The organism is Crenobacter luteus (genome assembly GCF_004345725.1).
GTDB lineage: Bacteria > Pseudomonadota > Gammaproteobacteria > Burkholderiales > Chromobacteriaceae > Crenobacter > Crenobacter luteus.
In genome coordinates this window covers 114,698-217,809 of the sequence record NZ_SLXG01000003.1, presented here as the reverse complement: position 1 = coordinate 217,809, position 103,112 = coordinate 114,698, and the positions used below count along the sequence as shown (strand labels likewise).

101 protein-coding genes, 2 tRNA genes and 1 riboswitch (1 of these 104 cut by a window edge) are annotated in these 103,112 nt (G+C 68.3%); of the genes, 50 read left to right on the top strand and 53 right to left on the bottom strand.

The window, feature by feature from the left end; all coding sequences use genetic code 11:
* Window positions 1-209 precede the first annotated feature (209 nt).
* A complete protein-coding gene (gene rpsT / locus EV683_RS03605) occupies window positions 210-476 on the bottom strand; it encodes a 30S ribosomal protein S20 (RefSeq protein ID WP_066611700.1) in 267 nt (88 codons plus the stop codon).
* A gap of 121 nt (window positions 477-597) precedes the next feature.
* Between rpsT and murJ the strand changes: the two genes are divergently transcribed.
* Together murJ and queF are read left to right on the top strand one after the other, a co-directional pair.
* On the top strand, window positions 598-2,133 hold the full coding sequence (gene murJ / locus EV683_RS03600) for a murein biosynthesis integral membrane protein MurJ (protein ID WP_066611701.1): 1,536 nt from the start codon (window positions 598-600) through the stop codon (window positions 2,131-2,133).
* 99 nt (window positions 2,134-2,232) lie between these two features.
* The gene (gene queF, locus EV683_RS03595; RefSeq protein WP_131861854.1) at window positions 2,233-3,069 is read left to right on the top strand and encodes an NADPH-dependent 7-cyano-7-deazaguanine reductase QueF; all 837 of its coding nucleotides are present in this window, start codon (window positions 2,233-2,235) and stop codon (window positions 3,067-3,069) included.
* Between the two features lie 76 nt (window positions 3,070-3,145).
* Here queF and EV683_RS03590 read toward each other — a convergent pair whose 3' ends face one another.
* From EV683_RS03590 to EV683_RS03580, 3 genes are all read right to left on the bottom strand, one after another.
* Window positions 3,146-3,592: an Rrf2 family transcriptional regulator gene (locus EV683_RS03590; protein ID WP_131861853.1), complete on the bottom strand. Its 447-nt coding sequence runs from the start codon at window positions 3,590-3,592 to the stop codon at window positions 3,146-3,148.
* A 62-nt stretch (window positions 3,593-3,654) separates the two neighbouring features.
* The gene (gene hmpA, locus EV683_RS03585) at window positions 3,655-4,857 is read right to left on the bottom strand and encodes an NO-inducible flavohemoprotein (protein ID WP_131861852.1); all 1,203 of its coding nucleotides are present in this window, start codon (window positions 4,855-4,857) and stop codon (window positions 3,655-3,657) included.
* A 221-nt stretch (window positions 4,858-5,078) separates the two neighbouring features.
* Entirely contained in the window at window positions 5,079-5,726 is a 648-nt protein-coding gene (locus tag EV683_RS03580; protein WP_131861851.1) for a glutathione S-transferase family protein, read from the bottom strand.
* A gap of 219 nt (window positions 5,727-5,945) precedes the next feature.
* Here EV683_RS03580 and EV683_RS03575 point away from each other — a divergent pair, with 219 nt between their 5' ends.
* Window positions 5,946-6,278 (top strand): BON domain-containing protein, encoded by a 333-nt coding sequence (locus EV683_RS03575; protein WP_131861850.1) that lies wholly within the window; start codon window positions 5,946-5,948, stop codon window positions 6,276-6,278.
* Window positions 6,279-6,334: 56 nt separating this feature from the next.
* Here the strand turns inward: EV683_RS03575 and iscX are convergent, their stop codons facing one another.
* The 9 genes from iscX to iscR form a co-directional block, all read right to left on the bottom strand.
* Complete coding sequence (gene iscX, locus EV683_RS03570; RefSeq protein WP_066611714.1) at window positions 6,335-6,529, bottom strand: Fe-S cluster assembly protein IscX; 195 nt, start codon at window positions 6,527-6,529, stop codon at window positions 6,335-6,337.
* Window positions 6,530-6,532: 3 nt separating this feature from the next.
* Entirely contained in the window at window positions 6,533-7,036 is a 504-nt protein-coding gene (locus EV683_RS03565; RefSeq protein ID WP_243694706.1) for a YbaK/EbsC family protein, read from the bottom strand.
* A 13-nt stretch (window positions 7,037-7,049) separates the two neighbouring features.
* Window positions 7,050-7,391: an ISC system 2Fe-2S type ferredoxin gene (gene fdx, locus EV683_RS03560; RefSeq protein ID WP_066611716.1), complete on the bottom strand. Its 342-nt coding sequence runs from the start codon at window positions 7,389-7,391 to the stop codon at window positions 7,050-7,052.
* 11 nt (window positions 7,392-7,402) lie between these two features.
* Window positions 7,403-9,262 carry a Fe-S protein assembly chaperone HscA gene (gene hscA, locus EV683_RS03555; RefSeq protein ID WP_131861849.1) on the bottom strand — a complete coding sequence of 620 codons (1,860 nt, stop codon included), beginning with the start codon at window positions 9,260-9,262 and terminating at the stop codon, window positions 7,403-7,405.
* Window positions 9,263-9,323: 61 nt separating this feature from the next.
* The gene (gene hscB, locus EV683_RS03550) at window positions 9,324-9,875 is read right to left on the bottom strand and encodes a Fe-S protein assembly co-chaperone HscB (protein WP_131861848.1); all 552 of its coding nucleotides are present in this window, start codon (window positions 9,873-9,875) and stop codon (window positions 9,324-9,326) included.
* Between the two features lie 13 nt (window positions 9,876-9,888).
* The gene (iscA, locus tag EV683_RS03545; protein WP_131861847.1) at window positions 9,889-10,215 is read right to left on the bottom strand and encodes an iron-sulfur cluster assembly protein IscA; all 327 of its coding nucleotides are present in this window, start codon (window positions 10,213-10,215) and stop codon (window positions 9,889-9,891) included.
* A gap of 106 nt (window positions 10,216-10,321) precedes the next feature.
* Window positions 10,322-10,705 (bottom strand): Fe-S cluster assembly scaffold IscU, encoded by a 384-nt coding sequence (gene iscU / locus EV683_RS03540; protein ID WP_066611725.1) that lies wholly within the window; start codon window positions 10,703-10,705, stop codon window positions 10,322-10,324.
* A 59-nt stretch (window positions 10,706-10,764) separates the two neighbouring features.
* Window positions 10,765-11,982 (bottom strand): IscS subfamily cysteine desulfurase, encoded by a 1,218-nt coding sequence (locus EV683_RS03535; RefSeq protein WP_066611731.1) that lies wholly within the window; start codon window positions 11,980-11,982, stop codon window positions 10,765-10,767.
* Window positions 11,983-12,009: 27 nt separating this feature from the next.
* The gene (gene iscR, locus EV683_RS03530) at window positions 12,010-12,498 is read right to left on the bottom strand and encodes a Fe-S cluster assembly transcriptional regulator IscR (RefSeq protein WP_066611732.1); all 489 of its coding nucleotides are present in this window, start codon (window positions 12,496-12,498) and stop codon (window positions 12,010-12,012) included.
* Window positions 12,499-12,768: 270 nt separating this feature from the next.
* Between iscR and EV683_RS03525 the strand changes: the two genes are divergently transcribed.
* The 9 genes from EV683_RS03525 (at window position 12,769) to EV683_RS03485 (ending at window position 23,532) form a co-directional block, all read left to right on the top strand.
* Window positions 12,769-13,890: a beta-ketoacyl-ACP synthase III gene (locus EV683_RS03525; protein WP_131861846.1), complete on the top strand. Its 1,122-nt coding sequence runs from the start codon at window positions 12,769-12,771 to the stop codon at window positions 13,888-13,890.
* 247 nt (window positions 13,891-14,137) lie between these two features.
* Window positions 14,138-14,632: a pantetheine-phosphate adenylyltransferase gene (coaD, locus tag EV683_RS03520; RefSeq protein WP_269446755.1), complete on the top strand. Its 495-nt coding sequence runs from the start codon at window positions 14,138-14,140 to the stop codon at window positions 14,630-14,632.
* 128 nt (window positions 14,633-14,760) lie between these two features.
* Window positions 14,761-15,702: a class I SAM-dependent methyltransferase gene (locus tag EV683_RS03515; RefSeq protein WP_131861845.1), complete on the top strand. Its 942-nt coding sequence runs from the start codon at window positions 14,761-14,763 to the stop codon at window positions 15,700-15,702.
* A 208-nt stretch (window positions 15,703-15,910) separates the two neighbouring features.
* The gene (gene trxA, locus EV683_RS03510) at window positions 15,911-16,273 is read left to right on the top strand and encodes a thioredoxin (RefSeq protein ID WP_066611741.1); all 363 of its coding nucleotides are present in this window, start codon (window positions 15,911-15,913) and stop codon (window positions 16,271-16,273) included.
* 121 nt (window positions 16,274-16,394) lie between these two features.
* On the top strand, window positions 16,395-16,949 hold the full coding sequence (locus EV683_RS03505) for a glutathione peroxidase (protein ID WP_066611743.1): 555 nt from the start codon (window positions 16,395-16,397) through the stop codon (window positions 16,947-16,949).
* Between the two features lie 29 nt (window positions 16,950-16,978).
* The gene (gene folE2 / locus EV683_RS03500; RefSeq protein ID WP_131861844.1) at window positions 16,979-17,779 is read left to right on the top strand and encodes a GTP cyclohydrolase FolE2; all 801 of its coding nucleotides are present in this window, start codon (window positions 16,979-16,981) and stop codon (window positions 17,777-17,779) included.
* A 252-nt stretch (window positions 17,780-18,031) separates the two neighbouring features.
* A complete protein-coding gene (mltA, locus tag EV683_RS03495) occupies window positions 18,032-19,285 on the top strand; it encodes a murein transglycosylase A (protein ID WP_131861843.1) in 1,254 nt (417 codons plus the stop codon).
* 8 nt (window positions 19,286-19,293) lie between these two features.
* Window positions 19,294-20,382 (top strand): efflux RND transporter periplasmic adaptor subunit, encoded by a 1,089-nt coding sequence (locus tag EV683_RS03490; RefSeq protein ID WP_131861842.1) that lies wholly within the window; start codon window positions 19,294-19,296, stop codon window positions 20,380-20,382.
* 33 nt (window positions 20,383-20,415) lie between these two features.
* A complete protein-coding gene (locus EV683_RS03485; RefSeq protein ID WP_131861841.1) occupies window positions 20,416-23,532 on the top strand; it encodes an efflux RND transporter permease subunit in 3,117 nt (1,038 codons plus the stop codon).
* Between the two features lie 66 nt (window positions 23,533-23,598).
* On the opposite strand, the gene hemN is transcribed toward EV683_RS03485, so the two are convergent.
* Window positions 23,599-25,011: an oxygen-independent coproporphyrinogen III oxidase gene (gene hemN, locus EV683_RS03480; protein WP_131861840.1), complete on the bottom strand. Its 1,413-nt coding sequence runs from the start codon at window positions 25,009-25,011 to the stop codon at window positions 23,599-23,601.
* A gap of 109 nt (window positions 25,012-25,120) precedes the next feature.
* Here hemN and fnr point away from each other — a divergent pair, with 109 nt between their 5' ends.
* Complete coding sequence (gene fnr, locus EV683_RS03475; RefSeq protein ID WP_131861839.1) at window positions 25,121-25,873, top strand: fumarate/nitrate reduction transcriptional regulator Fnr; 753 nt, start codon at window positions 25,121-25,123, stop codon at window positions 25,871-25,873.
* On the opposite strand, the gene EV683_RS03470 is transcribed toward fnr, so the two are convergent.
* The 3 genes from EV683_RS03470 to EV683_RS03460 are packed head-to-tail and all read right to left on the bottom strand — an operon-like array spanning window position 25,836 to window position 28,326.
* On the bottom strand, window positions 25,836-26,522 hold the full coding sequence (locus EV683_RS03470; protein ID WP_131861838.1) for a hypothetical protein: 687 nt from the start codon (window positions 26,520-26,522) through the stop codon (window positions 25,836-25,838). The genes fnr and EV683_RS03470 overlap by 38 nt on opposite strands.
* Entirely contained in the window at window positions 26,504-27,475 is a 972-nt protein-coding gene (locus EV683_RS03465) for a DUF1853 family protein (RefSeq protein WP_243694705.1), read from the bottom strand. Before EV683_RS03465 ends, EV683_RS03470 begins: the two co-directional genes overlap by 19 nt.
* A gap of 59 nt (window positions 27,476-27,534) precedes the next feature.
* A complete protein-coding gene (locus tag EV683_RS03460) occupies window positions 27,535-28,326 on the bottom strand; it encodes an RNA methyltransferase (protein WP_131861837.1) in 792 nt (263 codons plus the stop codon).
* 134 nt (window positions 28,327-28,460) lie between these two features.
* On the opposite strand from EV683_RS03460, the gene EV683_RS03455 reads away from it, so the two are divergent.
* Window positions 28,461-29,249, top strand: coding sequence for an inositol monophosphatase family protein (locus tag EV683_RS03455; RefSeq protein ID WP_131861836.1), 789 nt, complete (start codon window positions 28,461-28,463; stop codon window positions 29,247-29,249).
* 110 nt (window positions 29,250-29,359) lie between these two features.
* Here EV683_RS03455 and EV683_RS03450 read toward each other — a convergent pair whose 3' ends face one another.
* Window positions 29,360-29,803 carry a multidrug/biocide efflux PACE transporter gene (locus tag EV683_RS03450; RefSeq protein ID WP_131861835.1) on the bottom strand — a complete coding sequence of 148 codons (444 nt, stop codon included), beginning with the start codon at window positions 29,801-29,803 and terminating at the stop codon, window positions 29,360-29,362.
* An 88-nt stretch (window positions 29,804-29,891) separates the two neighbouring features.
* Between EV683_RS03450 and EV683_RS03445 the strand changes: the two genes are divergently transcribed.
* From EV683_RS03445 to EV683_RS03405, 9 genes are all read left to right on the top strand, one after another.
* Window positions 29,892-30,755: a LysR family transcriptional regulator gene (locus tag EV683_RS03445; protein ID WP_131861834.1), complete on the top strand. Its 864-nt coding sequence runs from the start codon at window positions 29,892-29,894 to the stop codon at window positions 30,753-30,755.
* A gap of 143 nt (window positions 30,756-30,898) precedes the next feature.
* Window positions 30,899-30,987: riboswitch (glycine riboswitch) on the top strand.
* A gap of 216 nt (window positions 30,988-31,203) precedes the next feature.
* Complete coding sequence (gcvH, locus tag EV683_RS03440) at window positions 31,204-31,584, top strand: glycine cleavage system protein GcvH (RefSeq protein WP_131861833.1); 381 nt, start codon at window positions 31,204-31,206, stop codon at window positions 31,582-31,584.
* 15 nt (window positions 31,585-31,599) lie between these two features.
* Window positions 31,600-34,470, top strand: a complete 2,871-nt coding sequence (gcvP, locus tag EV683_RS03435; protein WP_131861832.1) for an aminomethyl-transferring glycine dehydrogenase — start codon at window positions 31,600-31,602, stop codon at window positions 34,468-34,470.
* 77 nt (window positions 34,471-34,547) lie between these two features.
* The gene (glyA, locus tag EV683_RS03430) at window positions 34,548-35,801 is read left to right on the top strand and encodes a serine hydroxymethyltransferase (protein WP_131861831.1); all 1,254 of its coding nucleotides are present in this window, start codon (window positions 34,548-34,550) and stop codon (window positions 35,799-35,801) included.
* 19 nt (window positions 35,802-35,820) lie between these two features.
* Window positions 35,821-37,200, top strand: a complete 1,380-nt coding sequence (locus EV683_RS03425) for an L-serine ammonia-lyase (RefSeq protein ID WP_131861830.1) — start codon at window positions 35,821-35,823, stop codon at window positions 37,198-37,200.
* 11 nt (window positions 37,201-37,211) lie between these two features.
* Complete coding sequence (gene gcvT / locus EV683_RS03420) at window positions 37,212-38,330, top strand: glycine cleavage system aminomethyltransferase GcvT (RefSeq protein WP_131861829.1); 1,119 nt, start codon at window positions 37,212-37,214, stop codon at window positions 38,328-38,330.
* A 4-nt stretch (window positions 38,331-38,334) separates the two neighbouring features.
* On the top strand, window positions 38,335-39,309 hold the full coding sequence (lipA, locus tag EV683_RS03415; RefSeq protein WP_131861828.1) for a lipoyl synthase: 975 nt from the start codon (window positions 38,335-38,337) through the stop codon (window positions 39,307-39,309).
* Window positions 39,310-39,377: 68 nt separating this feature from the next.
* On the top strand, window positions 39,378-40,247 hold the full coding sequence (purU, locus tag EV683_RS03410; protein ID WP_066611777.1) for a formyltetrahydrofolate deformylase: 870 nt from the start codon (window positions 39,378-39,380) through the stop codon (window positions 40,245-40,247).
* Between the two features lie 134 nt (window positions 40,248-40,381).
* Window positions 40,382-41,245, top strand: a complete 864-nt coding sequence (locus EV683_RS03405; protein ID WP_131861827.1) for a methylenetetrahydrofolate reductase — start codon at window positions 40,382-40,384, stop codon at window positions 41,243-41,245.
* 7 nt (window positions 41,246-41,252) lie between these two features.
* On the opposite strand, the gene EV683_RS03400 is transcribed toward EV683_RS03405, so the two are convergent.
* The 4 genes from EV683_RS03400 to aptA all read right to left on the bottom strand — a co-directional run bounded on the left by EV683_RS03400 (window position 41,253) and on the right by aptA (window position 45,405).
* On the bottom strand, window positions 41,253-41,903 hold the full coding sequence (locus EV683_RS03400; protein ID WP_066611782.1) for a hypothetical protein: 651 nt from the start codon (window positions 41,901-41,903) through the stop codon (window positions 41,253-41,255).
* Window positions 41,904-42,045: 142 nt separating this feature from the next.
* A complete protein-coding gene (locus tag EV683_RS03395; RefSeq protein ID WP_066611784.1) occupies window positions 42,046-42,354 on the bottom strand; it encodes a hypothetical protein in 309 nt (102 codons plus the stop codon).
* 189 nt (window positions 42,355-42,543) lie between these two features.
* Entirely contained in the window at window positions 42,544-44,043 is a 1,500-nt protein-coding gene (locus tag EV683_RS03390; protein ID WP_131861826.1) for a CoA-acylating methylmalonate-semialdehyde dehydrogenase, read from the bottom strand.
* A 36-nt stretch (window positions 44,044-44,079) separates the two neighbouring features.
* The gene (gene aptA / locus EV683_RS03385; protein ID WP_131861825.1) at window positions 44,080-45,405 is read right to left on the bottom strand and encodes an omega-aminotransferase AptA; all 1,326 of its coding nucleotides are present in this window, start codon (window positions 45,403-45,405) and stop codon (window positions 44,080-44,082) included.
* Between the two features lie 161 nt (window positions 45,406-45,566).
* On the opposite strand from aptA, the gene EV683_RS03380 reads away from it, so the two are divergent.
* A complete protein-coding gene (locus EV683_RS03380; protein ID WP_131861824.1) occupies window positions 45,567-46,955 on the top strand; it encodes an aminotransferase-like domain-containing protein in 1,389 nt (462 codons plus the stop codon).
* Between the two features lie 39 nt (window positions 46,956-46,994).
* On the opposite strand, the gene EV683_RS03375 is transcribed toward EV683_RS03380, so the two are convergent.
* Complete coding sequence (locus EV683_RS03375) at window positions 46,995-47,567, bottom strand: NADPH-dependent FMN reductase (protein ID WP_131861823.1); 573 nt, start codon at window positions 47,565-47,567, stop codon at window positions 46,995-46,997.
* 144 nt (window positions 47,568-47,711) lie between these two features.
* Between EV683_RS03375 and mutS the strand changes: the two genes are divergently transcribed.
* The 3 genes from mutS to EV683_RS03360 all read left to right on the top strand — a co-directional run bounded on the left by mutS (window position 47,712) and on the right by EV683_RS03360 (window position 51,323).
* Entirely contained in the window at window positions 47,712-50,240 is a 2,529-nt protein-coding gene (mutS, locus tag EV683_RS03370; protein WP_131861860.1) for a DNA mismatch repair protein MutS, read from the top strand.
* 97 nt (window positions 50,241-50,337) lie between these two features.
* Window positions 50,338-50,817, top strand: coding sequence for an acyl-CoA thioesterase (locus EV683_RS03365; protein WP_066611789.1), 480 nt, complete (start codon window positions 50,338-50,340; stop codon window positions 50,815-50,817).
* A gap of 62 nt (window positions 50,818-50,879) precedes the next feature.
* On the top strand, window positions 50,880-51,323 hold the full coding sequence (locus EV683_RS03360) for a hypothetical protein (protein WP_066611791.1): 444 nt from the start codon (window positions 50,880-50,882) through the stop codon (window positions 51,321-51,323).
* Between the two features lie 75 nt (window positions 51,324-51,398).
* On the opposite strand, the gene aceK is transcribed toward EV683_RS03360, so the two are convergent.
* Together aceK and EV683_RS03350 are read right to left on the bottom strand one after the other, a co-directional pair.
* Window positions 51,399-53,183, bottom strand: a complete 1,785-nt coding sequence (aceK, locus tag EV683_RS03355; RefSeq protein WP_131861822.1) for a bifunctional isocitrate dehydrogenase kinase/phosphatase — start codon at window positions 53,181-53,183, stop codon at window positions 51,399-51,401.
* Between the two features lie 131 nt (window positions 53,184-53,314).
* Entirely contained in the window at window positions 53,315-53,968 is a 654-nt protein-coding gene (locus EV683_RS03350) for a pseudouridine synthase (protein WP_066612099.1), read from the bottom strand.
* A gap of 363 nt (window positions 53,969-54,331) precedes the next feature.
* On the opposite strand from EV683_RS03350, the gene EV683_RS03345 reads away from it, so the two are divergent.
* Together EV683_RS03345 and icd are read left to right on the top strand one after the other, a co-directional pair.
* Window positions 54,332-56,569 (top strand): NADP-dependent isocitrate dehydrogenase, encoded by a 2,238-nt coding sequence (locus tag EV683_RS03345; protein ID WP_066611795.1) that lies wholly within the window; start codon window positions 54,332-54,334, stop codon window positions 56,567-56,569.
* Window positions 56,570-56,850: 281 nt separating this feature from the next.
* The gene (gene icd / locus EV683_RS03340) at window positions 56,851-58,095 is read left to right on the top strand and encodes an NADP-dependent isocitrate dehydrogenase (protein WP_066611799.1); all 1,245 of its coding nucleotides are present in this window, start codon (window positions 56,851-56,853) and stop codon (window positions 58,093-58,095) included.
* 94 nt (window positions 58,096-58,189) lie between these two features.
* Here the strand turns inward: icd and EV683_RS03335 are convergent, their stop codons facing one another.
* On the bottom strand, window positions 58,190-58,393 hold the full coding sequence (locus tag EV683_RS03335) for a cold-shock protein (RefSeq protein WP_066611801.1): 204 nt from the start codon (window positions 58,391-58,393) through the stop codon (window positions 58,190-58,192).
* Between the two features lie 223 nt (window positions 58,394-58,616).
* On the opposite strand from EV683_RS03335, the gene clpS reads away from it, so the two are divergent.
* Both clpS and clpA read left to right on the top strand, forming a co-directional pair.
* Entirely contained in the window at window positions 58,617-58,925 is a 309-nt protein-coding gene (gene clpS / locus EV683_RS03330; RefSeq protein ID WP_066611803.1) for an ATP-dependent Clp protease adapter ClpS, read from the top strand.
* The gene (clpA, locus tag EV683_RS03325; protein WP_066611804.1) at window positions 58,925-61,201 is read left to right on the top strand and encodes an ATP-dependent Clp protease ATP-binding subunit ClpA; all 2,277 of its coding nucleotides are present in this window, start codon (window positions 58,925-58,927) and stop codon (window positions 61,199-61,201) included. Before clpS ends, clpA begins: the two co-directional genes overlap by 1 nt.
* Before the next feature lie 153 nt (window positions 61,202-61,354).
* Here the strand turns inward: clpA and xerD are convergent, their stop codons facing one another.
* From xerD to EV683_RS03290, 7 genes are all read right to left on the bottom strand, one after another.
* Window positions 61,355-62,242, bottom strand: coding sequence for a site-specific tyrosine recombinase XerD (gene xerD / locus EV683_RS03320; RefSeq protein WP_131861821.1), 888 nt, complete (start codon window positions 62,240-62,242; stop codon window positions 61,355-61,357).
* A gap of 136 nt (window positions 62,243-62,378) precedes the next feature.
* Entirely contained in the window at window positions 62,379-62,756 is a 378-nt protein-coding gene (rplS, locus tag EV683_RS03315) for a 50S ribosomal protein L19 (RefSeq protein WP_066611806.1), read from the bottom strand.
* Between the two features lies 1 nt (window position 62,757).
* On the bottom strand, window positions 62,758-63,528 hold the full coding sequence (trmD, locus tag EV683_RS03310; protein ID WP_131861820.1) for a tRNA (guanosine(37)-N1)-methyltransferase TrmD: 771 nt from the start codon (window positions 63,526-63,528) through the stop codon (window positions 62,758-62,760).
* The gene (gene rimM, locus EV683_RS03305) at window positions 63,528-64,034 is read right to left on the bottom strand and encodes a ribosome maturation factor RimM (protein WP_131861819.1); all 507 of its coding nucleotides are present in this window, start codon (window positions 64,032-64,034) and stop codon (window positions 63,528-63,530) included. The genes trmD and rimM overlap by 1 nt, the downstream gene beginning before the upstream one ends.
* A 30-nt stretch (window positions 64,035-64,064) precedes the next feature.
* Window positions 64,065-64,316: a 30S ribosomal protein S16 gene (gene rpsP / locus EV683_RS03300; RefSeq protein WP_066611814.1), complete on the bottom strand. Its 252-nt coding sequence runs from the start codon at window positions 64,314-64,316 to the stop codon at window positions 64,065-64,067.
* A 78-nt stretch (window positions 64,317-64,394) separates the two neighbouring features.
* On the bottom strand, window positions 64,395-67,106 hold the full coding sequence (locus EV683_RS03295; protein WP_131861818.1) for a bifunctional acetate--CoA ligase family protein/GNAT family N-acetyltransferase: 2,712 nt from the start codon (window positions 67,104-67,106) through the stop codon (window positions 64,395-64,397).
* Window positions 67,106-68,122 carry a cation diffusion facilitator family transporter gene (locus tag EV683_RS03290; protein WP_131861817.1) on the bottom strand — a complete coding sequence of 339 codons (1,017 nt, stop codon included), beginning with the start codon at window positions 68,120-68,122 and terminating at the stop codon, window positions 67,106-67,108. The genes EV683_RS03295 and EV683_RS03290 overlap by 1 nt, the downstream gene beginning before the upstream one ends.
* A gap of 166 nt (window positions 68,123-68,288) precedes the next feature.
* On the opposite strand from EV683_RS03290, the gene nadA reads away from it, so the two are divergent.
* The 5 genes from nadA to EV683_RS03265 all read left to right on the top strand — a co-directional run bounded on the left by nadA (window position 68,289) and on the right by EV683_RS03265 (window position 73,518).
* Window positions 68,289-69,203 (top strand): quinolinate synthase NadA, encoded by a 915-nt coding sequence (gene nadA / locus EV683_RS03285; protein ID WP_066611821.1) that lies wholly within the window; start codon window positions 68,289-68,291, stop codon window positions 69,201-69,203.
* A 200-nt stretch (window positions 69,204-69,403) separates the two neighbouring features.
* Window positions 69,404-70,072 carry a protein-L-isoaspartate(D-aspartate) O-methyltransferase gene (locus EV683_RS03280; RefSeq protein ID WP_066611823.1) on the top strand — a complete coding sequence of 223 codons (669 nt, stop codon included), beginning with the start codon at window positions 69,404-69,406 and terminating at the stop codon, window positions 70,070-70,072.
* A gap of 77 nt (window positions 70,073-70,149) precedes the next feature.
* Window positions 70,150-71,217 carry a peptidoglycan DD-metalloendopeptidase family protein gene (locus EV683_RS03275; protein ID WP_131861816.1) on the top strand — a complete coding sequence of 356 codons (1,068 nt, stop codon included), beginning with the start codon at window positions 70,150-70,152 and terminating at the stop codon, window positions 71,215-71,217.
* Window positions 71,218-71,261: 44 nt separating this feature from the next.
* Window positions 71,262-72,221, top strand: coding sequence for an RNA polymerase sigma factor RpoS (rpoS, locus tag EV683_RS03270; RefSeq protein ID WP_066611827.1), 960 nt, complete (start codon window positions 71,262-71,264; stop codon window positions 72,219-72,221).
* A gap of 337 nt (window positions 72,222-72,558) precedes the next feature.
* A complete protein-coding gene (locus EV683_RS03265; RefSeq protein WP_131861815.1) occupies window positions 72,559-73,518 on the top strand; it encodes a histone deacetylase family protein in 960 nt (319 codons plus the stop codon).
* Window positions 73,519-73,590: 72 nt separating this feature from the next.
* On the opposite strand, the gene plsY is transcribed toward EV683_RS03265, so the two are convergent.
* Window positions 73,591-74,211, bottom strand: coding sequence for a glycerol-3-phosphate 1-O-acyltransferase PlsY (plsY, locus tag EV683_RS03260; protein WP_131861814.1), 621 nt, complete (start codon window positions 74,209-74,211; stop codon window positions 73,591-73,593).
* A 78-nt stretch (window positions 74,212-74,289) separates the two neighbouring features.
* Here plsY and EV683_RS03255 point away from each other — a divergent pair, with 78 nt between their 5' ends.
* Entirely contained in the window at window positions 74,290-74,649 is a 360-nt protein-coding gene (locus EV683_RS03255) for a dihydroneopterin aldolase (RefSeq protein WP_066611838.1), read from the top strand.
* Between the two features lie 81 nt (window positions 74,650-74,730).
* Here EV683_RS03255 and EV683_RS03250 read toward each other — a convergent pair whose 3' ends face one another.
* The 10 genes from EV683_RS03250 to mutY form a co-directional block, all read right to left on the bottom strand.
* Window positions 74,731-75,039, bottom strand: coding sequence for a hypothetical protein (locus EV683_RS03250; RefSeq protein ID WP_131861813.1), 309 nt, complete (start codon window positions 75,037-75,039; stop codon window positions 74,731-74,733).
* A 124-nt stretch (window positions 75,040-75,163) separates the two neighbouring features.
* Window positions 75,164-75,544 carry a group II truncated hemoglobin gene (locus EV683_RS03245; RefSeq protein ID WP_131861812.1) on the bottom strand — a complete coding sequence of 127 codons (381 nt, stop codon included), beginning with the start codon at window positions 75,542-75,544 and terminating at the stop codon, window positions 75,164-75,166.
* A gap of 60 nt (window positions 75,545-75,604) precedes the next feature.
* Complete coding sequence (locus tag EV683_RS03240; RefSeq protein ID WP_131861811.1) at window positions 75,605-76,861, bottom strand: D-amino acid dehydrogenase; 1,257 nt, start codon at window positions 76,859-76,861, stop codon at window positions 75,605-75,607.
* A gap of 97 nt (window positions 76,862-76,958) precedes the next feature.
* Window positions 76,959-77,825 (bottom strand): CheR family methyltransferase, encoded by an 867-nt coding sequence (locus tag EV683_RS03235; protein ID WP_131861810.1) that lies wholly within the window; start codon window positions 77,823-77,825, stop codon window positions 76,959-76,961.
* A 62-nt stretch (window positions 77,826-77,887) separates the two neighbouring features.
* The gene (gene erpA / locus EV683_RS03230; protein ID WP_066611846.1) at window positions 77,888-78,238 is read right to left on the bottom strand and encodes an iron-sulfur cluster insertion protein ErpA; all 351 of its coding nucleotides are present in this window, start codon (window positions 78,236-78,238) and stop codon (window positions 77,888-77,890) included.
* Between the two features lie 101 nt (window positions 78,239-78,339).
* Window positions 78,340-79,383 carry an N-acetyl-gamma-glutamyl-phosphate reductase gene (gene argC, locus EV683_RS03225; RefSeq protein ID WP_131861809.1) on the bottom strand — a complete coding sequence of 348 codons (1,044 nt, stop codon included), beginning with the start codon at window positions 79,381-79,383 and terminating at the stop codon, window positions 78,340-78,342.
* Window positions 79,384-79,502: 119 nt separating this feature from the next.
* On the bottom strand, window positions 79,503-79,895 hold the full coding sequence (rpsI, locus tag EV683_RS03220; protein ID WP_066611849.1) for a 30S ribosomal protein S9: 393 nt from the start codon (window positions 79,893-79,895) through the stop codon (window positions 79,503-79,505).
* Window positions 79,896-79,911: 16 nt separating this feature from the next.
* A complete protein-coding gene (rplM, locus tag EV683_RS03215) occupies window positions 79,912-80,340 on the bottom strand; it encodes a 50S ribosomal protein L13 (RefSeq protein ID WP_066611851.1) in 429 nt (142 codons plus the stop codon).
* Between the two features lie 384 nt (window positions 80,341-80,724).
* The gene (locus tag EV683_RS03210; RefSeq protein WP_131861808.1) at window positions 80,725-82,932 is read right to left on the bottom strand and encodes a RelA/SpoT family protein; all 2,208 of its coding nucleotides are present in this window, start codon (window positions 82,930-82,932) and stop codon (window positions 80,725-80,727) included.
* 33 nt (window positions 82,933-82,965) lie between these two features.
* Entirely contained in the window at window positions 82,966-84,021 is a 1,056-nt protein-coding gene (gene mutY, locus EV683_RS03205; protein WP_207910391.1) for an A/G-specific adenine glycosylase, read from the bottom strand.
* A gap of 100 nt (window positions 84,022-84,121) precedes the next feature.
* Between mutY and EV683_RS03200 the strand changes: the two genes are divergently transcribed.
* The 7 genes from EV683_RS03200 (at window position 84,122) to EV683_RS03170 (ending at window position 89,574) form a co-directional block, all read left to right on the top strand.
* Window positions 84,122-85,288, top strand: a complete 1,167-nt coding sequence (locus tag EV683_RS03200; protein ID WP_207910390.1) for a THUMP domain-containing class I SAM-dependent RNA methyltransferase — start codon at window positions 84,122-84,124, stop codon at window positions 85,286-85,288.
* 58 nt (window positions 85,289-85,346) lie between these two features.
* On the top strand, window positions 85,347-85,946 hold the full coding sequence (locus EV683_RS03195; RefSeq protein WP_131861806.1) for a MarC family protein: 600 nt from the start codon (window positions 85,347-85,349) through the stop codon (window positions 85,944-85,946).
* Between the two features lie 38 nt (window positions 85,947-85,984).
* Complete coding sequence (locus EV683_RS03190; protein WP_131861805.1) at window positions 85,985-86,809, top strand: TOBE domain-containing protein; 825 nt, start codon at window positions 85,985-85,987, stop codon at window positions 86,807-86,809.
* Between the two features lie 79 nt (window positions 86,810-86,888).
* Window positions 86,889-87,674 (top strand): molybdate ABC transporter substrate-binding protein, encoded by a 786-nt coding sequence (gene modA, locus EV683_RS03185; RefSeq protein ID WP_066611858.1) that lies wholly within the window; start codon window positions 86,889-86,891, stop codon window positions 87,672-87,674.
* Between the two features lie 4 nt (window positions 87,675-87,678).
* A complete protein-coding gene (gene modB / locus EV683_RS03180) occupies window positions 87,679-88,368 on the top strand; it encodes a molybdate ABC transporter permease subunit (protein WP_131861804.1) in 690 nt (229 codons plus the stop codon).
* A 202-nt stretch (window positions 88,369-88,570) separates the two neighbouring features.
* Window positions 88,571-89,356 (top strand): class II aldolase/adducin family protein, encoded by a 786-nt coding sequence (locus EV683_RS03175; protein ID WP_207910389.1) that lies wholly within the window; start codon window positions 88,571-88,573, stop codon window positions 89,354-89,356.
* Between the two features lie 29 nt (window positions 89,357-89,385).
* Window positions 89,386-89,574 (top strand): 4-oxalocrotonate tautomerase, encoded by a 189-nt coding sequence (locus EV683_RS03170; RefSeq protein ID WP_066611861.1) that lies wholly within the window; start codon window positions 89,386-89,388, stop codon window positions 89,572-89,574.
* Window positions 89,575-89,767: 193 nt separating this feature from the next.
* Here the strand turns inward: EV683_RS03170 and EV683_RS03165 are convergent, their stop codons facing one another.
* Complete coding sequence (locus tag EV683_RS03165; RefSeq protein ID WP_131861803.1) at window positions 89,768-91,486, bottom strand: diguanylate cyclase; 1,719 nt, start codon at window positions 91,484-91,486, stop codon at window positions 89,768-89,770.
* Between the two features lie 141 nt (window positions 91,487-91,627).
* On the opposite strand from EV683_RS03165, the gene EV683_RS03160 reads away from it, so the two are divergent.
* The gene (locus tag EV683_RS03160; protein WP_207910388.1) at window positions 91,628-92,281 is read left to right on the top strand and encodes a FadR/GntR family transcriptional regulator; all 654 of its coding nucleotides are present in this window, start codon (window positions 91,628-91,630) and stop codon (window positions 92,279-92,281) included.
* Window positions 92,282-92,289: 8 nt separating this feature from the next.
* Window positions 92,290-93,573, top strand: a complete 1,284-nt coding sequence (locus EV683_RS03155; protein ID WP_131861801.1) for a CynX/NimT family MFS transporter — start codon at window positions 92,290-92,292, stop codon at window positions 93,571-93,573.
* 66 nt (window positions 93,574-93,639) lie between these two features.
* Here the strand turns inward: EV683_RS03155 and EV683_RS03150 are convergent, their stop codons facing one another.
* Complete coding sequence (locus EV683_RS03150) at window positions 93,640-94,164, bottom strand: DUF3455 domain-containing protein (RefSeq protein WP_066611877.1); 525 nt, start codon at window positions 94,162-94,164, stop codon at window positions 93,640-93,642.
* Window positions 94,165-94,386: 222 nt separating this feature from the next.
* Between EV683_RS03150 and upp the strand changes: the two genes are divergently transcribed.
* Window positions 94,387-95,019, top strand: a complete 633-nt coding sequence (gene upp / locus EV683_RS03145; RefSeq protein WP_066611879.1) for a uracil phosphoribosyltransferase — start codon at window positions 94,387-94,389, stop codon at window positions 95,017-95,019.
* A gap of 87 nt (window positions 95,020-95,106) precedes the next feature.
* On the top strand, window positions 95,107-96,351 hold the full coding sequence (locus EV683_RS03140; RefSeq protein WP_131861800.1) for a uracil-xanthine permease family protein: 1,245 nt from the start codon (window positions 95,107-95,109) through the stop codon (window positions 96,349-96,351).
* A 144-nt stretch (window positions 96,352-96,495) separates the two neighbouring features.
* Here the strand turns inward: EV683_RS03140 and EV683_RS03135 are convergent.
* The 5 genes from EV683_RS03135 to EV683_RS03115 all read right to left on the bottom strand — a co-directional run bounded on the left by EV683_RS03135 (window position 96,496) and on the right by EV683_RS03115 (window position 99,478).
* Window positions 96,496-96,571 (bottom strand) — tRNA-Phe (locus EV683_RS03135).
* Window positions 96,572-96,580: 9 nt separating this feature from the next.
* Window positions 96,581-96,656: transfer RNA gene (locus EV683_RS03130), tRNA-Phe, on the bottom strand.
* Between the two features lie 116 nt (window positions 96,657-96,772).
* Complete coding sequence (maiA, locus tag EV683_RS03125) at window positions 96,773-97,444, bottom strand: maleylacetoacetate isomerase (RefSeq protein ID WP_131861799.1); 672 nt, start codon at window positions 97,442-97,444, stop codon at window positions 96,773-96,775.
* Window positions 97,437-98,420 carry a fumarylacetoacetate hydrolase family protein gene (locus tag EV683_RS03120; RefSeq protein ID WP_131861798.1) on the bottom strand — a complete coding sequence of 328 codons (984 nt, stop codon included), beginning with the start codon at window positions 98,418-98,420 and terminating at the stop codon, window positions 97,437-97,439. Before EV683_RS03120 ends, maiA begins: the two co-directional genes overlap by 8 nt.
* Window positions 98,421-98,692: 272 nt before the next feature.
* Window positions 98,693-99,478, bottom strand: coding sequence for a phenylalanine 4-monooxygenase (locus EV683_RS03115; RefSeq protein ID WP_131861797.1), 786 nt, complete (start codon window positions 99,476-99,478; stop codon window positions 98,693-98,695).
* Window positions 99,479-99,619: 141 nt separating this feature from the next.
* On the opposite strand from EV683_RS03115, the gene EV683_RS03110 reads away from it, so the two are divergent.
* Both EV683_RS03110 and EV683_RS03105 read left to right on the top strand, forming a co-directional pair.
* Window positions 99,620-100,102: an Lrp/AsnC family transcriptional regulator gene (locus EV683_RS03110; protein ID WP_066611889.1), complete on the top strand. Its 483-nt coding sequence runs from the start codon at window positions 99,620-99,622 to the stop codon at window positions 100,100-100,102.
* A 167-nt stretch (window positions 100,103-100,269) separates the two neighbouring features.
* The gene (locus tag EV683_RS03105) at window positions 100,270-102,108 is read left to right on the top strand and encodes a GGDEF domain-containing protein (RefSeq protein WP_165916780.1); all 1,839 of its coding nucleotides are present in this window, start codon (window positions 100,270-100,272) and stop codon (window positions 102,106-102,108) included.
* A 96-nt stretch (window positions 102,109-102,204) separates the two neighbouring features.
* On the opposite strand, the gene EV683_RS03100 is transcribed toward EV683_RS03105, so the two are convergent.
* Window positions 102,205-102,762: a TIGR00645 family protein gene (locus tag EV683_RS03100; RefSeq protein WP_066611893.1), complete on the bottom strand. Its 558-nt coding sequence runs from the start codon at window positions 102,760-102,762 to the stop codon at window positions 102,205-102,207.
* Window positions 102,763-102,801: 39 nt separating this feature from the next.
* A protein-coding gene (metF, locus tag EV683_RS03095) for a methylenetetrahydrofolate reductase [NAD(P)H] (RefSeq protein ID WP_131861795.1) crosses the window boundary here: on the bottom strand, window positions 102,802-103,112 show its final stretch. Its footprint extends 523 nt past the window's final position; 311 of the gene's 834 nt are visible here — the last part of the coding sequence; its start codon lies off the right edge, out of view; its stop codon occupies window positions 102,802-102,804.

The window sequence follows — 103,112 nt, the reverse complement described above, 5'->3', positions numbered from 1 at the left end:
TCGGGTAGCGGGTTTGGTCGCACAAACAGCTTACCTTGCACCGCCGTTCTCACATCCGGCTTTTACCTCACGTTCCCATTATTCCGTGAAGAACCTAAAAAAAGCTCGGCCAACCGACTAGGGTTGGCCGAGCTTTTTGGCGCCCGCGCGAAAAACAAAGGGCCCCGCGCGATGCGGAGCCCTCGGCATTCTTTGGCGCGAGCCTAAGATCAGGCGGCCATGGCCTTGATCTGGGCCGACAGGCGGCTCTTGTGGCGAGCGGCCTTGTTCTTGTGGAACACGCCCTTGTCGGCGATGCTGTCCAGCACTTTGGTCGAAGCCTGGAACACGGCCTGAGCGGCAGCCTTGTCGCCGGCTTCAACGGCTTTGATCACTTTCTTCACTGCGGTACGGAACGCAGTACGCAGGCTGGCGTTATGCGCGCGCTGCTTGAGAGCCTGGCGTGCACGCTTGCGAGCTTGTGCGCTGTTTGCCATGGAAAATCTCCTGATGAGCGGATTCTGAAACCGGCGATTCTAAGGCTTAAGGGGAGCTTTTGCAACAACAATCCCGGGCGCGTACACTCACGCCTTTGCTTTTTCCGTCAAGCTCTTGCCCATGAATCTGCTCAAGGCTCTGGCCGCCGTCAGTAGCATGACCATGGTGTCGCGCGTGCTCGGTTTCGTGCGCGACGCCCTCATCGCCCGGGTATTCGGCGCCGGCTTCGCGACCGACGCCTTCTTCGTCGCCTTCAAGCTGCCCAACCTGCTGCGCCGCATCTTCGCCGAGGGCGCGTTCTCGCAGGCCTTCGTGCCGGTGCTGGCCGAGTACAAGGCCAGGAAAACCGACGCCGAAACGCGCGACTTCCTCGCCCACGTCGCCGGCCTGTTGACGCTGGCGCTGGCGGTAGTCACCGCGCTCGGCATGGCCGCCGCCTCGTGGGTGGTCTGGGTCTCGGCGCCGGGCTTCACCAGCGAGGCGGACAAGTTCGCGCTGACGGTCGAATTGCTGCGCATCACCTTCCCCTACATCCTGTTCATCTCGCTGTCGTCGCTGGCCGGCAGCGTGCTGAACACCTGGCGGCAGTTCTCGATCCCGGCGTTCACGCCGACGCTGCTGAACCTGTCGTTCATCGCCTGCGCGCTGTTCCTCGCGCCCTACTTCGACCCGCCGGTGCTGGTGCTCGGCTGGGCGGTCTTCATCGGCGGCGTCGCGCAGCTGGCGTTCCAGCTCCCCTACCTGAAGAAGATCGGCATGCTGACCTGGCCGCGGCTGAACTTCCGCGACGCGGCGGTGTGGCGCGTGGTGCGGCAGATGGGGCCGGCGATCTTCGGCGTGTCGATCGCGCAGATCTCGCTGGTGATCAACACCATCTTCGCTTCCTTCCTCGCCTCGGGCAGCGTGTCGTGGATGTACTACGCCGACCGGCTGATGGAGTTCCCGACCGGCGTGCTCGGCGTCGCGCTCGGCACCATCCTGTTGCCGTCGCTGTCCAAGCACGCGGCGACCGCCGACAGCGCCGAATTCTCGAAACTGCTCGACTGGGGCCTCAGGCTGTCGCTGATGCTGGCGTTGCCCGCCTCGCTCGGCCTCGCGCTGTTGGCCGAGCCGCTGATCGCGACGCTGTTCATGTACGGCAAGTTCTCCTTGCTCGACGCGGCGATGACCGAGCGCGCGCTGGTTGCCTACGCGGTCGGCCTGACCGGGCTGATCGTCGTCAAGGTGCTGGCGCCGGGCTTCTACGCGCGGCAGAACATCAAGACGCCGGTCAAGGTCGCCATCGTCACGCTGATCGCGACGCAACTGATGAACCTCGCCTTCGTCTGGCAACTGAAGCACGCCGGCCTTGCGCTGGCGATCGGCCTCGGCGCCTGCCTGAACGCGCTGCTGCTGTGGCGTCTGCTGCTGCGCCACGGCATCTACCGGCCGCAGCCGGGCTGGGGGGCCTTCTTCGCCAAGACCGCGCTGGCGCTCGCGGCGATGGCGGCGGTGCTCGTCGCGCTGGCCGCGACGCTGCCGCTGGACTGGCAGGCGCGCGCCTGGCTGCGCGTCGCGCAGCTGTCGGGGCTGATAATCGCCGGCGTCGCCGCCTACTTCGGCACCTTGTTCGCGCTCGGCTTGCGGCCGCGCGACTTCGTGCGTCGCGAACACTGAGCCCCCGGCCGACCGCGACGGTCGGCCGGGCCCGTCGCGCACCACGACGCGGGGCGCGCTGCTAGAATCGTCCCATTCGCTTTACCCGAAGGAAACCGCATGACCCGCCCGACCACGCCGGACTTGTCGCCGCTCGGCAAGACCGTCACCTACCGCGACCGCTACGCGCCCGAGCTGCTGTTCCCGATCGCGCGCCACGGCAAGCGCGCCGAGATCGGCGTCGACGAGGCCGCGCTGCCGTTCAGCGGCGTCGACGTGTGGACCGGCTACGAGCTGTCGTGGCTAAACGCCAAGGGCAAGCCGCAGGTGGCGATCGTCACCTTCCACATCCCGGCGACCTCGGCCAACCTGGTCGAATCGAAGTCGTTCAAGCTCTACCTGAACAGCTTCAACCAGACGCGCGTCGAGTCGGTCGCGGCGCTGACCGCGATGCTGGAAAAAGACCTGTCGGCGGCGACCGGCGCGCCGGTCAGCGCGCGCGTCGTGCTGCCGGACGCCTTCGGCGCCGAGCGCATCGCCGCGCTGCCGGGCGAGAGCATCGACGAGCTCGACATCGAGGTGAACGACTACACGCCCGACCCGGCACGCTTGAAAGCCGACCCGGCGCACATCGTCACCGAGACGCTGCGCTCGGAGCTGCTGAAGTCCAACTGCCTCGTCACCGGCCAGCCGGACTGGGGCGGCGTCACCATCGCCTACACCGGGCCGAAGATCGATCGCGAGAGCCTGCTGCGCTACCTGATCGGCTTCCGCCAGCACAACGAATTCCACGAGCAGTGCGTCGAGCGCATCTTCATGGACGTCGCGCGACAGTGCGGCGCGACCGAGCTTACCGTCTACGCGCGCTACACCCGCCGCGGCGGGCTCGACATCAACCCGTTCCGCACCAACTGCGGCGCGGCCGTGCCCGAGAACGTGCGCACCGCGCGCCAGTGAGCGCAGCGCCGGCCAAGCCAAAAAGCCCCTCGAAACGAGGGGCTTTTTTGCCGGCTCGGCCAAGGTTGGCCGAGCTTCAGTCCTGCGGCAGCGCGACGCCGTGCAGCTTCACGATCGCCGGCCCGGTCGGCGCGGCGACGAGGTCGGCGAGCGTGACGGCGTCGAGGCGCGCGTAGAAGGCGTCCTCGGCCGCGTCGAGCACGCCCTTCAGGCGGCAGCCGCCGCGCAGCGCGCACGGCGGTTCGGCGCAGTCGATCAGCGCGTGCGCCGGCTCGAGCGCGCGCACCACGGCGCCGAGGCGGAGCTCGGCCGCCGGGCGCGCGAGGCGCAGGCCGCCGCCCTTGCCGCGCGTGGTGACGATCCAGCCCTGCTGCGCCATGAAGTGCACCACCTTGACGAGGTGGTTGCGCGAGATCGCGAAGCGCTCGGCGATCTCGGGAATGGTCGCGGGCACGTCGCGCGGCACGGCGGCCAGATACATCAGCACGCGCAAGCCGAAGTCGGTGAAACGGGTCAGTTGCATGGCGGCGAAAATCGCAATGGGGCGGCGTCGAGCATAGGCGCGACGCCGCCGGCGATCAAGCCTCAGACCGTCAGCGGGTCGGAACCGAACACCTCGTAGTGCACGCGATCGGCCGGCACGCCCAGCGCCAGGAGGGCCGCCTTCTGCGCGCGCATGAATTCGAGCGGGCCGCACAGGTAGTAGTCGGCGCCGTCGCGCAGCGCCAGCTCGGCCAGCGCGGCCTGGTCGATGCGGCCGGCGCGCTGGCCCGCCGCGACTTCGCCCTCCTCGACGAAGGCGGTGTAGGCCAGCGTCGGCGTGTCGGCGGACAGCGCGGACAGCGTGTCGGCGAAGGCGAGCGCGCCGGCGTTGCGCGCGGCGGTCAGGTAGACCACCTCGCGCTTCGCGCCCTGCGCGACCAGGGTGTTGAGCATCGCCATCATCGGCGTCTGGCCGACGCCGGCGCTGATCAGCACCACCGGGGTGTCGCGGTCCTGGTGCAGCACGAAGTCGCCCATCGGCGCCGACAGCTCGACCAGGTCGCCGGTCTTGACCGTCGCGTGCAGGTGGTTGGATACCATGCCGTCCGGGCGGAGCTCGTCGCCCGTTTCGCGCTTGACCGAGATGCGCAGGTAGCGGCCGTTCGGCGCGTCCGACAGGCTGTACTGGCGCGGCTGCGCCAGGCCCAGCGCCGGCAGCGTCACGCGTACGGTCACATACTGGCCCGGCTGGAAGCTCGGCAGCGCGCCGCCGTCGGCCGGCACCAGGTAGAACGACGCGATCTCGCTGCCTTCCTGGCCGCGCTCGACGACGCGGAACGGCCGAAAGCCCGACCAGCCGCCCTCGGCCAGCGTGGCGGTCTTGTACAGGTCGGCCTCGGCGGCGATCAGGATGTCGGCCAACTGGCCGTAGGCCTCGGCCCAGGCGGCGATCAGCTCGTCGCTGGCCGCGTCGCCGAGCACCTCGCGGATCGACGCCAACAGGTGGCCGCCGACGATCGGGTAGTGCTCGGCGCGGATGCCGAGGCTGGCGTGCTTGTGCGCGATGCGCATCACCACCGGCGCGAGCACCGACGGATCGTCGATATGCTCGGCGTAGCCGAGCACCGCGCCGGCCAGCGCCTGCTGCTGCTGGCCCGACGCCTGGTGGCCCTGGTTGAAGACGTTCTTCAGCTCGGGGTTGTGGCGGAACATGCGCTGGTAGAAGTGGCTGGTCAGCGTCACGCCGTGCTCCTTGAGCACGGGCACGGTGGCCTTGACGAGGGCGCGGGTCTGTTCGGACAGCATGGCGTTTCCTTTTGTTGGATTTTCAATACATGTTAAACGGCGCGACGTCGGGCTCGGCCAACGTCCGTCGCGCCGTCGCGCGATTCAATTCAATAGCTGCATTTTTAATACATCTTATGGTCGGCGGTCAAGCGTTTCCGTCGCCGCCCGCCGTTCGCAAACGCGGCGCAGCAAAAACGCCCCACCAAGGGGGCGTCGCGAGGATCGAATCCGGCCGCGCCTCAGCCCGGCGCCACCATGCCGGCGGCGACCTCGGCGCGCGCGGCGGCGTACCACTCGCGCATCGGCGCGAGCGCCAGGATGTGCTCGGCGTAGGCCGCTGCGGCGGGCGGCAGCGCCACGCCGTAGGTCTTGAAGCGCGTCACCACCGGCGCGTACATCGCGTCGGCGATCGAAAAGTGGCCGAACAGGAAGGGGCCGTCGTCGAGGAAGCGCGCGCGCAAGCCCTCCCAGATCGCGATCACGCGCTCGACGTCGGCGCGCACCGCCGGCAGCTCGGGCAAGGACTTGTCCTCGTGCACGAGGTCCATCGGGCAGTGCTCGCGCAGCGCGGCAAAGCCCGCGTGCATCTCGGCGCACACCGCGCGCGCCAGCGCCCGCGCTTCGCGCTCGACCGGCCACAGCCGCGCGCCGGGGAAGCATTCGGCGAGGTATTCGAGGATGGCGAGCGAATCCCACACCGCGAGCTGGCCGTCGATCAACAGCGGCACCTTGCCGCTCGGGCTGACCGCGCGCAGGCGCGCCTTGCTGTCGGGCAGGTAGAGCGGGATCGAATGCTCGGTGAACGGTTCGTCGAGCATGCGCAGCACGAGCCAGGGCCGCAGCGACCACGAGGAATAGTTCTTGTTGCCGATGATCAGTTTGAACATGACGCGCTCCCGTTGGAACCGGGCCAGGGTTGGCCGAAGGCTGCTTCCAGTGTAAGGGCATATCGTGCGCGCGACAGCGTGCCGGGGGATTTCACCGTTTCGCAACCGGAGCGCAACATTTCCTTAACGCGACCTTCCTAGAATCGAGCGCTGTCGACACCCGCGCGCCCCGCTGCAAGAGGGCGCCGGCCACACACACTGATAGCCTCGGAGAACACCATGAACCGCGTTGTGAACCGCGCCACCCTGCTGATTTCGCTCGTCGCCCCGCTGTGGCTGGCCGCCTGCTCGAGCGCCAGCGCGCCGCAGGCCGCCGCCGCCCCCAAGACCGCCGTCGCGGTCGACCCGGACGTCGCGCTGGCCGCGGCGGTGAAGGCCGCGCTGGACGCGGACCCGGCGCTCGCCCCCTTGAACCTGAAGGTGTCGAGCAAGAAGGGCGACATCAAGATCGAGGGCACGATGAGCGACGACCAGCAGATGCTCAAGGCCGGCCTGATCGCCCAGGACGTGCCGGGCGTGAAGAACGTCACCAACGACATGCAGTTCAAATAAGCCGGTCCGAAATGGCAAACGCCCCGCGTCGCGGGGCGTTTTGCTTGGGCGGGGAATCACTCGACCTCGTCGATCCACGCCATCTGGATCGCCTCGAGAATCTTCTCGCCGCAGTGCTTGGGATCGTCGTCGAATTCCTCCAGCGCGATCACCCAGTTCATCAGGTCGACGAAGTTGACCTTCTTCGGGTCGACGTCCGGGTGCGTGTCGGCCAGCGCGATCGCCACGTCGTAGGTATCGGTCCATTTCATCGTTCAGCCCTCCTTGATATCGGCCACGCGGGCGCCGGTCGCCGTCGCGAGCGCGTCGGCGGTGGTGCGGAACACCGCGAACGGGCTGCCGGCGGCGGCCCAGATTTCTTGATATTGGTACAGGTCCGCGTCGAGCAGGATGTCGACGTCGCCGACATGGCCGACCGGCGAGACGCCGCCGATCGCGAAGCCGGTGGTGCGGCGCACGAAGGCCGCGTCGGCGCGGCCTATGGTCTTGCCGGTCAGCTCGGCCAACTTGGCGGTGCAGACGCGGTTGCTGCCGCTGGCGACGACCAGCAGCGCGCGGTCGGTCTCGAGCTCGCGGAATACCATAGTCTTGGCGATCTGCGCGACCGAACAGCCGATCGCGGCGGCCGCTTCGGCCGAGGTACGCGTCGAGTCGGCCATCGCGCGGATCTCGGCGTCGAGGCCGAGCTCGGCCAAGGCGGCCGCGACGCGGGCGACCGAGCCGGTCTTCTCGTTGCGGGTGTCGGTGACGTCGTTCATCGCCGCCTCCCGCTCAGTGGTTTTCGCGCGCCAGGTTGATCGTGTAGCGCGGAATCTCGACCACCAGGTCCTCGTCGGCGACCAGCGCCTGGCACGACAGGCGCGAGTTGGCTTCCAGGCCCCAGGCCTTGTCGAGCATGTCTTCCTCGAGCTCGTCGGCCTCGTTCAGCGAATCGATGCCCTCGCGCACGATCACGTGGCAGGTGGTACAGGCGCAGGACATCTCGCAGGCGTGTTCGATCTCGATGTCGTGGGCGAGCAGCGCCTCGCAGATGCTCTGGCCGGCCGGCGCGTCGTCGATCACGGCGCCGTCGGGGCACAGTTCGGCGTGCGGCAGGACGATGATACGGGGCATGCGGACAATCCTCACAGTTCGGAAATGTTGTGGCCCTTGAGCGCGCGCTGGATGTTGCGGTCCATGCGGCGCGCGGCAAAGGCTTCGGTGGCCTGGTTGAGCGCGGCGGTGGCGGCGTTGACGCGCGCGGCCTCGCTGCCGGCGATCGCGGCGACGGCGGCGGCCAGCGCCGCGTCGATCGCCTCGCGCTCGGCGTCGGACAGCAGGTCGGCGTCGGCGGCCAGCGCGTTGTTCGTCGCGTCGATCAGCGCCTCGGCGTCGACCACCGCCTCGCGCAGCCGGCGCGCGGCGATGTCGTCGTGCACATGCTCGATCGAATCGGTCAGCATGCGGCTGATCTCGTCGTCGGACAGGCCGTAGCTCGGCTTGACCTCGATGTGCGCCTCGACGCCGCTGGACTGCTCGCGCGCGGTGACCGACAACAGGCCGTCGGCGTCGACCTGGAAGGTGACGCGGATGCGCGCCGCGCCGGCGACCATAGGCGGAATGCCGCGCAGCGTGAAGCGCGCGAGGCTACGGCAGTCGGCGACCAGCTCGCGCTCGCCCTGCAGCACGTGGATCGCCATCGCGGTCTGGCCGTCCTTGTAGGTGGTGAACTCCTGCGCGCGCGCGATCGGGATCGTGCTGTTGCGCGGGATGATCTTTTCGGTCAGGCCGCCCATGGTCTCGAGGCCGAGCGACAGCGGGATCACGTCGAGCAGCAGCCAGTCGTCGTCGCGCTTGTTGCCGGCCAGCACGTTGGCCTGCATCGCGGCGCCGAGCGCGACGACCTTGTCCGGGTCGAGGTTGGTCAGCGGCGTCTGGCCGAAGAAGTCGCCGACCGCGCGCTGCACCTGCGGCATGCGCGTCGCGCCGCCGACCATCACCACGCCCTTGACGTCGTCGACGCCGATCTTCGCGTCGCGCAGCGCCTTCCTGACCGGCGTGATGGTCTTGTCGACCAGCGTCTTGCTGATCGCGTGGAATTCGGCCTGCGTCAGCGTCAGGTCGACCGCCTGGCCGTCGGACAACAGCGCGGTAAAGCGCGTCTCGGCGTGTTCGGTCAGCGCCTCCTTGGCCTCGCGCGCGCGCGTCAGCAACAGCCGGGTGTCGTGCGGCGTCAGCCCGGACAGCTTGGCCTGTTCGAGCGCCCAGCAGTAGATGCGGTGGTCGAAGTCGTCGCCGCCGAGCGCCGAGTCGCCGCTGGTGGCCAGCACCTCGAACACGCCGCGCGACAGCTTGAGGATGGACACGTCGAAGGTGCCGCCGCCGAGGTCGTAGACGACGTAGACGCCCTCGGCGCCGTTGTCGAGGCCGTAGGCGATCGCCGCGGCGGTCGGCTCGTTAAGCAAGCGCAGCACGTTCAGGCCGGCTAGCTTCGCCGCGTCCTTGGTCGCCTGGCGCTGCGCGTCGTCGAAGTAGGCCGGCACGGTGATCACCGCGCCGGTCAGCTCGCCGCCGAGGCTGGCCTCGGCGCGCGCCTTGAGCGCGCGCAGGATGTCGGCCGACACCTCGACCGGGCTCTTGGTGCCGGCGCGGGTGACGAGCTGGACCATGCCGGGCGCGTCGACGAAGCGGTACGGCTCGCGCGCAAGGTTGGACAGGTCGGCCAGACCACGGCCCATGAAACGCTTGACCGACACGATGGTGTTGGCCGGGTCGCGGCTCTGTTCGGCCTGCGCCGCGTAGCCGACCGCGGTGTCGCCGTCCGCAAGGTAGCGCACCACCGACGGTAGCAGCGTGCGGCCGGCCTCGTCGGGCAGGCAAACGGCGCTGCCGCTGCGCACGGTGGCGACCAACGAGTTGGTGGTCCCGAGGTCGATGCCGACCGCGAGGCGGTGCTGATGGGGGGCGGCGGACATGCCGGGTTCGGCGATTTGCAGCAGAGCCATGTCTTGTCTTCGTATAGGGCGGAGGTTGGCCGAGCCGCCTGGCGCGGGCGACCGGGTCGGATCAGAACAGCAGCGCCTCGATCGCGTCGCCGATCTCCTGCTCGAGCTTTTCGAGGAAGCGCCACTTGCGCACCAGGAGCGCGGCGGCGTCAAGGTCGCCGGCGCCGTCGAGCGCGGCGGCGAGCTCGTCGCGCAGCGCGGCGGCGTCGGCGCGCAGCTCGCGCGCCAGCTTCTCGAGCGCGTCGACGTCGCGCGCCATCTTGGCGTCCATGATGGCTTCGCGCCATTCCATCTGCGCCATCAGGAAAGCCGGCGGCATCGCGGTGTTGGTTTCTTCCTGGGTGTCGACGCCGGACAGCGTCAGCAGGTAGCGCGCGCGCGCCAGCGGCGACTTGAGCGTCTGGTAGGCCTCGTTGACGCGCGTCGCCATCATCAGCGCGGCGCGGCGCTCGGCGTCGCCGGCGTGCGCGAAGCGGTCCGGGTGGACCTGGCTCGCGGCGGCGCGGTAGCGCTCGTCGAGCTGCGCCGCGTCGATGGCGAAGCGGCGCGGCAGGTCGAACAGCGCAAAAAAATCCTGGCCGAAGCGGTCGGCGTTCACGGTAGCGGCGTTCATCGTGCTTGCCGGCTCAGACCTGGAAGCTTTCGCCGCAACCGCACTCGTTCTTCACGTTCGGGTTGTTGAACTTGAAGCCCTCGTTGAGGCCTTCCTTGGTGTAGTCGAGCTCGGTACCGTCGAGGTAGGCGAGGCTCTTGGCGTCGGTGAACACCTTGACGCCGTGGCTCTCGAACACGATGTCCTCGTCGTCGTTCGCCACGTCGACGAACTCGAGCTTGTAGGCCATGCCGGAGCAGCCGGTGGTTTTCACGCCCAGGCGGACGCCGAGCCCCTTGCCGCGTTTGGCAAGGAAGGCGGAGACATGCTGGGCTGCGCGTTCGGAAAGGGTAATCGCCATCGCAAGCTTTCTCTTTCGGATTCGTAACGGGGCAAAGCGGCGGGCCGCCCATCCCGACAGGAGGGCGTCGCCCGCGGCGGGGTTGGCCGAGCCCTGAGGCCCGGGCTTATTCCCCGTGCTTTTGCTTGTAGTCGGCGACCGCGGCCTTGATCGCGTCCTCGGCGAGGATCGAGCAGTGGATCTTGACCGGCGGCAGCGCCAACTCCTCGGCGATGTCGGTGTTCTTGATAGCCAGCGCCTCGTCCAGCGTCTTGCCCTTCACCCACTCGGTGACGAGCGACGACGACGCGATCGCCGAGCCACAGCCGTAGGTCTTGAACTTGGCGTCTTCGATCACGCCGCCTTCGCCGACCTTGATCTGCAGCTTCATCACGTCGCCACAGGCCGGCGCGCCGACCATGCCGGTGCCGACGGTGTCGTCGCCCTTCTCGAACGAGCCGACGTTGCGCGGATTTTCGTAGTGATCCAGAACCTGGGTGCTGTAAGACATTTCTGTTCTCCTGTGAGGGTGAGGTGTCGGGCGCTCGCCCGGCCCACCTCACAAGTCAATCAGTGGGCGGCCCACTGAACCGTGTTGAGGTCGACGCCGTCCTTGAACATTTCCCACAGCGGGGACAGTTCGCGCAGCTTGCCGATCTTCGCGCGCATCAGCGCGATCGCGTAGTCGACTTCCTCGGCGGTGGTGAAGCGGCCGATGGTGAAGCGGATCGAGCTGTGCGCCAGCTCGTCGTTGCGGCCGAGCGCTCGCAGCACGTAGGACGGCTCGAGGCTGGCCGAGGTGCAGGCCGAGCCCGACGACACCGCCAGGTCCTTGACCGCCATGATCAGCGACTCGCCCTCGACGAAGTTGAAGCTGACGTTCAGGTTGTGCGGCACGCGGTGCTCGGCGTCGCCGTTCAGGTAGACCTCTTCCATGTCCTTCACGCCGTTCCACAGCCGGTCGCGCAGCAGGCGGATGCGTTCGTTCTCGGACGCCATTTCCTCGCGCGCGATGCGGAAGGCCTCGCCCATGCCGACGATCTGGTGCGTCGCCAGCGTGCCCGAGCGGAAGCCGCGCTCGTGGCCGCCGCCGTGCATCTGCGCCTCGAGGCGCACGCGCGGCTTGCGGCGCACGTACAGCGCGCCGATGCCTTTCGGACCGTAGGTCTTGTGCGCCGAGAAACTCATCAGGTCGACCTTCAGCTTGTCGAGGTCGATCTCGACCTTGCCGGTCGCCTGCGCCGCGTCGACGTGGAAGATGATCCCTTTTTCGCGGCAGATCTCGCCCAGTTGCGCGATGTCCTGCACCACGCCGATCTCGTTGTTGACGAACATCACCGACGCGAGGATGGTGTCCGGGCGGATCGCCGCCTTGAACGCCTCGATGTCGAGCAGGCCGTTTTCCTGCACCGGCAGGTAGCTGACCTCGAAGCCCTGGCGCTCGAGTTCGCGACAGGTGTCGAGCACCGCCTTGTGTTCGGTCTTGACGGTGATGATGTGCTTGCCCTTGGACTTGTAGAACTGCGCGGCGCCCTTGATCGCGAGGTTGTCCGATTCGGTGGCGCCCGAGGTCCAGATGATTTCCTTCGGGTCGCAGTTGACGAGCTTGGCCACCTCGGCGCGCGCGTTCTCCACCGCCTCCTCGGCTTCCCAGCCGAAGCTGTGGCTGCGGCTCGCGGGGTTGCCGAACTTCTCGGTCAGGTAGGGAATCATCTTCTCGGCCACGCGCGGGTCGATCGGCGTGGTCGCCGAGTAGTCGAGGTAGATCGGAAGCTTCAGCTCGCTCATTGTCTTTATCTCCACGGAACCGGCGGCTCAGGCCGCGCCGGTGACGGACTCGGCACAGGTGCGGCGCTGCGCGCCGGCCTCGCGTTTATCCTGCAAAACGTTGGTTTCCTTGGCGCGCTGCTGCTCGATGAGGCCGGCCAGCGTGACCTTGGACAGGTAGTCGAAAATGGTGGCGTTCAGGTTGGTCCACAAGTCGTGGGTCATGCAGCGGTGGTTGTCGTGACAGTTCTCGCGACCGCCGCACTGGGTGGCGTCGACCGGCTCGTCGACCGCGACGATGATGTCGGCCACCGAGATCCCCGCCGCTTCCTTGGCCAGCGTGTAGCCGCCGCCCGGCCCACGCACGCTGTCGACCAGCTGCGCACGGCGCAGCTTGCCGAACAACTGCTCCAGATAGGAGAGCGAGATGCCCTGGCGCTCGCTGATGCCCGCCAGCGTCACCGGCCCGCCCGCTTCGCGCAGCGCGAGGTCCAGCATGGCGGTGACCGCGAAGCGGCCTTTGGTGGTGAGACGCATAGACTCGAACTCCTTCGGGATGGTATGGCGATTATACCGAATATCCGACTAATTTAGTCAACTATCCGATCCCGGGGTTCCGCCCCGACCGGCCACCGGCAAAGTTGAGTATTTTACTTGGTTTCTGGCGCGGTGGGGATGGATTTGTTACGGCGCGGCGACGGCACGGTGCTATGATGGCGAGCAAACAATCGTTTCAACCGTTCGTTTGCTTTGTCGTGCGCCGCCGGCGGCACGACCAGCCCGGACGCAGCCCAAGGAGTGTTTCCGATGCATCCCGTCGTGATCAGCGGCAGCGGCCTGTTCACCCCTCCCCACGCGGTCGGCAACGACGCGCTGGTCGCCGCCTTCAACGCCTACGTCACGCGCCACAACGCCGAGCGCGCGACCGACATCGCCGCCGGCCGGCTCGCGCCGCTGGCCGAGTCGAGTGCCGACTTCATCGAGCGCGCGTCGGGCATCCGGCAGCGCTACCTGATGGACAAGGACGGCGTGCTCGACCCCGACAGGATGTGCCCCGAGCTGCCCGAGCGGCCGAACGACGCGCTGTCGCTACAGGCCGAGATGGCGCTCGCCGCCGCGCGCGAAGCGCTCGGGAACGCCGGCCGCACCGCGCACGAGGTCGACCTCGTCGTCGTCGCCTGCTCGAACCTGCAGCGTCCCTACCCGGCGGTGGCGATCGAGGTGCAGGCGGCGCTCGGCGCCGCCGGCTTCGCCTACGATATGAACGTCGCCTGCGCGTCGGCCACCTTCGCGATCCAGAACGCGGCGGCGGCGATCGCGGCCGGCCAGGCGAGCTGCGCGCTGGTCGTCAACCCGGAGATCTGCTCGGCGCACCTGAATTTTCGCGACCGCGACAGCCATTTCATCTTCGGCGACGCGGCGACCGCGCTGCTGCTCGAACCGCTGCAGACGGCGCGCGCGGCCAAGCTGTTCGAGGTCGTCGGCAGCAAGCTGGCGACGCAGTTCTCCAACAACATCCGCAACAACTTCGGCTTTCTGAACCGCTGCGCGCCCGAGGGCGTCGGCGCCGCCGACAAGCTGTTCGTGCAGCAGGGCCGCAAGGTATTCAAGGAAGTTTGCCCGCTGGTCGGCGAGCACATCCTGGCCCACCTCGGCCAACTCGGCATCGCGCCGCAATCGGTACGCCGCTTCTGGCTGCACCAGGCCAACCTGGCGATGAACGAGCTGATCGCGCGCCGCGTGCTCGGCCGCGACGCGACGCGGGACGAGGCGCCGGTCATCCTCGACCGCTACGGCAACACCAGCTCGGCCGGCGCGGTGATCGCCTTCCACCTGCACAGCGACGACCTGGCGCCCGGCGACGTCGGCGTGCTGTCGTCGTTCGGCGCCGGCTACTCGGTCGGCAGCGTCGCGCTCGTGCGGCGCTAAAGCGCGGCGGGCTTGATCCAGGTCAAGCCCGCCGGCCGCGCGATCGCCTACAGTGGCAGGGCCGTGGCGGCAGATGGTCGCCGTTTTCAGGTGGGTGGTTCGGCCGCCGCCTGTCGCCCGGCCCCTACCCCCGCGCCGTCCGCCGGCGCCGCCTCCGTCCTCCCCGGCCACCGGCCGTCTTTGACCTGCTGCAGCGCACAAGGTACAGTCGATACAGGGACAACCTTCAACGATAAGGAAAATAACCTTGAAGCGAGCCGTGTACGCAGGGAGTTTCGACCCGGTCACCAACGGCCACCTGTGGATGATCCGCGAGGCGGTCGAACTGTTCGACGAACTGACGGTGGCGATCGGCGTCAACCCGGACAAGCGCTGCACCTTCAGCGTCGACGAGCGCCTCGAGATGCTGCGCGCCGTCACGCGCGGCTTTTCCAAGCTCAAGGTCGAGGTGTTCGAGAACCAGTTCCTGGTCAACTACGCGCGCAGCATCGGCGCCAACTACATCGTGCGCGGCATCCGCACCGCCAGCGACTACGAGTACGAGCGCACCATGCGCTACATCAATTCCGACCTGCACGCCGACATCACCACCGTGTTCCTGTTGCCGCCGCGCGAATACGCCGAGGTGTCGTCGACCATGGTCAAGGGCCTGGTCGGCCCGGCCGGCTGGGAAGGCGTGATACGCCACTACGTGCCCGAGCCGGTCTACCGCAAGCTGGTCGCGCTCGACAAGACCAGTTGAGCGCGACCCGCCCAGGCGGCCGACGCCGGCCATCTGTTATCATGCCAAGCTTGGCCGAGCCCTCGGCCAAGCTTGGCCGCACCACCGACGCGCTCTGGGCGCGTTTTTTCATTGCCGGACCCGAATCCATGAGCGACTTCTCCGCCTTCGCCAACCGTCTCGCCAAGAACCACAAGCACCTGTCCAAGTGGGCGCGCCGCCAGGGGCTCGACGCCTGGCGCGTCTACGACCGCGACGTGCCGCAGTTCCCGTTCGCCGTCGACGTCTACGGCGACCAAGCGCACGTCGCCGAGTACGACACCGGCTGGCAGATGGAAGACGCCGAGTACGACGCCTGGATCGCCGAATGCCTCGCCACCGTCGCGCTCGTCACCGGCGCGAGCCACGTCGCGCTCAAGACACGCCGCCGCCAGAAGGGCGACAAGCAGTACGAGAAGACCGGCGCGGCCGGCGAGGACTTCGTCGTCGGGGAAGCCGGCCAGCAATTCTGGGTCAACCTCGACGCCTACCTCGACACCGGGCTGTTCCTCGACCACCGCAACACCCGCCGCCGGGTGCGCGACGAGGCGGCCGGCAAGCGCTTCCTGAACCTGTTCGCCTACACCGGCAGCTTCACCGTCTACGCCGCCGCCGGCGGCGCGGTCAGCTCGGAGACGGTCGACCTGTCCAATACCTACCAGGCCTGGGCGCGGCGCAACTTCGAACTGAACGGGCTGGACCTCGATGCCCACCAGCTGGTGCGCGCCGACGTGTTCCAGTACCTCGACGAGGCGCGCGCCGCGCACAAGCGCTTCGACCTGATCGTGATGGACCCGCCGAGCTTCTCCAACTCGAAGAAGATGCTTGAGATCCTCGACGTGCAGCGCGACCAGCGCCGTCTGGTCGACGGCGCGATGGCGCTGTTGGCGCCCGGCGGCGTGCTGTACTTCTCGAACAACCTCCGAAGCTTCACGCTCGACCCGACCCTGGCCGAGGACTACGCGGTCGAGGACATCAGCGCGCAGTCGGTCCCCGAGGACTTCCGCAACAAGAAAATCCACCAGTGCTGGCGCATCCGCCACGCCGGCTGAGCGCTGCGCCCGCATCCGCCACGCCCCGGGATCGCATCCTGCGCCGCCGCGCACCGCTTCTGCCCTCCTTCGGTGCCGATAGCGCCACCCTATCGGCACGATGACGAAATACAATCCCGCCGACCCCTTGTCCCCGCAAGGCGCCGCGACCATCTTGACACTATGCGCCGGCACCGCCCGGCCCCATCCCGACCCGAAAGGAGCCGCCATGGCGCTCATCAACCTGACCGGCGACGCATTCAACGCCACCGTCGACACCGACGACATCATCATCCTCGACTTCTGGGCCAACTGGTGCGGCCCGTGCAAGATGTTCGGCCCGGTGTTCGAGGCTGCCGCGGCAAAACACCCGGACATCACCTTCGCCAAGATCGACACCGAGGCCGAGCACGACCTGGCCGCGCACTTCAACATCCGCTCGATCCCGACGCTGATGGTGCTGAAGAACCGCACGCTGGTATTCAACCAGGCCGGCGCGATGAGCGCGGGCCAGTTCGAGCAGCTGATCGCCGCCGTACGCGAGCTGGACGTCGCCGCCGAACTGGCGCGCCAGGAGGCCGGCCAAGGCTGACCGGACGCCGCCGTCGGGCGGCTTTCCAGCCCGGACTAGTTTGTCCTATACAAAAAATTGACGCGGCGGGCGACGCTGACTACAGTCAAACCATCGCCCCTTCCCGCCCGGGAGAGTCGCCATGAAACGCCTGCTAACCGCCCTGCTGCTGTCGTTGCCCTTGGCCGCGACCGCCGCCTGTCCGCCGGTGCTCAACCACCGCGTGCCCGGCCTCTTGGGCGGCAGCATCGATCTGTGCGCCTATCAGGGCCGCCCGGTGCTGGTGGTCAACACCGCCAGCGAATGCGGCTTCACGCCGCAGTTCAGCAAGCTCGAGGCGATCTACAAGCAGTACGAGCAGCAGGGCCTGGTGGTGGTCGGCTTCCCGAGCAACGACTTCTTCCAGGAAAAGGCCAGCGCCGAGGACATCGCCAAGGTCTGCCACGCCAACTACGGCGTGACCTTTCCGATGGCGGCCAAGACCCACGTCACCGGCGACAAGGCGCTGCCGTTCTTCAAGGCGCTCTCGGCGATGAGCGGCCAGAAGCCGCGTTGGAACTTCTACAAATACCTGATCTCGCCGGACGGCAACCGGGTGACGCCGTTCTCCAGCCTGACCGAGCCGGACGACCCGGTGCTGCTCCGGACGCTGCAACCCTATCTGAAGCTGAAGGCCACGCCGTCGCAGGCGGGCTGAAACCGAACCGACCCGAACAGGAGAACGCCATGGGGGTTGTCGAATGGCTGCCCGACGTGCAAAGCGCCGAAGCCGATTTCGGCTTCGACATCGACCAGGTCGGCATCAAGTCGATCCGCTTTCCGCTGACGGTCGCCACCGCCGACGGCGGCACGCAGGCGACCGTCGCCAGCTGCGACCTCTACGTCGCGCTACCGTCGACGCAGAAGGGCACGCACATGTCGCGCTTCGTCGAACTGCTCGAAGCGCAGGAAGCCGCGCTCGACGCGCATGCGCTGCGCGCGCTCCTGGCGAGCATGGTCGACCGGCTCGACGCCGAGGCCGGCGAGGTCACGCTGCGCTTTCCGCTGTTCGTGCGCAAGACTGCGCCGGTGTCGGGCGTGCAAAGCCTGCTCGACGTCGACGTGACGCTGTTCGGCCGGCTGTCGGCCGACGGCTTCGCCCACCGGCTGACCGTCACTACGCCGGTCACCAGCCTGTGCCCGTGTTCGAAGCAGATCTCGCAGTACGGCGCGCACAACCAGCGCTCGCACATCACGCTGAGCGTCGAGCTCGACGGCGAGATGGCGCCCGAGGAACTGGTGCGCCTGGCCGAGGCCAAGGCCTCGTGCGAGCTGTTCGGCCTGTTGAAGCGGCCGGACGAGAAATGGGTGACCGAGCGCGCCTACGAGAACCCGAAGTTCGTCGAGGATCTGGTGCGCGAGATCGCGCTGGCGCTGCGTGACGACGCGCGCGTGTCCGCCTTCACCGTCGAATCGGAAAACTTCGAATCCATCCACAACCACTCGGCGTTCGCCCGCATCCGCTGGCAGCGCCCGGCCGCGCGCTGAAGACCGTCACGGCGGCAAACCGACAGAAATGGCCGGCCGCGCGGCCGGCGACGAACGACGCGCACGCGTCACCCGCTTTCCCCCCACCCTCCCGCGGGGCAGGCGCCACCGGCTTCCCATGCCGCTTACCGGTGGCGCCTTTTTTTGTCCGGCGCGAACTCGCCGCTAGTCATACGGTCTACCCGGCCGACCGCGCCACCGGCGCGGGTGTAGAATAGCCCCTTCGCGCTTCGTCCACCGACCGACCCGAACATGAAACGTCTTTTCGCCCTCGCCCTGCCGCTGGCCCTCCTGGCCGCCTGCAGCACCACCCCGACCGCCCCGCCCAAGGCGACGGTCGACTACCGTCCCGCCGCGCTGAGCGCCATACCCGACTGGGGCCGCGCGCAGCAGCTCGACAGCCTCACGGCGCTGCGGCAAAGCTGCAAGGCGCTCGCCCGGAAACCGCAGTGGAGCGACACCTGCCGCGACGCCGCCGCACTCGACGCCGCCGACGGCGACGCGGTACGGCGCTTCTTCGAGACGCGCTTCACCGCCTGGAAGATCGAGGACCAGGCGCGCGACACCGGCCTGATCACCGGCTACTACGAGCCGCTGCTGGCCGGCAGCCGCGTCAAGAGCGCGCGCACCCCCTACCCGGTCTACGGCGTGCCGGCCGACCTCGTCACGCTCGACGTGGGCGCGGCCGAGCGCAACGCGGCGCAGCTGGTCGTGCGCCGCGCCGCCGGCAACAAGCTCGCCGTCGTCCCCGGCAAGAGCGAGCCGTCGGCCGGCGAGTACCGGCTGGTGCCGGCCGATTTCAAGCCCGACGCGCGCACCACGCGCCTCAGGGGCCGCGTCGCCGGCGACCGCGTGCTCCCCTACTACAGCCGCGCCGAACTCGAGGCCGGCCAGGGCCTGGCCGGCGCGCCGGTGCTCGCCTGGGTCGAGGACGCCACCGAGCTGTTCTTCCTGCAGGTGCAGGGCTCGGGCCGCATCCAGCTCGAGGACGGCAGCTTCCTGCGCGTCGGCTACGCCGAGCAGAACGGCCACGGCTACCAGTCGATCGGCAAGGTGCTGATCGAGCGCGGCGAGCTGACGGTCGCCGACGCGTCGATGCAGGGCATCCAGGCGTGGATCAAGGCCCACCCCGAGCGCCGCCAGGAGCTGTTCAACCAGAACCCGAGCTACGTGTTCTTCCGCCCGCTGGCCGATACCGGTTCGGGGCCGCTGGGCGCGCTCGGCGTGCCGCTGACCGACGGCTACAGCATCGCGATCGACCCGCGCTACGTGCCGCTGGGCGCGCCGGTGCTGCTGTCGACCACCTGGCCGCTGTCGAGTGAACCGCTGGTGCGGCTGATGCACGCGCAGGACACCGGCGGCGCGATCCGCGGCGCGGTACGCGCCGACTTCTTCTGGGGCTTCGGTAGCGAGGCGGGCCTTTACGCCGGCCGCATGAAGCAGCAGGGCCGGCTGTGGATCCTGCTGCCCAACGGCGTGCGCCCGCACGAAGTGCTACCCGTCTAGGACTTGCGATGAAACCGACGCCCTCCCTGTTGATCGCCACCGTCGCGCTGCTGCTGGCCGGCTGCGGCAAGAGCGAGCCGCCCCGGCCCGCCGCGACCGCCCGTCTGCTGGATGCGAGCGACATCGTCGAGGCGCGCGCCGAGCCGCTCGCGCGCAGCGCGCCGTTCACCGGCACGCTCAAGCCGCTGAACGAGGCGCTGGTCGCCGCGCGCGTCGAGGGCACCTTGGCCGAGGTCACCGTGCGCGCCGGCCAGCCGGTGCGGCGCGGCCAGGTGCTCGCCGTCGTCGAGAGCGAGACGCTCAGGCAGACGGTCGCCGAGCAGGAAGCGCAGCTGGCCAACCAGCAGGCCCGGCTCGGACTCGCCCGCGTCAAGCTCGACCGCCAGCGCGAACTGTTCGCCCGCGGCTTCATCTCCAAGCTCGCGCTCGACGAACTCGAGAGCGACTTCGCGGTGCAGGCCGGCTCGCTGCGCGCGCAACAGGCGCAACTGAAGCGCGCGCGCGAGGAGCTGTCCGACGCCGTCGTGCGCGCGCCGATCGCCGGCGTCGTCTACGAACGCGCGAAGAACCCCGGCGAGCGCGTCGCACGCAACGAAAAGCTGTTCGGCGTCGCCGACCTGTCCGAGCTCGAGATCGTCGCCAGCCTGTCGGCGCGCGAAGGCGCGGCGGTGGTGCCGGGCCTGCGCGCGCGCTTCACCGTCGAGGGGCTGCCGGGCGAGTTCTCGGCCAACGTCGTGCGCGTCAACCCGGTCGCATCGAGCAGCACCCGCACCTTCGAGGCCTACCTGCGCGTCGCCAACCCCGACGGCCGGCTCAAGGCCGGCCAGTTCGCGCGCGGCGGCATCGTGCTGGCCGAACGCGACGACCTCGTCGTGCTGCCGGCCGGCAGCGTGCGCGAGCGCGGCGCGGCGCCGTGGGTGATGGTGGTCAAGAACGGCCGGCTCGCGCGCGCGCCGGTCAAGGTCGAGCTCGAGTCGGACGCCGAGCGCCGCGTCGCGGTGTCCGGCGTCGTGCCCGGCCAGTCCGTCGTCGTCGCCGAACTGATCGGCATGCAGCTCGGCGACGCGGTGAAGCTGCCGCTGGCCGCCCCCCGCTAACGCGCCCGTGCGCGCCTCCGAGGTTTTCCGACCATGTGGCTCACCCGAATCAGCATCCAGAACCCCTACTTCGCCGCCGTGCTGATGCTGGTGCTGCTGGTGCTCGGCCTGTTCTCGGTCAAGCGCTTGCCGCTCGAGGAGTTTCCCGACATCCGCTTCCCGATCGCCGTCGTCTCGGTCGCCTACCCCGGCGCCTCGCCCGAGGTGGTCGAGAGCGAGGTCAGCCGGCCGGTCGAGGAGTCGCTGAACACCATCAACGGCATCAAGGCCATCCGCTCCTACTCCTTCGAGGGTTCGTCGACCGTGGTGGTCGAGTTCGAGCTGTCGACCGACCCGACCGTCGCGCTGCAGGACGTGCGCGACCGCATCTCGGCGGTGCAAGGCGGCTTTCGGCGCGAGATCCAGTCGCCGACCGTCTCGCAACTGAACCCGAACGACGCGCCCTTGATCTCGTTCGCGCTGACCTCGCCCGACCGCGACCTCAAGGACCTGACCAGCTGGGTCGACAAGGTGCTGAAAAAACGCCTGCAAACGGTGTCCGGCGTCGGCGAGGTCAAGCGCGTCGGCGGCGCGCGGCGCGAGATCCGCGTCGACCTCGACCCCTACCGGCTCGAGGCGGTCGGTCTGTCGGTGTCCGACGTCGCGAACGCGATCCGCACCGCCAACCAGGACTTCCCGACCGGCTCGGTCAACACCGCCGGCAACGAACTGGCGGTGCGGCTGAGCGGCAAGCTCAAGACGGTCGACGACTTCGCGCGGCTGACGCTGGCCTGGCGCGACGGCGCACCGATCCGGCTGTCCGACGTCGCCACCGTCATGGATGCCGAGGCCGAGAAGGACAGCCTATCGCTGATCGACGGCCGGCCGTCGGTCGGCCTCGACGTGCGCGCCGCGCGCGGCGCCAACGTCGTCGCGGTCGCCGACGGCGTGAAAAAGGTGATGGACGAGATGCGGCCGCTGATGCCGGCCGGCACCGCGGTCAAGGTCAGCTACGACAAATCCGACGACGTGCGCCGCTCGCTGTCCGAGGTGCGCGACAGCCTGATCGAGGGCGCTGCGCTTACCGTGCTGATCGTGTTCCTCTTCCTCGGCTCCTGGCGCAGCACGGTGATCACCGGGCTGACGCTGCCGGTCGCGCTGATCGGCACGCTGTTCGCGGTGCAGGCGATGGGCTTCACGCTGAACATGATGACGCTGATGGCGCTGTCGCTGTCGGTCGGCCTGTTGATCGACGACGCCATCGTGGTGCGCGAGAACATCGTGCGCCACGCGAACATGGGCAAGGATCACCGCGCCGCCGCGCTCGAGGGCACGCGCGAGATCGGCCTGGCGGTGCTGGCGACCACGCTGGTCATCGTCGCGGTGTTCCTGCCGGTCGGCTTCATGGGCGGCATCATCGGCAAGTTCTTTCACCAGTTCGGCCTCACCGTGACGGTCGCGGTGCTGATCTCGATGCTGGTCAGCTTCACGCTCGACCCGATGCTGTCGAGCATCTGGCACGACCCGCACCACCACGGCGACGCGCACAAGGGCCCGCTCGGCCGCGCGCTCGACTGGTTCGAAGGCTCGCTCGACAAGCTCGCCGGCCGCTACGGCACGGCGATAGGCTGGGCGCTCGACCACCGCAAGACCGTGATCGCCGGCGCGCTCGCGCTCTTGGTCGGCAGCTTCATGCTGGTGCCGGTGATCGGCGGCGAATTCATCCCCAAGAGCGACCAGGGCGAGTTCGCGCTGACCTTCAAGACCGCGCCGGGCAGCCCGCTCGAGTACACCGAGGCCAAGGCGCGCCAGGTCGAGAAGGGGCTGCGCGAGCTGCCCGAGGTGAAGTCGGTCAGCATCAGCGTCGCCGGCGGCCGCTTCGGCGCCGGCAAGACCGAGGCGCGGCTGGTGGTCGACGTCGGCGGCAAGGCCGATCGCGAGCGCGACCTGTTCGTACTGATGGCCGCCGCGCGCGAGCGCGCCGAGCGCGTCGCCGGCATCCAGGTCGCGTCGGTCGAGGAACTGGGCAAGCACGGCCCGGGCGGCAAGCCGGTCAGCATCGGCCTGAGGGGCGGCGACGTGCGCGTGCTCGAGGCGGCGGCGAAGGCGCTGGCCGCGCGGCTGGCGACGGTGCCCGGCGTCAGCGACGTCGAGAGCAGCCTCGCCGACGCCGACCCGGCGCTCGACCTGTCGGTGCGGCGCGACGCGGCCGGCAGCCTCGGCATCGACCTCGCCGCGGTCGGCGACACGCTGTCGACGCTCTTGGCCGGCAACGCGGTCACCACCTGGGAGGCGCCCGACGGCGAGAACTACGACGTCAGGCTGCAGGTGCCGCGCCACGAGCGCGCCGCCGAACTGCTCGACGTGCTGACCGTGCCCGGCAGCCGTCGCGACGACGGCTCGGCCAACATGGTGCCGCTGTCGAGCGTCACCGAGCGCCGCGCAGCCGAGAGCCCGCGCCAGATCGACCGCGTGAACCTGCAGCGCGAGGTGACGATCACCGCCAACATCACCGGCCGCGAGTCGAGCGCGGTGTTCGCCGACGTCGGCAAGCTGCTCCAGGACGTCAAGCTGCCGCCGGGGGTGACGCTGAACCAGGAAGGCGAGCAGAAGGACATGGCCGAGTCGCTCGGCTACGCGGTGCAGGCGCTGGCGATGGGGGTGATCTTCATCTACCTGATCCTCGCCGCGCAATTCAGGAGCTTCACGCTGCCGGTGACGATCATGGTGTCGCTGCCCTTGGCCTTCGTCGGCGTCTTCGTCGGTCTGCTGCTGTTCGGCAGCACGCTGAACATGTTCTCGGTGATCGGCATCGTGATGCTGATGGGCCTGGCGGCCAAGAACGGCATCCTCCTGGTCGACTTCATCAACCAGGCGCGCCGCGACGGCATGGAGCGGCGCGCCGCGATCGTCGAGGCCGGCCGCGTGCGCTTGCGCCCGATCATGATGACCAGCCTGGCGATGATCTTCGGCATGCTGCCGCTGGCGCTCGGCGGCGGCGAAGGCTCGGAGACGCGCGCGCCGATGGCGCACGCGATCATCGGCGGCATGGTCACCTCGACCGTGCTGACGCTGATCGTGGTGCCGGTGGTCTACACCTATCTGGACGGGCTGCGCAGCCGCGTGCGCGCGCTGCTCGCGCGGCTGAACGGCCACGCGCAGCGGGCCTGAGCCACCCGCCCGACCCGCAAAAAAGCCCGGCAGCCATGGCCGGGCTTTTTTCGTGGGCGACACGCGTCAGACGGTCTGCGAGTAGCGCGCGCCGCTGGCCTTCTCGCGCAGGTGGCGGTCGAACACCATCGCGATGTTGCGGATCAGGAAGCGGCCGCGCGGCTCGACCATCAGGAAGTCGCCGTCGAAGGTCAGCAGCCCCTCGTCGGCGAAGGCGCGGATCGCCGGCATCTCGGCGGCGAAGTAGTCGGCGAACACGATGCCGTGCGTCTGCTCGATCGCCTCGATCGACAGCGAGAAGCGGCACATCAGCGCCTGGATCACGCTGCGGCGCAGAATGTCATCGCCCGACAGCGCCAGGCCGCGCATCACCGGCAGCCGGCCGTCGGCCAGCGCCGCGCGGTAGGCATCGAGGTCCTTGGCGTTCTGCACGTAGGCGCCGCCGATCTGGCCGATCGCCGACACGCCGAGCCCGATCAGGTCGCAGTCGGCGTGCGTCGAATAGCCCTGGAAGTTGCGCTGCAGCCGCCCCTGGCGCAACGCGACCGCCAGCTCGTCGGAGGGCAGCGCGAAGTGGTCCATGCCGATGAACAGGTAGCCGGCGGCCGACAGCTGCGCGACCGAGGCCTGCAGGATGTCGAGCTTGACGCCCGGCGACGGCAGTTCGGCGTCGACGATGCGCCGCTGCGGCGGAAACAGCGACGGCAGGTGCGCGTAGTGGTAGAGCGCGATGCGGTCGGGGCCGGCGGCGACCACCCGCTCGACGGTGCGCGCCATGCTCGCGACGCTCTGGCGCGGCAGGCCGTAGATCAGGTCGACGCTGATCGACTTGAAGCCGGCGCGGCGCGCGGCGTTCATCACCGCCAGCGTCTCTTGCTCGCTCTGCACGCGGTTGACCGCCTCCTGAACCTGCGGGTCGAAGTCCTGCACGCCGATGCTCATGCGGTTGAAGCCGAGGCCGGCCAGGAGGAAGACCGTGTCGGCGTCGACCTTGCGCGGGTCGATCTCGATCGAGCGTTCGGCCTCGGGCAGGAAGTCGAAGCGCTCGCTCAGCAGCCCCACCAGCCGCGTCAGCTGCGCGTCGGACAGGAAGGTCGGCGTGCCGCCGCCGAAGTGCAGCTGGATCACCTTCTCGCGCGGCCCGAGCGCGGCGGCCACCAGCGCGATCTCGCGCTCCAGGTCGTCGAGGTAGGCGTCGGCGCGGCGCGTATCCTTGGTGATGATCTTGTTGCAGCCGCAGTAGTAGCAGATGGTGTTGCAGAACGGCAGGTGCACGTACAGCGACAGCGGCCGCGCGTGCAGCGCGCCGATCGCGCGCCGCGCCAGCCTGGCGCGGTAGTCCTTTTCGCCGAAGTCGGCCGTGAAGCGGTCGGCGCTCGGGTACGAGGTGTAGCGCGGGCCGTGGCCGGCGAGGCGTTCGATCAGCGCGCGGTCGAACTCGAAGCGGGCGGGCGAAAAGGGGGTCGGGGCGGTGTTCACGGCGGCAATGACAAAAGCACGGATAGGCGTTAAATTTGGACCCGATCCCGCCTTGCCGCCTTGACCCACGTCAAGCGCGATCTTTTGCACGAGGAAATCCGCACCACCCATGGCCGATACCATCCATTTCTCGCCCGCCTCGCTGAAAGTCAGTTGCTCGAACTGTTCCTTGCGCGAGCTTTGCCTGCCGCTCGGCCTCAACCCCGACGAGATGGCGCAACTGGACGCGGTGATCCGCCAGAGCCGCAAGCTCAAGCGCGGCGACCACCTGTTCCGCAGCGGCGAGAGCTTCAAGTCGCTGTTCGCGGTGCGCACCGGCTTCTTCAAGACCACGGTCGCCAGCCAGGACGGCCGCGAGCAGGTGACCGGCTTCCACATGTCCGGCGAACTGATGGGCCTGGACGGCATCTCGGCCAACCTGCACGGCTGCGACGCGATCGCGCTCGAGGACAGCGAGGTGTGCGAGCTGCCGTTCACCCGCATGGAGGAGCTCAGCCGCGACATCCCCAGCCTGCAGCGCCACTTCTACCGGCTGATGAGCCGCGAGATCGTGCGCGACCAGAACGTGATGCTGCTGCTCGGCAATATGAAGGCCGAGGAGCGCATCGCCGCCTTCCTGTTGAACCTGTCGCAGCGCCTCGCCAGCCGCGGTTTCGCCGCCAACGACTTCATCCTGCGCATGAGTCGCGAGGAAATCGGCAGCTTCCTCGGCCTCAAGCTCGAGACCGTCAGCCGCACGCTGTCCAAGCTGCAGCAGCAAGGCTGGATCAAGGTCGACCACAAGCACATCCAGCTTGTGCAGCCGGGCGAACTGAAGGCGCTGGTCACCGGCTGCGCGAACGCCAACACGAATCCGATGTGAGCGGCGACAGCCGCCCCAGACAGGCCGCCTGCCCCCGGTAGCAGCACGGGTCGGCGAGCGGCTCGGCCAACACCGCCCGGTAGTCCGCGAGGAGTGCCGGGCGGTGCGCTTCGAGCGCCGCCGCCGCGTCGCGCTCGCGCGCGAGCGCGCGCCGCCACGCGACGTGGTCGCGCGCCAGCCGGTGTGCGAGCGGCGCCGAGGCGGGCAGCAGGCTCAGCATCTGGTAGTCCGACCACAGCGCCGCCTGCTGTTCGAGACCGTAATCGGCGAAACGGCGGCCGGCCAGCGCGTACTGGTAGGGATCGGTCGCGAACGGAAGCGAAGCAGCGACGCCGATCAGGAAGCCGCGCGACAGCAGCGGCGCGCCCTGCTGCGCCTGCCAGACGTGCACCAGCTCGTGCAGCCAGACGTGCAGCGCGGCCATCTCGGCGACGTTGGCCGAGCCGGCGGCGAGGCGCGCGAGGCAGGCCGCGTAGTCGTCGCGATACCAGCGCGCGGTCAGCCACAGGGTGTTGCGCCACGCCAGCGGCCGGCGCCACAGGGGAAAGCGCGCGCGGCCGACGAGGCGCAGCGGCGCCGGGTCGATCGCGTCGCGGTAGAGCGCGGCGACAAGCGCGCGCTCGGCCGCCGTCAGCGGCCGTCCTGCCACGCCGGCTCCGGCAGCATGCGCGCGCGCAAGAGCGCGAGCGCCTCGGGCGGCGGCCAGCCCGGCGGCAGCACGAAACCGCGCGCGACCTCGACCGCCGCGCCGTCGCCCGCCGGCACCAGCTCGGCCACCAGCTGCGGCCGGTCGATGGCGGCCAGCCGCGCGCGCAAGCTCTCCTCGTCCCCGGTCGCATCGAGCGGTACGCGCGCCGGCGCCAGCCATTGCAAGCGCGGCAGCCACAGCCAGCGGCCGCCCTCGGCGCGGCGCGGCCAGCGCGCGGCCAGCGGCGCGAACCAGCCGCGCGGCGCGTCGGGGTTCAGCGGCGCCGGCAGCGCGAGGCCGTCGCGCGCGAACAGCCAGCCGGTGACGCGCGCGACGCTTTTCGCCTTCGCAAAGCCGGCCGGCAGCAGCGGCGCGGCCAGCGGGTGGCGCGCCAGCGCGAGCTGACGCTCGAGCCGGGCGGCCTTGAGCCGCCACGCGTCGCGCAGGCTCGCGCCGATCAGGCTGTCGGGCAGCTCGCCCATCATCAGGTAGAACTTGCTCGCCAGCTCGACGTGCAGCGGCTCGCCGTCGAGCCGCACCAGGAAGTCGAACTCGCCGTGCGTGCGGTGCGCGGCGTCGCGCACCGCGAGGTTGCGCGCGACCAGTTCGGCGTGCGGCGCGTGCGCGAACCAGTAGCCGAGCAGCACCTCGGCGTAGCGGCCGAGCCGGCCGGACGGGTGCGCGAGCAGCCATTCGTCGAGCTCGGCCGGCTCGGCGTCGAGTTCGAGCAGCCTCGGCCAACCCTCCGGACCGAGCAGACGCCCGGGGTCGAGGTTGGCCGAGGCGGCCCAGGCGGTCGGCGCCGTCAGCAGGAAGGCGAGGTCGCGCACCGCCGGCTGGGCGAGCGACAACAGCCGCGCGTGCCAGGCGGGCAGCGGGACGGGCGGGAAGGCGGGAAGGTCGGCGCGCGGCACGGCAGGCTCTTTCGGACGGGGTTTCTTGCACTTTACGCCCGCCGCGCGCCGCGCGCGAATCAGCGCGCGTCCGGCGGCGGCGCGTCGGACGCGGCGGCGGGCGGCAGCGAGCCGTCGGCGGCGCGCTGCATTTGCTTGAGCATGCCGCGCAGGATGTCGACCTCCTCGCGCTGCAGCTGCGCGCGGTTGAACAGCGTCTTCAGGCGCCGCATCAGCCGCTCGCCGTTGCGGCGGCGGTAGTAGCCGATCGCGTCCAGCGTCTGGTCGAGGTGGCGGTAGAAGCCGTCGACCTCCTCGTGCGTGGCCGCCTCGCCGTCGGGCTTCAGGTAGTCGACGCCGACCTCGACGTGCGAGAACAGCTCGTAGCACAGCACCTGCACCGCCATCGCGAGGTTCAGCGAGAAATAATCCGGGTTGCCCGGGATGGTGATCAGCCGGTTGCACTGCTCGACCTCGTCGACCGACAGGCCGAAGGTCTCGTTGCCGAACACCAGCGCGACGCCCTCGCCCGCGCGCGCGCGCGCGATCAGTTCGGGCGCCAGTTCGCGCGGCGTCGCCAAGGGCGTGGTCAGCTCGCGGCGGCGGCTGGTCAGCGCGCAGGCGACCGTCACGCCTGCGAGCGCCTCGGCCAACGTGGCCGTCACCACGGCGTGCTCGAGCACGTCGACCGCGCCGGAAGCGAGCGTGTTCGCCTCCTCCGACGGGAAGGTCTTGGGCGCGACGAGGTAGAGCCGCGTCAGCCCCATGGTCTTCATCGCGCGCGCCGCCGAACCGATATTGCCGGGATGGCTCGGCCGGGCCAGCACCACGCGGATGTTCTTCAGAAAATCAGGGACTTGGGGTTTATTCATCGTCGCTTTCCGGTTACAATGCGCGCCATCTTGAAAGACCCGTCCCCGCGGCCGGGTCTTTATCGTTCCTTAAATCGATCACCATCCACTCGGCGGGCACGCTTGCCCGCGAGTCGCAATCTATCGAGGCCTCAATGCATCCGATGCTTACCGTGGCGGTGAAAGCCGCCCGCCGTGCCGGCAACCAGATCCAGCGCGCGTCGCTGAACCTGGACGTCATTCGCGTGGAGAAGAAGAAACCGAACGACTTCGTGTCCGAGGTCGATCGCCAGGCGGAACAGACAATCATCGACACCATTCTCGAGGCCTATCCGAAGCACGCGATTCTAGCAGAAGAGTCCGGCGCCAAAGGCGTCGGCAGCTCCGACTACGAGTGGATCATCGACCCCCTGGACGGCACCACCAACTTCCTGCACGGCCACCCGCAGTACGCGGTGTCGATCGCGCTGGCGGTCAAGGGCCAGGTCCAGCAGGCGGTGGTGTACGACCCCAACCGCAACGACCTGTTCACCGCATCGCGCGGCGTCGGCGCCTTCCTCAACGACCGCCGCATCCGCGTGTCGCGCCGCGTCGGCCTCGCCGACAGCCTGATCGCCACCGGCTTCCCGGTGACCGACATGAGCTACCTCGACCAGTACCTGGCGATGTTCCGCGACATCCTGCCCAAGACCGCCGGCGTGCGCCGCGACGGCTCGGCCGCGCTCGATTTGTGCAACGTCGCCTGCGGCCGCGTCGACGGCTACTGGGAAATGAACCTCAAGCCGTGGGACATCGCCGCGGGCAGCCTGATCGTCCAGGAAGCGGGCGGCATCGTCACCGACCTGAAGGGCGAGGACGGCTGGCTCGAGTCGGGCGACATCGTCGCCGGCAACCCGAAGGTGCTCGGCCAACTGCTGCACACCATCGCGCCGCACGTGGCCTGAACGCCCCGCCCCGCATTGAAAAAGCCCGCCGGCTACCGGCGGGCTTTTTTGCGGCCAGCCCCGGGCGAAGGGCCGCGCCAGGCTTGCGACGGACCTGTCCGCCCGACGCCTCAGCAGGGCCGGGCCGCGACCCGGTGCGCGATCCAGCGCGCGCGCAGCACGTCGTAGCCCCAGTTGAACGCCATCGTGTACGGCAAAAAGAACAGCAGGATGCCGATGTCGAACAGCAGCGCCTCCCACCAGCTCACCCCCAGCCACCAGGCGACCAGCGGCACCGCCAGAGCGACCAGCCCGCCCTCGAACAGGCTGGCGTGGACGACGCGCAGCGCCACCGTGCGGCGCAGGCCGAGGCGCCGCTCGGCGTGCTCGAACACGCCGTTGAACACCACGTTCCACGCCATCGCCAGCAGCGACATCATCAGCGTCAGCGCGCCCATGTGATCGAGCGGCTTGCCCATCAGCCACGCCAGCAGCGGCGCGCACAGCGCGACGGCGAGCAGTTCGAAGGCGAGCGCGAACAACACGCGCTCGGTCAGCGTTTTGCGGGTATCCATCACGGCCTCCATGCGTCCGGTTCCGATGGCGGACATTTTCATCGGACTAGCGGATAATCCAAAGCAGTAAACCATCGGAAAAACCGATATGTACTACGCTCCGGAAGCGCTGCACGCCTTCGTCGCCGCCGCCACGCTCGGCTCCTTCAGCGCCGCCGCGCGCCGCTTGCACAAGAGCCAGTCGACCGTCAGCGAGGCGATCGCCAACCTCGAGATCGACCTCGGCGTGACGCTGTTCGACCGCTCGGCGCGGCCGCCGGCGCTGACCGAAGCCGGCCGCCGGCTGCTGCCCGGCGCCGAAGCCGTGCTCGCCGCGCACGATGCGCTCGACCGCCACGCCGGCCGGCTCGCCGCCGGCGTCGAGCCGCGCCTGTCGCTGGTGGTGTCGGACACCGCGCTCGAGGCCATCGCCTACCAGGCGTTGCTGGCCGAGCTCGACCGCCGCTACCCCGAGCTCGAACTCGAGTGCATCGTCGCCGAGCATGTCGACGCGCTCGACCTGGTCGCGCAGGGCCGCGCGCAGCTCGGCCTGGTCGGCGCGCTGCCCGACTACCCGGCCGACATCGGCCACGCGACGCTCGCCACGCCGGCGCAAATCAGCGTCTACGTTGGCCGAGGCCACCCCTTGGCCGGCAAAGGCCGGCTCGAGCGCGACGACCTCGCGCGCGCGCGCGAGCTGCGGCTGGCCACCGTGCGCGAAAAAGCGCCGCGCGCGGCCGGCCCTCGCGTCTGGTCGGCGCCCAACTACCTGTTGCTGATGGAAATGGCCGCCTTCGGCTTCGGCTGGGCGGCGCTGCCCGACTGGCTGGCGAGCGAACTCGGCCGCGAGCAGCTGGTGCGGCTCGACGTGGCCGGCTGGCCCAGACGGCTCGCGGTCGACGTGCTGTGGTCGCGCCGCCACCGGCTGGGGCCGGCCGGCGGCTGGCTACTGGAGACGCTGCGCCGCAGTTAAGCCCGGGCAGTCGCCTTCCCGCGCGCGGCGCGCCGGACGGTGCGCCGCAACAAAAACGGCCCGGCCGTCGCGGCCGCCGATGCCGCGAGGGTTTGCCCGCGTTTTTCCGCCCGGCCTTTTTCATTAGATTGCTCGACAGCTCATGCGACGCAGCGGGAGAGATCGCCTTCAACGGCGGCGCCGAAGGGGTATCGCCCCAGAAACTCTCAGGCAAAAGGACCGCCGCGCCCTAAGGGCTCTCTGGAGAGAAGGCACCGGTTTCGCCGGCCGCCTCGCCGAAGGAAGACGACGGAGCACTCCCCGTCGCCACAATCTCTCAGGCAAACGGACAGAGGGGGCGCCAACCGACGTCAGGTCATGCGCGCCCGAGTCCCGTCTGCCCCCGCATTCGCTCGCCGCGCCTGACCGACCCGTCGGACCTTACCCGCACACCCGTCAGGAGAGCTCCATGAGCGACATCAAATTCACCGACTCCCACGAATGGCTGCGCCTGTCCGACGACGGCAGTGCGACCGTCGGCATCACCGGCTTCGCGCAGGAACAGCTGGGCGACATCGTGTTCGTGCAACTGCCCAGGGTCGGCGAGCGCTTCGCCGCCGGCGACGAGGCGGCGACCATCGAATCGGTCAAGGCCGCCGGCGAGATCAAGATCCCGGTGTCGGGCACCGTCGTCGAAGTCAACGCCGCGCTCGAGGACGAGCCGTCGCGGGTCAACGACGCGCCGCTGACCGACGGCTGGTTCTTCCGCGTCCAGCTCGACGACGCCGGCGAACTCGACACCCTGATGAACGAAGTGGCCTACCAGCAGCTGGTCGGCGAACTCGCCTGAGCCGGGAGACAAGCGATGAAGCCGCACCCCTATTCCTCGCTGACCGAGCGCGAACTGTTCCAGCGCCGCCACATCGGCCCCGACGCCGCCGAGCAGGCCGCCATGTTGGCCGAGCTCGGCGTCGACTCGCTCGACGCGCTGATCGACGAAGTCGTCCCGGCGAGCATCCGCCTCGGCCAAGCCCTGAACCTGCCCGAAGGCTGCACCGAGGCCGAGGCGCTCGCGCGGCTGGCGAAGATCGCCGCGCGCAACAAGGTGTTCAAGTCCTTCATCGGCATGGGCTACTACGACACCCACACGCCGCCGGTGATCCTGCGCAACGTGTTCGAGAACCCGGCGTGGTACACCGCGTACACGCCTTACCAGCCGGAAATCTCGCAGGGCCGCCTCGAAGCCTTGCTGAACTTCCAGACCATGGTCGCCGACCTGACCGGCATGGAGATCGCCAACGCGTCGATGCTCGACGAGGCGACCGCCGCGGCCGAGGCGATGACCTTCTGCCAGCGCCTGGCCAAGTCGAAGAGCAGCGTGTTCTTCGTCGCGCGCGACTGTCACCCGCAGACGATCGAAGTGGTGAAGACGCGCGCCGAACCCTTGGGCATCGAGGTCGTCGTCGGCGACCCGCGCCGCGACCTGGCCGGCTTCGAGTGCTTCGGCGTGCTCTTGCAGTACCCGGGCACGCACGGCGACCTGATCGACTACCGCGCCGTCACCGAGGCGGCGCACGCGCAGGGCGCGCTCGTCGTCGTCGCCGCCGACCTGCTGGCGCTGACGCTGTTGACCGCGCCGGGCGAATTCGGCGCCGACGTCGCCGTCGGCACCACGCAGCGCTTCGGCGTGCCGATGGGCTTCGGCGGCCCGCACGCCGGTTACTTCGCGACGCGCGACGCGTTCAAGCGCACCATGCCGGGCCGGCTGGTCGGCGTGTCGGTCGACGCGCACGGCCGCCCGGCGCTGCGCCTGGCGATGCAGACGCGCGAGCAGCACATCCGCCGCGAGAAGGCGACCAGCAACATCTGCACCGCGCAGGCGCTGCTGGCGATCATCGCCGGCCTCTACGCCGCCTACCACGGCGCCGACGGCCTCAAGACCATCGCGCGCCGCGTGCACCGGCTGACCGCGACCCTGGCCGAGGGCCTGCGCCGCCTGGGCTACACGGTGCCGACCGAGGCCTTCTTCGACACCGTCACCGTCGAGAGCGGCAAGCACACCGCGGTGCTGCACTCGCTGGCGCGCGCGCACGCGATCAACCTGCGCGCGGTGTCCGACACCCGCATCGGCGTCTCCTTCGACGAGACCACCACCGCCGCCGACGTCGAGGCGCTGTGGGCGATCTTCGCGATGGGCAACGCGACGCCGGCCTTCGCCGAGGTCGAGGCCGCCGTCGCCGACACGATCCCGGCGCAGCTGGCGCGCCAGAGCGACTTCCTGACCCACCCGGTGTTCTCGCTGTACCGCTCGGAAACCGAGATGCTGAGATATCTCAGACGCCTCGCCGACAAGGACCTCGCGCTCGACCGCACGATGATCCCGCTCGGCTCCTGCACGATGAAGCTGAACGCCACCGTCGAGATGATCCCGGTGACCTGGCCCGAGTTCGGCCGCCTGCACCCGTTCGCGCCGCACGAGCAAACCGCCGGCTACCGCGAACTGACGCGCGAGCTCGAGGCGATGTTGTGCGCGGTGACCGGCTACGACGCGGTGTCGCTGCAGCCGAACGCCGGCTCGCAGGGCGAGTACGCCGGCCTGTTGGCGATCCGCGCCTACCACGCCAGCCGCGGCGAAGCGCAACGCGACGTCTGCCTGATCCCGTCGTCGGCGCACGGCACCAACCCGGCGTCGGCGCAGATGGTCAACATGAAGGTCGTCGTCGTCGCCTGCGACGAGGCCGGCAACGTCGACGTCGACGACCTCAAGGCCAAGGCCGAACAGCACAGCGACAGGCTCGCCGCGATCATGATCACCTACCCGTCGACGCACGGCGTGTTCGAGGAGCGCGTGCGCGAGGTGTGCGACATCGTCCATTCGCACGGCGGCCAGGTCTACATCGACGGCGCCAACATGAACGCGCTGGTCGGCCTCGCCCAGCCCGGTTCCTTCGGCGGCGACGTGTCGCACCTGAACCTGCACAAGACCTTCTGCATCCCGCACGGCGGCGGCGGCCCCGGCGTCGGCCCGATCGGCGTCAAGTCGCACCTCGCGCCGTTCCTGCCCGGCCACAAGGCCGGCGAACTGGCCGGTTCCGGCGCGGTATCGGCGGCGCCGTACGGCAGCGCCAGCATCCTGCCGATCACCTGGACCTATATCGCGCTGATGGGCGCGACCGGGCTCAAGCGCGCGACCGAGACGGCGATCCTCAACGCCAACTACATCGCGACCCGCCTCGCACCGCACTACCCTATCCTCTATACCGGACCGAACGGCCGCGTCGCGCACGAGTGCATCGTCGACCTGCGCCCGATCAAGGACGCGACCGGCATCTCCGGCGAGGACGTCGCCAAGCGGCTGATGGACTTCGGCTTTCACGCGCCGACGATGTCCTTCCCGGTCGCCGGCACCTTGATGATCGAGCCGACCGAGTCGGAAGCGAAGGTCGAACTCGACCGCTTCATCGACGCGATGCTGACGATCCGCGAGGAAATTCGCGCGGTGGAGGAAGGCCGCCTCGACGCCGAGGACAACCCGCTTAAAAACGCGCCGCACACCGCGGCCGCGCTGGTCGGCGAGTGGACGCACGGCTACAGCCGCGAGCAGGCGGTGTTCCCGCGCGGGATCGAGCGCGACCACGCGACCAAGTACTGGCCGCCGGTCGGCCGCGTCGACAACGTCTACGGCGACCGCAACCTGGTCTGTTCGTGCCCGCCGCTGTCGGCCTACGAAGACTAACAAGCACCGGGCTCGGCCAACCTTCCACGACGAGGTTGGCCGAGCCTTGCGCACACATCCCCACAAAGGAGAAAAGAATGTTCACGCACGATATGCAGATCGCCGGTTTCGACGACGCGCTGTGGCAGGCGATGGAAGGCGAAAGAATCCGCCAGGAAGACCACATCGAGCTGATCGCGTCCGAGAACTACGCCAGCCCCAGGGTGATCCAGGCGCAAGGTTCGGTGCTGACCAACAAGTACGCCGAAGGCTACCCGAGCAAGCGCTACTACGGCGGCTGCGAGTACGTCGACGTCGTCGAGCAGCTGGCGATAGACCGCGCCAAACAGCTGTTCGGCGCCGACTACGCGAACGTGCAGCCCCATTCCGGCAGCCAGGCCAACGCCGCCGTCTACATGGCGCTGATCCAGCCGCACGACACGGTGCTGGGCATGAGCCTCGCGCACGGCGGCCACCTGACGCACGGCGCGTCGGTCAACTTCTCGGGCAAGATCTACAAGGCCGTCCAGTACGGCATCGACGAGGCCGGCCTGATCGACTACGCCGAGGTCGAACGCCTCGCGCTCGAACACCGGCCGAAACTGATCGTCGCCGGCTTCTCGGCCTACTCGCGCACGCTCGACTTCGCGCGCTTCCGTGAAATCGCCGACAAGGTCGGCGCGTATCTTCTCGTCGACATGGCGCACGTCGCCGGCCTCGTCGCCGCCGGCCTCTACCCGAACCCGCTGCCGTTCGCCGACGTGGTCACCACCACCACGCACAAGACGCTGCGCGGCCCGCGCGGCGGCCTGATCCTCGCCCGCTCCAACCCGGAGATCGAGAAGAAGCTGAACTCGATCGTGTTCCCCGGCATCCAGGGCGGCCCGCTGATGCACGTGATCGCCGCCAAGGCGGTCGCCTTCCAGGAGGCGCTGCAGCCGGAATTCAAGGCCTACCAGGCGCAGGTGATCGCCAACGCGCAGGCGATGGCGGCGGTGTTCGTCGAGCGCGGCTTCGAGGTGATCTCGGGCGGCACCGACAACCACCTGTTCCTCTTGTCGCTGGTGCGCCAGGGCCTGACCGGCAAGGCGGCCGACGCGGCGCTCGGCGCGGCGCACATCACCGTCAACAAGAACGCGGTGCCGAACGACCCGCAGTCGCCGTTCGTCACCTCCGGCATCCGCATCGGCACGCCGGCGGCGACGACGCGCGGCTTCAAGGAGGCCGAGGTGCGCGCGATCGCCGGCTGGATCTGCGACATCCTCGCCGACATCGACAACCCGGCGGTGATCGAACGGGTCAAACGCCAGGTTGCCGAGCTGTGCGCGGCCTTCCCGGTCTACGGTAAATAAGGCAGAGGAGGCACGCATCATGGCCATCAGCGTTTTCGATTTGTTCAAGACCGGCATCGGGCCGTCGAGCTCGCATACCGTCGGGCCGATGCGCGCCGCCGCGCGCTTCGCGCGCGGCCTGGCCGAGCACGGCCTGTTGGAGCAGACCGCCGCGGTGAAATCCGAGCTGTTCGGCTCGCTCGGCGCGACCGGGCGCGGCCACGGCTCCGACGTCGCGGTGCTGCTCGGGCTCGAGGGCGAGGAGCCCGACACCGTCGACACCGACTCGGTCGAGCCCAGAGTCGCGGCGATCCGCGCGGCGGGAGAATTGACGCTGCTCGGCCAACGCCGGATCGCGTTCCGCGAAAAGGAGCACCTGATCCTCTACCGCCGCGAGACGCTGCCCTACCACCCCAACGGCATGCGTTTCACCGCCTTCGACGGCGACGGCAAAGAGCTGGCGAGCAAGGTCTACTACTCGGTCGGCGGCGGCTTCGTCGTCAACGAGGAAGCCGCCGGCGCCGACCGCATCGTCGCCGACAGCACCGTGCTGCCCTACCCGTTCAAGTCGGGAAAGGCGCTGCTCGAGCTGTGCGAGACGCACAATCTGTCGATCAGCCAGCTGATGCTGGAAAACGAGAAGGTATGGCGCAGCGAGGCCGAGATCCGCGCCGGGCTGTTGCAGATCTGGGACGTGATGCAGGCCTGCGTGCGCCGCGGCTCCGAGCGCGAGGGCATCATGCCCGGCGGGCTGAAGGTCAAGCGCCGCGCGGCCGAGCTGTACCGCAAGCTGTCGAGCCAGCCGGAGGCGTCGCTGCGCGATCCCTTGACCATCCTCGACTGGATCAGCTTCTACGCGCTGGCGGTCAACGAGGAGAACGCGACCGGCGGCCGCGTGGTCACCGCGCCGACCAACGGCGCGGCCGGCATCATCCCGGCGGTGCTGCACTACTACACCCGCTTCATCCCGACCGCCAACGACGACGGCGTGGTCAGGTTCCTCCTCACCGCCGCCGCGATCGGCATCCTGTACAAGGAAAACGCGTCGATCTCCGGCGCCGAGGTCGGCTGTCAGGGCGAGGTCGGCGTCGCCTGCTCGATGGCGGCCGGCGCGCTGGCCGAGGTGCTCGGCGGGACGGTGCGCCAGGTCGAGAACGCCGCCGAGATCGGCATGGAACACAACCTCGGCCTGACCTGCGACCCGATCGGCGGCCTGGTGCAGGTGCCGTGCATCGAGCGCAACGCGATGGCGTCGGTCAAGGCCGTCAACGCCGCGCGCATGGCGCTCAAGGGCGACGGCAGCCACTTCGTGTCGCTCGACAAGGTCATCAAGACCATGCGCGACACCGGCGCCGACATGAAGACGAAATACAAGGAAACCTCGCGCGGCGGCCTGGCCGTCAACGTGATCGAATGTTAAGGACACACACTATGAACGCCCCGCTGCTGCACACCCCGCTCTACGACCTGCACGTCGAACTCGGCGCCAAGATGGTGCCGTTCGCCGGCTACGCGATGCCGGTCCAGTACCCGCTCGGCATCCTCAAGGAACACCAGCACACCCGCGACAAGGCCGGCCTGTTCGACGTGTCGCACATGGGCCAGGTCAAGCTGGTCGGAGCGGGCGCGGCCGCCGCGCTCGAAACGCTGGTGCCGGTCGACATCCAGGACCTGCCGGTCGGCATGCAGCGTTACGCGCTATTCACCGACGACAAGGGCGGCATCCTCGACGACCTGATGGTGTCCAACTTCGGCGACGACGTGCTCTACGTGGTGGTCAACGCCGCGTGCAAGGAGCAGGACGTCGCGCACCTGAAAACCCACCTCGGCGGGCAGTGCGAGGTGGTCGAACTGGCCGACCGCGCCTTGCTCGCGCTGCAGGGCCCGGCCGCCGCCGCGGTGCTCGCGCGCCTGGCGCCGTCGGTCGCCGAGCTGAAATTCATGCAGAACGCGCAACTGGAACTCGACGGCGTGCCCTGCTACGTCAGCCGCTCGGGCTACACCGGCGAGGACGGCTACGAGATCTCGGTGCCGGCCGACAAGGCCGAACAACTGGCGCGCCGTCTGTTGGCCGAGCCCGAGGTCGAGGCGATCGGCCTGGGCGCGCGCGACTCGCTGCGCCTCGAAGCCGGCCTGTGCCTGTACGGCCACGACATCGACACGTCGACCACGCCGATCGAGGGCAGCCTGTTGTGGGCGATCTCCAAGGTGCGCCGCCCGGACGGCGCGCGCGCCGGCGGCTACCCGGGCGCCGACGTGGTCGCGCGCCAGATCGCCGACGGCGTCGCGAAGAAACGCGTCGGCTTCATCGTCCGCGACAAGGTGCCGGTGCGCGAAGGCGCCGAGATCACCGACGGCGACGGCACCGTGATCGGCCGCGTCACCAGCGGCGGCTTCGGCCCGAGCTTTGGCGGCCCGGTCGGCATGGGCTACGTGCCCGCCAGCCACGCCGCCGCCGGCACCGCGCTGTTCGCGCTCGTGCGCGGCAAGCCGGTCGCGATCGAGGTCGCCAAGACCCCGTTCGTGCCGCAACGCTACTACCGGGGCTGACGCCATGGCCGACGTCGCAGTCAAAGCAACGAAGCTGGAGGCCGGCACCAAGCTGTCGGCCGCCGAGAAGGTCGCGCGCATCCCGGTCAAGATCGCACCGACCGAGAAGCACGAAATGCTCAGGAAGCCCGAGTGGATCCGCGCGGCCTTTCCGGGCAGCAAGGAAGTGCTGGAACTGAAAAAGACGCTGCGCGAGCACCAGCTCGTCACCGTCTGCGAGGAGGCCAGCTGCCCCAACCTCGGCGAATGCTTCAGCCACGGCACCGCGACCTTCATGATCATGGGCGACATCTGCACGCGCCGCTGCCCGTTCTGCGACGTCGGCCACGGCCGGCCGAACCCGCTCGACGCTAAGGAACCGCAAAGGTTGGCCGAGACCATCGCCGCGATGAAGCTGAAGTACGTGGTGATTACTTCCGTGGACCGCGACGACCTGCGCGACGGCGGCGCGGCGCACTTCGCCGCCTGTATCGACGAGACGCGCCGGCTCAACCCGGCGATCAGGGTCGAAACGCTGGTGCCGGACTTCCGCGGCCGGCTGCGCCTCGCGCTCGACACCCTGGCCGAGGCCCCGCCCGACGTGTTCAACCACAACCTCGAGACGGTGCCGCGCCTCTACCGCGAAGCGCGCCCGGGCGCCGACTACGCGCACTCGCTCGCCCTGCTCGACGCGTTCAAGGCCGCCTGCCCCAACGTGCCGACCAAGTCGGGGCTGATGGTCGGCCTCGGCGAGACGCTCGACGAGATCGTCGCCGTGATGCGCGACCTGCGCGCGCACCAGGTCGACATGCTGACCGTCGGCCAGTACCTGCAGCCCTCTCGCCACCACCTGCCGGTCAAGCGCTTCGTCACGCCGGCCGAGTTCGCGTCCTTGCGCGAGACGGCGCTGGCGCTCGGCTTTGCCCAGGTCGCCGCCGGGCCGATGGTCCGCTCGAGCTACCACGCCGACCTGCAGGCCAAGGGCGAGATCGTCGCCTGAGGCCCACGTCGCCGCTCCCTCCACCCCAGACCGGGCGGCCTGCCCCGCCGCCGGCAAAGGACGCCACCATGTTCCACACCGAACACACCGCCTACATCCTGACGCTGTCCTGCCCGAGCGGGCCGGGCCAGATCGCCGCCGTGTCGGCCTTTCTCGACGCGCGCGGCGGCTACATCGACGAGCTGTCGGTGTTCGACGACGACATCGCGCAGCGCTTCTTCGTGCGCTGCCGCTTTCACGCCAAGAGCGCCGACGCGCAGCGACTCGCGCGCCTGCAAACCGAGTTCACCGAGGTCGCCGAACGCTTCGGCATGCAGTGGCAGCTCGTCGACGCGGCGGCCAGGACCCGCACGCTGATCCTCGTCTCCAGCCTCGACCACTGCCTGAACGACCTGCTCTACCGCTGGAAAATGGGCGAGCTGCCGATCGACATTACCGCGATCGTCTCCAACCACGCCAAGCTCGAACCCTTGGCGGCCGCGCACGGCCTGCCCTATCACCACCTGCCGGTCGGCAGCGAGAACCGCGCGGCGCAAGAGGCCAAGCTCGAGGCGCTGATCGAGGAGACCGGCAGCGAACTGATCGTGCTCGCGCGCTATATGCAGATCCTGACGCCCGGCCTCGCCGACCGGCTCGCCGGCCGCGCGATCAACATCCACCACAGCTTCCTGCCGGGCTTCAAGGGTGCCAAGCCTTACCACCAGGCCTACGACCGCGGCGTGAAGCTGATCGGCGCGACCGCGCACTACGTGACGAATGATCTTGATGAGGGGCCGATCATCGAGCAGGTGGTCGAGCGCGTCGACCACACGCACCGCCCCGAAGCGCTGATGGCGACCGGCCGCGACATGGAATGCCTCGCGCTGTCGCGCGCGGTGAAGTTCCACACCGAGCACCGCGTCTTCCTCAACGGCGACCGCACCGTGGTGTTCCGCTGAGCCCACCGGCGCGCCGGTCCGGAACGCCCGACCCACAGAAAATCATCGCCGGCCGCGTCCCCACGAGGAACGCGCCGGACCTCGGCCGCGAACGCCCGACCGGGAGCGAGGCGGCCTTGTTTCAGGAGACAAAAATGAGCCTGCCCATCAGCATCGAACTCTATCCGGGCGTGCTCCCGGCCGGCGACGCGCGCGTCGCCGAGCTCGCGTCAAGACTCGCGCCGCTATCGCCGGCCTTCGTGTCGGTCACCGACGGCGCCGGCGGCATCAGCCGCGCCGCCGGCCTCGCGCTGATGGACGCGCTCGCCGCGCGCGGCTACGCCGTCGCGCCGCACCTGTCGGCGGCCGGTCTCGACAGGGAAAGCGCGGCCGAAAGGTTGGCCGAGTTCGCCGCGCGCGGCGTGAAAACGCTGTTCGCGCTGCGCGGCGACACGCCGTCCGGCATGGGCGAGCGCGGCGACTTCCGCTACGCGAGCAATCTGGTGCGCTTCGTCCGCGAATACTGGGAAAACGCGCACGGCGGCCGTCCCGAGCTGCTCGTCGCCGCCTACCCCGAGGTCCACCCGCAGGCGAAAAACGCGCACGCGGACCTCGCCGCGCTGCGGGCCAAACAGGACGCCGGCGCGACCGGCGCGGTCACCCAGTACTTCTACAACGTCGACGCCTACCGCCACTTCGTCGACGCGGCGCGCGCGGCCGGCGTGACGCTGCCCATCGTGCCGGGGCTGCTCCCCTTGACGCGCCCGTCGATGGCGAGGTTGGCCGAGCTGCGCGGCGTCGAAATGCCGCGCTGGATGCGCCGCACGCTCGACGCCTGCGGCGGCGACGCGGCCGCGCTGTCGGACTTCGGGCACGAGGTCGGCGTGCGGCTGGTGACGCAACTGATCGACGCCGGCGCACCCGGCGTACACGTGTTCGCGCCGGGCTTGGCCGAGCTTGCGATGGCGGGTCGCATCCTCGCCGACGTCGGGCACGCGCCGCCGCAGCGCGCCGCGTGAACCGGGGTCAGCGGCCGATGCTGAAAACGCCCGGGCCGAGGCTGGGGTCGATCGCCGGCCGCGCGACCGGCGGACGCATGCCGCCCATCCCGGCGCCGACCGTGCCGTCGTGCGCGCTCGAGCGCCCCGGCGTGACGCTCGCCTCGCCGTCCAGACTGGGCGCGACCGTCAGACCGTCGGCGTCGAGCGTCGCCGTCTCGAAGCGGCTCTCGAAGCGCAGCGTGCCGGTCGCGTCGCGCGTCTGCCAACCGCTCTGGCTGCTCGTGACCACGCCGAAACGGCCCGCGCCGGTGGCGGCATCCTGCACGCGCCAGCCAAACTGCGCGCGGTAGCGCCGTTTCGGCTCCGCCGGTACGAACTCGATGCGCAAGGTGTTCTCGCCGCGCCGCAGCCGGGAGGCGAAGGCGTCTAGCGACAGCTGCACGGCGGGCGCGACCTCGCGCTCGTCCGCATCGACCGGCGCCGGCCGTTTCTTCAACGCCTGAACCGCGTGCAAGGCGTCGTTCAGGAAAATGCGCGCCACGCCCGGCACCACGTCGACCCGGGCCGAACCCGCTTCGTCGCCCCTGAAGGGCGTGAAGCGGAACTCCATGCCGCCCGCCGCCCATCCCCAGCACGGCAGCCCGAGCAGCAGCATGCCCATCGTGAAACGCTTCATTTTCCATCCCCCCTTGCCGGCGTTCGCGCGGTTTCGTCAGTTACCGTTATCAATCTAGCAAGCAGAATTGACAAGTGGCAGCAAAACCGGCGCAGCCCGCCGCCGTTGGCATACGGCGCGGGAGGGAAAGGCCCGCAGCGCGTCAGCGCAGCGAGAAGCTGGCGCGCACGGCGGCGGGGTCGTAGGGGGGCACCGACGGTGCAGGCGTCGACAAGGGGCGGGCGTCGCCGGCGCGCAGCGGAATGTCGCGATGCTTGCGCGACAGCGCAGCGTCGGGCGAGTGCACCAGCGCTTCCCCGACCGTCCCGTCGAGGCTGGCCGTCGCCAGACCGTCGAGCGCCTCGCCCGGCACGGTGCGGGTTTCGGCCGCTGCCGCGTCGAATGCCGCCTCGTCCGCCCACGCCTGCGCCACCGCGCAAACGAGACCCAAACCGACCAGCAAATTTTTCATGATCCGACCCTCCGGCAAACCGAGCGGCGCCGGAACGGCGCCGACCCTTATCCTCACCCTAGCAAAACGTCACTTGTTTTCCGGACTGGATGGCCTTTGTCATCCCGAAACCCGAAAAAGAAACACCCGTCGCCAGGACGGGTGCGGGAGACGGTCTGGCCATGGCGCCGGGGCTCGGCCAGCGTGGGGTCACTTCATCGTCGGCATCACGAACTCGGCGCCGGCGCGAATCGACTGCGGCCAGCGCTCGGTGACGGTTTTCAGCCGCGTATAGAAGCGCACGCCCTCCATGCCGTAGGCGTGGTGGTCGCCGAACAGCGACGCCTTCCAGCCGCCGAAGCTCATGAAGGCCATCGGCACCGGGATCGGCACGTTGACGCCGACCATGCCGACCTGGATGCGGTGCACGAAGTCGCGCGCCGCGTCGCCGTCGCGGGTGAAGATCGCGGTGCCGTTGCCGAAGGCGTGCTCGTTGACGAGCTTCACCGCGCTCTCGTAATCGGGCGCGCGCACCACGGCGAGCACCGGACCGAAGATCTCGTCGCGGTAGATCGTCATGTCGGTGCTCACATGGTCGAACAGGCAGCCGCCGAGGAAGAAGCCGGTCTGGTTGCCGTCGACCTTGAGCGCGCGGCCGTCGACCACCAGCGTCGCGCCCTCCTTGACGCCGGCCTCGACGTAGGACGCGACCTTGTCGCGGTGCTCGCGCGTCACCAGCGGGCCCATCTCGGCGCCTTCGGCGTCCCAGGCGGCGACCTTGAGCGCGCGCACCTTGGGCGCGAGGCGGTCGATCAGCGCGTCGGCGGTGGCGTCGCCGACCGCGACGGCGACCGAGATCGCCATGCAGCGCTCGCCGGCCGAACCGTAGGCCGCGCCCATCAGCGCGTCGACCGCCTGGTCGAGGTCGGCGTCGGGCATCACCACCATGTGGTTCTTGGCGCCACCGAGCGCCTGCACGCGCTTGCCGTTGGCCGTGCCGACGGTGTAGATGTGGCGCGCGATCGGCGTCGAACCGACGAAGCTGACCGCCTGGATGTCGGGGTGCGCGAGGATGGCCTCGACGGTATCCTTGTCGCCGTTGACGACGTTGAACACGCCGTCGGGCAGGCCCGCCTCCTTCAGCAAGCGAGCGATGATCAAGGACGCGCTCGGCACCTTTTCCGACGGTTTCAGGATGAAGCAGTTGCCGGCGGCCAGCGCGACCGGGAACATCCACATCGGCACCATCGCCGGGAAGTTGAACGGCGTGATGCCGGCGACCACGCCGAGCGGCTGGCGCAGCGAATAGCTGTCCACCCCGCTGCCGACGTTCTCGCACATCTCGCCCTTGAGCAAATGCGGCGCGCCGCAGGCGAACTCGACCACCTCGATGCCGCGCGTCAGCTCGCCGCGCGCGTCGTCGCGCACCTTGCCGTGCTCGCGGCTGATCGCCTCGACGAGTTCGTCGGCGTGGCTCTCGAGCAATTCCTTGAACTTGAACAACACGCGCGCGCGGCGCAGCGCCGGCGTCGCGGCCCAGGCGGGAAAAGCGGCGCGCGCCGAGGCGACCGCGGCGTCCAGCTCGTCGCGGCTCGCGAGCGGCAGCTCGGCGGCGACCTCGCCCTGCGCCGGGTTGTAGACCGGCGAGACGCGGCCCGAAGCGCCGGCGACGGCTTCGCCGTGGATCCAGTGGGTCAGTTTTGCAACCATGATGCGGATTCCTGAAAGGTCGTAAGGAAATGCGGTTCAGCCGGCGGCGCGGATCGCGTCGGCGAGCACCTCGACCATGCGGCCGATTTCGTCGGGGGTCGAGATCATCGGCGGGCCCATCACGACGATGTCACCGGTGAAGCGGAACAGCACGCCGCGCTTGAGCCCTTCCTCGAACACCCGGAGCGCGCGCCAGCCGGGCTTGCCGTCGAGCGGCGCGAGCTCGACCGCGGCGGCGAGCTGGCAGTTGCGGATGTCGATCACGTTGGCCGAGCCCTTCAGGCCGTGCACCGCCTCCTCGAGCACGCGGCTCAGATCGTTGGCGCGCGCGTAGATGTCCTCCTCCTCGATCACGTCGAGCGTCGCGTGCGCGGCGGCGACCGCCAGCGGGTGGCCCGAGTAGGTGTAGCCGTGGAAGAACTCGACCGCGTGCTCGGGGCCGGTCATGAAGGCCTGGTAGATCTCCTCGGTGACGAGCACGCCGCCCATCGGCACGGTGCCGTTGTTGACGCCCTTGGCGAAGGTGATCAGGTCGGGCCTGACGTCGAAGTGCTGCGCGGCGAAGGCCGCGCCCATGCGGCCGAAGCCGCAGATCACCTCGTCGAAGATCAGCAATATCCCGTACTGGGTGCACAGTTCGCGCAAGCGCTTCAGATAGCCTTTGGGCGGCACGATCACGCCGGCCGAGCCCTGCATCGGCTCGACGATCACCGCCGCGATGGTCGACGCGTCGTGCAGCTGCACCAGGCGGATCAGCTCGTCCGCCAGGTGCGCGCCCCACTCCGGCTCGCCGCGCGAGAAGGCCATCTTTTCCAGATTGTGCGTGTGCGGCAGGTGGTCGACGCCGGCGAGCATGCTCGCCGAGTAGAGCTTACGGTTGGCGACCATGCCGCCGACCGAGACGCCGGCAAAGCCGACGCCGTGGTAACCCTTTTCGCGGCCGATCAGCCGGGTGCGCGCCGCGTCGCCCTTGAGGCGGTGGTAGGCGAGCGCGATCTTCAGCGCGGTGTCGACCGCCTCGGAGCCCGAGTTGCAGAAGAACACGCGCGAGAAACCGTCCGGCGCCGCGTCGGCGATGCGCTCGGCCAACGTGAACGCCGGCGCGTGGCCGATCTGGAACGCGGTGCTGTAGTCGAGCGTGTCGAGCTGTTTTTTCACCGCTTCGACGATCTTCGGGTGACGGTGGCCGAGGCCGCTGCACCACAGGCCGGAGATGCCGTCGAACAGCTTCTGGCCGTCCTCGGTCCAGTAGTAGGCGCCCTCGGCGCACGCGAACACGCGCCGCTCCGGGTGGGCCTCGAAGTAGCGCTTGGCGGTGAACGGCATCCAGTAGGCGTCGAGATTCAGGTCTGGCGTGGACATGGTGCGCTCCGTCTTGGTCTGTACTGCTCGCTGTATCGGGAAGAATGGGCAAGGCAGCTTGCCGGCACGGTCAGTATTGGCCACCATGAAGCCGAAAGACAGATACATGACAGCACGATCGCCGGCTGTCTGTACTGGTCGCCAACCCGGTACGCTTCATCATGCTCACCCTCGACAAGACCTCCCCGACCCCGCTGACCGAACAGATCGTCGCCGCCGTGGCCGAGCGCGTCGCGCGCGGCCTGCTGCCGGTCGGCAGCCGCCTGCCGTCGGTGCGCGCGCTGGCGAAGGCGCTCGCCGTCAGCCCCTTCACCGTCGCCGAGGCCTACAACCGGCTGTCGGCGCAGGGCTGGATCGAGGCGCGCCCGGCGCGCGGCCATTTCGTCGCGCCGCGCCCCCGGCCAGCCGCCGCGCCGCTGATGCGCGCGCCGGTCGACGAGGCGTGGCTGATCCGGCGCGTCTACGAAGACGACGCGCTGACGCTGCCAGCCGGCGGCGGCTGGCTGCCCGGCGACTGGCTGCACGAGGAAGGCATGAGGAGCGCGCTGCGGCAACTGGCGCGCGGCCCGGCCGAGCGGCTGACGCGCTACGGCCACCCGCAGGGCCTGACCGCGCTGCGCGAGCACCTGGCCTGGCAGCTCGCGCTGCGCGGCATCGAGGCGCCGGCCGCGCAGATCGTGCTGACCCACGGCGCCAGCCAGGCGCTCGACCTGGCGATCCGGCTGGTGGTTCGTCCCGGCGACGCGGTACTGGTCGAGACGCCCGGCTACTCGAACCTGCTGACCGCGCTGCGCGCCCACGGCGCGCGGCTGCTGCCGGTGCCGCGCACCGCCGCCGGCCCCGACCCGGACGCGCTGGCGACGTTGGCCGAGGCGCACCGGCCGGTCGCCTTCTTCACCAACACCCAGCTGCACAATCCGACCGGCACCTGCACCAAGGCGGCCACCGCGTTCCGGCTCTTGCAGCTGGCCGAACGCTTCGACTTCACCCTCGTCGAGGACGACCCGTTCGCCGAACTGGCCGCGTCGGCCGGGCCGACGCTGGCGAGCCTCGACGCGCTGCGGCGCGTGATCTACCTGGGCAGCTTCTCGAAGACGATCTCGCCGGCGCTGCGCGTCGGCTTCCTCGCCGCCGCGCCGGCGACGGTGACGGCGGTCAGCCAGCTGAAGATGGCCGGCGCGCTGACCAGCTCGCCGCTGAACGAGGCGGCGACGCTCGCCATCGTCACCGACGGCCACTACCGCAGTCATCTGGAGCGGCTGCGCGACCGCCTGGCCGAGGCGCAACGGCGCGTCGCCGACGCGCTCGAGGCGCTCGGCTGGCGCCTGTTCCACCGGCCGGCCGGGGGCCTGTTCCTGTGGGCGCGCGCGCCCGACGGCGTCGACGCGAAGGCGCTGACCGACGCGGCCGCCGCCGCCGGCATCGCGCTGGCGCCGGGCGCCTTCTACCAGAGCGAGGAGGACGCCGAAGCCGGCTGGTTCCGCTTCAACGTCGCGTGCTCACTCGATGCGCGGCTGTTCGACTTTCTGGCCGGCGTGCCGCGGCGCTGAACCGCGCCAGCCTCGGCCAGGCTTGATCGCGCCGGCCCGCTAGCCGTTGTTTTTTTCGTCCCCCACCCGCCGCGCCCAGGCGGCGAGCGCCTCGAGCTGCGCGGTGACGAAGCGCGCCGTCGTCTCGTCGGCGAGCTTGCCGTGCGCGTCGAACTTCTGGTGGGCGGAGGCCACCATCACCTCGGGCTTGCTCATCGGCCGCGCGTTGAGCGACACCAGCGTCTGCCGCAGGTGGTATTGCGCGCGGGCGGAGCCGAACATGCCCGGGCTCGCGCCCATGATCGCCACCGGCTTGCCGTCGAAGGGCTGCTCGGGCGGGCGCGACACCCAGTCGATCGCGTTCTTCAGCACGCCGGGCACCGAGTAGTTGTATTCGGGCGTGACGATCAGCACCGCCTCGGCCCGGCGGATCGCCTCGCGCAGCGCGATCACCGGTTCGGGAAAGCCCTGCTCGTAGACGTCCTCGTTGTAGAGCGGGATCGCGCCGATATCTGCGACCGACAACGCGACCTCGGGCGGCGCGAGCTCGACGGCGGCGCGCAACAGCGCGCGGTTGTAGGACGCCTGGCGCAGGCTGCCGGCCAGGCCGAGGACGCGGACGGGATGGGTCATGGCACCCTCCTTGCGGACAAGACAGTTCGCTATAGACCATCGCGCGTGCGGACGCGTTTCGCGGGATAATCCCGGCTTTGCCCCGGCAACCGTCAAAGAGATTTCCCCGTGAACGCACCCCAGCCCGAAGCGAAGCACACCCCCATGATGCAGCAGTACCTCGCGCTCAAGCGCGAGCACATGGACAAGCTGCTGTTCTACCGCATGGGCGATTTCTACGAACTGTTCTTCGAGGACGCCGAGCGCGCCGCGCGGCTCCTCGACATCACGCTGACCACGCGCGGCGCCAGCGCCGGCACCCCGATCAAGATGGCCGGCGTGCCCTACCACGCCGCCGAAGGCTACCTCGCGCGCCTGGTCAAGCTCGGCGAATCGGTCGCGATCGCCGAGCAGATCGGCGACCCGGCGCTCGCCAAGGGCCCGGTCGAGCGCAAGGTGGTGCGCATCGTCACGCCGGGCACGCTGACCGACGCCGCGCTCTTGGACGACAAGCGCGACAACCGCATCGTCGCGCTCAACGCGGTCAAGGGCGTCTTGGGTCTGGCGTGGATCTCGCTCGCCAGCGGCGAATTCCGCGTCTCGCAGACCTCGGTCGACGAGCTGGCCAGCGAGCTCGAACGCCTCAAGCCGGCCGAACTGTTGCTGCCCGACGACGGCATCGCCGCGCTGGTCGACAACGTCGGCATCCCGTGCCAGAAGCGCCCGGCCTGGCAGTTCGACGCCGCATCCTCCGCCGCGACGCTGACGCGCCACTTCGGCACGCGCGACCTGGCCGGCTTCGGCGCCGAGGGCCTGCCGGTCGCGATCGGCGCGGCAGGCGCGCTGCTCGACTACGTGCTCGCCACGCAAGGCACCCACCCGGGCCACATCGCCAGCCTCGCGGTCGAGTCGCTCGACAGCCACATCCAGCTCGACGCCGCCACGCGCCGCAACCTCGAGATCACCGAAACGATACGCGGCGAGGCGAGCCCGACGCTGTTTTCCCTGCTCGACACCTGCGCGACCAGCATGGGCAGCCGGCAGCTCGCGCACTGGCTGCACCACCCGCTGCGCTCGCAGGCGAAGATCACCGAACGCCTCGCGGCGGTGCGCGCGCTGCTTTCCGGCTACGACGAAGTGCGCGACAAGTTGGCCGAGGTCGCCGACGTCGAGCGCATCACCGCGCGCGTCGCCTTGCGCACCGCGCGACCGCGCGATCTTTCCGCGCTGCGCGACAGCCTCGGCCAACTGGCGGCGCTGAAACCGGCGCTGGCGCGCTTCGACAGCGAACTGTTGCGCCAGCTCGCCACCTGCCTGCCCGACGACTCGCCGATCGCCGCGCGGCTGGCCGCCGCGATCGCGCCCGAACCGGCCACCTTCCTGCGCGACGGCGGCGTGATCGCCGAGGGCTTCAGCGCCGAACTCGACGAATTGCGCGCGATCCAGCGCGACTGCGGCAGTTTCTTGCTGGAACTGGAAGCGCGCGAGAAGGCGCGCACCGGCATCACGACGCTCAAGGTCGAGTACAACAAGGTGCACGGCTTCTACATCGAGGTCGGCAAGGCGCAGGCCGACAAGGTGCCGGACGACTACCGCCGCCGCCAGACGCTGAAGAACGTCGAGCGCTACCTCACGCCGGAACTGAAAACCTTCGAGGACAAGGCGCTGTCGGCCAACGACCGCGCGCTGGCGCTGGAAAAGCAGCTGTACGAGGCGCTCCTGGACGAACTCGCGCCGCACATCGCCGAGCTGAAACGGATCGCGCACGCGGCCGCCAGCCTCGACGTGCTGGCAACGTTGGCCGAGCGCGCCGACACGCAAGGCTACGTCGAGCCCGAATTCGTGCCGGGCGTCCAGCTTGCGATCGAGGGCGGCCGCCACCCGGTGGTCGAGGCGCAGGTCGAGCGCTTCATCGCCAACGACGTGACGCTGTCGGACGCGCGCAAGCTTTTGCTCATCACCGGCCCGAACATGGGCGGCAAGTCGACCTATATGCGCCAGGTCGCGCTGATCACCTTGCTCGCCCACGTCGGCAGCTTCGTGCCGGCGACGAGGGCGACGATCGGCGAGGTCGACCGCATCTTCACCCGCATCGGCGCGTCGGACGACCTGGCCGGCGGGCGCTCGACCTTCATGGTCGAAATGACCGAGACCGCCAATATCCTCAACAACGCGACCGACCGATCCTTGGTGCTGATGGACGAGGTCGGCCGCGGCACCTCGACCTTCGACGGCCTCGCGCTCGCCTGGGCGATCGCGCGCGCGCTGATCGACAAGAACCGCGCCTATACGCTGTTCGCGACGCACTATTTCGAACTGACGAGGTTGGCCGAGGAGTTCGCGCAGGTCGCCAACGTGCATTTGAGCGCGGTCGAGCATAAGGACAGCATCGTGTTCCTGCACCATGTCGAGGAAGGCCCGGCCAGCCAGAGTTACGGCCTCGCGGTCGCCAGCCTCGCCGGCGTGCCGGCCAGGGTGATCCGCGAAGCCAAGCGCCACCTGGTGGAACTCGAAAACCAGTCGGCCGCCGCCAGCCTCCAGCCCGACCTGTTCGTCGCCGCGATGAGCGCGCAGCCGGTCGAGCCGGCGCCGCACCCGGTCGTCGAGCGGCTGGCGGACGTGAATCCGGATGACATGAGTCCGCGCGAAGCGCATGCTTTGCTATACGAATTGTGCAGGGATGCGCGTTTGTAACAAAAAAGTAGGAAATCGGCCGGACAAGCCGGCGACGGTTTCCTAGACTGAATCCGGCAGGCCCGCTCCTGCCGCCATCCGGCCCAACGAGAGCTTCATGGATCAACTCAACCTCAGCCAACGCGAACTCACCATGTCGGTGCTGATGACGCCCGACATGGCCAACTTTTCCGGCAACGTGCACGGCGGCGTGCTGCTCAAGCTGCTCGACCAGGTCGCCTACGCCTGCGCCAGCCGCTACGCCGGCAGCTACGTCGTGACGCTGTCGGTCGACCAGGTGCTGTTCAAGCAGGCCATCCACGTCGGCGAGCTGGTCACCTTCCTCGCCTCGGTCAACCACGTCGGCCGCACCTCGATGGAGGTCGGCATCAAGGTGGTCGCGGAGAACATCCGCAGCCGCAGCGTGCGCCACACCAACAGCTGCTACTTCACGATGGTGGCGCTGGGCGAGGACGGCAAACCGGTCGCCGTGCCGCCGCTGGACCTGTCGGACCCGCGCTACGAGAAACGCTTCCGTGAAGCCGAGATCCGCAAGAAGATGCGGATGGAGGCCGAACGGCACATGAACGAGGCCTGAGGCGGCCCGGCGGCTGCCGCCCCCCCCTCCCCCGTACAAGGACAGTCAAGGAGATCGACTCGATGCAACAGGCAGAAGAACAGACGACCCACCCCGGCCTGGACACCCTGTTCGGCCGAAGCAAGTCCGGTGCCGCGCTGCCGCTGACCGCCGTGCGCGCGCGTGCGCGCCGCCAGCTGACCAAGTTCGAACAGCTGGTACGCGGCCAGCTGCTGGCGATCGGCGTCGACATCCCGCCGGCGATCAGCCTCGTCAGCCGGCCCGGCAACGTGATCGCGCTGGAAAACGCGCACCCGCAGGCCGACGAGATCGGCGCCTGGCTCGAGGGCAACGTGAAGGTCGCCAAGAAGTTCAAGGAAGTCGAAGTCCTGTTCGAACTCGTGCGCGCCGCCGAGCGCGCCGGCGCGCCGACGCCGCCCGAGCTGCGCTTTCACATCGGCCTGACCAGCGCCGGTTCGCTCGCCTACTTCGAAGAACAGCAGACGCCGCAGGCACAGTCGGCCTGACGCCGTCACGCCCCGCACGCCAAAGGGCAGCCGTGAAGGCTGCCCTTTTTGCCGCCCGCCTCCCACCGCCCCGCGTCAGGGCGGCGCGGCCGCTTCGCCGGGCGCGAAGCGATGCCCGTAGCGGTTGATGAAGCGCATCTCGTGCGGATAGGGATAAAAATCCTCGACGATGCCGGCGCGGATGCGCGCCTGGCGCGCCTGCCAGAACGCCGGCGTCAACAGGTCGGCGTGGTATTTGAGGAAGACGCGCCGCACCTGTGGATCGCCGAGCAGGAAGGTGCCGAACTCCTCGGGAAACACGTCGCCCTTCGCGACCGGGTACCACGGCTCGCCCGACAGCTCGTACTCCGGGTTCGGCGCCGGCGGGATCGCGCGGAAGCGGCAGTCGCTCATGTACTCGATCTCGTCGTAGTCGTAGAACACCACTCGCCCGTAGCGCGTCACGCCGAAGTTCTTGAACAGCATGTCGCCGGGGAAGATGTTGGCCGAGGCCAGCTCCTTGATCGCGTCGCCGTAGTCGCGCACCGCGCGCTCCTTCTCGACCGGGCTCGCCGACGCGAGATACAGGTTCAGCGGCTTCATGCGCCGCTCGATGTAGAGGTGGCGGATCACCAGCGTCTCGTCGCCCTCCTCGAGCAGCGACGGCACCTGCGCGCGCAATTCGTCGAGCAGCGTGGCGCTGAAGCGCGCCTTGGGGAAGGCGACGTTGGAGAACTCCAGCGTATCGGCCATCCGTCCGACGCGGTCGTGGCGCTTGACCAGCTGGTACTTGCGCCGGACCGTCGCGTGGTCGACCTCCTTGGTGCTGCCGAACACGTCGCGGATCAGCTTGAACACGTAGGGGAAGGACGGCAGCGTGAACACCAGCATCACCAGGCCGCGGATGCCCGGCGCGACGACGAACTCGTCGTTCGAATGCTGCAGATGGTGGATGAAGTCGCGGTAGAAGGTGTTCTTGCCCTGCTTTTGCAGGCCGAGCATGGTGTAGAGCTCGGCCTTGCTCTTGGTCGGCAGCATCGAGCGCAGGAACTGCACGTAGCCGGACGGCACCTCCATGTCGACGAGGAAATACGCGCGCGAGAACGAGAACAGCACGCCGATGCGCCACGGCTCGAGCAGCACCGTATCCAGATAGAGCCGGCCGCCGGCGTCGTGCTGCACTGGCAGCGCGAACGGATGGCTCGCGCCGCCGTTGATCACCTTGCCGATGATGTAAGCGGTCTTGTTACGGTAGAACGCGGCCGACAGCACCTGGATCTGGAAGTTGGCCTCCAGCGCCGGCCACTCGCCGTCCAGATGCATGCGCACCGTGCGCAGCACGCAGCCGAGGTCGCGCGACAGCCGCGCGAACGGCCGGGCCCAGCCGAAGTCGCGCACGATCGCCCGCAGCGTGCGGCGCAGACCGGCGGTGGCCGGATAGTAGCTGCGGTAGGTCGGCGGGTCGGACTCGATGTACTCGGTCGAGATCGCCGGACGCAGGAAGATGAAATCGTTGTGGAAGTAGTCGCGGTGCAGGATGCGGCAGAACACCGAGTTGAAGAAGGTCTCGGCCAGCTCCGGCTGCTTGTGGCGGATCAACAGGCCGACGAAGTAGAGCTTGGCCTGCTGCCAGATCTCGTCGTCGAGCAGTTCGGCGTGGAACTCGCGGCGCAAACGCTGCGTCGTCTCGGCCACCCGCTCGTCGTAGAGCTCGATGCGGTCGCGCACCATCTCTTGGATGCCCTGCCAGTCGCCATCCTCGAACAGCGCCTTGGCGCCCCGCGTCGCCGCGCGGAACAGCCGGTAGTGCTTGTCGAAACCGGCGATCAGCGCCTCGGCGATCTCGCGCGCCACCGGGTTGTAAGAATCGGGTATCTGCATGGCGTCGCCCTGAACAGAACCATCGGGAGCCCGGCTTCCCCGCGCCATCCGGCGGGGCAAGGTTGGCCGAGGCTCGGCCAACCCGGTCGGGCGCGGCTTGTGTCGTCGGTCCGGCGCAGGCGGACCGACGTTCAGCGCGGCTTCCTGAAGCGCGCACGCGCCCCGCTGCCGGCGCTGCGCGGCAAAGCCGGCCCGGCCTTGCGCCGCGGCTGTTCAGCCTGCCCGACGCGCGGCAAATCGGCAAGGTCGACGTCGAGCGCGCGCCACTGGCCGGGTTCGAGCCCGTCGAGCCGCCACGGGCCGATCGCGACGCGCACCAGCCGCAGCGTCGGGTAGCCGACCTTGGCGGTCATGCGGCGCACCTGGCGGTTCTTGCCCTCGCTGATGACGAGTTCGATCCAGCTGTCCGGCACCGTCTTGCGAAAGCGCACCGGCGGATGGCGCGGCCACAGCGCGGGCGGCGCGATGCGGCGCACGGCGGCCGGCCGGGTGACGAAGTCGCCGAGGTCGACGCCCTCGGCCAACCTGGCGAGCGCCGCGTCGTCGGGCACGCCCTCGACCTGCACCCAGTAGGTCTTGGGCAGCTTCCAGCGCGGGTCGGCGATGCGGTGCTGCAGCGCGCCCTCGCCGGTCAACAGCAGCAGGCCCTCGCTGTCGGTGTCGAGCCGGCCGGCCGGATAGACGCCGGGCACGTCGACGCAGCTTTTCAGCGTCGGATGGGTCGGGTGGTCGGAAAACTGGCAGATCACGCCGTAGGGCTTGTTGAGCAGAATCAGTTGGGGCATGTCCTGACTGGCGGGCATAGGGGAATTTCGGGATAATAGCAAGGCTGAATAGGCGCGGTTAATAAACATAAAAAGCGTCCCCCTCCCTCCCCCACGCGCCTGCCAGCCTGCCGGGGTCAACAGGTCGGCGTGCGACACGGGAAACACGCGCCGCCGGCAGCCGAGCCGATCGGCGCCGTACGCACCGCCCCCGGCGAGTGGCCCCGTGTGCCGACCGTTCGCGTACAGGATTCGGCACCGCGGGATCGCACGGCACGGCAGCCGGCGGTCCGTCCGGCCCACGTCTTTGCCAAGCCTACGCGCGGCACCGCAGCCTCCTCGCGCAATCGTTCGATCGCCTCATGACAATCATGGAGTAACGTAATGCCTTCGCAACAGCCGACCATCATCTACACGCTCACCGACGAAGCCCCCGCGCTGGCGACCCACGCCTTTTTGCCGATCGTCCAAACCTTCACCGGTCCGGCCGGCATCGACGTCGTCACCGCCGACATCTCGGTGGCCGCGCGCGTGCTGGCGGAGTTTTCCGACTACCTGAGCGAAGAGCAGAAGGTGCCGGACACCTTGGCCGAGCTCGGCCGCCTGACCCAGCATCCGGACACCAACATCATCAAGCTGCCGAACATCAGCGCGTCGGTCGCCCAACTGATGGCCTGCATCAAGGAGTTGCAGTGGAAGGGCTACGCGATCCCGAACTACCCGGAAAACCCGGCCAACGACGAAGAAAAGGCGATCAAGGCGCGCTACGCCAAGTGTCTCGGCTCGGCGGTGAACCCGGTGCTGCGCGAGGGCAACTCCGACCGCCGCGCGCCGGCCGCGGTGAAGAACTACGCCAAGAAGCACCCGCACTCGATGGGCGAATGGAAGCAGTGGTCGCAGACCCACGTCTCGCACATGGATCACGGCGACTTCTACCACGGCGAGAAGTCGATGACGCTCGACCGCGCGCGTGACGTGAAGATGGAACTCGTCACCCAGAGCGGCGAGAAGATCGTGCTCAAGCCGAAGGTGTCGCTGCAGGAAGGCGAGATCATCGACTCGATGTTCATGAGCAAGAAGGCGTTGTGCGAGTTCTACGAGCGCGAGCTGGAAGACTGCCGCCAGGCCGGCATCCTGTTCTCGCTGCACGTGAAGGCCACCATGATGAAGGTGTCCCACCCGATCGTGTTCGGCCACTGCGTGAAGATCTACTACAAGGAAGCGTTCGAGAAGCACGGCAAGCTGTTCGACGAGCTGGGCATCAACGTCAACAACGGCATGGCGACGCTGTACGAGAAGATCAAGACCCTGCCGGAGTCCAAGCAGGAAGAGATCATCCGCGACCTGCACGCCTGCCAGGAACACCGTCCGCGCCTGGCGATGGTCGACTCGGCCAAGGGCATCACCAACTTCCACTCGCCGAACGACATCATCGTCGACGCGTCGATGCCGGCGATGATCCGCAACGGCGGCAAGATGTGGGGCGCCGACGGCAAGCCTTACGACTGCAAGGCCGTGATGCCGGAGTCGACCTTCGCCCGCATCTACCAGGAGATGATCAACTTCTGCAAATGGCACGGCAACTTCGACCCGCGCACCATGGGCACCGTGCCGAACGTCGGCCTGATGGCGCAGAAGGCCGAAGAATACGGCTCGCACGACAAGACCTTCGAGATCCCGGCCGACGGCGTGGCCAACATCGTCGACCTGGCCACCGGCGAGGTGCTGCTGAGCCAGAACGTCGAAGAAGGCGACATCTGGCGCATGTGCCAGGTCAAGGACGCGCCGATCCGCGACTGGGTCAAGCTCGCCGTGACCCGCGCGCGCAACTCCGGCATGCCGGCGGTGTTCTGGCTCGACCCCTACCGTCCGCACGAGGCCGAACTGATCAAGAAGGTCGAAACCTACCTGAAGGATCACGACACCAGCGGCCTGGAAATCCACATCATGTCGCAGGTGCGCGCGATGCGCTTCACGCTGGAGCGCGTCGCCCGCGGCCTCGACACCATCTCGGTGACCGGCAACATCCTGCGCGACTACCTGACCGACCTGTTCCCGATCATGGAGCTGGGCACCTCGGCCAAGATGCTGTCCATCGTGCCGCTGATGGCCGGCGGCGGCATGTACGAAACCGGCGCCGGCGGCTCGGCGCCCAAGCATGTGCAGCAGCTCTTGGAAGAAAACCACCTGCGCTGGGACAGCTTGGGCGAATTCCTCGCGCTGGCCGTCTCGCTGGAAGAGCTCGGCATCAAGAGCGGCAACGACAAGGCCAAGATCCTCGCCAGGACGCTGGACGAGGCCACCGGCAAGCTGCTCGACAACGACAAGTCGCCGTCGCGCCGTACCGGCGAGCTCGACAACCGCGGCAGCCAGTTCTACTTGGCCATGTACTGGGCCCAGGCTTTGGCCGCCCAGACTGAAGATGCCGCACTGGCTGCCCAGTTCGCGCCACTGGCCAAGGCGCTGACCGACAACGAGCAGAAGATCGTCGACGAACTGAAGGCGGTGCAGGGCCAGCCGGTGGACATCGGCGGCTACTACCTGGCCGACGCCGCCAAGTGCGATGCCGTGATGCGTCCGAGCGCGACCTTCAACGCCGCGCTGGCGGCAGCGCGCGGCTGAGCAAAGCGTGCCGATCAAGGTCGGCGACGCTGCGGCGCCGACCTTGCCTCAAGCAAAAACGCCAGGGCCCAGCCCTGGCGTTTTTGCTTGGCACCGGTGCAGCCTGGCTCCCCCGCGCCGGCTCGGATCGCGCGGCATTTTCATGGATAATCGAAAGGCAGTCCCGGTGCGGCCCGCCCTGACGTCGGCGCACAGGATTCGCGCGTGGAACGCCGGGCGCCGCAAACGGAGCCGGCGCCGGGGACACTGTCGGACACAAGTCAACCAGAAGGAAAAAGCCAATGAGCGCATCGCACATCACGGTTCCAGCGGGTGGCCAGAAAATCGTCCCGGGGCAGCCGATCCCGAACAACCCCATCATCCCCTTCATCGAGGGCGACGGCATCGGCGTCGACATCACCCCGGTGATGAAGGACGTGATCGACGCGGCGGTCGCGAAGGCCTACGGCGGCCAGAAGCAGATCCACTGGATGGAGGTGTACGCCGGCGAGAAGTCGACCCGCCTGTACGGCAGCGACGTGTGGCTGCCGGAAGAGACATTGGCCGCGCTGAAGGAATACTCGGTGTCGATCAAGGGCCCGATGACCACCCCGGTCGGCGGCGGCATCCGCTCGCTGAACGTCGCGTTGCGCCAGGAGCTGGACCTCTACCAGTGCGTGCGTCCGGTGCGCTACTTCAAAGGCGTGCCGTCGCCGCTGAAGCAGCCGGAGCTGGTCGACATGGTGATCTTCCGCGAAAACACCGAGGACATCTACGCCGGCATCGAATGGTCGGCCGAGTCCGAGGGAGCCCGCAAGGTGATCGCCTTCCTGCAAAACGAAATGGGCGTGAAGAAGATCCGCTTCCCCGACACCTCGGGCATCGGCATCAAACCGGTCTCGATCGAGGGCAGCCGGCGCCTGGTACGCGCCGCCATTCGCTACGCGATCGACAACGACCGCAAGTCGGTGACGATCGTGCACAAGGGCAACATCATGAAGTTCACCGAAGGCTTGTTCCGCGACGTCGGCTACCAGCTCGCGCAAGAAGAATTCGGCGCCGAACCGATCGACGGCGGCCCGTGGTGCAAGTTCAGCAACCCGCGAACCGGCAACGACATCATCATTAAAGATGCGATCGCGGACGCATTCCTGCAACAGATCCTGCTGCGCCCGGCCGAATACGACGTGGTCGCGACGCTAAACCTGAACGGCGACTACATCTCCGACGCGCTGGCCGCGCAGGTCGGCGGCATCGGCATCGCGCCGGGCGCCAACATCTCCGACCGCTACGCGATCTTCGAAGCCACCCACGGCACCGCGCCGAAGTACGCCGGCCAGGACAAGGTGAATCCCGGTTCGCTGATCCTGTCGGCCGAAATGATGCTGCGCCACCTCGGCTGGACACAAGCGGCCGACCTGGTGATCCGCGCCATGGAGGCGGCGATCGCCGACAAGCAGGTCACCTACGACTTCGCCCGCCTGATGGACGGCGCGACCGAAGTCAGTTGCTCGGCCTTCGGCCGCGCGATGATAGACCGCATGTAAGCACCTGATCAGAAACGAAAAAACCCGCCGTAAAGGCGGGTTTTCACCGACAGAACTGGGAGAACTTGCGCCCGCCCGACCCGTCTGAACGGCATCAGCTGTTCTGGATGTTAGAAGCCTGCTTGCCCTTCGGACCGTTCACGATGTCGAAGCTCACGCGCTGACCCTCTTTCAGGGTCTTGAAGCCCGGCATGTTGATCGCGGAGAAGTGAGCGAACAGATCCTCACCACCTTCGTCCGGAGTAATGAAACCGAAGCCTTTAGCATCGTTGAACCATTTGACAATACCAGTTGCCATGTTGCTTCCTTGATAAAACTGGCTGGTGAGGCCGAACAACAAAAGCTTAAAGTGCGTGAAACACGGGTTCGTTATCACTGCCGGACTTTAAACCAAGCACCTGTCGGTATTTCTACGCATGACGAGTGGCAACGTCAAGCGAAAAACATAAAAAGCGGGAGCCTTGAAAAACGGCGCCCCGGAACCAAAATTGAAGTAAGTCGCGGATTCGCAGAAAGCCCTCATGCCCACCCAGTTTGGAGACGATACCGTCCTGGAGACGTCCAAGACCAAGACGCGCCCGCCCCCGTTGTATAAGGTCTTGTTATTGAACGACGATTTCACACCGATGGATTTTGTGGTCCAGATACTGCAGACGTTTTTTTTCATGGACCGGGAAAAAGCGACCCGGGTCATGCTACAAGTTCATACGCAAGGCCGCGGCGTGTGTGGTGTTTATACCAAAGACGTGGCCGCTACCAAGGTCGAGCAGGTGTTGCAATTCGCAAGATCGCACCAGCATCCGCTCCAATGCGTGATGGAGGAAAACTGATGATTGCCCAAGAGCTGGAAGTCAGCCTGCACATGGCCTTCATGGACGCCAGGCGAAAGCGGCACGAGTTCATCAGTGTCGAACATCTGCTGCTTGCCATGATCGACAACCCGTCGGCCGCCGAAGTGCTGCGCGCCTGCGGGGCCAACCTCGATCAACTGAAGAAACAACTCACCGACTTCGTCGACGAGCACACCCCGACCGTGCCCGGCGAATCCGAAGTCGAGACCCAGCCGACGCTCGGGTTCCAGCGCGTGATCCAGCGCGCCATCCTGCACGTGCAGTCCTCGGGCAAGAAGGAGGTCACCGGCGCCAACATCCTGGTCGCCATCTTCGGCGAAAAGGATTCGCACGCGGTCTACTACCTGCACCAGCAAGGGATTTCGCGGCTCGATGTGGTGAACTTCATCTCGCACGGCATCACCAAGCACCGCTCGCAGCCCAATAGCGAGCCGCGCGAGAACAACAACCCCGAGCAGGACGGCGACGACGTCGCGACCGGCCCGGGCGGCGCGCTCGAAAGCTACACGCAGAACCTCAACCAGCTGGCGCGCGACGGCAAGATCGACCCGCTGATCGGCCGCGACGGCGAGGTCGAGCGCGTGATCCAGGTGCTGTGCCGCCGGCGCAAGAACAACCCGCTGCTGGTTGGCGAGGCCGGCGTCGGCAAGACCGCGATCGCCGAGGGCCTGGCGCGCCGCATCGTCAACGGCGAAGTACCCGAGGTGCTGTCCGCCGCGACCGTGTACGCGCTCGACATGGGCGCGCTCCTGGCCGGCACCAAGTACCGTGGCGACTTCGAGCAGCGCCTGAAGGCGGTGATCAAGCAGCTGACCGACGACGAGCACGCGATCCTGTTCATCGACGAGATCCACACGCTGATCGGCGCCGGCGCGGCGTCGGGCGGCACGCTCGACGCGTCCAACCTGCTGAAGCCGGCGCTGTCGAACGGCACGCTGCGCTGCATCGGCGCGACCACCTACAACGAATACCGCGGCATCTTCGAGAAGGACAACGCGTTGTCGCGTCGCTTCCAGAAGATCGACGTGCCCGAGCCGACGGTCGAGCAGACCTTCGAGATCCTCAAGGGACTCAAGAGTCGCTTCGAGGCGCACCACGGCGTGAAGTACACGCAGGCGGCGCTGTCGACCGCGGCCGAGCTGTCGGCGCGCTACATCAACGATCGCCATCTGCCCGACAAGGCGATCGACGTGATCGACGAGGCCGGCGCGGCGCAGAAGATTCTGCCCAAATCGCGCCAGAAGAAGGTCATCGGCAAGCCGGAAATCGAGGAGATCGTCGCCAAGATCGCGCGCATCCCGCCCAAGACCGTGTCCAGCGACGACAAGAACTCGCTCAAGAACCTCGAGCGCGACCTGAAGAACGTCGTCTACGGCCAGGAAAAGGCGATCGAGGCGCTGTCCGGCGCGATCAAGATGGCGCGCTCGGGCCTCGGCAACCCGCAAAAACCGATCGGCTCCTTCCTGTTCTCGGGTCCGACCGGCGTCGGCAAGACCGAGGTGGCGCGCCAGCTCGCCTTCATCATGGGCGTCGAGCTGATCCGCTTCGACATGTCCGAGTACATGGAGCGCCACGCGGTGAGCCGTCTGATCGGCGCGCCTCCCGGCTACGTCGGCTTCGAGCAGGGCGGCCAGCTGACCGAGGCGATCAACAAGCATCCGTACGCGGTGCTCTTGCTCGACGAGATCGAGAAGGCGCACCCGGACATCTTCAACGTGCTGCTGCAGGTGATGGACCACGGCACGCTGACCGACAACAACGGGCGCAAAGCCGACTTCCGCAACGTGGTCCTCATCATGACCACCAACGCGGGCGCCGAGTCGCTGTCCAAGCCGTCGATGGGCTTCACCAACGCCAAGGAGGCCGGCGACGAGATGGCCGACATCAAGCGGATGTTCAGCCCCGAGTTCCGCAACCGGCTCGACGCGATCATCCCGTTCCGTATGCTCAACGAGGAGATCATCCTGCGCGTGGTCGACAAGTTCCTCTTGCAGCTGGAGCAGCAGCTCACCGAGAAGAAGGTCGACATCCACTTCACCGAGGCGTTGCGCAAGTTCCTCGCGAAGAAGGGCTTCGATCCGCTGATGGGCGCGCGCCCGATGGCCCGCCTGATCCAGGACACCATCCGCAAGGCGCTGGCCGACGAGTTGCTGTTCGGTCGTCTGGCCGACGGTGGCGAGGTGACGGTCGACGTCGACGAATCGGACAAGGTGGTGCTGCAGTTCAGCGAGGAGCCAGCGGCGACTCCCGCCTGAGCCCTTCCCCGCCGTTGCCAAAGCCCGGTTCGCCGGGCTTTTTGCTGGCCGTCACGCACGGCCGGCCCCCGCCCCGTCTGCCCCCTGTCACGCCTTCGCACGAAAAAGGCTCGGCCAACCCTGAAGGTTGGCCGAGCCCCGCTGTGCTACCCGTCAGCCGCGCGGATGGTGCTGCGCGTGCAGCGCCTTGAGCCGCTCCCGCGCGACGTGGGTATAGATCTGCGTGGTGGTGATGTCGGCATGGCCGAGCAGCAACTGCACCACCCGCAGGTCGGCGCCATGGTTGACCAGATGGGTGGCAAAGGCGTGGCGCAGGGTGTGCGGGCTGACGCCGTCCAGGCCGCAGGCGCTCGCGTAACGCGAGATGATCAGCCAGGCGCCCTGACGCGTCAGCGACGCGCCGCGCTCGCCGATGAAGAGCGCGTCGTTGCGGCCCGAGCCGAGCAGCGTGGTGCGCCCCTTGGCGAGGTAGCGCTCCAGATGACGGATCGCGACCTGCCCCATCGGCACCTTGCGCTCCTTGTCGCCCTTGCCGATCGTGGTCAGGCAGCCCTCGTTGAGGTCGAACTGGCCGAGCTTGAGCGCGACGAGTTCGGATACGCGCAGTCCGGTCGCATACAGGAGCTCGAGCATCGCCTTGTCGCGCAGGCCGACCGGCGTCGCCACGTCTGGCGCGGCGAGCAGGATATCGACGCTACGCTCTGACAGGGTGCGCGGCAGCGTCAGGCCGCGCCGCGGCGTCGCCAGCCGCACCGACGGATCGTCGTCGCGCCATCCCGCGCCCTGCGCGTGGCGGTAGAAACGCCGCACGCTGGTCACCAGCCGCGCACGCGTGCTCGCCCGGCTCGCGTCGCCGGCGAGCACTTCGCGCAAGGTGTCGGCATCGGCGGCGAGCAGGGTCGTGCCGCGCGCAAGCAACCGCGCCGTCAGCTTGGTCAGATCGGCACGGTAGGCGTCGCGGGTCTTGTCGGCGAGGTTTTCCGCCTGCCACAGGTAGACGAGAAAGGTTTCGACGGCGGCGGCATCGTCAGCGGGCTTCATCGGCGAGCAGGTGGCACTGGATGTCGGTCATCGCGCCGGCGGCGGCGATCGCGGTACGGTTGGTCATGAGCACGGGCACCGGACACGAAAAAAGCGCAAGGCGGACGCCTTGCGCTTTGCAGCTTGCAACGGAAAATCAGGCCTGCGGGGCGACTTTGCGCGCCGGCAGTTTTTCCTTGATGCGGGCCGACTTGCCGGTACGGCCACGCAGGTAGTACAGCTTGGCGCGACGCACGTCGCCGCGGCGCTTCACTTCGATCGAAGCGACCAGCGGGGAGTAGGTCTGGAAGGTACGCTCGACGCCTTCGCCGGCGGACAGCTTGCGCACGATGAAGGAGCTGTTCAGGCCGCGGTTGCGCTTGGCGATCACCACGCCTTCGTAAGCCTGCAGACGCTCGCGGTTGCCTTCTTTCACCTTCACCTGCACCACAACGGTGTCACCCGGCGCGAAAGCGGGAATGGTTTTGTTCAGGCGAGCGATTTCTTCCTGCTCGAGTTGTTGAATCAGATCCATGTCAGGACTCCTGTTCTTTTGCGGCGTCTTGTTCCTGCTGGTACTCCGCCAGCAGCCGAGACTCCGGTTTTGTCAAAGGCCGGCCGGCCAACAGATCGGGCCGGCGCTGCCAGGTACGCCCGAGCGACTGCTTGAGTCGCCACTGGGCGATCCGGGCGTGGTTGCCCGAAAGCAAGACCTCGGGCACCTTCTCGCCACGGTATTCTTCGGGCCGGGTGTAGTGCGGACAGTCCAGCAGACCGTTGACGAACGAGTCCTCGTAGGCGGACTGCGCGTCGTTCAGCACACCCGGCAGCAGGCGGATCACCGCGTCCATCAGCACCATCGCCGGCAGTTCGCCGCCGGAGAGCACATAGTCGCCGAGCGAGATTTCCTCGTCGACCTCGCGCCGGATCAGACGCTCGTCTATGCCCTCGTAGCGGCCGCACAGCAGCACCAGGCCGGGGCGAGCCGCCAGTTCGACCGCCTTGGCATGATCGAACCGACATCCCTGCGGCGACAGGTAGACCACATGGGTCTTCTCGACGCCGGCGGCCGCCTGGCGCTGGCGCGCGGCGGCGATCGCCGCTTCGAGCGGCTCGGCCAACATCACCATGCCGGGACCGCCGCCGTAGGGGCGGTCGTCGATGGTGCGGTAATTGTCGTGGGTGAAGTCGCGCGGATTCCAGCCCCGGAAACCCCAGATGCCCGCCTCGAGCGCGCGCCGCGTGACGCCGAAGGCGTTGATCGCGGCGAACATCTCGGGAAACAGCGTGATCGCGTCGATCTGCATCAGTAGTCCAGACCCCAGTCCGCCGTAATGCGGCCGGCGTCGAGGTCGACCGATTTGACCACCGCGTCGACGAAGGGCAGCAGGCGGCGGGTCGGGCCGTCGACGACGACCAGCACGTCGTTGGCGCCGGTCTCCATCAGCTCGCCGACCTTGCCCAGCCGCACGCCGTCCAGATTGAATACCTCGAGCCCGATCAGGTCGGTCCAGTAGAACTCGCCTTCTTCGGGCTCGGGGAATTCGCTGCGCGGAATCGCGATCTGGCAGCCGCGCATCGCCTCGGCGGCGTCGCGGTCGTCCACGCCTTCCAGCTTGGCCGAGAGGGCCTTGGGCTGGAGCTGGCCGTTTTCGAAGCGGTAGGGTTTCCAGTCGCCGTCACGACCGAGCCACCAGGTGGCGTAGTCGAACAGGCTGTCTGCGTATTCGGTGTCCGCGTGGATTTTCACCCAGCCGCGCACACCGAAGGCGCCGCGCACATACCCCATGATCACAAGATCGTCGTCGCGCATGCGCCACCCGGTCAAAAACGTTGCAGATGCTTAGGCAGCGGCCTTGGCCTGCTCCTTGAGCAGCTTGGCGACCGAGTCGGTCACCTGGGCGCCGACGCCGAGCCAGTAGTTCAGACGATCCATGGTCAGACGGACGCGCTCTTCCTTCTCGTTGGCGACCGGGTTGTAGAAACCCACGCGCTCGATGAAGCGGCCGTCGCGACGGTTGCGGGAGTCGGTGACCACGATGTTGTAGAACGGACGGTTCTTGGCGCCACCACGGGCCAGACGAATCACTACCATTGTCGATTGTCCTTGAATAAATTCGGAATCGTGAAAAGCCTAGCATTCTAGGGCAGTTTTCTCTTATCTGGCAAGCGCTTATTCCCCGGTCGATCCGCCTGGCGCGTCACCGGACAAGCGCTTGCTCACGACGGCGAGCGAGCGGTCCTCCGGATGGGGCTTCACCTCGAAGCCGAGCGCATGCATCAGCTTGAGCATCGCCTTGTTGCCGGCGAGCACCTCGCCGTGCATCAGCTTCAGCCCCTGGTCACGCGCGGCGTCGAACAGCATGGTCATCAGGACCGGGCCGATGCCGCGCCCCTGCCAGGCGTCGGCGACCACCAGCGCGAACTCGCAGCTCTCGTTGTCCGGGTCGGTCACGTAGCGGGCGATCGCCAGCTGCTCCTCGCCGCCGTCCGCGCGCTCGCGCACCATCGACAGCCCCATCTCGCGGTCGTAGTCGAGCTGGGTGAAACGTACCAACATCTGCTGCGACAGCTGTTTGATGCTCGACATATAGCGGTTGTAGCGGCTTTCCTCGGACAGGCCGGCGACGAAGGCCTGCTGCATCTGCGCGTCCTCGGGGCGCACCGGACGCACCGACACCGGCGTGCCGTCGCGCAGCGTCAGGCTTTTCACCTTGTCGCTCGGATAAGGCATGATCGCCATGTGGCCGTAGCGCTTGCCGTTGGCCGGCGCCGCCGCCAGCGCCAGCCGCGCGTCCAGCACGACCGCGCCGTCGGCGTCGACCAGAAGCGGGTTGATGTCGATTTCGCGGATCTCGGGCAACTCGCACACCATCTCCGACACCCTGAGCATCACCTCCCTGAGCGCGTCGCGGTCGACCGCCGGCAGGTGCTTGAAGCCGGCCAGCGTCTTGCCGATGCGGGTGCGGTCTATCATCGCGTCGGCCAGAAAGCCGTTCAGCGGCGGCAGCGCGATGGTCTGGTCGTGCAGCAGGTCGACGGCCACGCCGCCGGCGCCGAAGGTCATGACCGGACCGAAGGTCTCGTCGTGGACGACGCCGACCACCAGTTCGCGCCCGTAGCGGCGCTTCCTCATCGGCTGCACGGTCACGCCGTCGATGCGCGCCTCCGGGCGCGCCAGGCGCGCGCGGGTGACGATCACATGGTAGGCCTCTCTGAGCGCGATCTCGTTGCCGATATTCAGCTCGACGCCGCCGACATCCGACTTGTAAAGGATGTCGGGCGAATCGATCTTCAGCACGACCGGGTAGCCCATCGCCTCGGCCAGGCTCGCCGCCTCGTCGTCGCTGCGCGCGAGCGCCGACGGGTTGACCGGGATGTTGAACGCGGCGAGCACCGCCTTGGCCTCGCGCTCGGCCAGGATGGACCGCCCCTCGGCCAACGCGGTGCGGATCAGCGCGCGCGCGCCGGCGAGGTCGGGCTCCTCGCGCTTGCCTTCGAGCGGCCCCGGCGTCTGCAGCAGCAGTTGCTGGTTGTGGTGGTAGGCGGCGAGACTCTGGAACACCTCGATCGCGTACTCGGGCGCCCGGAAGTGTGCGCAGCGGGCCTTGGAAAACAGTTCGCGGCTTTCCGACACCTTGGCCTCGCCCAGCCACGACAGGAAGATCGGCTTGCTCGCCTCGCGCTGCAGGCCGACCATCAACTGCGCGGTACTCAGGTGGTCGGTGCCCGCCTGCGGCGTGAAGATGACCAGCACACCGTCGACGCCCGGGTCGTCGAGGCAGGCCTTCACCGCGGTACGGTAGCGCATCGGGCTGGCGTCGCCGATGATGTCGACCGGGTTGCCGCGCGACCAGTTGCGCGGCAGCGCGTCGTTCAACAGCGCGATCGTCGGCTCGGCCAAGGTCGCCAGCTCGACGCCGAGACGGATCGCGCTGTCGGCGGCCAGCACGCCGGGGCCGACGCCGTTGACGACGATCGCCAGACGGGGCCCTTGCACGCGGTAGTTGGCGGCCAGCACCTTGGCGGCGGTGAAAAGCTGCGCGATGGTCGACACTTTCAGCACGCCGGCGCGCGCCAACGCGGCGTCGAACACCTCGCCGCTGTCGACGCGGCGCGCCAGCACCCCCGGCCCGTCGTCGCCCTCCTCGAAGCGCCCCGACTTGATCACCACCACCGGCTTGACGCGGCCGGCGGCGCGCAGCGCGCTCATGAAACGGCGCGCGTCGTGGATGTGGTGGACGTGCAGCAAGATGCCCTGGGTGAAAGGGTCGGCGACCAGGAAATCGAGCACCTCGCCAAAGTCGACGTCGAGCGCCTCGCCGAGCGGGACCACGCTGGAAAAGCCGATGTCCTTGCTGTCGGCCCAGTCGAGCATTGCCGCACACAGCGCGCTCGACTGCGCAACCAGCGCGAGGTTGCCGGGCCGAACCTTGCCCGAATAGCTGCTGGCCAGCAGCCCCGCCACCGGCCGCATCATGCCGAGCACCACCGGGCCGAGCACGCGGATGCCGTGGCGGCGCGCCAGCGCCAGCGATTCGGCGAGGAGTTCGCGCTCGAGCGGGACCGAGTCGGAAAAGTCCTTGGCCAGCAGCATCGTCTTCACGCCGTGGCGGCCGCACTCCCTCATCACCGCCGGCAGCGCGCGGATAGGCGTGGCGACCACCGCCAGGTCGATCGTCGCGTCGATCTGGCGCACCGACGCGTAGGCGGGAAAGCCGCCGACCACCTTGCGGTTCAGGTTGACCGGATAAAGCTTGCCCTGGAAATTGCCCGCCACCAGGCTGGTGAACACCGCCTGCCCGACCGAACCGGGCGTGTCGCTCGCGCCGATCACGGCGACCGAGCGGGGCGAGAACAGCGGCGTCAGGTAATGCGGCTTCATCAGGACCCCTCCGAGGCGCGCACCGCGACCCTGACCGCCCTCCCGCCGGGCGGCGGCAGGGGCCATTCGGGTTGCAGGGTGATATGGTCGATGCCGAAGCGGCCGGACAGCTTGCGCTGACACTCGGCCAGCACCCGCGGCCAGTCGCCGGGAGCGTCGACGCGCAGATGGGCCGACAGCGCGACGCGCTCGGCCGACATGGTCCAGATGTGCAGGTCGTGCACCGACAGCACGCCAGGCACCGAGGCCAGCGCGCGGCCGACCTTGTTGAAGTCGAGATGGGCCGGCACGCCCTCCATCAGCACCAGCAGCGACTGGCGCAGCAAGCGCCAGGTGGAATTGAGGATCAGCAGCGCGACCAGCACCGACAGCATGGGGTCGACCAGCGTCCAGCCGGTGAAATAGATCACCGCGCCGGCGACGATGGCGGCGACCGAACCCAAGAGGTCGCCCATCACGTGCAAGAGCGCCGCGCGGGCGTTCAGCGAGTGCGCGCCTCGCGACAGCACCCAGGCGACCAGCACATTGACCGCCAGGCCGACCAGCGCGATCGCCATCACGCTGCCCCCCTTGACCGGCAGCGGCTCTAGCACGCGCGCCACCGCCTCGACCGCGATGTAAACGATCACGCCGAGCATGAACAGACCGTTGACGAAGGCGCCGACCACCTCGGCACGCCCGAGCCCGAAAGAGTGCCGGCTGGACGCCGGCTTCTGGCTGACGCGCGCCATCAGCACCGCCAGCAACAGCGCCATCGAATCGGTCAGCATGTGACCGGCGTCCGACAGCAGCGCGAGCGAACCGCTCCAGACGCCGCCGGCCGCCTCGACGAAGGCGTAGCCGAGCGTGACCGCCAGCGCCAGCCGCAGCGAGCGGCTGCTGGCGGCGCGCGCGGCTTGGCCGCTCAGGCCGTGCGCATGCGCATGACGGTGCTGCTCGTGGTTGACGGCGTGGTCGTCGTCGTGCGGCGCATGCCCATGATCATGCTCGCTGTGCGCGTGGTAGGAAGTCGACATTCCGCGGTTCCTCGTCGAACGGCACCGCCCGCGCCGCCGTCGAGCGCCGAGGTGGTCAAGCCGTTACAATATTGCTACTCTAACCTATTCAGCGTTAACCATTCATTGCGTCGCATCAACAGAACGGGCGCCCCGCCCGTTCCGGATACGACCGGAGTTCAGTCGTATGACTCGCGTAGTCACGCTCGCCCACTACTATACCCAACCGGAAATCCAGCAGATGGCCGACAAGGTCGGCGACAGCCTGGAACTTTCGCTCTACGCGCGCGAAGCGAAGGCCGACATCATCGTGTTCGCCGGCGTGCGCTTCATGGCCGAAACGGCCAAGATCCTCAACCCGGCGGCGCGCGTGATCCTGCCCGACGCGCAGTCGACCTGTTCGCTGGTCACGCAGACCGACGTCGCCGCGCTGCGCCGCTGGCGCGAGAGCTACCCGGACCATGTGCACGTGTCGTACATCAACTCGAGCGCCGAGCACAAGGCGCTGTCGGACTGGATCGTGACCAGCCGCAACGTCGACGACATCATCGCCCACCTGTACGAACAAGGCCAGAAGGTGATCTTCTCGCCCGACCGAAATATGGGCGCCTACCTGAACTTCCAGTACGGCTACGACATGCCACTGTGGTCGGCAGTGTGCGAGGTACACGACAAGTTCAACGAGGCCGCGCTGAAGGAGGCGTTCGCCGCCGTCGCGGGCGACAAGTACCTGATCGCCCACCCGGAAAGCCCGCTGCCGGTGCTGACCGGCGCCGACTACGTCGGCTCGACCTCGGGCATGCTCAACTGGATCAAAGCGTACCAGGGCGCCCCGTCCGCGGTCATCTTCGTCGCGACCGAAGACGGCATCCTCTACAACATGCGCCAGGCGCGCCCGGACCTCGACATCCGCCAGGCGCCGATCTACGCCGGCTGCCAGTGCAATTCCTGTCCGTACATGAAGATGAACACCGTCGAGGCAGTCAAGCGCGCGCAGCGCGGCGAGGGCCTCGAGATCGACTACCTGAGCGCCGAGCAGATGGACGCCGCACGCCTGCCGATCGAACGCATGCTGGAATTCAGCCAACGCTACTACCAGTGATCGCTCCCCCGACCGAACCCGCAACCCGCCGCCCTGCCGGCGGGTTTTGTTTTGCCGTGCGATGCGTATTCCCTTTGTCATTGCAGCGAGGATACAATCAGACACACCTTCGCCCCCGGAGCGTTCCTCGCGCACCCCGTCGCCGCAACGACGGGCCGGCAAGCGGCGGCGCGACCGCCCCTTTTCCCTAGGGTAGAACCATGGCTCCATCGCTGACCCAAGCCCCCCGCAACAGCGGCATGCTGTCCGACCGGACCCGGCTACGCATGGTCGAACGCCTGCGCCAGGGCGGCGTGCGCGACGAACGCGTGCTGACGGCGATGTACCAAGTACCGCGCCACCTGTTCGTCGACGAGGCGATCGCCACGCGCGCCTACGACGACACCTCGCTGCCGATCGGCCACGGCCAGACCATCTCGCAGCCCTTCACCGTCGCGCGAATGACCGAGCTGCTGATCGGCGGGCGCAGCCCCGGCAAGGTGCTCGAAATCGGCACCGGCTGCGGCTATCAGACGGCCGTGCTGCTGAAAACCGGCGTCGAGGTCTTTTCGGTGGAACGTCTGGCGCCGCTACTGGACAAAGCTAGACGCAATCTGCGTGCGGCCAAACTGGTACAGGCGCGGCTGGTCCACGGCGACGGCCACTTCGGCCTGCCCGAGGCCGCCCCCTTCGACGGCATCATCATGACCGCCGCCGCGCGCAGCGTACCGGACGCGCTGATCGCGCAGTTGGCCGAGGGTGGCCGGCTGGTGCTGCCGCTAGGCGAGGCAGAGCAGCATCTCTGGCTCATCGAGAAAACCTCTCAGGGGCTGCAAAAAACCCGCCTCGACGCGGTGCGTTTCGTGCCCCTGCTGCCCGGCCGTCAATGATGCACGGCAAAAACGCAACACCGTCGGCGACGCCGATTTACTTCGAATCATCACGCGCTTATAACAGCGTTTAGCACATGAGCAAGAAACAGCTAGCCCGATACCGTACTTTCGCATGCGTCGGCCTGATCGCGGGGTTGTCGGCCTGCACCACGCTGACGCAAAGCGGCGCCCCGATCGAAGCCGGCACGGCCTCGCGTCCGGCCGCGTCGGTTCGCCCCTCGAGCATGACCGGCGGCGGCGCGCCGGACGGCGGCGCGACCAGCGTCCCGCTGTCCCGTCCGACGGCGATCCGGCCGGACGGCGCCCGCGCCACGACCCACGTGGTGGCGCCCGGCGAGACGCTGTACCGCATCGCGGTCAACAACGGCCTGAAGTATCAGGACCTGGCGGCGTGGAACCAGCTGCCCGAGGATTTCGGCATCAAGGCCGGCCAGACGCTGCGCCTGACGCCGCCCGAAGCCGGCGGCACCGCCTCGCTCCCGGCCAGGACACCCGCCCCGGCGGCGACCAAACCGGCGACGGCCCAGGCCGCAGCAGCCCCGGTCGGCGCCGCTCCGGCACTCAAGCCCTACCCGAAGGCGCTGAAACAGCCGTATTCGGAAGCCGCGGCCAGGGCGCTGCCGGCACAGAGTGAGGGGCCGACGGCGAAGCCGGCGGCGGATGCGTCCCCGCCTCCGCCAGCGACGGCGAAAGCTGAACCGGTCGTCAGGCCGGAAACGGTCGCCAAGCCGGCCGAAACGGCGACGCAACCGCCCACGCCTCCGCTCGCGGCGGGAGGTAACGGCTGGATCTGGCCGACCCAGGGCAAGCTGCTGCGCGGCTTCACCGAGAGCAGCAAGGGGATAGACATCGGCGGCAAGGCCGGTCAGCCCATCCTCGCCGTCGGCGACGGCAAGGTGGTCTACAGCGGCACCGGCCTGCGCGGCTACGGCAAGCTGATCATCCTCAAGCACGACAAGACCTATCTGACCGCCTACGCGCACAACAGCCAGTTGCTGGTCAGGGAGGGGCAGGATGTGAAAAAGGGTCAGAAGATCGCCGAGATGGGCAATAGTGACGCCGACCAGGTGAAGCTGCACTTCGAGGTGCGCCGTTTTGGCAAGCCGGTGGACCCGGCGCAGTATCTCGACAAACAGTCCTAGGATGGAAACGCCTCGTCCGGGACGCCTTAACAGCGGGGGGAGCCATGAGCAACGACATCGAAACCCTGGACGATGATGACGTTGTCGTCGAAGAGGAAGCGGAAGAAGGCCGCGCCGACGGCGAGGCCGAAGGCGACGGCGACGAAGGCGGCGAGAAGGTCCGCGCCTACGAGGAAGTCGCCGACGTCACGCAGATCTACCTCAACGACATCGGCAACAACGCCCTGCTGACCCCCGCCGAGGAGCTGGCGCTGTCGCGCCGGGTCGTCGCCGGCGACTTCGAAGCCCGCCAGAAGATGATCGAGCACAATCTTCGGCTGGTGGTGAACATCGCCAAGCACTACATCAACCGCGGCCTCGCGCTGCTCGACCTGATCGAGGAAGGCAATATCGGTCTGATGCACGCGCTCGAGAAGTTCGACCCGGAACGCGGCTTCCGTTTCTCGACCTACGCGACCTGGTGGATCCGCCAGAGCATCGAGCGCGCGATCATGAACCAGTCGCGCACGATCCGCTTGCCGGTGCACGTGATCAAAGAACTCAACGTCTACCTGAGGGCCTCGCGCCACCTCGAAGCGCAGGCCGGCCGCGAGCCGACCATCGAGGAAATCGCCCACTTGGTCGGCAAGACGCCCGACGAAGTACGCCGCGTGATGTCGCTCAACGAGCGCATGGCCTCGCTCGACGCGCCGCTCGACATCGACCCGATGCTGTCGATCGGCGAATCCATCCCCGACGAGCAGTACGAGGAGCCCGAGATCCAGTTGCACAACGCGCAGCTCGAACGCTACGTGCAGGAATGGCTCGGCCAACTGAACGAGAAGCAACGGCTGGTAATCGAGCGTCGCTACGGCCTGAACGGCCACGAAATCTGTACGCTCGAGGAACTGGCCGCCGCGCTGGGACTGACGCGCGAGCGTGTACGCCAGATCCAGATCGAGGGCCTCGAACAGCTGCGCCGCATCCTGCGCCGCAAGGGCATCGCCAAGGACTTCCTGTTCTAGCCTGCCGCCCGTGCACGGCCAAACCCCGCGAAGCGGGGTTTTTTCGTGGCGGCCGCTTCGCGCGTCTCAACGACGCCTTGCCGCTGCCAGCGGCCGCACGCCGACGCCGGACGCATCCTCGACAGCCGATGGCGCCACGCGAGCAGCGCCGTCGACATCCGCGAATTCCGTTGTCGGCGATCCGCCCACCGATTGCATTTCGACACGGTCGCGCGCACACTGGCGGGGACGATAATCATAAGTCATGGCCGTCGCGCCCAAGCGATTCACGCCTTCCGAATCGCAGCGCCCACCCGCAGCGACGCGCCGACGCCGCCCGTGACGGCGACGAGGAATCATGTTCACCTGGCTCAGGAACCGTTGGCAGCGAACCGGCATGACCGCTTACCTCTCCCACCCCGACTGTCTGAAGCACAATATGGGCGTCGGCCATCCCGAATGCCCCGAACGACTGACGGCGATCCGCGACCAGCTGATGGCCGCGCAGCTGTTCGACTTCCTCGACGAGGTCGAGGCGCCCGAGGTGACGCGCGAGCAGCTGGCGCGCGTGCATTCGCCCGGCTACGTCGACTACCTCGAATCCTGCGCGCCCTCGGTCGGCACCTTCCGGCTCGACCCCGACACCGCGATGTCGCCCGGCACGCTGCCGGCCGCGCGCCGCGCCGCCGGCGCGGTGGTACGCGCGGTCGACCTCGTGCTGGGCGGCGCCGCGCCGAACGCCTTCTGCGCGGTGCGCCCGCCAGGCCACCACGCCGAGAGCGCGCGCTCGATGGGTTTCTGCTTCTTCAACAACGTCGCGGTCGGCGCCGCGCACGCGCTGGCGCAGCACCGGCTCGAACGGGTGGCCATCGTCGACTTCGACGTACACCACGGCAACGGCACCGAGGAGATCTTCAAGGACGACCCGCGCGTGCTGATGGTGTCGACCTTCCAGCATCCGTTCTACCCCTACTCGGGCGACACGCCGCTCGGGCCGAACATGTGCAACGTGCCGCTGAAGGCCGGCAGCAAGGGCGACGCCTTCCGCGCGGCGGTCGAGGCGCACTGGCTGCCGGCGCTCGACGCGTTCCGGCCGCAGATGCTGTTCGTGTCGGCAGGCTTCGACGCGCACCGCGAGGACGACATGGGTTCGCTCGGCCTGGTCGAGGCCGACTACGAATGGGTGACGCGCCAGCTGGCCGCGCTCGCCGCGCGCCACTGCCAAGGCCGCATCGTGTCGGTGCTCGAGGGCGGCTACGAGCTGTCGGCGCTCGCGCGCAGCGTGGTCGCGCACCTGCGGGTATTGTCCGAGGCCTGAGCCGGCTCGGCCAACGTCGAGGGATGCGAAAACGCCGACCCTGGGGTCGGCGTTGTTCCTTGCCACGAATGGCTACTGATGCTTGGCGTCGCCGTCGGCCTTGTCGCCGATCTTGCCCTCCTGCCCGCTCAGCAGTTTCAGCATGTTCGACTTGTGACGGTGCAGCACCAGGAAGGCGATCACCAGCGTCGCGCCGAAGAACACGCTCTGCGGGCCGACGATGAAGTAGGCGTACACCGGGCTCAGCAGCGCCGCGACCAGCGCCGACAGCGACGAGATCCGCAGCACGACGGCGACGAACAGCCAGGTCGCCGCGGCGGCCAGCGCCAGCCACGGCGAGAAACCGAGCAACACGCCGACCGCGGTCGCGACGCCCTTGCCGCCCTTGAAACCGAAGAACAGCGGCCACATGTGGCCGGCCAGCACCGCGAGGCCCGCCGCCGCCACCGCCTGCGCGTCGAGACCGTGGCGCGGCGCGAAGTGGGCGGACAGCGCGACTGCGACCCAGCCTTTCAGGCCGTCGCCGAGCAGGGTCAACAAGGCCGCAAGCTTGTTGCCGCTGCGCAGCACATTGGTGGCGCCGGGGTTGCCCGAGCCGTAGGAACGCGGATCGGCCATGCCCATGGCCTTGCTGACGATCACGGCGAAGGACAGGGAGCCGATCAAATAGGCGGCAACAACAAACGCTATCATGCTTATGGCGAATCCAATAAAATACAAGGCTTTGGATTCTACGGTATCACGCGGCGATTTCCCAAGCGCCGCAGACTCATGGACATCATCTTCCTGCGCGAGGTGCGGGCCGACACCATCATCGGCGTATACGAGTGGGAGCGCCAGGCCCCCCAGGCGATCGAGCTCGACCTGGAAATCGGCATCCCGAGCGAAGTCCCCTGCCATACCGACAACATCGGCGACACCATCCACTACGGCGTGGTGGTCGACCGGCTGCGCCGCGCGCTCGCCGAGCAGCACTTCCTGCTGATCGAAGCGCTGGCCGAGTACATCGCCAAGGTGATCCGCGAGGAGTTCGGCGCGCCGTGGGTGCGCGTCGCGGTCACCAAGCTCGGCATCCTGCCGGGCGTCAAGCGCGTCGGCGTGATGATAGAGCGCGGCCACCGGCCACACTGAAGCGCGCGCCATCGACGACAAAACGGGCAAGCCTCGCGGCTTGCCCGTTCGCATGTCGGCAGGCTTGTTACGGCATTGTCGTTAGTAAGTCCATTTCATGCGCAACTCGGTTTTCGCCTTCCCCACCCGGAGCGACAAGCGCCCGTTTTCCCCTAGCCTGAAACTGGGCCGCAAACCGAAACGGCTCCCGTCGTCGATTTTCTCCAGCGCGAAACGCCCGCCCCCGCCGATCAGCAAGGGGGATTCCTTCTGGACCATGGACGACGCATCCGGCGAGAAGCCGCTGCCCGGCGACGCGCACATCCAAGCCTCGGGCGGACAACCGACCGCCCAAGCGGGCACTGCCCATAGCAGCGCCATCGTTTTGAGTAACAGCCTGACGGTTTTCATACGACACCTCCTCTGAAGAGGAACAGCGCACGAAAACTTGCGCCTAGCACTTCAGCATGGACGACCCCGGCTGCAATGCAAGACTTTTTTTCAGACTTTTCTTACATGAAAATCAATCGAATACTTAACGATTGCGCATGAAATCGGCAGTGCCATAGAACGCCTCGATAAGCTTGGCCTTGAGCTCGTCCTCGCAGAGCAGTTCGTCGACCGCCTTCTTCATACAGTACATCCACTGGTCGCGCGCCGCCTCGTCGATCGGAAACGGCAGGTGTCGCGCGCGCAGACGCGGATGGCCGTGGGCCTGCATATAGAGCGGCGGGCCGCCGAGCCAGCCGGACAGGAACATGTAGAGCTTCTCGCGCGAAGCGGTCAGGTCGGCCGGGTGCATGTCGCGCAGCGGCTTGACCGCCGGCTCGGCGTCCATGATGTCGTAGAAGCGGTCGCTCAGCCAGCGCACCACGCCGGCGCCACCGAGCAGTTCGTAAGGGGTCAGTTGTTGCATCGTAGACATCCTGTCGAAGGAATGGGGCCCGACTCGGGCACGCCAAAAGCTTGGCCGAACTCAGCAGCCCTGGAAATGGAAGGCGATGCCCGGGTCGCGCCCGGCGATCAGCTCGGCGAGCGCGCGACCCGAGCCCGGCCCTTCGGTCCAGCCCAGCGTGCCGTGGCCGGTGTTGAGCCACAGGCGCGGATAGCGCGTGCGGCCGATCAGCGGCACGTTGCCCGGCGTCGCCGGGCGCAGGCCGGTCCAGAACTGCGCGGCGTCCCAGTCGCAGGCGCCGGGGAAGATCGTCCGCGCGCGCTCGACCAGCAGCCGGCAGCGTACCGGGTTCAGCGTCGACGAGTAACCGGCCAGTTCGGCGGTGCCGGCGATGCGCAGGCGCTCGCCGAGGCGCGACATCACGATCTTGTAGCTCTCGTCGGTCAGGCTGGCGGTCGGCGCGGCGCCGGCGTCAATCACCGGCAGCGTCGCCGAATAACCCTTGGCCGGGTAGATCGGCAGCGACAGCCCGGCGGTGCGCGCCACCAACGGGCTATGGCTGCCGAGCGCGAGCACGTAGGCGTCGGCCGTCACCGTCGCGAACGCACCGTCCGGCCCGGTGACCGACACGCCGGCGATGTCGCCCCCCTCGGCCAAGAGCGCGTTGACGCGGGTCGAGAAGCGAAATTCGACGCCCGCGGCCTCGGCCAAGCCGGCCAGGCCGCAGGTGAAGCGGTGCACGTCGCCCGACTGGTCGCTCTCGCAATAGGTCGCGCCGACGACGTTGGCCGAGTAGCCCGCGAGCGCCGGCTCGATCGCGACCATCTCGTCGCGCGACACCACCTTCTTGTCGATGCCGAACTCGGCCATCACCGCGGCGGCGTGCGCCGCGGCGTCGAGCTCCTGCTGCGACAGGAAGATCGACACGATGCCGCGCTCGCGGTGATCGAACGCCAGCCCGGTTTCGGCGCGGATGAGGTCGAAGGTGGCGCGACTGAAGCGGCCGAGCGCGAGAATCTGGCGCATGTTCGCCTCGGCGCGGCTCGGGCGGCACTCGTTGAGAAAGCGCAGGCAGAACGCCCACTGCGCCGGATCGAACATCGGCCGGTACAACAGCGGCGCATCCTCGCGGAACAGCCACTTGAGCACCTTCCACGGCACGTCCGGCTGCGCCCACGGCTCGGACTGGCTGACCGAAATCTGCCCGCCGTTGGCGAAACTGGTCTCGCGCGCCGGGCCGCTGGCGCGGTCTATCACCGTCACCTCGTGGCCGTCGCGCGCCAGGAACCAGGCCGTCGAGACGCCGACGATGCCCGAGCCGAGAACCACCACCTTCATCTTGCTTCTGTCTCCACGAAAAAGCGGGCCGACCGGCCCGCCCGTTTTTTGTGCACCGATGGTAAGCCCTCGGCGCCGCGCGCTTCAAGCCCGGCGTTCAGCGCGGTTTCTTCGCCAGCTCGTACACCGTCTTGCCGCGCAGGCGCAGGTAGTCGGACGCGAAGAAGAAATTCTCCGAGTGGCCGACGAACAGCAGCCCGTCGGGCTTCATCAGCGGCACGAACTTCTTGAGCACCGCGAACTGGGTATCGCGGTCGAAGTAGATCATCACGTTGCGGCAGAAGATCGCGTCGAAGGGCCGGCGCACCGGCCACGCACCGTCGACCAGGTTCAGCCGCTGGAAGGTGATCAGGCTCCTGAGCGCCGGCTTGGCCTGGTGGTTGCCGTCGGGCAGCCTGTCGAAGTACTTGGCCGCGTAGCCGGCCGGCAGCCGCGCGACCTTGTCGGCCGAATAGACGCCCTGGCGACCGACTTCGAGCACGTGGGTGTCGAGGTCGGTGGCGAGGATGCTGATCGCCGGACGCGCGCCGAGCGGGAAGGCCTCGAGCGCGGCGATCGCCAGCGAGTAGGGCTCCTCGCCGGTCGACGACGCCGCGCACCAGATCGACAGCTCGCGCTCGCCGGCGGCCACGCGCGCCCTCAGGTGCTCGGCCAACAGCGGAAAATGGTGCTCCTCGCGGAAGAAGAAGGTCAGGTTGGTGGTCAGCGCGTTGACGAACAGCTCGAACTCGCGCTTGCCGGCGTACGATTCCAGGTGGTCGACGTAGGCGGAAAAGCCCGGCAGCTTGAGCTCACGGATGCGCCGCACCAGCCGGCCGTAGACCATGTCCTTCTTCGACGGATTCAGCGCGATGCCGGCTTCCTTGTGGATCAGCTTGCGGATGCGCTCGAAGTCGGCGTCCGAAAAGCTGAACTCGCGGTTGAACTCGATCCTGGGCAGATGAATCGGCGGCAGTTTGTCCATGGCACCTCGCGACAAAAAAAACCCGGGCCGCCAGGCCCGGGCTTTGACGTTTCAGACGGCGATCACACCGAGAACGACGAACCACAGCCGCAGGTGGTCTGGGCGTTCGGGTTCTTGATCACGAACTGCGAGCCTTCGAGGCTCTCCTGGTAGTCGATCTCGGCGCCGACCAGGTACTGGTAGCTCATCGGATCGACGAGGAAGGTCACGCCGTCGCGCTCGATCGGCGTGTCGTCCTCGTTGACGATCTCGTCGAAGGTGAAGCCGTACTGGAAGCCGGAACAGCCACCGCCGGTGACGAACACGCGCAGCTTCAGATCCGGATTGCCTTCCTCTGCAATCAGGTCGCGCACCTTGGCGCAGGCGCTGTCGGTAAAGTTGATCGGGGACGGCATCTCGGTCGCTGCATTCATGTGTTTACCTCGCATTACATCCGGCGGGGGCGAAACGCCCGCCGCCCGGAATCACCCTAGTATTTTAGTCGGATATTGGGTCGGCTGGCGAGTGTTCAAGATCACGGCAACAGCGGCACGATATCGAGGCCGGCCGTCTCCGGCTGGCCGAACATCAGGTTCATCACCTGCACCGCCTGGCCGGACGCGCCCTTGACGAGGTTGTCCTCGACCACCAGCACGATCAAGAGGTCGCCGTTACCCGGCCGGTGCACCGCGATGCGCGCGGTGTTCGAGCCGCGCACCGAGCGCGTTTCCGGGTGGCTGCCGGCCGGCAGCACGTCGACGAACGGTTCGCCGGCGAAGCGCGCCTCGAACAGCGCCTGGAAGTCGGTGTCGCGGCCTTCCGGGGTGATGCGCGCGTAGATCGTCGAGTGAATGCCGCGGATCATCGGCGTCAGGTGCGGCACGAAGGTCAGCCTGACCGGCGCGCCGTGGATCGCCGACAGGCCCTGCTCGATTTCGGGGCTGTGGCGGTGGCCCTTGACCGCGTAGGCCTTGAAGTTGTCGCCGGCCTCGGCCAACAGCGTGCCGACCTCGGCCTTGCGGCCGGCGCCGGACACGCCCGACTTGCAGTCGGCGATCAGCGTCTGGGTGTCGATCAGCCGCTTGCCGCCCTCGAGCAGCGGCAGCAAACCCAGTTGCACCGAGGTCGGGTAGCAGCCGGCCATGCCGATCAGGCGTGCGGCCTTGATCGCGTCGCGGTTCACCTCGGGCAGACCGTACACCGCCTCGGCCAACAGATCGGTGCAGCTGTGCTCCATCGCGTACCACTTCTGGAACTCGGCCGCATCCTTCAGACGGAAGTCGGCCGCCAGGTCGATCACCTTGACGCCGGCCTCCAGCAACTCGCGCGCCTGCGCCATCGCCACGCCGTGCGGGGTGGCGAAGAACACCACGTCGCACTCGGTCAGCTTGGCCTCTTCCGGCGTCGAGAACGCGACGTCGACGCGGCCGCGCAGGCTCGGGAACATCTCGGCCACCTTCATGCCGGCTTCCTTGCGCGACGTCACCGCGACCACCTCGGCGTCCGGATGGCCAGCCAAAAGACGCAACAACTCCACGCCGGTGTAACCGGTCCCGCCCACGATGCCGACCTTGATCATGCCACGTTCCTTCCTGTAAATCCGTGTCGCAAAAACGACATGGTAAGGACGGCGGCGGCGGCGCGCAAGCGACAAAAAAGCCGCCTCGAAGGGCGGCTTTTTGGGGAATCCATCGCGAATTAACGCTTGGAGAACTGCTTGGCGCGGCGGGCTTTGCGCAGACCGACTTTCTTACGCTCGACTTCACGAGCGTCGCGGGTCACGAAGCCGGCGTTCGACAGGGCCGGCTTGAGGTCGGCGTTGTAGTCGATCAGCGCGCGGGTGATGCCGTGACGGATGGCGCCGGACTGGCCGGTTTCGCCGCCGCCGACCACGTTCACCTTGATGTCGAAGGACTCGAGGTTTTCGGTCAGCGCCAGCGGCTGGCGGATCACCATGCGGCCGGTTTCGCGGGCGAAGTATTCGTCGACCGGCTTGCCGTTGACGATGATCTGGCCGGTGCCCTTCTGCATGAACACGCGAGCGACGGAGCTCTTGCGGCGGCCGGTGCCGTAGTAGTATTTACCGTTCATCTTCTTGCCTCAGAAATCAGAATTCCAGCACTTGCGGCTGCTGGGCGGCGTGCGGATGTTCGCCACCGGCGTACACCTTGAGCTTCTTGATCATGGCGTAGCCGAGCGGGCCTTTCGGCAGCATGCCCTTCACCGCTTTTTCCAGAACGCGTTCCGGGAACTGGTTCTGCATTTCGGTGAACGAGCGCTCGTAGATACCACCCGGGTAACCCGAGTGACGGTAGTATTTCTTGTCCTGAGCCTTGGCACCGGTCACGCGCAGCTTGTCGGCGTTGATCACGACGATGTAGTCGCCGGTGTCCACGTGCGGGGTAAATTCCGGCTTGTGCTTGCCGCGCAGACGACGGGCGACTTCAGCAGCGACACGGCCGAGCACCTTGTCGGTTGCATCGACCACGAACCACTCGCGCTTAACCTCATGCGGCTTGGCAGAAAAGGTCTTCATGGAACTCTTCCATCGTAATTCTTGAAAGTTCCGGATTCTATTACAGGGGGTTGGACCTGTCAAACCATTGTGGGACAAGCAAAAACCGGGACGACAAAGGCCGGACGGCGGATAAAAAAACGCGCAACCGGACGGGGCCGATTGCGCCAAGTTCCACCTTATGGAAGGAGGATGGAGGAGACAACACCAAAACGCACACGGTGCGTGCCACGTCCTGATGCAATGCCAATTATTGGCGAGCGTAATAATCTTGGCAAGATTTTTGTGCAGTGCAGTATGCGCGGCGCAACATCCGGGAAAACCCCATAAAGCAAGGATTTCCCTGCCAGTCCAAGCACTTGCAGCAATCCCGCCCGGCGCGGCGTTTGCGGCGGCCGCCCGGTTTCAGACGCGCCGCACCTCGAGCACGCCGTTGACCTCCATCACATGGGCCAATACCCGCGACAGGTCGGTCACGCTCCTGACCTCGACGGTGAAACGCATGCGCGCCTTCAGGTCGCGCGACAGCGTGTTGACCGCGATCACGTTGAGCTTGTCGCGCGACAGCACGTCGGAGATGTCGCGCAACAGGCCGTTGCGGTCGCGCGCCAGCACTTCGAGGTCGATCGGGAACACGCTGTTCTTCTGCTCGCCCCAGTCGGCGGCGATCAGCCGTTCGGGCGCGTCGGCCGACAGCCGCTTGAGCGTGGTGCAGCCGGCGCGGTGGATCGAGATGCCGCGCCCCTTGGTGACGAATCCCGCCACTGCGTCGGGCGGCGCCGGCTTGCAGCACTTGGCCAGCACCGTCATCAGGTTGTCGACGCCCTCGATCAGGATGCCGCCGGCGTCGTGGCCGCCGCGGCTGCGGTGGACGATGTCCTCGGGCGCGACGTCGGCCGGCGGCGGCGGCGCGAAGCTGGCGATCGCCTGCGCCACCGCGCGCAAGGTGAGCTCGCCGTGGCCGAGCGCGCCGTAAAGCTCGTCGAGCCGCGCAAAGCCGAGCTTCTCGGCCAGCGCCTGCAGATTGGGCTGCACGCCGGGGTGGCGCGCCAGCTCCTTGTCGAACAGCTGGCGACCGGTCTCGCGCACCACGTCGGCGTTCTGCTGACGCACATACTGGCGGATCTTGGAAATCGCGCGGTGACTCTTGACCCAGCCCTCGTGCAGCCAGTTGACCGACGGCCCGCCTTCCTTGGCGGCGAGGATCTCGACGCGCTGGCCGTTCTCCAGCGGCGTCGACAAGGGTACGATCTGCCCCTCGATCTTGGCGCCGCGGCAGCGGTGGCCGAGGTCGGTGTGGATCGCGTAGGCGAAGTCGATCGCGGTGGCGCCGGCCGGCAGCGTCAGCACCTTGCCCGCCGGCGTCAGCACGTAGACGGTGTCGCTGAAGAGCTCGGTCTGGAATGCCTCGGCCAAGCCCTCGCGGTTGCTGTCGGCGACTTCCTCGCGCCAGTCGAGCAGTTGCCTGAGCCAGGCGATCTTCTCCTCGTAGGCGGCGTCCCCCCGCCCGCCTTCCTTGTAGCGCCAGTGCGCGGCGACGCCGAATTCGGCGTGCTCGTGCATCTCGAAGGTGCGGATCTGCACCTCGACCACCTTGTCCTCGGGGCCGATCACCGCGGTGTGCAGGCTGCGGTAGTCGTTGGCCTTGGGGTGCGAGATGTAGTCGTCGAACTCGCCCGGCACCGGCTGCCAGATGCTGTGCACGATGCCGAGCACGGTGTAACAGTCGGCGACCTTGTCGACCAGCACGCGCACGGCGCGGATGTCGTAGAGCTCGGAAAAGTCGAGGTTCTTCTTGCGCATCTTCTTCCAGATGGAATAGATGTGCTTGGGGCGGCCGGCGACGTCGCCCTTGATGCCGGCGCGCGCCAGCTCCTCGCGCAGCGCGCCGAGCACGCGCCCGATGTAGTCGATGCGCTCGAGCCGCCGCTCGTCCAACAGCCTGGCGATCTTCTTGTACTCGACCGGGTGCAGGTGACGGAAGGCGAGGTCTTCGAGCTCCCACTTGATCTGCCAGACGCCGAGCCGGTTGGCCAGCGGCGCGAAGATGTCCATCGTCTCCTGCGCGATCTTCAGCCGCACCGGCTCGTCGCAGTGGATCAGGTAGTGCATGGTCTGCGTGCGCCAGGCGAGCTTGATCAGCACCACGCGGATGTCGGCGACCATCGCCAAGAGCATCTTGCGCATCGTCTCGGCCTGGCGCGCGCGCTCCTCGGCGGTGGCGAGCTTGTCGAGCCTTGCGAACTCGGTCAGCGTGCGCACCCGGTTGACGCCCTCGACCAGCACGGCGACGGTCGGGTTGAAGGTCTTGGCGAGCCAGGCCTGCCAGTCGTCGCGGCAGTCGGGCGCGGCGAACAACAGCGTCGCGGCGATCGCGTCGGGCAACAGGTCGAGGTCGGCGACGATGGCGGCGGCGGCCACCGCGTGGTCGAACAGGTCCTCGCCGGTCGGCGCGAGCGTCTTGCCGGCGTACAGCGTCTGGGCGGCCTCGTAGGCGCGCGTGAGCAGCGCGCGCTCGGACTCGTTGTGCGAGGCGGAGAGCTGCTGGAGCCAACGGCCGTGATCGGCGGCGTCGGCCAGGGTATCGGCAACGGATCGGACGACGGAAACCATAGCGTTACGGGCCGGAAGACCGGCGGTTCGGGTTCAGGACGAGGCCGTGGACCGCGCTTGCAGCCGGCCCACGAGCCGCTTGACCGGCGCGGGCAGCCCGGCGTCGCAGGCCTCGGCCAACGGCCACCAGTCGCCGCTACCGTCGCGCGCGACCTTGGCCGAGCCATCGGTCAGGCGCGCCGGCAGCGGCGTGATGATCAAACGATAGTGCGTGAAAACATGCTCGAGTTCCGGCCAGGCCGCGTCGACGTCGGCGTCGCCGAACGTGGCGGCCCATCGTTCGGCCTCGGCGCTGGTCGAAAACTCGGGCAGCGACAGCAGCCCGCCCCAGATGCCCGACGGCGGCCGGCGCTCGAGCCAGACCTGGTCGCGCCAGGTCAGCAGCAGCATCACCGTGTCGCGCGTCGGCACCGCCTTTTTCGGCCTGCGCGTCGGCAGCTCGGCGGTGCGACCCTCGCGCGCCGCGACGCAGCCGTCGACCATCGGGCAGACGGTGCACGCCGGCTTGCCGCGCGTGCAAACGGTCGCACCGAGGTCCATCAGGCCCTGCGTGTACGCCTGGATGCCGCCTGGCGGCAGCAGCCGCTCGGCCAGGCGCCACAACTGTTTTTCGACCGCCTTCTCGCCCGGGAAGCCGGCGACGCCGAAGGCGCGCGTCAGCACGCGCTTGACGTTGCCGTCGAGGATGGCCTCGCGTTGGCCGAAGGCGAACGCGGCGATAGCCGCGGCGGTCGAGCGGCCGACGCCGGGCAAGGTTTCCAGTTCGGTACGCGAGGCCGGGAAGGCCCCGCCGTAGGCGTCGATCACGCGCTGCGCCGCCTTGTGCAGGTTGCGCGCGCGGCTGTAATAGCCGAGCCCGCTCCAGGCGGCGAGCACGTCGTCGAGCGGCGCCTCGGCCAACGTTTTCACGTCGGGAAAGCGCGCCAGAAAGCGCGCGTAGTAGTCGAGCACGGTGGCGACCTGCGTCTGCTGCAGCATGATCTCGGACAGCCACACGCGGTACGGGTCGGCGACCTGCCACGGCAGGTCGTGCCGGCCGTGCTCTTGCTGCCAGGCGATCAGGCGTGCGGCGAAGGCGTTTTCCAGCATGGCTTCAGAATTCCGGGCAATCGGCGATGGTAGCGTAAAGCCCGCCGCCGACCAAGGCGGCGAATCCGGCTAGAATACGGGATTGCCCGGAGGATGCCGCTTGAAACCGCAACACTTTTTCGCCCCCTGCCCGCGCGGCCTCGAGCCCGTGCTCGCCGACGAACTGCGCCGCTTCGGCGCCCGCGACATCGCGCCGGTCGACGGCGGCGTCGGCTTCACCGGCGACGACGTGACGATGATGCGCGCCAACCTCGAAAGCCGTACCGCCAGCCGCGTGCTGTTGCGCGTCGCGCACGGCCGCTACCTGAACGAGCGCGACGTCTACCAGCTCGCGCAGCAGGTCGACTGGCCGGCGTGGTTCTCGCTCGACCAGACCTTCAAGATCAAGACCGACGGCGTCAACGCGCCGGTCAAAAGCCTCGACTTCGTATCGCTGAAGATCAAGGACGCGATCTGCGACCGCTTCCGCGACGCCACCGGCGCGCGCCCGAGCGTCGACACCCGCGCGCCGGACATCCGCGTACAGGCCTTCCTGACGCGCGACAGCGCGACGATCTACCTCGACACCAGCGGCGAGCCGCTGTTCAAGCGCGGCTGGCGCGGCGAAACCGGCGAGGCGCCGCTGCGCGAGAACCTCGCGGCCGGCATCCTGATGCTGGCCGGCTACGACGGCAGCCAGCCCCTGGTCGACCCGATGTGCGGCAGCGGCACCTTCCTCGTCGAAGCCGCCGACATCGCGTTGCAGCGCGCGCCGGGCCGCAAGCGCCGCTTCGGCTTCGAGGCGTTCGCCAACTTCGACGCGGCGCAGTGGCAGCAGGTGAAGAAGGTCGTCAAGGCGATGGAGCGCGAGCCGGAGCCGCTGCTGATCTGGGGCTCGGACCGCGACCGCCGCATGGTCGAGACCGCCGAGCGCAACCTCGCGCAGGCCGGCCTCAAGGGCCTGGTGCGGCTCAAGGTGCAGGACGCGCTCGACGCGCGCCCGCCGGCGCCCAGCGGCATCCTGGTCGCCAACCCGCCGTACGGCGTGCGCCTCGAAGAGCAGGACGCGCTCGCCGCGCTCTACCCTTCGCTCGGCGCCTGGCTCAAGCAGTACTGGGCCGGCTGGACCGCGCACTTCTTCACCGGCGACCTGAGGTTGGCCAAGCTGATCCGCCTCAACCCGAAGCGGCGCGTGCCGCTCTACAACGGCGCGCTCGAATGCCGGCTGTTCGCGATCCCGATGGTCGCCGGCAGCAACCGCAAGGACAAACCGGCCGACGCGGGCTGAGCGACGCCATACGGCGCCGGGCGCCTGTCCACCGGCCGCGCACACGCGAGGAAGAGCAATGGAAACGTCGTTCTGGTCGGCCACCGTGCTGCTGATCCTGATCACCGACCCCCTGGGCAACATTCCGCTGTTCATCGCCGCGCTCAAGCAGGTCAAGCCCGAGCGCCGGCGTCGCGTGGTGCTGCGCGAATGCCTGATCGCGTTCGCGGTGCTCTTGGCCTTCCTGTTCTTCGGCCGGCATTTCCTCGAGCTGATGCACCTGACCGACGAATCGTTGCGCGTCGCCGGCGGCGTGATCCTGTTCCTGATCGCGATCAAGATGATCTTTCCCGGCGAGGAAAGCGCCTTCGGCGCCCGCTTCCACACCGAGCCCTTCATCGTGCCGATCGCGGTGCCGCTGATCGCCGGGCCGTCGGCGATGGCGACCGTGCTGTTGCTGTCGACGCGCGAACCGGCGCGCATGCCCGAGTGGATCGGCGCGCTGACGATCACGATGGCGGTCAGCACCGCGGTCTTTCTCGCCTCGGGCCGCCTGCAAAAGCTGCTCGGCGAGCAGGTGATCGCCGCGCTCGAGCGGCTGATGGGCCTCGTGTTGACCGCGATCTCGATCGAGATGCTGATGAGCGGCCTGGCCGCCTACCTGAAAAAGCTCGGCTGAACCCCGCCCCTTCCAACCCTGAGCAAACCGTTTCTGCCATGAAAGCACCGCACCCCGCCGCCGCCTCCCCCGTCAAACTCAACGCCCGCGTCTGGTTCGAGCAGGGCGACACCAGCCTCGCCGGCGCGACCGAGGTCGCGCTGTTGTCGGCGATCGCCGAAACCGGCTCGATCACCCAGGCCGCCAAGGCGATCGGCCGCAGCTACAAGTGGGCCTGGGACACCGTCGAGGCGATGAACCAGCTGTCGCCCGAACCCTTGGTGGTGCGCGAGACCGGCGGCAAGAACGGCGGCGGCACCCGGCTGACCGCGCGCGGCGAGCGGCTGATCGAGGCCTACCGCGCGATCGAACACGCGCAGCAACAGTTCGTGACGGCGCTGTCGGCCGGCGGCGACGACTTCGCCGACTGCCTGTCGCTGATGAAGAAGTTCGCGGTCAGGACCTCGGCGCGCAACCAGCTGTTCGGCACCGTGCGTGCGCTGCGCCGCGGCGAGGTCAACGACGAGGTCGAGCTGGAACTGTCCGGCGGCGAGCGGCTGCTCGCACAACTCACCCACGCCAGCAGCGAGCGGCTGGGTCTGGCCGAGGGCGTCGAGGTGGTCGCGCTGGTCAAGGCCGGCTGGGTCGCGCTGGTGCCGCCGGCCGACGCCGGCAGCCTCGCCGGCTACAACCTGCTGCCCGGCGTGGTGCGCGCGGTCGTCGCCGGCCACGACGAGTGCGAAGTGACGGTCGAGCTGTCCGGCGGCACCAGCCTGTGCAGCCTGACGAGCCGCGAGCAGGCCGAGACGCTCGCGCTGGCGCCCGGCGTCGCGGTCGCGGCAGTGATCAGCCCGAGCAGCGTCATCATCGGCGTGCCGATGTGAACGCATCGTTATTTACTTCACAATACACCGACTGCGGTTATATACTCTCCAACACAACGAAAACACCCAAGGAGATGAGATGCCAAACCGCCTCAAGAAAAGCCTGCTGCTGTTGACGATGGGCGCCGCCTTCGCCGCCCCGGCGTGGGCCGCGCCGCTCTATATCGCCGCCGCGTCCGACTTGATCTACTGCCTCGAAGAGCTGAACGCCAGCTTCATGAAGCAGGCTCCCAAGGACACCGAGATCAAGCTGTCGGCCGGCTCGTCGGGCAACTTTTTCGCCCAGATCCAGAACGGCGCGCCGTTCCACGTCTACATGTCGGCCGACATGAAGTACCCGCGCGAACTGGCCAAGTCGGGCTACGCCGACGCCGCGAGCCTCACGCCGTACGCGATCGGCCAGATCGTCGTCTGGACCAAACGCGACGACCTGGACGTGAACAAGGGCCTGAAGCTGGTCAACGACCCCAAAGTCAAGCGCTTCGCGATCGCCAACCCTGAGCACGCGCCCTACGGCGTCGCCGCCGTCCAGGCCCTGCAGACCAACAAGCTGTACGCGACCGCCCAGCCCAAATTCGTGCTCGGCGAGAACATTTCGCAGACGGCGCAGTTCGTGCAGACCGGCAACGCCGACGCCGGCGTCGTCGCGCTGGCGCTGGTCAAGTCGCCCAAGCTCGCCAACGTCGGCCGCTACAAGCTCATCCCGACCAGCGAGCACGCCGAGATGCTGCAAGGCGCGGTGCTGACCAACAAGGGCAGCGAGGACCCGGTCGCCCGCCAGTACATCGCCTACCTGCGCTCGCCCGAGGCGCGCGCCATCTTCGAGAAGTACGGCTTCATGCTGCCGAAGAAGAAAGGCGTCTGACCCGATGCTGGCGCTGATCCACGACGAATTGTGGAGCGCGCTGGGGCTGACGCTGCGGCTGGCGCTGGTGACGACGACCATCCTGGTGGTCGTCGGCCTGCCGCTGGCGCGCTGGCTGAACAACGCGCGCGGCTTGCATGTCGCGGTGATCGAAAGCATCGTCACGCTGCCCATCGTGCTGCCGCCGACGGTGATCGGCTTCTACCTGCTGGTCGCGCTGTCGCCGCAGTCCTTCATCGGCCAGAGCTGGCAGGCGCTGTTCGGCTCGCAGCTGACCTTCACCTTCAGCGGCCTCGTGGTCGGTTCGGTGCTCTACAGCCTGCCGTTCGCGGTGCAGCCGTTCCAGAGCGCATTCCGGCTGGTCGACAAGAGCCTGATCGAGGCCGCCACCGCGCTCGGCGCGCCGCCGCGCACGGTGTTCTGGAAGATCGTCGTGCGCGCGTCGCGCGGCGGCATCCTCACCGGCGCGACGCTGAGCTTCGCGCATACGCTCGGCGAGTTCGGCGTGGTGCTGATGCTCGGCGGCAGCATCCCGGGCCAGACCCGGGTCGCGTCGATCGCGCTGTACGACGAAGCGCAAAAGCTCAACTTCGCCGAAGCGCACGCCTTCGCCGCCGTGCTGCTCGTGATGTCGTTCGCGATGCTGATGCTGCTGACCTGGGCGCAGCGGCACCACGCCCAGAGCCACAAGTGACACCTGCCGCACACCGGACAAAAGCTTGGCCGAGCCTCGGCCAAGCTTGTCGGTTTCGCGTTCGCGCCGGCGCCCGCCGTCAAGCGACTCAGCGCCCTCCTTCCCATGCCCCCCCTGTCGCCCGCCTTGCCCGGTGCGGTTTTGAAAAGCGCGCCGCGACGTGCGAAGATCGCAGCCTATCGTTAACCCTGAAGGCAAGACCGTGACGACCGAATCCTTGAGCCTCGCGCACGCCGCCGGCCGCGTCGCCGGCGACGGCATCAGCGACGCCGAATGGCAGGCGCGCGTCGACCTCGCCGCCTGCTACCGGCTGGTCGCCGAGCGCGGCTGGGGCGACCTGATCTATACGCATATTTCGCTGGCGGTGCCGGGCGAACCCGGCCGCTTCCTGATCAACCCGTTCGGGCTGATGTTCGACGAGGTGACCGCGTCCAACCTCGTCAAGATCGACCTCGCCGGCAACATCGTCGGCGACACGCCGTTCGAAGTGAACGCGACCGGCTTCGTGATCCACGGCGCGGTACACGCGGCGCGCGACGACGCGCAGTGCGTGATGCACCTGCACAACGAAGCGGCGATCGCGGTAGCGATGCAAAAGGACGGCCTCTTGCCGCTGTCGCAGCACGCGCTGCGCTTTTACGGCGACCTCGGCTACCACCGCTACGAAGGGCTGGCGCTGACCGAGAGCGAGAAGGCGCGCCTCATCGAAAACCTCGGCCAACGTAAAGCCATGCTGCTCTCCAACCACGGCAGCCTCGTCACCGGCCGCACCGTCGCCGAGGCGTTCTGCATCATGGACATGCTCGACAAGGCCTGCCGCATGCAACTTTTGGCGCAGGCGAGCGGTGCCGAGCTGATCTTCCCGACGCCCGAGGTGTGCGAGCTGACCTTCCGCCAACTGACCGCCGACCCGCTGCCCGAGGGCGAGCGCGAGTGGCCGGCGCTGTTGCGCCGCCTCGACAGGCTCTGCCCCGACTACAAGCACTGAACCCCACCACAACCATCAGGAGACACACCATGCCGACCCTCAACGTGCAACTGTTCGAAGGCCGTTCCGACGACGTGAAACGCGAATACGCCAAGGCGCTGACCGAAGCTTCGGTCAAGGTGCTCGGCTGCGACGCGTCCGCCGTCGACATCATCTTCCACGACGTCAAGAAGAGCGACTGGGCGACCGGCGGCGTGCTGTGGTCCGACGCCGAGTGACGCGCGTCTGCGTCTGATGGCAAACGGCGGCCCGCGGGCCGCCGTTTTGCTTGCGCGGCCGGTTCGGCCAACCGCGTCCGCGATCGGGCCGTCGCCACGGGCGAGCCAACAAGCGCGAGCGCGCCTCGGTCGCCAGCGACGGCGCACGCGGGGTGGCGAGCCCCCACCGATGGCCGGACATCTTGCGCCCGGCTCAGGCCGACGGGGCGGCCAGCGGCGGCAGCTCCGCCGACGGGGAGCCGGCCGCCTCGACCCGGTTGCGCCCGCCGGCCTTCGCGCGTTCGAGCGCATGCTCGGCGTGGCGATACACTTCGTCCAGCGCGACGCCGGGCGGCTCGGCGGTGGCGACGCCGAAGCTGGCGGTCATCGTCAGCCGACGCCCGTCCGGCAGCACGAAGGCGGTGCGCGCGACGATCAGGCACAGGCGGTCGGCGACCTCGCGCGCGTGCTCGGCGCCGCCCCCACACAGCAGGCACGCGAAACGCCCCCCGCCGACCCGCGCGAACAGGTCTTCGGCCCGCATCAGGCTGCGCATCAGCATCGAGAACTCTTGCAGGACCCGGTCGCCGGCGTGGTGGCCGTAGCGGTCGTTCACCTCGCCGAGCCGGTCCAGGTCGATCAGCAGCAGCGAGAACGCCTGGCCGAGACGGATATGCCGCGACTGCTCCCGCCGCGCCGCCTCGAAGAAGGTGCGCTGGGTATCGAGACCGGTCAGGCCGTCGACGCCGGCGCGCCGTTTCAGCTCGCCGGTCGCGCGCCACAGCCGGTAGCCGACGATGCCGAGCAGGACGAGCAACAGCCCGAGCAGGCCTATCGCCGCGCGCAGGCGGCCGAGCACCTGCCAGTCCACCGTCCGCGCCGGCACCATATAGACCAGCGCCCACGGCGCCATGCCGAGCGGCTCGACGAACACCCGGTAGTCGTCCCAGCGCTGCCAGCGCCCGTTGCCGAGTACCGGCGCGTCGGACAGCCGCAGCTGCCGGGCGACGAAATCGCGCCAGTCCGGCAGGCTCTCGCCCTGCTCGACCTTGAAGCGGCTGGCGGCGACCAGCCGCGCGTCCGGCGCCGCGGCGCCGTGCTCGACCAGCAGCCATTGCGCGCCGTCGTCGTCCTGGCCGAGAAAGGACGACAGGAAGTGCAGCGTCAGATCGGCCGCCACCACGCCGCGAAAGGTCCGGGCCTCGTAGACCGGCACGGCGTAGCTGATCAACCAGCCCTTGCCGGCCGGGTCACGGTGCAGCGGCATCCACACGGGACGCCGCTGCGGATTGCGCTCTGGACCGGCTGCCCGGACGAGCTCGGTCGCCGCGTCCTGCTTGAGCAGTTGCTCGAGCGAGGCGGCACGGTTCTGCGCCAGCAGCTGCCGGTGCGAAACCCACGGCGAGGCGGCGTACCAGCCCGTCGTCGAGCGGTAGTAGACCCGGGCCAGCTCGGGCGTCGCGGCCAGCGCCGCCTTGTGCATCGGAAACAGCGACAGCGCCATCGCCAGCTCCTGCCGCATCGGCCCGGACAACGCCTCGGCGCGCATCGGCAGGAAGACGTTGCCGATGCGCTCGGTCATCAGCGCCGGCGGCACCGCCTCCAGCCCCGCGCCGCGGCCGCCGGGCACCGTGGCGATCGCCCGCAGCAGCGCCGGCGCCGTCGCAGGCTGCGCCAGCGCGTTCTCGGCGGCGTGGCGCTGGCTTTCGACCTGGTAGACGACTTCCCACAGCCGGGTGTCGAGCGCGTGGCGGCGGGCGGCGACCTGCTCGCGCAATTCGGCGAGTACCGCGCGGCGCTCGCCGGCGAAGGGCTGCCAGACGAGAAAGGCCGTCATCGCCACAAGAACCGCCCAGGCCGCCAGCGCGAGCCACGGCGCGCCGCCGGCGAGACGGTGGCAATAGACGCGAAACAGCGCTGGCAACGGGAGCATGGAGGGCACCGAATTCGGGATGACTATTCGTTTGGGGTTTTTCAACCAGAATAGCCAGTTCCCTAAGGAAAACTACGACAAGAAGCTTGCCATTTCCCATATAAATCGATAACCTTGCAAATTCATCGGATGAATTGTGCCATGCAAAAAACTTCTCTCGTCGACGTCGCGATCGACGGCATCAAGACACGCATAGAACGCGGCGACTGGTCGGTCGGCGCCCGCATCCCGACCGAGCCGGAGTTGGCCGAGACGCTCGGCATGAGCCGCAACACCGTCCGCGAGGCGGTCCGCGTGCTCAATTTCGCCGGCGTGCTCGAAGTCCGCCAGGGCGACGGCACCTATCTGCGCACGCGCAGCAATCCGCTGAGTACCGTCAAGACGCTGGCGCACTCGGCGCCGGAACACCGCCGCGAGGTACGCGAGATTCTCGAAACGCAGGCGATGCGCCTCGCGGCGCTGCGCCGCAACGACGAGGACATCGCCGCGCTGGAGCTCGCGTTCGCCGCGGCGCAGGCGGTCGACTGGCGCGACGAGCCGGAACGCCACGCCGACCTCGACGTCGCCTTCCACTCCCGGCTGGTGGCCGCGGCGCACAATCCGGTGCTCTCCGAGCTCTATCAGTTCTTCGTCGCCAGCCATCACCGCGCCGAGCTGATCAATATCTTTCACGACCCGACGCTGCCCGAGCAGCCCGGCTACGCCGAACACCGCGCCTTGCTCGACGCGGTGATCGCCGGCGACTCGGACGCCGCCGCCGCGGCCTGCCGCGTCTTCGTCTTCTGGAAAAGCTGACAGGAATCATGACCTACCCCCGCTCCGCCGCCCTCGAGCGGCCCATCGCCGACGCCGCGCTGCCCTGCCCGCAAGAGAACGCAGCGGCACCGGCGCCGACCCGCCCCAAAGCCGCCGCGCCGGCTACTCGGGCACGCACGACGCTGCTGCTGGTCGCCGGCATGGCGCTGATCGCGCTGAACCTGCGTCCCGCGCTGACCAGCCTGTCGCCGCTGCTGAACGAGGTCAGACTGGCGACCGGCCTGTCCGCCGCCGCCGCCGGCCTGCTGACCACGCTACCGGTGCTCTGCCTCGGCCTGTTCGCGCCGCTGGCGCCGCGCCTGGCGCGCCGCATCGGCGCCGAACGCGCGCTGCTGGCGGCGCTAATCGCGCTCGCCGCCGGCAGCGCGCTGCGCGGCGTCGCCGGCGCGCCGGGGCTGTTCGCCGGCACCGTGCTGGCCGGCGCCGCCATCGGCGTCGCCGGGGTGCTGCTGCCCGGCCTCGTCAAACGCGACTTCCCGGACAAGGCCGAGCTGATGACCGGGCTTTACACGCTGGCGCTGTGCCTCGGGGCCGCCGCCGCCGCCGGCCTGACCGTGCCGGTGCACGACGCCAGCGGCAGCTGGGAGATCGGGCTGGCATTCTGGGCGCTGCCCGCCGTCGCCGCCGCACTCGTCTGGCTGCCGCAGGCGCGCGCCGGCCGCACGGTGCCGGTCGACGCGACGCGACCGCGCCCGCTGTGGCGCGACAAGCTCGCCTGGCAGGTGACCGGCTATATGGGTCTGCAGTCCTCGCACGCCTACGTGGTGTTCGGCTGGCTGCCGGTGATCCTGATCGACCGCGGCCTCTCGCCTCTCGCGGCCGGCTTCGTGCTGTCGGTCACGACGATGATCCAGCTGTCGACCGCCTTCGGCGCGCCGTGGCTCGCCTCGCGCTTCTGCCGCGACCAGCGCGCGGTGATCGCGATCATGCTGGCGATGTCGACCGTCGGCTTCCTCGGCCTCGTGTTCGCGCCGCTGTCCAGCCTGTGGTTCTGGACCGTGCCGCTCGGCCTGGGGCTGGGGGGCACCTTCAGCATGGGCCTCACGCTGATCGTGCTGCGCGCGCCGAACGCGCAGCTCGCCGCGCAACTGTCGGGTATGGCGCAGGGCTTCGGCTACCTGTTCGCGTCGACCGGTCCGCTGCTGGTCGGGCTCGGCCACGACCTGCTGCGCGACTGGCGGATCGCGGCGCTGGTCTACGTCGTCTACGGCGGCGGCGCACTGCTGTGCGGCATGGCCGCCGGGCGTAAACGCCAGATCGCCGTACACTGAACGCGCAGCAGGCAGGACGAAAAAAGCCCGGAACCTCGTTCCGGGCTTTTGCCTTTCCCGCCTACGTCAGCGCGGCGCCGGCTGGTAGAACACGTAGGTCGCCTGGTAGGGCACTTCCTCGACCGCGCGCTCGTTGACCTTGTCGCACAGGCCGGTGGGCGGCAGACCGCCGCGCGTCGCCAGGCGCTGGACGTAGCTCGTGTTACGCAGCGCGCCCTCGCCGCGCGTCTCGTCGACCTTGACCAGTTGCAGCGGGATGCCGCCGGGGCTGGCGACGCCGGCGACCGGCTTGCCGACCGCCTGCGAGCCGTCGTTCAGGTCCCAGCGTGGCCCGGCGTAATACTGGCCGACGACCTGGCGCTGCGCGTTGTACAGCGTCGCGCGCGGCTCGAGCAGCGTCCACTCGTACTGCTCGGTCGCGCCGGGCTTGGCGCGGCAGACGTAGACGATCGTGCCCTCGCCCTGCACCTGGAGCTTTTCCGCGTGACCGGGCGGTACGCGCACGTTTTCCGGCAGTTGGGCGTTGTCCACCGCCGCGACGGCGGGCAAGGCGGCGATCAGCAACAGCGACATCAGGGTCTTGTTCTTCATGGCGGAACCTTTCTGCTGTAGGAAGTCCGAGGGCTCGGCGCGTGGCGTGCCGGGGCGATTTATTTATAAGTCATTCAACAGACCTGCCGGCGCCGCGATGAGTTCCTTGCGCGCCGACTGTCGCGATTTCGCGCTAGAATTTCGGCCGGTAACACGATTCACCGCACACACCGACCGGCAGCCCACCCGCGCTGCCGTCGTCACATCCGGGGCAAGACAGCAATGAACATCCACGTTGTGAAACACCCGCTGGTCCAGCACAAGATCGGCCTGTTGCGCGAGGGCGAAATCAGCACCAAAAAATTCCGCGCGCTGACGCAGGAGCTGGCGCGCCTTTTGGCCTACGAGGCCACCCACGACTTCGAACTCGAGACCACCACGCTGCAAGGCTGGTGCGGCGAGGTCGAGGTGCAGCAGATCAAGGGCAAGAAGGTCACCGTCGTGCCCATCCTGCGCGCCGGCCTCGGCATGCTCGACGGCGTGCTCGACATGATCCCGTCGGCCAAGATCAGCGTGGTCGGCCTGTACCGCAACGAGGAAACGCTCGAACCGGTGCCCTACTTCGACAAATTCGTCGACGCGCTCGACGAGCGCATCGCGCTGATCATCGACCCGATGCTCGCCACCGGCGGCTCGATGGTCGCCACCATCGACCTGTTGAAGCGCAAGGGCTGCAAACAGATCAAGGCCATCGTGATGGTCGCCGCGCCCGAGGGCGTCAGGCTCGTCAACGAGGCGCATCCGGACGTGCAGATCTACACCGCCTCGCTCGACTCGCACCTGGACGACAACGGCTACATCATCCCGGGCCTGGGCGACGCCGGCGACAAGATCTTCGGCACCAAACACGCCTAAGGCTCGGCCAACGTTGGCCGAGCCTCCCGGGGGAGACGCGATCCGGCTCCCCCGTTTTGCGCGCGGCCATCCCACACAAGGATTCCCATGTTCTCGCATCTGAAGCAGGCCGTCGCCGGCGCCCAGATCCTGTTCGTCGCCTTCGGCGCGCTGGTGCTGGTGCCGCTGTTGACCGGCCTCAACCCGTCGATGGCGCTGTTGGGCGCCGGCGTCGGCACGCTGCTGTTCCAGCTCACCACCGGCCGCAAGGTGCCGATCTTCCTCGGCTCCAGCTTCGCCTTCATCGCACCGATCATCTACGCGACGCAGACCTGGGGCCTGCCGTCGACGATGTTCGGCCTGTTCGCCGCCGGCTTCATGTACTTCGTGTTCGCCGCCCTGGTGAAGTGGCGCGGCGTCGACGCGGTCAACCGGCTGCTGCCGCCGGTGGTGATCGGCCCGGTGATCATGATCATCGGCCTCTCGGTCACCACCGTCGCGTCGAACATGGCGATGGGCCGCGCCGGCAGCGAACAGGTGCTGCCCTACGACACCGCGTTGATGCTGGCGACCGTGTCGCTGGCGACCACCGTGCTGGTGGCGATCTTCGCGCGCGGCATGTTCCGGCTGGTGCCCATCCTCGCCGGCGTGATCGTCGGCTACAGCGTCGCGGCCGTCATGGGCCTCGTCGACTTCGACAAGATCGCCGCCGCGCCGTGGTTCGCCGTGCCGCACTTCGTCACCCCCGAAGTCAACTGGGCGGCGGCGCTGTTCATGCTGCCGGTGGCGATCGCGCCGGCGATCGAGCACATCGGCGGCGTGATGGCGATCGGCGGCGTGACCGGCAAAGATTACACGCGCGAGCCGGGCCTGCACCGCACGCTGGCCGGCGACGGCCTCGGCGTGTGCGTGGCCGGCCTGATCGGCGGGCCGCCGGTGACCACCTACGCCGAGGTGACCGGCGCGGTGATGATCACCCGCAACTTCAACCCGGTGATCATGACCTGGGCGGCGCTGTTCGCGATCGCGATGGCCTTCGTCGGCAAGTTCAACGCCGTGCTGGCGTCGATCCCGATGCCGGTGATGGGCGGCATCATGGTGCTCTTGTTCGGCACCATCGCCAGCATCGGCCTGAAGACGCTGATCGAGGCCAGGGTCGACCTGATGGCGCCGCGCAACCTCGTCATCGTGTCGGTGGTGCTCACCTGCGGCATCGGCGCGCTGGAACTGAAGTTCGGCGCCTTCTCGCTGGTCGGCGTCGGCCTGTGTTCGGTGCTCGCCATCGTGCTGAACCTGATCCTGCCCAAGAGCGAAGCCCACCACGAGGGCATCGTCGAGGGACAGGATGTCTGAGCGAGCTTGGCCGAGGCCGGCCATGCATCGCGGACAAGCAAAACGCCGGGCATGCCCGGCGTTTTTGGGATGAGGACGCGCCGTTCGCGGGCGGCGCAAAAGCAAAAACCCGAGCGATTCGCTCGGGTTTTTGACGGAATGGGCTGGTGGCCAAGGGCGGAATCGAACCACCGACACGCGGATTTTCAATCCGCTGCTCTACCAACTGAGCTACTTGGCCGTACCAGGGTGGTGGCCAAGGGCGGAATCGAACCACCGACACGCGGATTTTCAATCCGCTGCTCTACCAACTGAGCTACTTGGCCATCCCGACGCTGTCGCGTCAGAGGCACGCATTTAATCAGAGCGACTTGTCGCCGTCAAGTATTCGACACGAAAAAACCCGCCTCGGCGGGTTTTGATGCTTTCGGAATGACCGGCGTCACGCCGCGTCCGGCTGCTGCGACGGGTGCGCGGCCTGGAACGACGGCAGCTCGGCCAGGGTCGCGTCGATGCGCCGCAGCAGCGGGTAAGGCGCGAGGTCGACGTCGAAGCGGCGCGCGTTGTAGAGCTGTGGCACAAGGCAGACGTCGGCCAACGTCACCGCGTCGCCGAACAGATAGTCGCCGGCGAGCGGCGCGGCCAGCGCCTCGAGCGCGGCGAGGCCGTCGGACAACCAGCGCGCGACCCACGCCTGCTTGCCGGCCGCGTCCAGTCCGAGCTCGGCCTCCAGATACTTGAGCACCCGCAGGTTGGCCAAGGGGTGGACGTCGCAGGCGATGAGCTGCGCCATCGCCCTGACCCGCGCCCGCTCGAGCGGATGCGCCGGCAGCAGCCGCGGCGTATCGGGATAGGCTTCGTCGAGATATTCGCAGATCGCCAGCGACTGCGTCAGCACCGCGCCGGCGTCGTACAGCACCGGCACCAGCCCCTGCGGGTTGCGCGCCAGGTGCTCGGCCAAGCTTTGCTCGCCGCGAATCAGGCTGACCGGCGCATTGTCGAACGCGAGTCCCTTGTGGTGCAGCGCGATGCGCACGCGGTAGGCGGCCGACGAGCGCCAGTAGCCGTACAGCACGCGCTTATCGCCGGACGGCGGGATCGGACGTTCAGTCATGGGCCACCACCTTCTGTTCGATCGCGCCGAAGATCGACGCGCCGGCGTCGTCGCGCATCTCGATCCGCACCGTGTCGCCGACCTGCATGAACGGCGTGTGCGCGGCGCCGTCCTCGATGATCTCGATCATGCGCACCTCGGCGAGGCAGGCCGAGCCGACGCGGCGGTCGCGGTTCGACACCGTGCCCGAGCCGACGATGGAACCGGCGCACAGTTCGCGCGTCTTGGCGACATGGGCGATCAGCTCGGGAAAGGAGAACTGCATCTCGACGCCGGCCTCGGGTTGGCCGAAGCGGCGGCCGTTGTAGTCGACCAGCAGCGGCAGGTGTAGCTTGCCGCCGTGCCAGTCGCCACCGAGCTCGTCGGGCGTGACCGCGACCGGCGAGAAGGCGGTCGCCGGCTTGCTCTGGAAGAAGCCGAAACCCTTGGCCAGCTCGCACGGAATGAGATTCCTCAAGGTGACGTCGTTGACCAGCAACACCAGCCGGATCGCGCGCGCGCACAGCTCGACAGTCGCGCCCAGCGGCACGTCGCCGGTGATCACGCCGACCTCGCCCTCGAAGTCCAGCCCCCAGGCCGGATCGCGCAGCGGAATCGGCGCGCGCGGCGCGAGAAAGGCGTCGGAGCCGCCCTGGTACATCAAGGGGTCGGTGTAAAAGCTCTCGGGCACCTCGGCGCCGCGCGCGCGGCGCACCAGCTCGACGTGGTTCAGGTAGGCGCTGCCGTCGGCCCACTGGTAGGCGCGCGGCAACGGCGACGCGCAGCGCGTCTCGTCGAAGGGCTCGACGCCGGCGAGCTGGCCGGTGTTGAGCTGGGCGTAGCGTTCCTTCAGCCGCGGCGCGGCCTCGAGCCAGTCGTCGAGCGCGGCCTGCAGCGTCGGCGCGATATCGGGCACCGCGACGCAGCGCGTCAGGTCGCGGCTGACCACGCGCAGTTCGCCGTCGCGGGTGCCGTTCTTGTAGGTGGCAAGTTTCATCGTTCAAGCATCCTCAACGGGGATAGGACTTGGCCGGGCGGCCCCCGCGGGGGCATCGCCCGGCCAAGAGCGGAATCGATACGGACGGCGCGACGCTCACCGGCCGCGGCTGTTCGCGCCTTGCGCCGCCGTCGGCGCAACGGCGGGGCCGCGTTCAAGCACGCCGCCGCTGCGGGGCGAAAAGAACACGCCATCCGACCGGCACGATCGCCCAGCTTGCCCGCCGCGTCCCGCAAAATGGCGCGACCGCCCTCGCGGGGCGGCCTCTGTACTCAGGCAAGCCCCTGGCGCGCGGTCCAGCGCGCGAAGTCGGCCTCGAGCGCATCGAAGCTGTCGATCACGAACAGCGTGTCCTGCATATGCCAGATGTCGTACGGCATCGCGGCGACCGCGTCGATGTCGAACGGCCGCTTGTCGGTCGCGTCCGACAGGCTGTACAGCACCTCGTTCAGCGACGACAGGATGCCCGAGCCGTAGATGCGCAAGCCGTCAGCGCCGCGGATCAGGCCGAATTCGACCGTATACCAGTAGATGCGCGGCAGCCAGACCGTCGCGTCGTGGCCGAGTTCGAAGGCGCGCACGCCGGCGCGGCCGAAGCGCTCGAAGAAGGCGGTGAAGCGCGGGCTGGTCAGCATCGGCACATGGCCCAGCAGGTCGTGGAACATGTCCGGCGCCGGCGTGTAGCCGATTTCCTCGGGCTTGCGGATGAAGTCGGTCGACGGAAAGATGCGCCGCGCCAACAGTTCGAAGAACTCCTTGTCGGGCACGATGCCGTCGACGCGGGTCAGCCGCCAGCCGGTGGCGGCCTCGACGCGGTCGCTGATGTCGGCCAGGCGCGGGATGCGGTCGTGCGGAAAGTCGATCAGCCGCAAGCCTTCGAGAAACTCGGCGCAGGCGCGGCCGGGCAGCACCTTTTCCTGGTTCGCGTACAACTGCGCCCAGGTATGGTGCTCGACGTCGCTATAGCGCGGAACCGGCGCGCGGTGGATGTCGAGCTCGGCCGGCAGCGCCGCCAGCTTCATGTCCTCGCGCACCTGGCCAGCATCCGCGGTATACATGCCTCTCTCCTTGGCTCTCGGGACGGCATTCGCCCGATAGATAGTCTAGGCGGATGAGGCGGCAATTTTCTTGCAAAATGCCAGCAAGAAACGAGAATACAGCCATACACTGCCAATTATCCGCGAGAGAAAGACAAAAACATGCCAAGCATCACGCTCGACAAGACCGATCTTCGCATCCTCGCCGAACTGCAGAAGAACGGCCGCCTGACCAACGTCGAGTTGGCCGAGCGGGTCGCGCTGTCGCCGTCGCCGTGCCTGAGGCGTCTCAAGCAGCTGGAGGAGTCGGGCGTGATCCGCCAGTACGTCGCGCTGCTCGACCCGGGTCGCATCGGACTGGGCTTGCAGGCCTTCGTGCGCGTGATGCTCGAGAAACGCGGCAACGCGCACATCCAGAGCTTCGTCGAGGCGGTGCAGCAGTGGCCCGAGGTCACGCACTGCTACGCGATGACCGGCGAGATGGATTACCTGCTGCAGGTCTACTTCGAGGACCTCGAGCACTTCTCGCGCTTCGTGATGGACGAGCTGCTCAGCCACCCGGGCGTAACCGACGTGAAGTCGAGCTTCGTGCTGAAGGAGCTCAAGCGTACCACGGCCATGCCGCTGTCCCACTTGCGCTCCTGAGCGCAAGCACTCGGCAAGCCGTCGCCGGCTGTGCCACACTGTCAGCAAGAATGCCCCGTCGGCACGCGGCGGGCAGGCCGTGTCCGCCACCGGTCGACGGCGCAGCCAGGAGCCACCATGCCAGCCCCTTTCGCGACGCCGCACGCCCCGTTCCGCTCCGCATGAACATGGCCTACGACGCCCCCTCCGACGCACCGCCCGCCCGACAGATCGTCGGGCGCGTGCTGTCCTGTCTGGCGATCGTCGGCACGCTGGCGATCGGCTGGCAGGGCTGGCGCGTCTTCGAGGCCGAGCGCACGCACGCCGGCGCGGTCGAGAAGCAGCTCCACGAACACTACTCGCCCATCCTCGCCCGCCACCTGTGGGACACCGACATGGACGCGGCCGAGCGTACCCTGCAGGCGATCGCCGGCCAACCGGGTGTCGACTACGCCGAACTGATCACCCAGTCGGAGCAGCGGCTGTCGAGCACCCATCTGCCGCTGACGGTCAAGCCCGCGCGCGTGCTCGAGATCCCGCTGCGGCTGGACGGCCAGCCCGCCAGGCTCGGCACGCTGCGCGTGATGCTCAGCGACGCCAAGCTGTTCTCGCACCTGCGCGCCGACATGCTGCACCACGGCCTGCTGCTGCTCGCCCAGCTCGCGCTGGCTGCGCTGCTGGGCTGGCGCCTGCTGTCGCGCACCTTCGTCCTGCCGCTGGAAACGCTGAGCCGACACCTGCACCGCTACCGGCTCGGCGACGCGAACGCGCGCGCCGCGCTGTCGGACAGCCGCCACTGCCAGGAGGTCGAGACGCTGCTCGACGCGCTGGCGACGCTGCAGGACCGGCTCGCCGACCAGGACGCCGACGCGCGGCGCGCGCGCGCCGAGCTGACCGCGCAGCGCGACCGCCTCGCCGAGCAGGTCGCCGACCACAGCGCCGAACTCGACCACCTGAACCGTTTCCAGCAACTGGTCTCCGAGCTGTCGACCCGCTTCATCCACGTCACCGAAGACGCGCTGGACGGCGCCCTCACCGAAGCGCTGGCGCGCATCGGCACCTTCCTGGGCGTGCAGCGCTGCTACCTGCTGACCCTCGACTCGCAACTGGCGGTGCAGGAAACGCACGGCTGGCACGCGGCCAACAGCCGGCCGGTCGCCGAACTGCTGACGCTGTACAACGCCGAGAGCTCGCCGTGGCTGGTGCCGCAGCTGGCGCGCCACAGCGTCGTCATCCTCGATAGCCGCACGCCGGACAGCCGCGGCCTCAGCCAGGAACAGCTGACGCTGTCGCTGCTCGGCATCGCGACGGTTGTGCTGGTCAAGGTCCGCGTGCCGCACGGCCCGCTCGGCTTTTTCGGCTGCGACACCGCGACGCCGCGCGCCTGGAGCGAGCAGGAGGTCGCGCTGCTGCGGCTGGTCGGCGAGATGCTCGCCAACGTGCTGGCGCGCCGCCTCCAGTTGCGCGCGCTGCAGGCGGCACGCCAGGACCTCGAGGACAGCAATGTGCGCCTGCACCGCCAGGCACGGCGCGACGCGCTCACGGGCCTCGCGAACCGGCTGCACTTCGACGAGATCAAGCGTCCGCTGTTCGACTCGGCGCAGCTGAACCGCTCGCCGCTGTCGCTGGTGCTGTGCGACGTCGACCACTTCAAGGCCTACAACGACCGCTACGGCCACCCGCGCGGCGACACCTGCCTGGCGCGCGTCAGCGAGGCGCTGCGCGCGGTGTTCCGCCGCAGCAACGACCTGATCGCGCGCATAGGCGGCGAAGAGTTCGTCGTGATCCTGCCCGGAGCCGACCGCGAGCTGGCGATGGAGTTGGCCGAGGAAATGCGCGAGGCGGTCGCCGCGCTCGACATCGAGCACACCGCCTCGCCGGTCGCGCCGCATGTGACGGTGTCGGTCGGCGTCGCGACGCTCGACCTGGCGCGCCATCCGGATATCGAGGCGCTGATCGACGACGTCGACTCGGCGCTCTACCGCGCCAAGCAGCAGGGCCGCAACCGCGTGATCGGCGCCGACTAGCCGGGCCCGAGCGCCCTGCCCCCGGCCAACCCGACCGGCACGAAAAAGCCCCGTCGCGCCGCTCGGGCGGGACGGGGCGCGTCGCAAGGCTGCGCTTCAGTGCTGCGCGCCGTGCGCGGCGTGCAGCGTCGAGTACAGCAGCTTGTCGGTGTAGGCGATCGCCGCCGCCGACACCAAAAAGCCCAGATGGATGAACAGCTGCCACATGATGGTGTGCTGGTCGAGCCGCGCCGCGTTGATGAAGGTCTGCAAGAGGTGGATAGACGAGATGCTGATGATCGCCATCGACAGCTTGACCTTCAGCACCGAAGCGTTCACATGGTCGAGCCACTCGGGCTGGTCCGGGTGGTTGTCTATCCTCAGCCGCGACACGAAGGTCTCGTAGCCGCCGACGGTCACCATCAACAACAGGTTGGCGATCATCACCACGTCGATCAGCGCCAGCACCGACAGCATGATCTCGGTCTCGGTCAGCACGTCGAGCTCGGACAGCAGGTGCCACAGCGACGCGATGAACTTGTACGCGTACACGCCCTGCACCACGATCAGGCCGAGATAGATCGGCAGCTGCAGCCAGCGGCTGGCGAAGATCAGTTGGCCGAGGCGGGACTTGCGGCTTTCGGTGAAAAGATCCGTATCGGAACGGCTCGTCATGGGACTTCCTTCAACAAAACAGACGGGAACGACGGACGATTACAGGCCGAGCCGTTGCCACACGGTGGACACCAGCCCCGCCTGGTTCAGGGTATAGAAATGCAGGCCGGGCGCGCCGCCGGACAACAGCTTGTCGCCCAGCTCGGTAACGACGTCCAGGCCCAGCGCGCGGATCGACGCGATGTCGTCGCCGTAGGCCTGCAGCTTCAGGCGCAGCCAGCGCGGGATCTCGGCGCCGCAGGCGTCGGAGAAGCGCGCCAGCTGGCTGAAGTTGGCGATCGGCATCAGGCCCGGCACGATCGGGATCGTCACGCCCTTCGCGCGCACCGCGTCGACGAAGTGGAAGTAAG

What these genes read in the sequence shown, in the direction of transcription:
- EV683_RS03160 (WP_207910388.1), top strand. Translation starts at nt 91,628, where the DNA reads ATGCAAAAAACTTCTCTCGTCGACGTCGCGATCGACGGCATCAAGACA.
- EV683_RS03240 (WP_131861811.1), bottom strand. Translation starts at nt 76,861, where the DNA reads ATGAAGGTGGTGGTTCTCGGCTCGGGCATCGTCGGCGTCTCGACGGCC.
- EV683_RS03345 (WP_066611795.1), top strand. Translation starts at nt 54,332, where the DNA reads ATGCCTTCGCAACAGCCGACCATCATCTACACGCTCACCGACGAAGCC.
- EV683_RS03295 (WP_131861818.1), bottom strand. Translation starts at nt 67,106, where the DNA reads ATGAAGCCGCATTACCTGACGCCGCTGTTCTCGCCCCGCTCGGTCGCC.
- EV683_RS03275 (WP_131861816.1), top strand. Translation starts at nt 70,150, where the DNA reads ATGAGCAAGAAACAGCTAGCCCGATACCGTACTTTCGCATGCGTCGGC.
- EV683_RS03400 (WP_066611782.1), bottom strand. Translation starts at nt 41,903, where the DNA reads ATGAAGCGTTTCACGATGGGCATGCTGCTGCTCGGGCTGCCGTGCTGG.
- EV683_RS03155 (WP_131861801.1), top strand. Translation starts at nt 92,290, where the DNA reads ATGACCTACCCCCGCTCCGCCGCCCTCGAGCGGCCCATCGCCGACGCC.
- EV683_RS03485 (WP_131861841.1), top strand. Translation starts at nt 20,416, where the DNA reads ATGTGGCTCACCCGAATCAGCATCCAGAACCCCTACTTCGCCGCCGTG.
- xerD (WP_131861821.1), bottom strand. Translation starts at nt 62,242, where the DNA reads ATGAAGCCCGCTGACGATGCCGCCGCCGTCGAAACCTTTCTCGTCTAC.
- EV683_RS03390 (WP_131861826.1), bottom strand. Translation starts at nt 44,043, where the DNA reads ATGGTTGCAAAACTGACCCACTGGATCCACGGCGAAGCCGTCGCCGGC.
- lipA (WP_131861828.1), top strand. Translation starts at nt 38,335, where the DNA reads ATGGCCGACGTCGCAGTCAAAGCAACGAAGCTGGAGGCCGGCACCAAG.
- gcvT (WP_131861829.1), top strand. Translation starts at nt 37,212, where the DNA reads ATGAACGCCCCGCTGCTGCACACCCCGCTCTACGACCTGCACGTCGAA.
- fnr (WP_131861839.1), top strand. Translation starts at nt 25,121, where the DNA reads ATGGCCGATACCATCCATTTCTCGCCCGCCTCGCTGAAAGTCAGTTGC.
- EV683_RS03255 (WP_066611838.1), top strand. Translation starts at nt 74,290, where the DNA reads ATGGACATCATCTTCCTGCGCGAGGTGCGGGCCGACACCATCATCGGC.
- EV683_RS03190 (WP_131861805.1), top strand. Translation starts at nt 85,985, where the DNA reads ATGAAAGCACCGCACCCCGCCGCCGCCTCCCCCGTCAAACTCAACGCC.
- folE2 (WP_131861844.1), top strand. Translation starts at nt 16,979, where the DNA reads ATGGGGGTTGTCGAATGGCTGCCCGACGTGCAAAGCGCCGAAGCCGAT.
- trmD (WP_131861820.1), bottom strand. Translation starts at nt 63,528, where the DNA reads ATGCAGATCGACGCGATCACGCTGTTTCCCGAGATGTTCGCCGCGATC.
- EV683_RS03490 (WP_131861842.1), top strand. Translation starts at nt 19,294, where the DNA reads ATGAAACCGACGCCCTCCCTGTTGATCGCCACCGTCGCGCTGCTGCTG.
- EV683_RS03115 (WP_131861797.1), bottom strand. Translation starts at nt 99,478, where the DNA reads ATGTATACCGCGGATGCTGGCCAGGTGCGCGAGGACATGAAGCTGGCG.
- EV683_RS03380 (WP_131861824.1), top strand. Translation starts at nt 45,567, where the DNA reads ATGCTCACCCTCGACAAGACCTCCCCGACCCCGCTGACCGAACAGATC.
- EV683_RS03245 (WP_131861812.1), bottom strand. Translation starts at nt 75,544, where the DNA reads ATGCAACAACTGACCCCTTACGAACTGCTCGGTGGCGCCGGCGTGGTG.
- icd (WP_066611799.1), top strand. Translation starts at nt 56,851, where the DNA reads ATGAGCGCATCGCACATCACGGTTCCAGCGGGTGGCCAGAAAATCGTC.
- EV683_RS03575 (WP_131861850.1), top strand. Translation starts at nt 5,946, where the DNA reads ATGAACCGCGTTGTGAACCGCGCCACCCTGCTGATTTCGCTCGTCGCC.
- EV683_RS03350 (WP_066612099.1), bottom strand. Translation starts at nt 53,968, where the DNA reads ATGCCCCAACTGATTCTGCTCAACAAGCCCTACGGCGTGATCTGCCAG.
- maiA (WP_131861799.1), bottom strand. Translation starts at nt 97,444, where the DNA reads ATGACTGAACGTCCGATCCCGCCGTCCGGCGATAAGCGCGTGCTGTAC.
- EV683_RS03100 (WP_066611893.1), bottom strand. Translation starts at nt 102,762, where the DNA reads ATGACGAGCCGTTCCGATACGGATCTTTTCACCGAAAGCCGCAAGTCC.
- mutS (WP_131861860.1), top strand. Translation starts at nt 47,712, where the DNA reads ATGATGCAGCAGTACCTCGCGCTCAAGCGCGAGCACATGGACAAGCTG.
- hmpA (WP_131861852.1), bottom strand. Translation starts at nt 4,857, where the DNA reads ATGCTGTCCGAACAGACCCGCGCCCTCGTCAAGGCCACCGTGCCCGTG.
- trxA (WP_066611741.1), top strand. Translation starts at nt 15,911, where the DNA reads ATGGCGCTCATCAACCTGACCGGCGACGCATTCAACGCCACCGTCGAC.
- glyA (WP_131861831.1), top strand. Translation starts at nt 34,548, where the DNA reads ATGTTCACGCACGATATGCAGATCGCCGGTTTCGACGACGCGCTGTGG.
- EV683_RS03250 (WP_131861813.1), bottom strand. Translation starts at nt 75,039, where the DNA reads ATGAAAACCGTCAGGCTGTTACTCAAAACGATGGCGCTGCTATGGGCA.
- EV683_RS03565 (WP_243694706.1), bottom strand. Translation starts at nt 7,036, where the DNA reads ATGAACGACGTCACCGACACCCGCAACGAGAAGACCGGCTCGGTCGCC.
- modA (WP_066611858.1), top strand. Translation starts at nt 86,889, where the DNA reads ATGCCAAACCGCCTCAAGAAAAGCCTGCTGCTGTTGACGATGGGCGCC.
- fdx (WP_066611716.1), bottom strand. Translation starts at nt 7,391, where the DNA reads ATGCCCCGTATCATCGTCCTGCCGCACGCCGAACTGTGCCCCGACGGC.
- mutY (WP_207910391.1), bottom strand. Translation starts at nt 84,021, where the DNA reads ATGCTGGAAAACGCCTTCGCCGCACGCCTGATCGCCTGGCAGCAAGAG.
- EV683_RS03170 (WP_066611861.1), top strand. Translation starts at nt 89,386, where the DNA reads ATGCCGACCCTCAACGTGCAACTGTTCGAAGGCCGTTCCGACGACGTG.
- purU (WP_066611777.1), top strand. Translation starts at nt 39,378, where the DNA reads ATGTTCCACACCGAACACACCGCCTACATCCTGACGCTGTCCTGCCCG.
- erpA (WP_066611846.1), bottom strand. Translation starts at nt 78,238, where the DNA reads ATGAATGCAGCGACCGAGATGCCGTCCCCGATCAACTTTACCGACAGC.
- EV683_RS03165 (WP_131861803.1), bottom strand. Translation starts at nt 91,486, where the DNA reads ATGCTCCCGTTGCCAGCGCTGTTTCGCGTCTATTGCCACCGTCTCGCC.
- aptA (WP_131861825.1), bottom strand. Translation starts at nt 45,405, where the DNA reads ATGTCCACGCCAGACCTGAATCTCGACGCCTACTGGATGCCGTTCACC.
- EV683_RS03515 (WP_131861845.1), top strand. Translation starts at nt 14,761, where the DNA reads ATGAGCGACTTCTCCGCCTTCGCCAACCGTCTCGCCAAGAACCACAAG.
- EV683_RS03365 (WP_066611789.1), top strand. Translation starts at nt 50,338, where the DNA reads ATGGATCAACTCAACCTCAGCCAACGCGAACTCACCATGTCGGTGCTG.
- EV683_RS03140 (WP_131861800.1), top strand. Translation starts at nt 95,107, where the DNA reads ATGTTCTCGCATCTGAAGCAGGCCGTCGCCGGCGCCCAGATCCTGTTC.
- EV683_RS03265 (WP_131861815.1), top strand. Translation starts at nt 72,559, where the DNA reads ATGTTCACCTGGCTCAGGAACCGTTGGCAGCGAACCGGCATGACCGCT.
- EV683_RS03405 (WP_131861827.1), top strand. Translation starts at nt 40,382, where the DNA reads ATGAGCCTGCCCATCAGCATCGAACTCTATCCGGGCGTGCTCCCGGCC.
- rimM (WP_131861819.1), bottom strand. Translation starts at nt 64,034, where the DNA reads ATGCGCGACGACGATCTTGTGATCATGGGGTATGTGCGCGGCGCCTTC.
- iscR (WP_066611732.1), bottom strand. Translation starts at nt 12,498, where the DNA reads ATGCGTCTCACCACCAAAGGCCGCTTCGCGGTCACCGCCATGCTGGAC.
- EV683_RS03280 (WP_066611823.1), top strand. Translation starts at nt 69,404, where the DNA reads ATGGCTCCATCGCTGACCCAAGCCCCCCGCAACAGCGGCATGCTGTCC.
- iscX (WP_066611714.1), bottom strand. Translation starts at nt 6,529, where the DNA reads ATGAAATGGACCGATACCTACGACGTGGCGATCGCGCTGGCCGACACG.
- clpA (WP_066611804.1), top strand. Translation starts at nt 58,925, where the DNA reads ATGATTGCCCAAGAGCTGGAAGTCAGCCTGCACATGGCCTTCATGGAC.
- EV683_RS03525 (WP_131861846.1), top strand. Translation starts at nt 12,769, where the DNA reads ATGCATCCCGTCGTGATCAGCGGCAGCGGCCTGTTCACCCCTCCCCAC.
- EV683_RS03590 (WP_131861853.1), bottom strand. Translation starts at nt 3,592, where the DNA reads ATGCAACTGACCCGTTTCACCGACTTCGGCTTGCGCGTGCTGATGTAT.
- EV683_RS03290 (WP_131861817.1), bottom strand. Translation starts at nt 68,122, where the DNA reads ATGTCGACTTCCTACCACGCGCACAGCGAGCATGATCATGGGCATGCG.
- aceK (WP_131861822.1), bottom strand. Translation starts at nt 53,183, where the DNA reads ATGCAGATACCCGATTCTTACAACCCGGTGGCGCGCGAGATCGCCGAG.
- iscA (WP_131861847.1), bottom strand. Translation starts at nt 10,215, where the DNA reads ATGGCGATTACCCTTTCCGAACGCGCAGCCCAGCATGTCTCCGCCTTC.
- rplS (WP_066611806.1), bottom strand. Translation starts at nt 62,756, where the DNA reads ATGGATCTGATTCAACAACTCGAGCAGGAAGAAATCGCTCGCCTGAAC.
- EV683_RS03360 (WP_066611791.1), top strand. Translation starts at nt 50,880, where the DNA reads ATGCAACAGGCAGAAGAACAGACGACCCACCCCGGCCTGGACACCCTG.
- rpsT (WP_066611700.1), bottom strand. Translation starts at nt 476, where the DNA reads ATGGCAAACAGCGCACAAGCTCGCAAGCGTGCACGCCAGGCTCTCAAG.
- hscB (WP_131861848.1), bottom strand. Translation starts at nt 9,875, where the DNA reads ATGAACGCCGCTACCGTGAACGCCGACCGCTTCGGCCAGGATTTTTTT.
- EV683_RS03375 (WP_131861823.1), bottom strand. Translation starts at nt 47,567, where the DNA reads ATGACCCATCCCGTCCGCGTCCTCGGCCTGGCCGGCAGCCTGCGCCAG.
- EV683_RS03210 (WP_131861808.1), bottom strand. Translation starts at nt 82,932, where the DNA reads ATGGTTTCCGTCGTCCGATCCGTTGCCGATACCCTGGCCGACGCCGCC.
- nadA (WP_066611821.1), top strand. Translation starts at nt 68,289, where the DNA reads ATGACTCGCGTAGTCACGCTCGCCCACTACTATACCCAACCGGAAATC.
- rpoS (WP_066611827.1), top strand. Translation starts at nt 71,262, where the DNA reads ATGAGCAACGACATCGAAACCCTGGACGATGATGACGTTGTCGTCGAA.
- EV683_RS03335 (WP_066611801.1), bottom strand. Translation starts at nt 58,393, where the DNA reads ATGGCAACTGGTATTGTCAAATGGTTCAACGATGCTAAAGGCTTCGGT.
- EV683_RS03460 (WP_131861837.1), bottom strand. Translation starts at nt 28,326, where the DNA reads ATGAATAAACCCCAAGTCCCTGATTTTCTGAAGAACATCCGCGTGGTG.
- gcvH (WP_131861833.1), top strand. Translation starts at nt 31,204, where the DNA reads ATGAGCGACATCAAATTCACCGACTCCCACGAATGGCTGCGCCTGTCC.
- clpS (WP_066611803.1), top strand. Translation starts at nt 58,617, where the DNA reads ATGCCCACCCAGTTTGGAGACGATACCGTCCTGGAGACGTCCAAGACC.
- plsY (WP_131861814.1), bottom strand. Translation starts at nt 74,211, where the DNA reads ATGATAGCGTTTGTTGTTGCCGCCTATTTGATCGGCTCCCTGTCCTTC.
- gcvP (WP_131861832.1), top strand. Translation starts at nt 31,600, where the DNA reads ATGAAGCCGCACCCCTATTCCTCGCTGACCGAGCGCGAACTGTTCCAG.
- EV683_RS03425 (WP_131861830.1), top strand. Translation starts at nt 35,821, where the DNA reads ATGGCCATCAGCGTTTTCGATTTGTTCAAGACCGGCATCGGGCCGTCG.
- EV683_RS03505 (WP_066611743.1), top strand. Translation starts at nt 16,395, where the DNA reads ATGAAACGCCTGCTAACCGCCCTGCTGCTGTCGTTGCCCTTGGCCGCG.
- EV683_RS03445 (WP_131861834.1), top strand. Translation starts at nt 29,892, where the DNA reads ATGTACTACGCTCCGGAAGCGCTGCACGCCTTCGTCGCCGCCGCCACG.
- EV683_RS03120 (WP_131861798.1), bottom strand. Translation starts at nt 98,420, where the DNA reads ATGAAACTTGCCACCTACAAGAACGGCACCCGCGACGGCGAACTGCGC.
- rplM (WP_066611851.1), bottom strand. Translation starts at nt 80,340, where the DNA reads ATGAAGACCTTTTCTGCCAAGCCGCATGAGGTTAAGCGCGAGTGGTTC.
- EV683_RS03150 (WP_066611877.1), bottom strand. Translation starts at nt 94,164, where the DNA reads ATGAAGAACAAGACCCTGATGTCGCTGTTGCTGATCGCCGCCTTGCCC.
- EV683_RS03395 (WP_066611784.1), bottom strand. Translation starts at nt 42,354, where the DNA reads ATGAAAAATTTGCTGGTCGGTTTGGGTCTCGTTTGCGCGGTGGCGCAG.
- queF (WP_131861854.1), top strand. Translation starts at nt 2,233, where the DNA reads ATGACCCGCCCGACCACGCCGGACTTGTCGCCGCTCGGCAAGACCGTC.
- murJ (WP_066611701.1), top strand. Translation starts at nt 598, where the DNA reads ATGAATCTGCTCAAGGCTCTGGCCGCCGTCAGTAGCATGACCATGGTG.
- upp (WP_066611879.1), top strand. Translation starts at nt 94,387, where the DNA reads ATGAACATCCACGTTGTGAAACACCCGCTGGTCCAGCACAAGATCGGC.
- EV683_RS03105 (WP_165916780.1), top strand. Translation starts at nt 100,270, where the DNA reads ATGGCCTACGACGCCCCCTCCGACGCACCGCCCGCCCGACAGATCGTC.
- EV683_RS03110 (WP_066611889.1), top strand. Translation starts at nt 99,620, where the DNA reads ATGCCAAGCATCACGCTCGACAAGACCGATCTTCGCATCCTCGCCGAA.
- iscU (WP_066611725.1), bottom strand. Translation starts at nt 10,705, where the DNA reads ATGTCTTACAGCACCCAGGTTCTGGATCACTACGAAAATCCGCGCAAC.
- modB (WP_131861804.1), top strand. Translation starts at nt 87,679, where the DNA reads ATGCTGGCGCTGATCCACGACGAATTGTGGAGCGCGCTGGGGCTGACG.
- argC (WP_131861809.1), bottom strand. Translation starts at nt 79,383, where the DNA reads ATGATCAAGGTCGGCATCGTGGGCGGGACCGGTTACACCGGCGTGGAG.
- EV683_RS03450 (WP_131861835.1), bottom strand. Translation starts at nt 29,803, where the DNA reads ATGGATACCCGCAAAACGCTGACCGAGCGCGTGTTGTTCGCGCTCGCC.
- hscA (WP_131861849.1), bottom strand. Translation starts at nt 9,262, where the DNA reads ATGGCTCTGCTGCAAATCGCCGAACCCGGCATGTCCGCCGCCCCCCAT.
- rpsP (WP_066611814.1), bottom strand. Translation starts at nt 64,316, where the DNA reads ATGGTAGTGATTCGTCTGGCCCGTGGTGGCGCCAAGAACCGTCCGTTC.
- mltA (WP_131861843.1), top strand. Translation starts at nt 18,032, where the DNA reads ATGAAACGTCTTTTCGCCCTCGCCCTGCCGCTGGCCCTCCTGGCCGCC.
- EV683_RS03235 (WP_131861810.1), bottom strand. Translation starts at nt 77,825, where the DNA reads ATGGACAAACTGCCGCCGATTCATCTGCCCAGGATCGAGTTCAACCGC.
- rpsI (WP_066611849.1), bottom strand. Translation starts at nt 79,895, where the DNA reads ATGAACGGTAAATACTACTACGGCACCGGCCGCCGCAAGAGCTCCGTC.
- EV683_RS03455 (WP_131861836.1), top strand. Translation starts at nt 28,461, where the DNA reads ATGCATCCGATGCTTACCGTGGCGGTGAAAGCCGCCCGCCGTGCCGGC.
- EV683_RS03535 (WP_066611731.1), bottom strand. Translation starts at nt 11,982, where the DNA reads ATGAGCGAGCTGAAGCTTCCGATCTACCTCGACTACTCGGCGACCACG.
- EV683_RS03195 (WP_131861806.1), top strand. Translation starts at nt 85,347, where the DNA reads ATGGAAACGTCGTTCTGGTCGGCCACCGTGCTGCTGATCCTGATCACC.
- EV683_RS03580 (WP_131861851.1), bottom strand. Translation starts at nt 5,726, where the DNA reads ATGTTCAAACTGATCATCGGCAACAAGAACTATTCCTCGTGGTCGCTG.